Here is a 115343-nt window from a genome sequence, read left to right as displayed (position 1 = left end):
GGGACCGCCAGTACAAATTTCGCATCCGTCTCGGTCCGCTCGCACTCGACGAGTATCGCCGCCTGTTGCCGGGCGGCGACAGCCTGCCGCGACTGGTGGCCGTCGTGCGCAACTATCTGGGCGACGAACTCGACTGGGATCTCAACCTCGTCCTGCGCCGCGAGGAAACGCCGCCGATCCAACTCGGGGGACAGGGACAGCTTGGCTGGACCACCTGGCTGACCAGCCGCACACCGGATCAAGACCCGGCGAACCTGAAGCTTCAGCCACTGCGCTTTACCGTGCCGTAGGATCACTGCCATTCAGTTAAGCCGTTCGTGGTGAGCTTGTCGAACCATGAACGGCTTTACGCTCAGAGGCTTAGGATTTTCCGCCCGCCCTTCGACCCTTCGGCAAGCTCAGGACTCAGGGCGAACGGAAAATCCTTAACTTAATGGCAGTGTGCCGTAGGATGGGTAGAGCGTAGCGAAACCCATCATTTCACTGAACCTATTGGAGAACTCGCGTCATGCCCGACATCAGCCGCGTCGCCCTCTTCGGCAAGCTTAACCGGCTCGGTTACAAAGCCATCGAAAGCGCCACCGTCTTCTGCAAGCTGCGCGGCAATCCCTATGTGGAACTGGTGCACTGGATTCACCAGATTCTGCAACTGCCGGACTCCGATCTGCACCGCATCGTCAAGCAATTCAACCTCGAACCCGCGCGGCTTGCCCGCGACATCACCGAATCGCTCGACCGTCTCCCCGGCGGTTCCACCTCGATCTCCGATCTCTCGGCCCATGTCGAGGAGGCCGTCGAACGCGGCTGGGTCTATGGCTCGCTGATGTTCAAGGAATCCCAGATCCGCACCGGTCATCTGATCGTCGGCATCCTCAAGACCCAGGGGTTGCGCAACGCCCTGCCCGCCATCTCCAAGGAATTCGACAAGGTCAAGATCGAGACGCTCATCGAGCGCTTCGGCGAGATCGTCGGCGGTTCGCCCGAGGACGCCATGGGCGCGCAGGACGGCAGCCAGATGGGCGGCGGCGCAGCGCCCGGCGAGGCCAGCGGTGCCATCGCTCCCGCCGCGATGGGCAAGCAGGAGGCGCTCCAGCGCTTCACCGTGGATCTGACCGAACAGGCGCGCACCGGCAAGCTCGATCCCATCGTCGGGCGTGACGCCGAGATCCGCCAGATCGTCGACATCCTCATGCGCCGGCGTCAGAACAACCCGCTCCTGACCGGCGAGGCCGGCGTGGGCAAGACCGCCGTGGTCGAAGGCTTCGCGCTCAAGATCGTGGCTGGCGATGTCCCGCCGCCGCTCAAGGATGTCACCCTGCGCGCGCTCGACGTTGGACTGTTGCAAGCCGGCGCCAGCATGAAGGGCGAGTTCGAGCAACGTCTGCGCTCGGTCATCGAAGAAGTGCAGGCGTCGCAGAAACCCATCATCCTCTTCATCGACGAGGCCCACACCCTGGTCGGCGCGGGCGGCGCGGCCGGCACCGGCGACGCGGCCAATTTGCTCAAGCCGGCGCTCGCGCGCGGGACGCTGCGCACGGTCGCCGCCACCACCTGGGCCGAATATAAGAAACACATCGAAAAAGATCCGGCGCTGACCCGTCGCTTCCAGGTCGTGCAGATCGGCGAGCCGAGCGAGGACAAGGCCATCCTCATGATGCGCGGCGTCGCCTCGACCATGGAGAAGCACCATCGGGTGCAGGTGCTGGACGAGGCGCTGGAGGCATCAGTCAAACTGTCGCACCGCTACATCCCCGCGCGCCAACTCCCCGACAAATCGGTCAGCCTGCTCGACACCGCCTGCGCCCGCGTCGCCATCAGTCAGCACGCCGTCCCGCCCGAGGTCGACGACTGCCGCAAGCGCATCGCCGCGCTGGAGAACGAACTGGCCATCATCCGGCGCGAGACCGCGGTCGGCATCGAGACCGCCGAGCGCGAGTCGGCGGCGGCGGAAAAACTGACCGGAGAGCAGGCGCGTCTGGCCGAGGTCGAGGGACGCTGGGAGCAGGAAAAGGCGCTGGTGGAGAAGATCCTCGCCCTGCGCGCTCAACTGCGCGGAATCGGTAGCACGGTCGAGGCGTCTCCCGATGCCCCCCCTGGGAGCGCGGGCGTCCCGCCCGCCACGGACGCCGAACCAACGCCAGCGACCGTGGCGAACACCCCCAGCGATCCCGAACGCGCGACGCGACTCGCCGAACTGAAAGACCTGCAAAGCCAACTCCACGCCATGCAGGGCGACCGCCCGCTCATCCTGCCCACCGTCGATCATCAGGCAGTCGCCGCCGTTGTCGAGGGTTGGACTGGCATCCCGGTCGGGCGCATGGTCAAGAACGAACTGGAATCCATTCTAAAACTTGCCGATACCCTGGAGCAGCGCATCATCGGCCAGCGCCACGCGCTCGACATGATCGCGCGGCGCATCCAGACCTCGCGCGCCAGGCTAGACAATCCCAACAAACCCATCGGCGTCTTCCTGCTCGCCGGCACCTCCGGCGTCGGCAAGACCGAAACCGCGCTCGCGCTCGCCGAGGTGCTCTATGGCGGCGAGCAGAACGTCATCACCATCAACATGAGCGAGTATCAGGAGGCGCATACCGTCTCCACCCTCAAGGGCGCACCGCCCGGCTATGTCGGCTATGGCGAGGGCGGCGTGCTCACCGAGGCGGTGCGCCGTCGGCCCTATTCGGTGGTGCTTTTGGACGAGGTGGAAAAAGCGCATCCCGATGTACACGAGATTTTCTTCCAGGTCTTCGACAAAGGTTGGATGGAGGATGGCGAGGGGCGGGTGATCGATTTCAAGAATACGCTCATCCTGCTGACCACCAATGCCGGGACCGAATTGATCACCCGGCTGTGCGCCGATCCGGACCTGATGCCGGATCCGGAAGGGATCGCGAAGGCGTTGCGCGAGCCGTTATTGAAAGTGTTTCCGCCGGCGCTGTTGGGGCGGCTGGTGACCATTCCTTATTATCCGCTCAGTGACGAGATGATCGGAGCGATCGCGCGGTTGCAGTTGGGACGCATCGCCAAAAGGGTGCAAGAAAATCACAAGGTACCCTTCACTTATGACGAAGAGGTGATTAAGCTTATTGCATCGCGATGCACGGAATTGGAGAGTGGCGGGCGGATGATCGATACCATTTTAACCAATACCGTTCTGCCTAGGATCAGTGAAGAATTCCTGATCAGGATGATGGAAGGGATGCCGATAAAGCGGGTGCATGTGAGTGTGTGGGAGGGGGAGTTTAGGTATGGGTTTGAGTGATTTCAGACATTCTCGGCGTCTTGGTATTTCAATTTGATCCAGAATAGAGGTATCTATGAGTCTGACTGTTTTTTTAGCTGGGCACGGCGAGTGGGATCCGGAAAACGGTTTTACTCAAGTGCCAAGAGGTTGTTCCGTCGCTTTTTATACCCATCACGCAAAAACCCTGCTGACAAATGCTGCGTATCAGGTTGTCGATGGAACCTACGGAGGAGAGCCTGAGAATGTAATCGGCGAATATAAACAAGTGCCGAATATGACCCAGATCGGCTTTGTGGCCGCCGAAAACGCTATTAGGACGGACTTTACTAACCACCATATTGCGAACCCGAATCCAGTTACGCGATTGCTGCTGCTCCCTCCAGGCATGAGGGTCAATCTGAGCCAGCTCTTTATTTTACTAGACGATGTGGTTAGAACCGCTATTGTTCAGCACGGTGGAATTGATTTCGTGTGGTGCTGCTGTCGTTACGTGTTGATGAAAGGTGAAATCCGCGGTCGAGATGGATTCAACGCAACCGAGGATCTGATCGCCGATCGGTATATATTCCGAGACCGCGTTGCCAACATGATACTTGGAATACATCCGAGGGAGTGACCAGTAGCGAGGATGGGTGAGAGCGACTAGGGCACGACATTGATTCATTGGTGCCGACGCGGATCGGTCACGAAACCCATCATTCCACGGACCTGGATATCATCACTGAACGTTCTCGGAAAACCGGGGCGTTTTTTTTTGCGCAATTCTGACATCTCGGCGTGGGGAACGATGGGTTTCGCTTCTCTGATGATCGCTGTCGGATTCAGCGGCGATTCGGCCGGCAGGCCGGTTGGCCGACGCTTGCCTGTTGCGCCTGGGTCTAGCCGCGCGCAAACGCTGCAGCGCCCGTTTTGATAAATCATTCGGGTTAGGTGATTTCTACAAAAGCTCATACCATTCATCGTGCCTGAAGCCGTTCGTGGCGAGGCGCTCGAACCACGAACGGCTTCACGCTTCGAGTCCGAGGATTTCCCGTGCGTCTTCGATAAACTCAGGACGAACGGAACATCGCTAAAGTTTTTTCAGAAATCACCTTAACCCCATTCATCTCCAGAGACGTCGTTATGTCTGAATTCACCAATGTCGCCGTGACCAAAAAAGCGAATTGTTATTTCGATGGTCTGGTGACCAGTCGCACCCTGACGTTCCCCGACGGGCGCATCAAAACCCTTGGAATCATGCAGCCCGGCGAATTCGAGTTCGGCACCCAGGCGCGGGAGCTGATGGAAATCATGAGCGGAGAACTGGAAGTCCTGCTCCCCGACGAGGAACACTGGCGTCAGATTCAGGGGGGCGAATCCTTCGAGGTGCCCGCCAATGCCAAGTTCCGCGTCAGGGTACGGTCGTTGACGGATTATTGCTGTTCGTTTCTGCCCTGAAGCCGGGTAGCCCGCGTCTGACGCGAACCCCGGTGTCTGCATGGACCTCACCAATCAAATCATCCTGATCGTCTCGGTCGTGCTGTTCGCCAGTGTCCTGGCCGGCGCCTTGAGCAGCCGGTTGGGTGCGCCCCTGCTGCTGGTGTTCCTGGTCATCGGTATGCTGCTCGGCGAGGACGGCCCCGGCGGCATCGAGTTCGACGACGTGCAGGCGGCGCACCTGTTCGGCAGCCTGGCGCTGGCCGTCATCCTGTTCGATGGCGGTCTGGCGACCCCCTATCGAAATTTCCGGGTCGGACTCAAACCGGCGCTCGGGCTGGCGACCATCGGCGTTCTGATCACCACCCTGATCACCGGGGCGTTCGCCGTCTGGTGGCTGGGCCTGGGCTGGCTTGAGGGGCTGCTGCTCGGCGCCATCGTGGGTTCCACCGATGCCGCGGCGGTGTTTTCGCTGCTCCGTTCCAGGGGCTTGGAGTTGAAGCAGCGCGTGGGCGCGACGCTGGAGATCGAGTCCGGCAGCAACGATCCCATGGCGGTCTTCCTGACCATCGCGCTGATCGAGCTGATCCTCAATCCTCAGAGCAATCCAGGGCTGGCGCTGCTGACCGAGTTTGTCCGTCAGATGGGGCTGGGCGCCTTGATCGGTCTGGCCGGCGGCTTCGGTCTGGTGTGGCTGGTCAACCGACTGACGATGTCGCCGGGGCTCTACCCGCTCGCGGTCCTGGCGGGCGGCCTGAGCCTCTTCGGGAGCGCCGCGGTCATTGATGGCAGCGGCTTTCTGGCCATTTATCTGGCCGGATTGGTGGTCGGCAACCGTCCGCTCCAGTCTCGTCTTGACATCAAGCGTTTCCACGACGGGATCGCCAGTCTGGCGCAGATCGGCATGTTCCTGATGTTGGGACTGCTCGTCACCCCCTCGGAATTTTTGCCGGTGGCGCTGGATGCGCTGCTGTTCGCGGCGGTGCTGATCCTGCTGGCGCGACCGCTGGCGGTCTGGCTCTGTCTGCTGCCGTTTCGCTTTCCCTGGCGCGAGCAGGTGTTCATCGGTTGGGTGGGTCTGCGCGGGGCGGTGCCCATCATCCTGGCGCTCTTCCCGCTGCTGGCGGGTCTGGAGCAGGCCCAGATGTACTTCAATATCGTGTTCTTCGTGGTCCTGTTATCGCTGCTGATCCAGGGCTGGACGCTGTCATCGCTGGCGCGGTTGCTGAAGCTGGAGATTCCGCCGACCACCCAGGTGGTGCAGCGGGTGGAACTTGACATCCCCGGTCAGCAGGAACTGGAACTGGTCGGCTATCGTCTGGCGGAGAATTCGCCAGCGGTCATCGAGAAGCGGGCTGGCTTGACCCTGCCCAGGGGCGCGCGGGTGGTGGCGATTCTGCGCGACCGACATTTGCTGGAGCAGTTGGAACCGCTCGACCCGCGTCCGGGCGACTATCTTTATCTGATGGCGGATCCGGCCGACCTGCCGACTCTCGATCGCTTGTTCGTCGCGAGCCCGGCCCCGGCGCGTCTTTCCGATCTCGCCTTTTTTGGCGAGTTCGTCCTCAATGGCGATGCCCGCGTGGGCGATCTGTGCACGGCTTACGGGATCTGTCTGGCCGACAGCGAGCGTCGACTCACGCTCGATGAACTGATTCGTCGTGGGCTCAACGCGCATCCGGTCGTCGGCGATCGGTTGCAACTGGGGAGCGTGGAATTGGTGGTGCGGCAGGTGCGGGACGACCGGATCGCGCAGGTGGGATTGAAGCTTCCAGGGACGGCATAATGTGACCGACATCACATGACAAAGTGTGACAGACATCACACATGGCGGAGTTAGAGAGGCGAAATCCTGAATACCGGGCACGGCACGTCCGCAAAACCCTGAACCGTCTCCAGCGCGACGATTTCCCCAGTGCGTTCACGCTGATCCCGCCGCACCTGGCGTCGCTGCGAGAGCTACCAGCGACTCGCCGCATCAAGGTCCGCGATTGCAGCCTCGGTCGGATAAATCATCTTCCCGGACTCGTCGAACAGCCGAATCGCAAGGGTCGGACAGCCTTCGGCCGCCGAGCGCATCATTAATTGATCCCCGAGATCGCCAGTCGGAAGCGCCTTGAGATCGTCGCCAATATCCTGTTCCTTGAAGGCTTGGGGGCAGGCCACCCAGCAAGTACCGCAGCCAATACAGGCAGATGCCTCAACCTCGATCTTGTGAATCATGTGCGTGAACAATCCCTAGCGGTTTGGCGCGCGCATCCTGACGAAATCGCGCGAAATGGCCGCAAAGGTCGAAACGATACGCCGCGAGCGCATCTGGCGCAACGTCTTGCCCTCACCCTCCGTTTCTCCCAAGTTCAGTAAAATCTCGCGTGGGCGAGCGATCCGAAGCGCAGGGAAACAGGTGATGGGAAGAGGTGATGGGAAGTCGTATCCAGCACAGCAGTGTCAGCTTTATTTACAACTTTGCGTCACGCCTGGATGCGGGGGTAAAGCGGATGTCTTGTTGGGGCGCGGACCGCCTCTTCCGATTCCCTCCGTTGTCGTTTGATCGACTGTAAGGTATTTGAATTCTTGATTTTATTATCGCGCGTTCGAGCCTTTCGCGATCTCGGTCCTTGGCGTCGCCCCGATCTCGGGCTCTCCGAGCCAGCGAGGAGTGTCTGCCTGATGCTGTCTGAGAGTCGGCGTTGTCGACAAAAAAATGTCGGAATTTTTTACACTTGTGTTTTGATCCGAAAATCGAATTTAAGTGATTGATCAAAAATTAAATTTAATGGTTTCTTGAGCGGAAATCGAGTGGCTATAGCCCCGATGTTTACGTGATGCTGTCGGATAATTTTACACTTGGGTGACAGAAAATCGAAGAATCGCAAGATCGATAGATTTTACTTAGCATTTTCAATGCTTGGAAATGCTTGGCACAGTCGTTGCTGAAGCATGATCGCAAGGGTAAATCATGAATTTTGCCCTTCTTGTTAACACCCCACAATCACCTGAACTTTAGAAGGTAAAGACGATGCGTCAATTTGTTGCTCTCATGCTGCTTTCCGTTGCTACTGCGCCTGTGTTTGCTGCTGGTGGGCTCAACCCAGTTCCCGAGCCGGAGTCGCTTGCGTTACTTGGCATTGGAGCACTGGCACTCTTTGTTTCACGTCGCGTTAAAAAATAAGGCGACATTTGAACAAGATGTGATCCCCTCTCTTATGTGGAGGGGGGGTTAGTAAAAATGACGATAGTGTCGCAATCTACATAATTTTCCCGTTGACGCTGCTTTTTACCAAATACGGATTTAAGCCCTAGAGCCCACTGTGAAGAATGGGGGCTACTAAATATTTATTTAGGACACTCCGGCAACTCTGATGTTGCGTATTTTAACGTATTTTCTGGCTTATTTATTTCGATTTCTGGTCAGACTCAAAATTCAATGCAAGCTTGTAATTAACTATTTAGGATGAATGCCATGAGCACGTTCACCATTCGAGTCACATCTTCAGCTACGAATACTGCGGGTACGGCTTATGGCCAGCAACCCGATCTTAATAATCCAAGCTATTTTGACATGATTGTTACGAATAGCACAGATCCCTCTATTTCTAATGGCATTTATGATGCTTACTGCCTCAATCCCACCGCGACGATTCTCGTCTCGCCCTCGAGTTATTCAGCGCAAAATCTTGCCGCAAACACGCCGTCATCTTTCGCGCTAGCTGGCTTAAGTTCATTAACACAGGATCAAGTTGATCAGATTAATTGGCTATTGACACAGAATTTTACTGCTGATCTCAAGTTCGCTGGACAATACAACTATGGAGAGATTCAGACTGCGATTTGGAAATTGCTTGGTTTCAGCGATGCGCAGATTGCGCAAAGCGATCAAAATTTTTTAACGGACAATAATCGCAACGTTGTTGATTCTGCCGACGTTGGTTTTTTAATTGCGGCTGCACAATCCGCGATTTCTAGCGGTAACGATGGATTGCCTTCAAACACGTTTTTCACGATGGTGATCGATCCCGCTGGTAATATTCAACCGCTCATTACGCAGTTCCAAAACGCTAAACTTGGCAATTATGTTTGGCTGGACGCCAATGAAAACGGCATCCAGGACGCTGGCGAGACGGGCGTAGACAACGTGATCGTCGAACTCTACGACGGCAACGGCACCTTAATCAGCAGCACCCGCACTGGCGATGACCACAGCACCGCCGCTGTCGAGCAAGGCTATTACCAGTTCGCCGGTCTCAAGCCGGGCGACTATCAAGTCAAGTTTATCGCCCCTCTTGGCCACTTCCTAACCACCCAGGATGCCTCAGCCGCAACCGACGCTACCGATAGCGACGCGAACGGGGTGACGGGTTTCAGCCAGGTCGTCACCCTTTCCTCTGGCGAATCCAATCAAACGATCGATGCTGGGATTACCGAGAGAAATATCCATATCGAGCCTGATGCGGGCATCAGCGGCTACGTCTACCTGGACGAAAGCACCGGCGGACGCAACAACGGCCTCTTCGAGACGGGCGAAGCGCCGATTAGCGGCGTCACCCTGGAACTGCTCGACGCCGCCGGCACCGTGATCGACACCGCCACCACCGACGCCAGCGGCTACTACGAATTTGTCGACCTCGCCGCCGGCACCTACAGCGTGCGCGAACTCCAGCCCGCCGGCTACGACGACGGCAAAGACACCGCCGGCACGCTTGGCGGCACCGTCACCAACGACCGCATCGCCGACATCGTGCTGGCCGCCGGCGACGACAGCCGCAACAACAACTTCGGCGAACTCACCCCGCCGCCCGAGCCCGCGCAACTGTCCGGCTACGTCTACGTGGACGAAAGCGCCGCCGGTCGCGACAACGGGCTCTTCGAGGCGGGCGAAGCGCCGATTCAGGGCGTCACCCTGGAACTGCTCGACGCCAGCGGCGACGTGATCGACACCACCGTCACCGACGCCACTGGCTACTACGCCTTCACCGACCTCGCCGCCGGCACCTACAGCGTGCGCGAACTCCAGCCGGACGGCTACGACGACGGCAAAGACACCGCCGGCACGCTCGGCGGCACCGTCACCAACGACCGCATCGCCGGCATCGTGCTGGCCGCCGGCGACGACAGCCGCAACAACAACTTCGGCGAACTCACCCCGCCGCCCGCCCCGGCGCAACTGTCCGGCTACGTCTACGTGGACGAAAGCGTCGCCGGTCGCGACAACGGGCTCTTCGAGACGGGCGAAGCGCCGCTTCAAGGCGTCACCCTGGAATTGCTCGACGCCAGCGGCGACGTGATCGACACCACCGTCACCGACGCCACTGGCTACTACGCCTTCACCGACCTCGCCGCCGGCACCTACAGCGTGCGCGAACGCCAGCCGGACGGCTACGACGACGGCAAGGACACCGCCGGCACCACGGGCGGCAGCGTCGCGACCAATGAGCTCATCGCCGGGATCGTGCTGGCCGCCGGCGACGACAGCCGCAACAACAACTTCGGCGAACTCACCCCGCCGGTCGTCCCGGCACAACTGTCCGGCTACGTCTACCTCGACGAAAGCGCCGCCGGTCGCGACAACGGCCTCTTCGAGACGGGCGAAGCGCCGCTTCAGGGCGTCACCCTGGAATTGCTCGACGCCAGCGGCGACGTGATCGACACCACCGTCACCGACGCCACTGGCTACTACGCCTTCACCGACCTCGCCGCCGGCACCTACAGCGTGCGCGAACGCCAGCCGGACGGCTACGACGACGGCAAGGACACCGCTGGCACCACGGGCGGCAGCACCACAACCAATGACCTCATCGCCGGCATCGTGCTGGCCGCCGGCGACGACAGCCGCAACAACAACTTCGGCGAACTCGCCCTGCCGCCCATCCCGGCGCAACTGTCCGGCTACGTCTACGTGGACGAAAGTGCCGCCGGTCGCGACAACGGCCTCTTCGAGACGGGCGAAGCGCCGCTTCAGGGCGTCACCCTGGAATTGCTCGACGCCAGCGGCGACGTGATCGACACCGCTACCACCGACGCTGACGGCTACTACGCCTTCACCGACTTGGCCGCCGGCGCCTACAGCGTGCGCGAAACCCAGCCGGACGGCTACGACGACGGCAAGGACACCGCTGGCACCACGGGCGGCAGCGTCGCGACCAACGACCTCATCGCCGGCATCGTGCTGGCCGCCGGCGACGACAGCCGCAACAACAACTTCGGCGAACTCACCCCGCCCATCGGCAAAGCCTCGCTCGGCGACCGCGTCTGGAGCGACTGCAACGCGAACGGCATTCAGGATGGCACCGAAAATGGAGTTGCCGGGATCACTGTCAACTTGCTGGACGCGAGCGGTCAGGTGGCGATGACCGATGTCACCGACGCCAACGGCGACTATCTGTTCTCGGATCTGGAGGCGGGCACCTACTCGATCGCCGTGGTCGCGCCGATCGGTTATCAGTTCACCGCTCAGAATCAGGGCGCTGACGATACAAAAGACAGCGATGTCAATGCCAGCGGCTTGAGCGTGCAGACCGAACTGGTCGCGGGCGAAAACGATCTGAGTTGGGATGCGGGATTGTTCCAAACCGCGACGACCACCGCCGGGCAGATCGTGACCTTCGACTTTAGCGGCAGCAGTTCCACCGACGGCTCCGACGGCAATATCCGCACCTACAACGACGCTTCGGGTCTTTCGGTCAAGGCCAGCGCCTTCAGCGAAACGAACAGCGGAGGCACCTGGGCCGCAGCCTATCTGGGCAGTTACACTGGCGGTCTGGGCGTCACCGACAGTGGCGAGGGAAGCGGTTCGGGCAATTCTCACACGGTCGATAACACGGGTGGTCGGGACAATTATGTCCTGCTCGAATTCAATCAGACGGTCGTGCTGGACAAGACTTATCTAGGTTATGTGTCCGGCGACAGCGATGTACAGGTGTGGATCGGCAGCTTCGCCAATCCCTACTCGAACCATCTCACCCTCAATAGTGCAACTCTAAGCGGCATGGGCTTCACCGAGGTCAATACCACCACCTCCAGTTCGGCCCGCTGGGCGGATTTGAACGCGGGCAACGTGGCTGGCAATGTCATTGTGATCGCGGCGGATACGACCGATACCTCGCCGGAGGATTACTTCAAGATCCAGAAGCTGAAGGTCGCGACTCAGGGCAGTACGCCAGTCTGCGCGTCCGAGCCGGCGCATCTCGGCGACCTTGTCTGGCAGGACGATAATGGCAACGGCTTACAGGACCAGGGCGAAGCCGGCGTTGCCAATGTCGTTGTGCAGTTGAAGGATGCCAGCGGGACAGTGATCGGGACGACGACGACCGACGCCAGCGGTAATTATGGCTTCGATGTCGCGCCGGGCAGCTACTCGGTGAAGGTGGTCGCGCCGAACGGTTATGTCGCCACGAGCCAGAATGCGGGCGTGGACGATGCAAAGGACAGCGATGTCGGCAGCAACGGCGAAACCTCGCTGTACACTTTGACGGCGGGTCAAACGAACCTGACGGTCGACGCGGGCATCCGCATCTCGACGCCGGTTCCACCGGCTGCCACGGCGAGTCTGGGCGACCGTGTCTGGCTCGACAAGGATGGCGACGGGAAACAGGACAGCGACGAGACGACTGGCGTGGCGGGCGTCACGGTCAACTTAAAGGGCGCGGGCGCGGATGGCGCATTCGGCACGGCGGACGACATCGCGGCGAGCACGACGACGGATGCCTCCGGCAACTATGCGTTCACGAGTCTGACGGCGGGCAAATATCAGGTGACCTTCGATGCGACCACGGCGGGCAGTGGCTATGTCCTGACCAAGCAGAACGCGGGCAGCGACGATGCGAAGGATTCCGACGCCGACCGTTCGACCGGCAAGAGCCAGATCGTCACGCTAGCCACCGGAGAGGCCAACACCACGGTTGACGCGGGCCTGTACAAGAAGGCCAGCCTGGGCGACAAGGTGTGGGACGACATGAACCACAACAACATCCAGGATGCGAGCGAGCCGGGCATCAAAAATATCAAGGTCACGCTGACCGGCGCGGGCTCGGATGGTGTGTTCGGCAATGCGGACGATACCACGCAGACCACGACCACCAACAGCAGCGGCAACTATCTCTTCAGCGACCTCGATCCGGGCGATTACAAGCTGACCTTCGACAAGGCGAATGTTTGGCACTACAACTACAACACTTGGAACAACATGAGCAATTGGAAGTGGGCGGTGAAGGATGCCTACAGCAATTCCAAGGACACGATTGACTCTGACGTGACCGGCAATGCCGTGTCGAAGACGAACGTGACGAGCACCGGCACGATCACCTTGGAATCCGGCGAAAATGACATGACCTGGGATGCCGGCATCACGCCGATCGCGATCGACTTGAACAACGACGGGATCAAGACTCTGGCCCGTACCGACTCGGTCGCAACCTTCGATCTGCTGGGCAATGGCGCGGCCATCCGGTCAGGCTGGCTCTCCGGCGAAGACGGCTTCCTGGCCATCGACAGCAACGGCAATGGCCGGATCGACGACATTTCCGAGTTGTTCGGCGGTCTTGAGAAGGGCGACGGCTTCGCCAAGCTCAAGGGTTTTGACATCAATGGCGATAGCGTGGTCGATTCCAGCGACGCGGGTTTTGCCAGCCTGAAAGTCTGGCAGGATATCAACGGCAATCACCAGACCGACGACGGCGAACTGCTGACTTTGGCGGAAGCCGGCGTGTCGAGCCTGAAGACCGGCTTTACCGAACTGCCGTTCCTGGATGCCCAGGGTAACCTGTTGCTGGAACGCGGCAGTGCGTTGCTCGCCAGCGGTCAGGCGGTCGAAATGACCGATGTTTACTTCAATGTCTCCGCCGAGGATGTGAGCGCGGCGGGCATTGAGGTTTCTGGGCTGGCAAGTCTGATGAGCGCCGATTTTTAGGCGATGATCGGATCGCTCCTGAAGCCATTCGGGCCTTCCTGAGGTGGTTCGGACCTTCCTGAAGCCGTTCGTGGTAAGTCCTGAGCGCAGCCGAAGGATCGAACCACGAACGGTTTCAGGCTCCGATGCCGCGAATTGGCGCCTGCTGCATTTTGACGTAGGAGCCCGCTTGCGGGCGATTTGCGGGCGCGGGCTGGACAGACAAAAAGGTCTCTTGGCATGTCACGTCGCCCGCAAGCGGGCTCCTACTGTGGCGGATGACGCCAACTGAGAGTTACGGGAGTTTTTCCGCTTCCCGTTTCGCAAGATCAAGGATCTGCTACGATGCGCCGGCAATCCCGCCTCCATTCTCAGCAGACCCTTTCCCATGTCAGACGCCCCATTCGACCTGATCGACGCCAGGGACGCCTTCGCCGATAGCGATTGGTTCCATGTCTGCCGCCAGGCCCAGACGCCTTATGTCGTCGTGCGCAGTGGCGAGACATCGGCCGACGTGCTCTGGGACTATGTCACGCTTCCGCCGAGTTGCGATGCCCTGTTGCGAAGTCATTTTGATTCGTTGGAAAGCAACGCCCGCGCGATTTTCGAGCGCTTCGCCATTCCGGAATCGCATCTCAGGATCAAGCCCACCCTGATCTGTTTCGACCGCTTGCCGTTCGATCATGCCAAACGTGCCGCAGCGGAACTTCACGGACTTATTTCGACCTATCTCTCCGATGCGCGCAATGCCGCGCCTGGCGCTCCGGTGCCTTGCGAGACGGCTGCGGTGACCGGCGACGGGATGCGGGACGAACTGGAAGCGCCCAGCCTACGGCGGCTGTGGATCGAAGAAAAACTAGATAAATGCTTTTAGCTCAAGAAAAACACAATATATAGTGTTTGAGACTAGATATCCTGTCTGGATGCCCTAAAATAACCCGGCGTGTTCGACGCACGCCCGGCGCCGCGCGAACGCCTGCGACGGATCGTCTGGCCAAATCTTGTAGGGGCGATTTAAATCGCCCCTACATGGCGGATCTCTCGCACCCAAGAATTGAGGACAGACCACCATGCTGAATTGGGACGATCCACTCGCCGCGGCCAAGCCCGGCGCTTCCCGTCTTGCCGGCATCCTGCCGACTTCGGAGAGTCCGGACGACCGGTTGGATACCCTGCCGAGTCCGCGCGCTGATTACAGGACGCGCTTTCAATCCCACGATACCCGCGCCCATGCGCGGCCCGGTCAGGGGCTGGTCGCCAATCTAAACCTGATGGAGAGCGCCGGCGCGGCGCCCGTGGTCGCTCCCGATCCCTTTGCCGCCGCCGCGAACCAACAGGCCGAACTGTCCATCGAGGATCCGCTCATCCCCGGCTCACACCAGGAGCCTGACCAGGGTGCCGCCGGCGGCGCCACCGGACTCGAAAGCCTGGAACTGGGCGCGGGTCGGGTGCGGGTCGACGACAAAAAGATCATCAACTGCCGGGCGGATCTCAATCAGCTCGTGCCCTTCAAATACGACTGGGCCTGGCAGAAATATCTCGACGCCTGCGCCAATCATTGGATGCCGCAAGAGATCAACATGAACGCGGACATCGCGCTCTGGCGGGATCCGAACGGACTGACCGACGATGAGCGGACCATCGTCAAACGCAACCTGGGCTTTTTCTCGACCGCCGATTCGCTGGTCGCGAACAATCTGGTGCTGGCGGTCTATCGTCACATCAGCAACCCCGAGTGCCGCCAGTATCTGCTGCGTCAGGCGTTCGAGGAGGCGTTGCACACCCACGCCTATCAGTACGTGGTCGAGAGCCTGGGTCTGGACGAGGGCGAAATCTTCAATATGTACCGCGAGGTGCCCTCCGTCGCGCGTAAGGCCGAGTGGGCATTGCCTTACACCCAGCATCTGGCCGACCCGCATTTCAACACGGGTACGCGAGAGAACGACCAGACGTTGCTGCGCGAACTGGTCGCCTTCTACGTGATCTTCGAGGGCATCTTTTTCTATGTCGGTTTCGTGCAGGTGTTGAGCATGGGTCGGCGTAACAAGATGACCGGCACCGCCGAGCAGTTCCAATACATCCTGCGCGACGAATCCATGCACATGAACTTCGGCATCGATGTCATCAACCAGATCAAGATCGAGAACCCGCATCTGTGGACGCCGGAGTTCCGGGAGGAACTCGTGACCATGATCCGCGACGCGGTCGCGATGGAATCGCGCTATGCCCACGACACCATGCCGCGCGGCGTGCTGGGCCTGAACGCGCCCATGTTCGAGGAATATCTCCAGTTTATCGCCAACCGCCGCTGCGCCCAGATCGGGTTGCCCGAGCAGTATCCGGGCGCCAGCAATCCCTTCCCCTGGATGTCCGAGGTGCTGGATCTCAAGAAGGAAAAAAACTTCTTCGAGACGCGCGTGACCGAGTACCAGACCGGCGGGGCGCTGAACTGGGATTGATCTCCGGATGGCCTAATCGTATTGGATGTATGCGTATCGGACGTCATCCGGCGTCCCTTCCAACGCGCTTCCGCTGGCCGGACGCCACATCACCGTCTCCTCGATCCGGTTCGCCAGCTCAAAATCCTTGTCGGTGACGCCCTTTGCCGAATGGGTCGTCAGACTGACGGTCACGCGGTCATAGGAGGCCGTCAAATCCGGGTGATGCCAGGCGGCTTCCGCCAGATGCCCCACCGTGTTGATCACCATCAGCGTCCCCTTCCAGCCGCTGGTGCGGTAGGTGCGCTGGAGACAGCCCGCATCGAGGGACCAGCGTGGGAGTTCGGTCGCGAGCCGGTTGCGGATGGCGTCGTCGCTGTAGACGTTGTCAATGGACATGATCGATGTCTCCGGTCGTGAGGTTGCCGCTTTGAACGCGGTTGAACGCCGTGCCCGAAAAAAGGCACGCAGGGTTTCGGCGCAGTCATCGGTTAGAACGCCGCCTTTGCAATCGGTGCGGTGATTAAAGCGAGCGTCCGAGGGCAGAAGGTCGAAGACGCTGCCGCAGGCGCCGGCCTTGGGGTCGGGCGCTCCATAGATGACTTGCCCGACGCGGGCGTGAACGATGGCCCCGGCGCACATGACGCAGGGCTCCAGGGTGACATACAGGGTTGTGCCGGGCAGACGGTAATTCCCGACCCGCTGGCCAGCATCGCGCAGCGCCTGGATTTCGGCATGGGCGCTGGCGTCATGTGTCTTAATCGGGCGATTCCAGCCCTCGCCAATGATCACGCCGTCTCGGACCAGCAGCGCGCCCACCGGCACCTCGCCCGCCGCGGCGGCGCGCTGAGCCAGTGTCAGCGCAAGGCGCATCCAGTCTTGATCCGAGCGGCTGTCAACGACATCCAACTGAGCGTTTCTCCTTTGAAGCGAAACCCGATCCCTGCAAGTCCGGGGCAGGATCTCGGTCAATATGGCAGAATCATGCGCCAATCCACTCCACATCGTCTCCCATCGAACGAGAACCCAGACATGGCTACCGAACCGACCAGCGACCTCTTTCAACCCTACCGGCTTGGCAGCCTGACACTCGCCAACCGGCTCGTCATGGCGCCGCTGACGCGCAGCCGCGCGGGCGCGGGCGATGTGCCGACACCCTTGATGGCGACCTATTATGCACAGCGCGCCAGTGCCGGTCTGCTGATCAGCGAGGCGTCGCAGATTTCGCCGCAGGGCAAGGGGTATATCCAAACGCCGGGGATTTACAGCGCCGGGCAGATCGCGGGCTGGCGACAGGTGACCGACGCCGTGCATGCCGTGGGCGGCAGGATCGTCATCCAACTCTGGCATGTCGGGCGCATCTCGCATCCCGACCTGCAGGATGGCGGTGCGCTCCCGGTCGCGCCCTCGGCGGTGATGCCGGTCGGCCAGGTGTTCACTGGCCAGGGAATGGTCGACATGGTGACGCCGCGCGCGCTCGAACTCGACGAAATCCCCGGTCTCGTGGCGGACTACCGACAGGCGGCCCGCCGTGCGCAAGAGGCGGGTTTCGATGGGATCGAGATCCATGCGGCCAACGGATATCTGCTCGATCAGTTTCTGCGGGACAAGACCAATCGGCGTACCGACATCTACGGCGGCGCCATCGCAAACCGCGCCCGGCTGCTGCTTGAAGTCACCGATGCGGTGCTTGAAGTCTGGGAGAAGGATCATGTCGGCGTGCGTCTCTCGCCGCTCTCGCCGGTCAACGATATCGACGACTCCGATCCCGAGCCGCTGTTCACCCATGTCGTCAGCGAGTTGTCGGCGCGCGGCATCGGTTTCCTGCATGTCATCGAAGGCGTGACCGGCGGTCCGCGCGAGACCGGTCATCCCTTCCAGCTTGCCCGGTTGCGTCAGTTGTTCAAGGGAACCTATATCGCCAACAACGGTTACACGCGCGATCTTGCGCTGACCGCTCGCGCGGCCGATAGCGCCGACTTGATCGCCTTCGGCAAGCTCTTCATCTCCAACCCCGATCTGGTCGAGCGGTTACGCCGCAACGCCCGGCTGAACGAGCCCGACCCCGCGACCTTCTATGGCGGCGACGAGCGCGGCTATACCGATTATCCCTGTCTCGGCAGCGATTGCTAAACCCGTAGGCGTAGGTTCCAGCCTGGGATCGCCGACTTGCAGCTGACGCCACCGGGGTTACAGTTGCCGTCAACGATGACGGTCGAACGGCATTGGCCCGTTCCCGTTCAAGCTCGGCGCGGAGTTCGTCGAGGTCGCGCTGAATGCAGCTTTGCTCGCGCAGATAGTTCTGGCGTGCCTGGTAGGCGTGATAGGCGCGGTCTTTGTCGGAGAAGGCTTTCAGGGTGGTCATGGCTTGCCTCATCTCGTCGGTTTGCATCCAGGGCGGCAGGGCAATCGGCGTCGAGACGCTCGCCGTCCTTGAAGAATTTGAGCCAGCGTTCTTGTTCGGGTTGGACCGGGTCGGCGTGGAATTTGTTCAACTCCAGCAGCCAGATGCCGCCGTGGTCGAGCAACGCGCGGCCGTGGGCGTCGCGCAGGCGAAAGTCGTGGACGTACTCGGCGGTGTCGCGTAACAGGTTCTCGCCCAGCAATCAGATGGCGTAAGTGGGTTTGAGGGTGCGATAGTCGGCGCCCGTGCTCAGTTGGGCGCTGTAGAGGTCGGCCCAAGCGTAGAGGATGCGCGCGCGCAGGTCGCGGGCCTTGACGTCGACGATGCTGAGTTTGTCGTCGAGAAACTCCTTGTCGTTGTAGGGGTTGAGGATTTCGACCTCGGCGATCGGGGCGGCGAGCGCCGGGCCGAGAATGGCGTTAAGAAAATGAAGCAGCAGCGCGCGATTGGCGTCCGCGCCCAGCAGGGCCTTGAAGACGCAGTCGATCTTGGGGTCGATGGGATGGTGCATGCCGGCAGTCTAGCCGGGCGCGGCGGTGGGGACAACTCAGGCCGGACAGCGCATTCGCCCCGTCCGGAACGTGTTAACGGTTTGTGCCAACAACGGGCGACCGTTAAACGTGTGGGGCGGGGTGAAGGCCACTTTCCGCATGGGTGCGGCGTAGCGTACCCTTCCCGCTAACGGGCTACCGGACTGAGCGAAGTCGAAGGGAGTTGAATGGTTTCCCGATGGCGTTCAAGATCAGGCGTTGGTGGGTTGGTTCGGTGGGTTTCGTGACCAGCCAGCATCTGTGCCAATCATCAACATCAGTGAGTGGCCACTCTACCCACCCTACCTCGCTAGGGGCACCCAGCAGGAGCAGGGACCGAACCGGGGATGCCCCCACCCGCCCGCTGACGGGCAGCTCATAACCGGGGTAGGGTAGCAATATTTCTTTTGTCTAGGCTACACTTACGTGGCGTCTTGTCCCATCAGTGCTAATCCGGAAGGAAACAACATGACTAGAACTTGCATAACCTTGTTCGTTTGCTTCACGTTTATTCTTCCTGGAGTGGCTGGTGCCACGGCAATGCGATTCGATCCTGTCGATTACGGCTCATTCTCTACTTCTTATGCTAATTTTCCTAGTTACCCTGACCGCTTTTTTGTAAATGATCTTTTATATTACCAGGCGCTCCTTGAGATTGATGTTTTTGCTCTCCCAGAAGCGGACTCCTATCTTTTGGAGCTTTCTCCTGTAAGCCAACCACAAGGGGTCGGGCTAACCGACACTGTAAGAATTATTCGATATGATGGAGATGGCGTCGTTACAAAAAGTGATTTGGATGCAAATAGCTATGCCGGATTTTTGTCGATCAGCGCTTTTGGAAGCTATAGCTACTTCGATCTCACATATTTCGTTAACATCTACAAAGGCTCTGGCGTGCAGTTTTTAGGACTTAAAGTGGAGGATAGCACTTCAAATTTCACGGGAGTTGAATTTAAAGCTCCTGTGATTGTTGCCGAGGGTGTTTCCGCTGTACCAAACCCCTCAACACTTACCCTGTTTGGCTCAGGTGTATTAATACTCCTGGGCTTCTCCGGTTTTGCCGCCACGAGAAAGGGCGATAGATAGCCTTACGCTATGTTTGAGTTTTCTGGGTAGGAGGTCGCTGAGGCGCGACATGGCCATCCGAGCGATGTTGAGAGAGGAAACCAGCCACCTCAATGTTGCCCCGGAGGTCGCCATGCCGCTCGAAGACTGAGGTTCCCTCGGTTTTTGTTGGATCGATGATCGACTCCCTAAATTATTTTTGCGGGAAGCGGTTACGTCAGCGTGGATTCCCTCCAAAACTGAGTGACAGTGGGGTCATCACGATGACAGTGGCGGGAGAATGTCTCGGTCGCGATACGGATCGGCAGATCTGGCACTTCTTTTGTGGGCACTGGCGGTCTTGGTTTCCGGGCTTAGGTTTCGCGCACGACCTTCGCCCAGCAGGCGTCCGGCCTCTGGGCGGCGAAACCGGCGCTGCATCAGGGGCGGGCCCGGCGCTTGGGAGCGATGGCCGATCCGATTCGCTTGGTCGATGGATTCCCCATGCCCGTATGTGTCATCACCCGCGCGCCGCACGGCCGGAGCTTTACGGGGATCGCGGATCATTGCTACTGCGCGGCCAAACGACAGCATGATTATGACTTCCATGAGCATCTGCTGGTCAGCTTCGAGGGGACTCCGCTGGGAGCACGGCCATCCTGGCCACTGGCGGGCGAGACGCCCGCGCTCCCAGGGCGGGGTGGGTGCGGGGTTTGAGAGCGGTACTACGGGGCTTGATAATAGCTCCACACGGGGAGTGTCAGGCAAATTTGCCTGACAATGCCGAAATTATCAGGTTATCAGGGTGCCCGCGTCCCGATGGGGCACAATACCCCGAAAATTCAGGCGATATTGTATGAAACTTCGGATAATTTCGGCTTATCAGGGCTGGGTAGCCCTGATAATCACCGGTTGGGCAACAAACGGAGAACTGAATATGAACGTTAAGCGCTGGCTGCGAGCACTCCCTAAATATTACGTAGTGCCATCCCGATGACGGAGGATCAATTCAATGTCCTCTAATATCTATTGCTCCAAGTGCCGCGACGCTAACGGCCAAAACATCGCGCGACAGAAACTGAGTAACGATGTCTTCCGCACTGTAGAGGTAGTTTCTGAACTTGGGTCGGGGCTATATGAATGCCGTTGCGGCAACTGTGGACACACTTGGAAATCGAAGTCCCCTGAAGCAGCCGAGCTTTATCGGTCCAAGCAGAGTACCGCTGCCAATCCATAGTGCCCAATCGGGTAAGGGCGGGTATTTTTTGGTGTCGGGGCTCCGCCCCGGCATCCCGTTTGAGCGGCTCTGCCGCGCGTGATGACTCGCCGTGGCCTTGCCCAAGTTCCGAGACCGGGGCCTCATCTCCTCGTTGTCGTTGTCGTTGTCGTTGTCGTAATCGAATATTCGCCATGTCGAGATCACGATTACGACAACGACAACGACCTGAGACGGTCTTGGGACTTTCGCACAGTTGCACTAGCGCGAGCCGGTTCGACTACCCCTCGCGCCCCTCGCGCCCCTCTCGGCGATCGCGCGATGCACTGACCGGAGCCGGCCCAATGCGCTACCGTGACCGCTCACGGCATCCGCCGTATCACCCGCGCCCCGTCATGTCCAGCGTCTCCGCCGCCGACCTGCTCGACCCCAAGAACGACTACGTCTTCAAACGCATCTTCGGCGAAGACCCCTCATTGCTGGTCGCCTTGATCAACGACCTACGCCCGGACCTGCCCGAAATCCGCGCAGTCGAGATCCTCAATCCCGGCATCCGTGCCGAGGAACTGCGCGGCAAATACATTATGACACCCTGCGCGCGGCGGTCGGGATCCACCTGTTGGACTTCGACCTTTTTATCGCCAATTCCGAACAATGCGCGCAAGCTCTCTGGCGTTTCGAGATGCGCGACGCGCATCAACCCCAAGTCACGCTCTGGAACCGACTCCAGTTGACCCTGATCGAATTGAAAAAGGCGGATCGTCTGCGACAGGAAACGGGTCCATTGCGTGACTGGATCAACTTTTTCGAGCATTGGCGAGAGGAGCAAACCATGGCCGAAATCGAGCATGCGCCGATCCGCGAGGCGCTCAATCAGGTGCGTCGGCTGAGCGCCGACGACGAAGCGCGACGGCTGGCGTTCGTGCGCGAGCGGGCGCTGCGCGACGAGGCGTCCCTGCTCAAGGAGGCACGAGAGGAGGGCGAACAGATCGGGATGCAGAAAGGTCGTCAGGAAGGCCGTGAGGAAGGCGAGCGGCTCGGACTGCAAAAAGGCCGTCAGGAAACCGCCCGCAACCTGATCCAGTTAGGCGTGCTCAGCGATGGGCAGATCGCGCAGGCCACCGGACTCAGTGTGGCGCAGGTCGAGGTGCTGCGCTCCGCTGCTCCGTCTTGACCAGCGACGAGAAGAGAATATCGCGGATCTTGTTGCATCGCGTCGGCCTGTCTTCAGGCGTTGGAAAATGCGATCTTTTTGCGTCTAAACCGCGTCCGGAACGGTATGCGTCGTTTTTAGATTCGTTCGGCCTCGCGCGAGCCAACGAGCATCGGCGCTGACGCGGTTTAAATATTTAATTTTAAAAATCATTTTAAACCGCGCCTCGCCGACCGTCCGTCGTAGCACAAAACTGGGGAAGACCACGAAACTACGTTTCTCACTCTGGGCGCGGTTTAACGGCTACTCCCACTCGATCGTCCCCGGCGGCTTGCCGGTGATGTCATACACCACGCGCGAGACGCCGGGCACTTCGTTGACGATGCGCCGGCAGACCAGATCGAGAAACTCATAGGGCAGATGCGCCCAGCGGGCGGTCATGAAGTCCAGTGTCTCGACCGCGCGCAGGGCGATGACATGGGCATACTGGCGGTTGTCGCCGACCACGCCGACCGAGCGCACGGGTAAAAACACCGCGAATGCTTGCGAGACCTGGTCATAAAGATCGGCCCGGCGCAGTTCCTCGATGAAGATGTGATCGGCCAGACGGAGCGTGTGGGCGTCGTGTCGCTGCACTTCGCCCAGGATTCGCACGCCAAGGCCGGGGCCGGGAAAGGGATGGCGATAGACCATCTCGGAGGGCAGACCCAGTTCGACCCCGATCCGGCGTACCTCGTCCTTGAACAACTCGCGCAGGGGTTCGACCAGTTTGAGGTTCATGTCGTCCGGCAGTCCGCCGACATTGTGATGCGATTTGATGACCTTGGCCTTGCCGCTCTTGGCGCCGGCGGACTCGATCACGTCCGGGTAGATGGTGCCCTGCGCCAGCCACTGCACGTCCTGGATCTTGCTGGCCTCGTCGTCGAACACCTCGATAAAGGTATTGCCGATGATCTTGCGTTTCTGTTCCGGATCGCTCACGCCCTTGAGCCGCCCGAGAAAGCGCTCCTCGGCATCGACCCGGATCACGCGCACACCCATGTGACGGGCAAAGGTGCTCATCACCTGATCGCCTTCACCCAGTCGCAGCAGTCCGTTGTCGACGAAGACGCAGGTGAGTTGATCGCCGATGGCGCGGTGGAGGAGGGCGGCGACCACGCTGGAATCGACGCCGCCGGAGAGTCCGAGCAGAACCTTGTCGGTGCCCACCTGGGCGCGGATCGTCGCGAGACTGTCCTCGATGATGTTGTCCGGCGTCCAGAGACGCCCGCAGCCGCAGATCTCGTGCACGAAGCGTTCGATGATCCGCTGACCCTGGCGGGTATGCGTGACCTCGGGATGGAACTGCACCCCATAGAAGCGGCGCTCCTCGTCGGCGATTCCGGCCAGCGGGGCGTTCTCGGTTTCGGCGATGACCTGAAAGCCCGGCGGCAGCGATTCCACGCGGTCGCCGTGGCTCATCCAGACATCCAGGAGTCCGTAGCCCTCGGGGCTGGCGTGATCCTCGATATCGCGTAGCAGCCGCGAGTGCCCGCGCGCGCGGACTTGGGCATAGCCATATTCGCGATGGGTCGCCGGGACGACTTCGCCGCCGAGCTGCGCGGTCATGGTTTGCAGGCCGTAACAGATGCCCAGCACCGGTACCTGGAGGTCGAACACCAGCGGATCGGCGCGCGGCGTTTCGGCCTCATGGACGGATTGCGGCCCGCCCGAGAGGATCACCCCGCTGGGTGCGAAATCGCGGATGGCCTGGGCATCCAGGTCGTAAGGGTGGAGTTCGCAATAGACCCCGGCCTCGCGCACGCGCCGGGCGATCAACTGGGTGTATTGAGATCCGAAGTCCAGGATCAGGATGCGGTCGGCGTGGATGTTGGGCATGGGGTTCAGGAGCGTCCTTCGGTCTCGGGATAGAAGTCTTCGTCAAGAAGTTGGTCCACCGCGTAAGGGCAGGTGGGCGGAAATAGTTTTGGCGCCAAGTTGGTTTCCTTAATCGTCAGCTGGCGTGCCGCGGGATACGCCGCCGCCATGGCCGCTTGAAGCGCTGGTTTAAGGCTTGGCACTTGATCGAGCAAGAAGGCGAGTTGAACGCGCTGCTCGATGATGGTCTTGCGCCAACTCTTTCCCTCAAAGTCCCGCCATTGAGCCGCCAGGGTCTCCAATTGGAATTGCCATTTGAGCAAATGAGCGATCAGAACGATAAAACGACTTTCCAGTTCGCGAAGATGGCTTTTCCCCATGTCTTCAAGCTCCGCGACGAGATGCTCCACGTCCAACTCGCGGATTCTGCCTTGTTTGAGAAGACGCACCTGGGTTTCCGCCCAGACCCGGACGTCCCGATCATAGAGATCCGCGGGATTCATCGCCTTCAATGCTCCCGTGGCAGTGCGAGCCGCAACGCTTCCCGATAGGCTCGGATCGCTTCGTAGGTCGTCGGGCGGTCGAGAAAGGACATGAGCAGATCCAGATCGAGTCCAGGCAGTGCTTCGCTCGCGACGAGCGGAACATAGCGCTCGTCGCGCAGTCCGTAGGGCTGAATCCGGCCCTTGCGCCAGTACCAGATCTCGGCCACGCCGAGCTTACGGTAGATGTCGAGTTTGTCGATGCGCCCCGAGGTCCAGACGACCTCGATGGCCAGGTGCGGGCGCTCGCGCTCCGGGTCGCCGAAGATATAACACTCGTCCGGCTCGGCGCCCCGGGTGCGATCGGCCGACTTCAGCGTCCAGGAGCCGAGGACGGAGAAAGGGATGTCGCGTTCCAGGCAGTAGGTTTCGACCAGACAGCCGATCAATGACTTGAGCGCCTCGTGGGTGCGGGATGGACTCATGATCTCGACGACTCCCTCCAGATAGGCAATGCGCGGCGCCGAATGATCGCCGCGCATGTCGAGCAGGCGCTCATAGTCATCCCAACTCAGGCCCGAGAGGTGGACGATGTGATCCTCGGTCGGTCGGTCATCGTGTTGTTCGTATTGGAGTTGGGTGTACATGTCCGCCGCCTCCCTCGTTAAACCGCGTTTTGGAGCCTGATGCATCGACGTGCGTGAATCCAGGGTCCAGAGTGACCCCAACGTTCGGTGGTACGCGGTTTAAATAGAAAAATAAAATACTTAAACCGTGTCCGCTCCGACGTTCGAGGGATCAACCGAGGTCGATCCCAAGCACGAAGCGAGCTAGCCGCACCGAACACGGTTTAATTGTCGATGCGATAATTCGGCGCTTCCTTCGTAATCTGCACATCATGCACATGCGACTCGCGCATCCCCGCCGAGCTGACGCGAACGAACTCCGGCTTGGTGCGCATCTCCTCAATGGTGGCGCAGCCGGTATAGCCCATACTGGAGCCCAGACCGCCGACCAGTTGATGGATCACGTTGATCAGGCTGCCCTTGTAGGGAACGCGCCCCTCGATACCCTCGGGCACCAGCTTTTCCTTCTCGGTGTCTTCCTGGAAATAGCGGTCGCTGGAGCCCTCGGAGGAACCCATGGCGCCCAGCGAGCCCATGCCGCGATAGGACTTGTAGGAACGCCCCTGATAGATCTCGACCTCGCCCGGCGCCTCGTCAGTGCCGGCGAACATGCCGCCGATCATGACGCTGTGCGCACCGGCGGCGATCACCTTGGCGACATCGCCCGAATAGCGCAGACCGCCATCGGCGATCACCGGCACTCCGCTGCCTTCCAGCGCCTCGGTGACATTGGAGACCGCCGTAATCTGCGGGACGCCGACGCCGGCGACGATGCGGGTGGTGCAAATTGAACCTGGTCCAATGCCGACCTTCACTGCATCCGCGCCCGCGTCGCGCAACGCCCGCGCGGCGTCGGCGGTGGCGATATTGCCGCCGATGACCTGGAGATCGGGGTAGTGGGTCTTGACCCACTTCACGCGATCGAGCACGCCCTGCGAGTGACCGTGTGCGGTATCGACCACGACCACGTCGACCCCGGCCTCGACCAGCGCGGCGATACGCTCCTCGGTGCCCCGCCCGACACTGACCGCCGCGCCGCAGCGCAGCCGTTCGTGCGAATCGCGCGAGGCTTTGGGGAAGTCCTTCGCCTTCTGAATATCCTTGACGGTGATCAGTCCGCGCAGCTCGAAACGGTCATTGACCACCAGCACCTTCTCGATTCGGTGCTTGTGCAGCAGGCTCACTACATCCTCGCGACTGGCGCCCTCGCGCACCGTGACCAGACGCTCCTGGGGGGTCATGATGGCCGACACCGGCGCGCTCATGCGGGTCTCGAAACGCAGATCGCGTCCGGTGACGATGCCGACCAGTTTGCCGTTCTCGGTGACCGGGACGCCGGAGATGTTATTGGCGTGGGTAAGCGCAAGTACCTCGCGGACACTGACATCCGGCGCCACCGTGATGGGATTGCGGATGATGCCGCTCTCGTATTTCTTGACCGCCAGCACCTCGCGGGCCTGACGTTCGGCGTTCATGTTCTTGTGGATGATGCCGATGCCGCCTTCCAGCGCCATGGCAATCGCCAGTCGGGCCTCGGTGACGGTATCCATGGCGGCCGAGACCAGGGGAATCCGCAGTTCGATTCCGCGGGTCAGCTTGGTGTGGAAATCCACCTCGTTCGGGAGCACCCTGGAATGGGCGGGGACAAGGAGGACATCGTCGAAGGTCAGTGCTTCCTGGATCAGGCGCATGGGAATCAGGCTCCGCGGATCGTTTCCAAAGGCTGGAAATTAACCCGTGAGTATAGGATTTCAAATCCGAGTGGTAAACTTGCTTTTATAATGTTAGCTCACCATTTACCAGTAATTCATGGGTGATGAAAGGCGGACAACGGCAGGTCGTTTTTCAGGCGCCGCTTCAGACGGCGCAGGCCGCGGGTGAGCCGCGAGACTAACCGGGCAGCGAGTTTTTTGACGCTTCAATGCTCGGATTCGTGTTGCGCCTGGACTTTATTCAAGGGGTGTCGGATGGTTAAGGGCCTTGTCGCGGCCCAACCGGACGCACCAGTTTCATGGCCAAGGCCATGATGATGATGGTGGTGGTCATTATGGCATTCTGGTTAATTGGCGCCATCATCGGCGTTTTATCGGGAATCGGTGCGGTGATCTTTACGATGCTGATGGGCGAGCTGTCACTCCAGGCGCTGATCGGTGACGCACTGCTCGGCGGGTGCATCGCAGTCATTTCCTCACTCATCCTGCAACAATGGATCGGCCGTCCGCTGGCGGCTCTCGCCTCTACACTGCAAGGCATGCACCTGGACGGCGATCTCGCGCGCCGTGCCCCCGTCTCCGCCGGCCCAGTCGGTGTCTGCGTCGAGCGCTTCAATATGCTCATCGAGAGTTTTCAGGGCATTATCGGCAAGGTGATCTTCGACGCGCAGCGGGTGGCGGACGCCGCCGATGTGATGGCCGACCATGCCCGCATCGTGGCGGACGGCTCGAATGATCAACGGCAGGCGTCGCTCAGTCTGGCGCAGGTCATTGAGCAGATGACGGCTGGAGTCAATGCCGTCGCCGATCATGCGACCAAAACGGCTGATAATGCACAGGATGCGCGGGATCTTTCACAGGAAGGAACGCAGGCGGTGTCGGCGGCATCGACCGAGATCGACCGCATCGCCGAATCGGTCGAAGAGTCCGCTCAGGTGATCGCTGCGCTGGGAGATCGCTCGCAGGCGATCGGCGGCATCGTCAGCGTGATCCGTGAGATTGCCGAGCAGACCAATCTATTGGCGCTCAATGCCGCCATCGAGGCGGCGCGTGCCGGCGAACAGGGACGCGGCTTTGCGGTGGTCGCCGACGAGGTGAGAAAGCTCGCCGAACGCACGGCCTCCGCCACCAGCGAGATCAGTTCCATGATCGCCGCCATCCAGAACGAAACCCGCGCCGCTATCGTGGCGATCCGCGCGGGCAGCGATCAGGCCCATGCCGGTGCTGATTTGGCCCGGCAGGCGGCCGGTTCGCTCGAACGCATCAATCAGGGCGCGGAACAGAATATGGCGCGCATCGCCGAAATCGCGACCGCGATTGCTCATCAAAGCCGCGAGGCCGACCATGTGTTGGAGCATGTGCATGAAATCATGGGCATGATCGAACGTAACGCCGTTGGTGCGGCCAACTCGCTCCAGGAGGCTCAGGGGCTCGAAGGACTGGCCGCCAATCTGCATGAAATCAGCAACGTCTTTCGTCTTGGCAATGCGGGTAACCAGGCAAGGGCAGTCCATCAGCGCATGCCGTCGATCGTGCAGCAGGCGGCCGAGGAGGTGGGCAGGGTGCTGGAACACGCGATATCGGCCAGAGAGGTGAGCGAAGAGGCGCTGTTCGATCCGACGTATCGCCCGATCCCCAATACCAGGCCGCAAAAATTCTCTACCGATTTCGACGCCCTGACCGACCGGCTGTTTCCCCGCGTTCAGGAGCCGATTCTGGAGCGCGACACCCAAATAACCTATGCTATCGGTTGTGATCGCAGCGGCTATGTTCCGACTCACAACAGGCGTTTTTCACAGCCGCTGACGGGTGACGAAGCACGCGACATGCCGTACAACCGGACCAAACGTCGTTTCGACGACCCGGTGGGCAAACAATGCGGGGTGCATGAATTACCCTTCCTGATTCAGACCTATCGGCGCGATACGGGCGAGATTCTTCATGACATCTCGGCGCCCGTCTATGTCAAAGGACGCCACTGGGGTGGGTTTCGGATTGGCTACCGCGCTTGAGGCGATGACCCGTCTCAGGGCGACGGAGGCGATCAGGCAGGCCGCCCGGGCGGAGTCTTGTTGACCGCACGGAAAACCGCCACTGACGCGGGACTTGATTTTTCCCGCGACATCTACAGCGTGGCGCGTCTCGCCAGCGAGGTGCGGGCCGTGCTCGATGGCAGTTTCCCGCTGCTGTGGGTGCGGGGCGAGATCTCGAATTTGGCGCAGCCCGCTTCGGGACATCTGTATTTCAGTCTCAAGGACGAAGCGGCCCAGGTGCGTTGCGCCATGTTCCGCGCCAAGCGGCTGTTGCTGCCGTTTAAACCCGCGAACGGCCAGCAGGTTCTGGCGCGTGTGCGGGTCACGCTCTATGAGCCGCGCGGCGATTTCCAGTTGGTGGTCGAGCACCTGGAGCCGGGCGGCGAGGGCGCGCTGCGTTTGGCGTTCGAGCGGCTGAGACAGCGGCTTGCCAGCGAGGGTTTGTTCGCGGAGGCGATCAAGCGTCCGCTGCCGGCCTTTCCGCGTCAGGTGGGCCTGATTACCTCGCCCTCGGGCGCGGCGGTGCGCGATCTGCTCGCGGTGCTCAAGCGGCGTTTCGGCGCCCTGCCGGTACTCATTTATCCCGCGCAGGTCCAGGGCGAGGCGGCGGTCGCGTCCCTGATCGCCGCGCTGGCGCTCGCCAATGCCCGCGCCGACTGCGATGTGCTGATCCTGGCGCGCGGCGGCGGTTCGCTGGAAGATCTCAACGCCTTCAACGACGAGTTGCTGGCGCGGGCGATTCGCGCCTCCGCGATCCCGGTGGTCAGCGGAGTCGGTCACGAGAGCGATTTCACCATCGCCGATCTGGTGGCGGACCGGCGGGCGGCCACGCCCTCGGCGGCGGCCGAACTGGTCGCGCCCTCGTCCGAGCATGTCCGGCAGCGATTGACCGCGCTGTCCGTGCGTCTGGCCGATGTTCAGCAACGTCGCTTCGACCGCGTCCGTCAACGACTGGCGGGCGCGGTGCGCCATCTGGGGCTGCTGCATCCGGCCGCCCGTTTGCAGCAACAGTCGCAGCGTCTGGATTTCGCTCAACAGCGCCTGCTGACACTTATGACGGAGCGGCTGGGGGGCGCGCGGAACCGGCTCCGCCCCGTCGTGGCGCGACTGGGTGCGGTCTCGCCGGAGCGACGGCTGGAACGGGCGGGGATGATGCTGGACGCGCTCGGTCAGCGGCTCGCTCGGGCGCGTCATCGGATGGCGGAACAGCGGCGCGAGCGGTTACTGCGTGCTATCGCCGGACTGGAGGCGCTCAGTCCACTGGCCACGCTGGCGCGCGGCTACGCTATCGTTACGCGCTGGCCGGATGGTTTGATTGTCCGGGATCCGCATCAGGCCCCGCCCGGCACCCGTATTCAGGCGCGGGTCGCCGCTGGCATTCTGGTTGCAACCGTTGAAGAGCGTGACCCTGAATAATCGGTTTTAAGGTACTGGTTTCTCGGCGCGGAGCGCCGCCCGATGCGTCACACCGCAGAGCGGTGTGACGAGAAATTCCAATTTTGCGAAAATCACCTTAAAGCACTGAAAAGTAAATCGCTTAAACCGCGTTAAGCACAGCGTCCATGGATGAATGCGAGGCCAGGGACAGCGCGCAAAGGACGCATGTTGCCTGGAGACGCGGTTTAATCGCCTCAGAGGGTGTAGACAAAAATAATTGAGCTGCTATTTGTATACCAGTCTACAACTGAGCTGGTGTGCGCTGATGTCGAAAGCTGGTCGTCCCCCCAAGATTCACGAGGCGGAGCAAGCGGTATTGCGTCAAATTGTCACGGATCGCCCGACCTCCACGCTGTCAGAGATTGCCCGGGAACTCGCGGCACGGACGGGAATCGAGGCTCATGAAGCAACGATTCGCAAGTCCTTGCGGGAGGCGGGCGTCACGCGCCTCCGGGGCGAGAGTGGTCTCGAGGCGCAAGCGCGCGCAACGCCGCGTCGGTATGGGTATACGGATGCGCATCGTCGCCACGACCCCGACCAAAGCTACCCAAGTTGTCTGACCGATGCGGAGTGGGACTTGGTCGCCGCTCTCTTTGAGATGCCGGGCGGGCGGGGTCAACCGCCCCGCGTGTCGCGCCGGAGCATCCTGGAGGCGTGTTGCTACGTGGTGCGCACGGGGTGCGCGTGGCGGATGCTGCCGCACGATTTCGCGCCTTGGCAGAATGTCTACAAGACGTTTCGCCGTTGGAGTGCGGCTGGGAAGTTTGAGCAGATGCATGATCGACTGCGGGGGCAATGGCGCGAACGCGAGGGGCGTGAGATCGCGCCGACGGCGGCGGTGCTGGATGCGCAATCGACCCGCGGCTCGCCGCAGGGTGGACCGAGCGGCTTTGATGCGGGCAAGCAGGTCAAGGGGCGCAAGCGCAGCCTGGTGGTCGATACCTTGGGGTTCGTGTTGGCGGTGAGCGTGGTCGCGGCCAATCTTCAGGACCGCGATGCCGCCTCGGGCGCCGTCGCTGACGCGGCCGCCAAGTACCCCCAGATCAACACGCTGTTTGTCGATAGCGCCTACGCCGGTCAATTTGCCCAAACCACCGAGCAGACCCACGCGATCCGCGTGGAAGTCGTGCGCCATCCAGCCAACAAAAGCGTTGGCTCCTGGCACGTGGACGGGGCGCCTGACCGAGTGGTGATCGCCAACGCCGACGGCTTCGTTCCGCTGCCGAAGCGCTGGGTTGTCGAGCGCACCCATGCGTGGAATGAGCGTGCCCGTCGATTGATCATGCATCATGACCGTCTGCCAGCGGTCTCCGAAACCTGGGTTTGGCTGGCGGAGGCGCGCATCCTGCTGCGGCGGTTGACCACAACGGTTTGATTTTGTCTACACCCTCTGAGGAAGGGGCGGCCAATCTCGGCTTCGCGGGCCAGCAGGTGGTGTTGGAGCAGATCCTGGCCTGGCTGCCGTCCGGGGCGTGCGTGTTGCTGTCGGCGGACCGGTTCTCTCCGTCGATGGCCCTGTTCGGCTGGCTCCAAGCCCACGGATGGAGCGACCGACTGCGGCTCAAGGGCAACGTGCTGGCGGATACTGGGCAGGGCGATGAGACGACGACGGGCGCGTTGGCACACGGGGTGACGGAACGTGACTTCGCCGGTGTGCGCCTGTTTGCGCAGGGGGCGATCACGAACCTCGGGATTCCGCACGAGGATGGCCACCCCGAGCCGTGGATCATTGCCATAGACGCCGCCCCGACACGGGCAAGCGTGCTTGACGACGCCGCGCGCTGGGCCATCGAACCGATGTTCTCCGACGTCAAGGGCCGGGGCTTCGACTTGGAGGATGCACAACTCCAGCATGCCGAGCGTTTGGAGCGACTGGCGCTCATCATGGCCTTGGCCATGTACTGGTGTGTCCGCGCTGGCCGAGACGAGGCGCTGAACGATCCGACACCACTCGAAAAAAAGTCCAGGCGCAGAACGACCCCGCGCATTGGAGCTTCAGGAAACTCTATCGCAGCCTGGTCTCGTGGTTTACTCGCGGCCTGCGCCGTCTGAAGCGGTGCCTTCAAAATGACCTCCCTTTGCCCGCTTTTCATGCCCGTGAGTAACTGATAGGTGATGAGCCGCACCGCCGGACGTTTCCAAATTTCAGCAAGATCCATCCGATCCACAAACCACACAAGCGAGATTCGCTGGGGCTTAATCCCAAAGTGCCTTGGGGTAATCTCGATAGATCGCCTGTAGACCCTTGTGATAACTCCGGCTGGCGAAGGCAACCCTTACCATTTGATCCGGCGTGGCCAGGTGGCGGTTGACGCGCATCGGCACCTTCTCCAGCGCGGTATGGGCTAGTTCGGCGAAGGTCAGCGCGAATTCGCGTAGCGGCAGCGTCGTGGGCGTCAGTGGGTGCATGCAGTCGTGCAGGTCGTGCGGATTGTCGACCCAGAGACGTGATTGCATCGCCAGATAATCGGGGGTGCCGGGCGAGGGGGTGCAGACGGTGAAGCTGCATTGCAGCGGTGGCAGTCCCCGGACGTAATCGCGCAGTCTGGCGAACTCGGATTCGCCGTACTCGGGCTGGACCATGAAGGCGGCATGCACCGCGATGCCCAGCGAGCGCAGCCGATCCAGTGCGCGCTCGTTGGCGGCGACACTCCCGCCCTTGGCCGCCCGCTTGAGTTCGGCGTCGGTCGGAAACTCGAAGCCGAGAAAAGCGGCGTCGAGACCGATCTCGCGCCAGCGTCGCAGCAGCTCCGGTGAGCGGTTGACGGTCGTGGCCCGAGTCCAGGCGAAATAGCGTTTCCTGACACCACGGGCGGCCAGCGCGTCAGCGAGTTTCCAGCCGAAATCCTCGCAGATGAAGTTCTCGTCGTCGCTGAAATAGACATGCTCGGCCTCCAGGGAGGCGATTTCATCGACCACGGAGGCGACCGGTCGCGGTCGGTGTATACCACCGCACAGGTGCGGCACGATGCAGAAGGCGCATTTCATCTTGCAGCCCCAGGAGGTTCGCACCATCGCGACCCTTGGAAACAGCGGATGCCAGCGCGGCAGGTGCTCGGCGGTCCAGACGCTACGGTAGTGGCGTGTGTCCCAGAGATCGCGCCGTGGCAGCGGCAGTGTCGCGGGATCTGGAAACTGGGGCCACTGACGCTCTTCATCGTCGCGCCAGCTCTGGTCCGGTCGCAGCACCTGGGGAATCCCGTCAAGTTCGCGACCAGCCGCGAGGGCGTTAACGATCTGTCCGAAGGGTGCGCAGCCCTCGCCGCGCACGATGGCATCGATGGCTTCGATACGATAGTCACGCGGATCGACAGTTGCGTGGTGGCCGCCGACGACGATACGAGTCGCCGGCAGATGCCCACGCACAGTGCGGGCGATGCGTTTGACGATAGACGCCTCATGACTGTAGCCGGTGATACCCACCAGATCCGGCCGGAAGTGCCGCAGCGTCAGATCCAGCGTCAGCCAGGGCCAGGCGGCCAGACGCAGGTCGAGAATGTGCGTCTCGTGACCCGGACCTGCGACGGCGGCCAGATAGCCGAGTTCCAGGGGTTCCATCAACTGAAAGGCTTGCAGTCCGAGCACGGATCGCAGTCTTGCCTTGGGCTTGATCAGTAGGATGCGCAAGTCAGAAATCTCCCGGTTCAATCGCGTCCAGAGCGATCCGTGTTGCGTTGAGCGATCCCCGTCTCGCGGTGACCCATGGCTGCGGCGAGGCGTGGTTTAAGTGACGCGCGCCAGCATGCGTCGATTGCGAGTCAGTCTGGCCCACAGCTTGCCGGTCGCAAACCAGGTCAGATAGAAACCCTCAAGCAACCAGCGCTGCGGCAGGGTCGAGCGTAGTGCCGTGACCAGCGTTTCGGCGGCGCACAGCCGATAATCCAGATTCAGACTGCTCGCCATCTGGTCGAGCCGTGCCAGGTGATAGCGATTGGAGATCAGCGTCAGGGGCTCGCGCCGTCCGGTCTCCGCCAGCAGTGTCCGCAGATTGCGGAGATTGGCCAGCGTGTCGGTGGAGCCCTGTTCCAGATCGATGGAAAGATTGGCGCAATCGGGGAGCGCGCGCAGCCGTTGCGCTCCGGCAGCGGCCTCGGTCAATCGCGCTCCCCCGGTGCGACCGCCCAGGATGAGGATGCGGAGATCGGGGCGAGCAAGGGCGAGTCGGGCGGCCGTCGCCAGTCGTGCCCGATAGTCAGGGTCGGGTTGATCCTTGACCAGTCGCTTGCCAAACACGACCGCCAGGCCAGTCGCCGGGCCGCTCCTCGTCCGGAGTCCGACGGCAAGTACCCGAGCGAGCGCGACGACGAAGGGAATGCCCGCGCCGGCAACGCCAACGAGGATCGTCAGGGCCAGGGTACCGAGGCTGTCCCAGTCGATCCGCGAGGTTGACGCCATCTTGCCATTGACGTGACTCAAAGGACCGAGAGACGCCTGCGGATCTGGTTGTCGAGATTTTGGATCCAGCCGGCGTAGTTGGAATGGATCGTCTGCTTCGAGGCGTCATACTTGAGGTTCGAGCTATCGGCGTAGCGGATGCTGTAACCGCTTTTTGAATAAGAAATTTCTACCTTGGCCATGTGATCGCGCACAAAGAGCGTGCCGACGATCATGCCCGGACCTGTCTCCTTCATGACCCAGCCCAGACTGTTGCCGGCGGACTGAATCGCTTTGCTCACATCGGACATCGAGAGACCGGCGGGAACCGGTCGATTGTCCACGTCCTGAACCGGCGCGGTCCGGCAGCCGCTCAGACCGAGCAGGGTCAGGGCGACGATCAGCAGCACGCCCCAGCGCAGGTTGGTCGATCCCGACAGCAAGCGGGGGCCTGGAGTGGTGAATGTCAGCGTCTTTGTCATTTTTGTGTCCTCTTGTGAATGGCGATTACACTTTGTGCAACCCGACTTCCCAACCCAGCGAGCGCAGCAGGCCCATTGGGTACATGCCCCGGCGCAACAGCCTGCCCCCAACCAGCCGCACGATGCTCCAGGTGTCGCGCCAGGGGCGGTAATGGCTGGGACGCAGACCCGCGTGATAGCGGCTTGCGATCGCGATATGACGGACCCTGGCGCCAGCGGCGATCACGTCGATCAGGAGTTCAGTCTCGTAGGCGAACCCCTGGTTACCGCGCGGCCGTGTGGTCAAGGGCGCGAGCATCCGGGCGGGATAGAGCCGGAAGCCGGATTGGGTGTCTTCGATTCGATATCCACAGGCCCAGGAGATCCAGAAATCGGCGACCCCGTTCGCGAAACGGCGCAGCGGCGGCACCTGTTCGCGACCCTCGGTGCGGGCGGCAATGACGATGGCGGCAGGATCGAGCGTCGCGGCCTGAATGAGGCGAGGGATATCGCTGGCGCAGTGCTGACCGTCGGCGTCGATGGTGATGATCCACTGGGCGCCAGTCGCGAGCGCCTGCGCGATGCCGTGACTCAACGCAAAGCCCTTGCCGAGATTGGTCCAGTGCTGAAGCAGTTCCACCGTCGGTCTGGCACCTTCCTGCACCAGCGCGCGCACCAACTCCGCCGTGGCATCCGTGGAGCCGTCGTCGACGACGATGATCCGGTCGACCGCCTGCTCGCTGACTGCCGCGACGATGGCGTGGATAGTTCGCGCCTCGTTGAAGGCCGGGATGATCACGCTGGTTTCCGTCATTCGGTGGTCCCATTGACGTTGATGATGCAAACAGTCTCAGTTCGCTCGGGATGACGATGCGCGTGAACGCAGGCCATCAGCCGCTCGCGTTGTCTTCCAGATTGCCCCGCATCAGCGTGATGCGACCGCTCGCGCAGGGCAGACCGTCAGCGGTCAGCGCAAAGCGGTAACTCGCGTTCGCGCCGAGACGGGCCTCAAGTCGCGCCGCGATCATCAACGGCGCGGTCAGCCCATCGAGTCGCGGGACGGTCAGCTCCAGATCGCGGACCGCTCCCAGCAGCAGCACCGGGCCACCATCGAGCGCCGAGGAGAGCACGCCATGCACGGCAGCGGCCTGAGCCGCGTATTCGACACCATGCACGGCGGACAGACCAGCATGACAACGCAGTGGATTGGTCAGCGACCGATGCGAGGAGGTCGCGCAGAGGATGGATTGCTCATCCCAAGCGAGCACCTCTTCCAGCAGACACATGCCGCCCGCGTGGGGGAGCTTGGCGTAGAGGTCGTCCAGCCGATTCATGTGGTCTGGCTCAGTCGCACGTCAAGTCGCAGATCCGACCAGTAAGGCAGGCGAATCCCTGCGTCCTGGCCGGCAGCGACCGCGGCCAGCAACGGTAGGGCACGAGCCGCCGGATTGCTCAACCGCAGAGCCTCCCAGTCCGGATCGCGCATTGTTGTCAGCGGATGGCCATCATCGGTCTCGCACGGCGTCAGATCGAGCGTGACCCGCTCCATTCCGGACGCAGATGGCTCCAGTAACAATGCGCAGGCGAAGGCGCACCCAAAAGGTCGATGAGGATGCAGCAGCTCCGGTGCCGGCACATCGCAGGCGACCAAGAGTACCGGATTGCCGAAACAGACCGACTGGGTCGCGGCCTCCAGCAGCCCGGCGGCAAAGCTCCCGTCGCCCGCCGCGAGGCTGGTGGACGGCTGCCGACAGCCCTCGGCGATGGACCAGTAGCCCGCGACGGCATTGTGCACCGAGTTCTGAAACACGGTTGGCGAGGGCGGAAAACGGTGCTGAAACAGATCGCGGCACAGGTTGTCGATCAGACCCATGTCGCCGTCGGAGGAGGCAAAGACGCTGCTCAGGCGTGAGCAATCGATGTCCGTCGTCGCTTGCCGGGCCGCATCCAGCGCGAGCCGGGTAGCAAGGGTCGCCCGGCGGCTTTCGTTGGGGGGTAATCCGACCGGTGGCCGAGTATTGAGCGTGGCGGCGACATAGGGCTGATCGCCGCGCAGCACGGCCTGGACGCTGGCCCAGTCGGTCAGTCCCGGTCCGACGATCCCGACATGGCAGAGCGAGACGCGCATCAGACCCGTCCAAACAGCAGGGCGCAATTGTTGCCGGCGAAGCCAAACGAATTGCTCAGTGCCCGCGCGATGGGTTGTCGTCGGCTGTGGCGGATCGGCCGCACCGACAGATCGGGATCGAGGGTCGTCATGTTGAGTGTGCCGGGAATCAATCCATGACGCAGACAGATCAGCGACAGCACCGCCTCGACCGCCCCGGATGCCCCAAGGGTGTGGCCGGTCCAGCCCTTGGTGGCGCTCGCGATCGGGGCATCGCCGAAAACGGCCGTCACCGCCCGATCCTCGGACAGATCGTTGGCCGGGGTACCCGTGCCATGCAGGTTGACATAGTCGATCTCGTTCGCGGTCAGCCCAGCCGTCTCCAAGGCCGCGCGCATCGCCCGCTCGGCGCCGGCGCCCTCGGGATGTGGCGAGGTGATGTGGTAGGCATCGCTGCTCTCGCCGTAACCGAGCAGGGCAAGTCCTTCGCGCGCGGTGTCGGATTCCAGACCCAGCAGGGCGAAGGCGGCGCCCTCGCCGATACTGATACCCGTGCGTCCCTGTCCCCAGGGATTGCATGGACGTGGCGACAGGAGCCCCAGCGCATGAAAACCCATCGCGGTCGTCAGGCAGAGCGTATCCACGCCGCCGACGACCGCCGCGTCGCAGATCCCGGCGGACAGCGCGCGGTGGGCGGCGGCGAAGGTCTTGGCCCCGGACGAACAGGCGGTGGAGATCACGCAGGCCGGCCCGCGCAGACCGAGCCGGCGACGGCAGTAGTCGACGAGCGAGACATAGGCGTGGGTGGAACCGAAACGCAGATCGTCGCCAAGTCCGGGCGTGTCCTGCTCGAAATGGCGCTGATAGCACTGCTCGGTGTGCCGGATACCGGACGTGCTGGTCCCGAGAAACAGACCAATCCGGGTCGGCCCCCAGGTCTCCCGCGCCGCGCGAACCCGCGCGAGAAAATCGTCGCCGGTCAGCGCCAGCTCCGCCAATCGATTGTTTCGACAGTCAAACCTGGCAAGCTCCTCGGGCAGATGGAGGTCATCGAGCCCATCGATCATCCCGGCCCACGCGGGCACCGGCAGTCCGTCCAGGGTGCAGGGACGCAGTCCCGGGCGCATGTCGGCGAGTGCCTGGAGGTGGGGGTTGACGCCCTGACCTAAGGCCGTGGTGAGGGTACAGGCGTGAACTCTGGCGGGTGCGATCAGCATGGTGGGTTGGCGGATGCGTTGCAGGCCCTGTCAGTCATCTGGCATTTCATCTTTCTGTGTATCAATTCTAACCAATGGGTTGGGCTCTCGCAAGCCAGAGTGACAGCGCATAGGCGAGACAACTCCCGATGGCGACGGTGAGCCCGATCGACTGTAAGGCTGGGATGGCCGACAGTGCCAGCAGACCGAACGCGGCAATGGTGGGGCCAGCGGCGACACTGACCGAGAACAGAGTGCGCAGCCGCTCGGCGGTGTCGTCGGATGGACGCTCCAGGAAGAGGCTGTAATCGATGTTCAGTCCCGCGACCAGGATCAGCGAGACTAGATGAAAGAGGTTGATCCCGCCGTGGATCAGCAACACCAGTAGAAAGGTCAGTGTCACCGCGATGCTGATCGGCAGCAGTACCCGTCCGAGCCGCGACCAGCCGCGCAGCGCGAGTGCCAGTGTCAGGACGATCGCGAATGCCGCGATGGGCAGCTTGTGCAAGGTCGTCTCAAAAAACCCGGTCAGCAGCCCGGCGGTGCCCTCGCGCAGATCCAGATACTGGAGCCGATGGCGCGCGGCCAGCGCCTGAAGCGCGGTGACCGCCGCCTCGTCGTTGACGCCCGAGAGCGGTACCAAACCGAGCCAGCCGCCATCGAACGATTGCAGGAGCAGCGCCGCGCGCGTCCCGAGCAATCCGCCGGAGAGGTCGGCGACCCGCAGCGGCGCCAAGCTCGCGCTGCGTTCAACGGCATCGAGAAATGGCGCGAGACGGTCGGAACGGAAAGGCAGTCCGGCGTTGGCGACCGCCAGCGTTTCGGTTAGCGCCGCGCGCTCCGGCAGCGCGGCTTGACGCGCTTGCTGGGTGTGCGGACTCGGTAGCCAGCGGGCGAGATTGTCACTGCCCGCGATCAGTCCTTGCGCTTCCAGTTGCCGCAGATCGGGGAGCGCCGCTTCCAGGCGCTCCAGGACACCCGCCTCGTCGTCGGCCACGACATAGAGCAGCCGTGTGACGTCGGCGGCACCGAGCTGGGTGCGGATCGTGCGATCCTTCTCGATCTCGGCGGCGGGCACCGTGCTCAGGCGGCGGAGATCGGTTTCCCAGGGACTGCCGTGCAACAGCAGCACCAGTCCGAGTCCGGCCAGGCTGACCAGCAGGAGCCGGAAACCCAGACGCGGCGACCCCTGCGGCAGCCTTGCCTGGAGCGCGGCGGGCCAGCGATGCTCCGGCAGCCGATAGCCCGCCGGGATCAACTGGGGCAGCAGATAGCAGGAGGTCAGCGCGGCCGTGATCAGACCCGCCGCCGCAAGCATCCCAAGCTGCGACAGCCCCTCAAGACTGGTCCAGGCGAGTGCCGCATAACCCAGGACCGTGGTGGCCATGCCGAGCAGCAGGGTGCGCCAGATCGGTCTGACGTCAAGGGCACCAGTCGCATGGGCATAGACATGGACCGGATAATCCATCGCGACGCCCAGCAGGGTGCTCCCGAGCGCGAGCGTGATCCCGTGAACGGAACCGAACAACCATGACACCAGCGCCGTCCCGACCATGACCCCGCTCAAGAGCGGCAGCATCCCGAGCAGCACCAGCGTCGTGGAGCGGAACGCCAGCGCGAGAATCGCCACGACGATGACATTGGCGAGGAGGCTGAACGCGATCGCCTCGGTCTTGATCCGTCGCTCCGAACTCACCGCGAAATAGCCGGGGCCGGCGAGTTCGAGCGTGAGACCGGCGCGTTGCGGAAGGGTCGCGAAGTCGCTCTCGATGCGCTCCACCAGGCGGCGTTGCACGGCCAGATCCGAGGCTCGCGCATCGGTGACGACGACCATCAGGGCATGGCGATCATCCGGGCTGAACCAGACGCCGTGCTGGCGGTGCGGTTCCTGACCCGGCCGTAGCGCGCGCAGCAATTGGCGATAGCAGGCGGTGGGATCGGCGGCAAGGCGTTGCCGGTCGAGCATGGACGCGCCCGAGGCCAATTCCGCGAGCCGCGCCTCCAGCGCGGCGCGCAGGGCGGGCGCGGCGAGCGCATCGACGCAGGCGTCCGGAGGGCCGATCAGATAACGGTAGCGAAACAGGAGGTCATCGGTGACCGATGCGGCGAGGTTCAACTCGCCGTTAAGCACCTGCTCAAAGGCCGCCTCGGTGCGCAGCCGCGCGGCCAGCGCGCGGCTTGCGGCGGCTAGCGCCTCGGTCGATCGCTCGCCACGAAGACGCAGCAGCAGGGTGCGGGCGGCAACGCCGCCCCGCACCTGCGACAACAAGACGCGATCCCGCTGCGACGCGCCCGGCGGCAGAAACTGCGACAGATCCGCCCCCAGACGTAGGTGGAATCCATTCCAGACCGTCAGCAGCGTCAGGCCGGCGAGCCAGGCCAACAAGACGATCCCGCGTCGCGCGGACGTCGGCATCGCTCAGTCGAGTCCGGCGGGCTCGCGCGCCAGCAGTCGCATGCGCAATTGACGCCGGTCACCGTTCGATTCCAGGATGTCGATGGTCTCGATGGTCGCGCCATGACCGACGATCCGCATGCGCTCGAACAGGCCCGCAAACGCCTGACCTTCGCTGCCAAGATCCAGGATCCAGTGTTCCCTGTCGGACTGATAATCCAGTCGGTAATTTGCCTTCAGCGTCGCGAAATCGCCGGCGAAGGTTGCGCGTAGCGCGCCGATCATGGCCTCCAGCGGCTTGATGTCGGAAATCGTCAATTCATGGACGACGCGCCCGTCGGAGATCAGGCGCATCCGCTCGCCGTCGAGTTCGAATCCGTCGCCCCGGTCGCTGAGGCGATGGATGCGTTCCGGAGCCTGATAGACCAGACGCCCCTGGGTGCCGAGCGGGACGTCGATCAGATCCGACTCGACGGTCTCCTGGTAGGCGACCTCCACCCGCTCGACGCGCCCGAGCAGGTTCAGCAACGCCTGTGCGTCGACGGGTTGACTAGGACTGGCGACGGATTGGATCGAGAAGACGATCAGGTACAGGAAAATCGGGAAGGGTGTCAAAACGCCCCCGATCTGTTGACTCCGCGTTATCCTCCAACCTCTCTTTCCGCAGGCGAGCGGAGTTTTCAGACATCGGGTGTCGGTTCTGGCCGAATCCTGACACTCTGTCACGGCGCTGGAGAAGAGGCGGTCAGGCTTGCGAAACGGCATCCTCATCCTCCCAGAAATCATAAAAATTAAACCAGTTGAAGGGGGCCGCGCGGGCGTGGTGCGCGAGCCGGTCGGCGTAACGCCGCACCCAGTCCTGAAGCTGTGACTCGCGTCGTGCCCGATCATGCCGATCCAGTTCCACCCGTTCCGCGAAACGCTCGAAATAGACATCGTAGCGGTTGCCGCCACGATAGATGCCGAAGGGCAAAATCACCGGCACCCCGGTCAGCGCGGCCAGGCTCAGCGGGCCGCTCGGAAAGGACGCCCGACGACCGAGAAAGTCGCAGATCACGGCTGGCTCGTCGGGCATCCGACGGTCGCCCAGCAACCCGACGGCATACCCCGCATCGAGACTTTCCTTGACCGCCAACAGCGGTTTCGGCGAATCAAGCGAGATCACCGACCCGGCGATCGTCGGATTCAAGGCATGTAGCAGCTCGGTGATGACCGGGTTATGAGCCGGATACATCAGGATCTTGAGCGGCATGCGCGCCTCTTCGATGGCGAGCGCGCGCAGCAGCTCGAAGCTGCCCAGATGGGATCCGAGCAGCAGGAATCCCTGACCGGCGGCGACCCGGTCGGTGACTAGCTCCGGTTGGTGCAGATGGATGTCGAGCAGTTCGCGGCGCCCGGCGAGCAGATAGACCCGATCGAGAATGGTCGCGGCAAAGCAATGAATGTGGCGAGCGACCTCGGTCATCCGCGCGGGGCGCCCCAGCACCCGAGTCAGAAAGCGTCGCGAGGCACGACGCTGGGGTCTGGCCTTGAGCAGAAAATAGGCTGTGATCGGATAGAGTAACGTACGCGCCGGCGCGCGCCCCAGATGCAGCGCGATCCAGAGGATCAGACGCACTGCCGAGCGGGTGCTGCGCTCGCGCTGGGAGGACCAGTCGCTCATGGGCCGTCAAATTCCGAAGATAAGGCATCCGGCAGCCGCAGCAGCCCGGAGCACACAGGTACCTCATCGCGCAGACAACTGAAACGCACCGTCAACCCATTGGCGGCAGGGGTGAAGCACAGGCTCAGGGTCTCTCCGGGCAACACCGGCCGCTGAAACTTCAGGTTCGGCACTGCGGCGATGGGGCCATTCCAGGCGGTGAGCACGAGATCGAGCAGCAGCGATCCCGGCATGATGGGATGACCGGGGAAATGGCCCTCGAACACTGGATGGTGCAACGGGATATCGATGCGCTCAATCCTGGGGTCAGTTTGGGTCATCGGCGTCATTCGTCTGCGTCCGCAGTAGGCGCAGCAGATCCTGTCTTGGTAGTTTGCCGGTTTCGTTGCGCGGCAACGCATCGACGAACACGATCTGGCGCGGATAAAAGACCGGATCGAGGTGACCCGCCAAACCGGCGATGATCGCCCCACGATCCAGACAGGGCGCCACCACGACGACGGCCAGTCGCCCGATCTGGTCCCGGCCCGCTTCCAGGGCGACAAAAACGCCGTCCCGCACCCCGTCGATGGCGTTCAGCTTTCGATTCAGATCGGCCAGCGAGGCGCGCTTGCCCGCGACCTTGATCATCTCGGACGCGCGTCCGACCAGCCGAAAACCGCCATCGGCCTCAAATTCCAGCACGTCGGCGAGCGGCACCGGCCCAGGCAGAAAATCGGCGGTCACGCTCACTCGCGCGCCATCCCGCGAGGGCCGCACACTGTCGTACCAGCGCCAGACCGGATCGCGACAGGTCTCGCGGCTGGCGATCGAACCGGTCTCGGTACTGCCGTAGATTTCGCGAACCCGCGTGGACAGACGGGTTTCGACTTGCTCCGCCAGCGAGCCTGGCAGCGGCGCGGTCGCCGAAATGACCATCTCCAGGGCGGGCCAGGTCAGACCGGACTCGACGCAGGCGGCGAGATGCACCGGGGTTGTCACCAGGATGCGCGGTGCCGGCAGATCGGCCAGCGCGGCGCGAATGTCGGCGGGAAAGAAGGGACGCGCCGCGACGACTTGGGCGCCGATCACAAAGGGCACCATGATCGACAGTTCCAGGCCGTACATGTGCTGGGGCACCACGGTCGCGACGATGCCGCTGTCCGGGCGGAAACCGAAACGCCGTCCCGCCACGCGGGCGCAACCGACGAGATCGCCCCAGACTTTCGGATGCGGTTGCGGGCGACCGGTACTGCCGGAGGTGAAGATGATGAATGCCTCCCGCTCCGCCGCGATCAACGGCATCGGCGGATTGGCGGACAGCGCCCCGAGCGGTTCCTCGACGCGCATGAGCGGAAGCCGCAGTCCGTCCAGGGGCGCGTCGCCGAGGCAGATCGCGCCGGGATAGTCGCGCGCGATCTCGTGGGCGGTTTCGACCAGCCGATTCGGCGGGAACAGGCTGACGGTGCCGCGCATCAAGGCGGCGGCGAAACTCAGCGCGAACCGATAACGGTCGTTGCAGAGATTGATCAGATACGGCGCTTCCGGCAGCGTCCGGCTCAAGGCCAGGGCGCGGGCCAAAAAGGTTCCGCTAGTAATGACGCGCGCCGTCGCCCCCGCTCCGATCAAAAAGAGCGGACGGTCGGTTTGATCGCTGGGCAACAGTGGCAGTGGCTCGCGCGGCGTCGTCACGGGATCGCTCACGGTCGGTCAGCGCGAATGGAAGCGTAGCGATCCGCGCAGCGAATCGATGAAAGAGGTGAGTTCCAGATCGCGCAGCACCCGGCGGCGAATCGGATACTCCAGCACGAACAGCAGCGCGATCAGGACATAATTGATGAGGTTGGTGAACAGCGACCACCAGAACGGCGAGGCATACAGCCCCAGCAACAGGCTTTCCAGCCCCAGCAGACCGAGGAAGAGCGTCCAGACGAGGGTGAGACGCCGACCATATTGGGCCACCCGCTCAGGTAACCTGCCGCGCATGCGCTCGCCGATGCGTGAGATCAACGGGGTATGATCCGGCAGCAGGGTACGACCGAAAATCCAGGCCAAGCTGAAACAGATCGCCACGGGAGGGACTCGCGGCAGCCAGTCGGCGGTGTCTTGCGTGGAACCGAAGAGCGCCGCGGTCAGACACAGCAGCGCGAGCGCGAACACCAGGGGCGAGCGGGAACCGGCCAGTAAACCGCCCGCCAACACCAGGCCCAGCCACAGTATGGGCAGGGCCGGTACATCGAACACGACGCCGAGATGACTCACGAGCGGGTAGGCAATCGCCAAGACGAACAGCAGGGGGGCGAGCATGAGGATCAAACGGCTCGCTGATCCTGAAGATAGGCCGTCAGATGATTGAGCGAGGAAAAGATCCGCTGAATGTCCGGCTGCTCGGAGCTGATGGTCACCCCGTACTCTTTGCTGATGACCAGCGCGAGTTCCAGCGCGTCGATCGAATCCAGTCCCAGTCCGTCGCCGAACAGGGCGCTGTCCGGATCGATCGCGGTAATGCCCGTCTCTTCCAGTCGCAGCGACTGGATGATCAGCCTCTCCAGTTCGTCCACCGAAGGCTTCGTCTGCGAGGCTATCGCTTGTTCTTCCATACCGTCCCCTCTCTCAACCCTGCCAGGCAGGGTTTTGTCGAAGGCGATTATGGCTTGCTCGTGGACATGGGGCAACCGCGCCCCGATGGCGGTTCATGCGTCCGGTCGGGAGGCGGTGTACTCGGTTAGCAGGGCGAACTGTACCGAGCGAGTGACACCCTGAAATCCGGCTTCGCGCAGGGCCTCGATGACGATTTCGGGCGCCACGCAGCGATCCACGGTATCCCAGTAATACCGCATCAGTTGGCGGGCGTCGGGACTGCGCCCAACCCAGGACGCGAGCGTCGGCACTAGCGATTTCAGGTAAAACCGGGTCAACCCATAGCCGATGCGCGAGGTGGGCGGAACCATCTCCAGAATGAGCAACCGCCCGCCCGGTCGCAGCACGCGCGCAAACTCGGCAAAGGTCACGCCCAGATCGGCGACATGGCGCAATGCATAACCCATGGCGATGACATCCAGGCTCCGATCCGGCAGCGCCAACTGTTCGGCGATTCCGGCCATCCGCAACCGGACGCCACGCGCTTTTGCGATGGCGAGCATCGGCAGGCTTGGGTCAAGCGCGATGACTTGGCCGGCATCTCCGACTAACGCTTGTGCCTGCGCGGCCATGACGCCAGTACCGCAGGCGCAGTCGAGCACCGACTGGCCCGGCTGGACGCCGGCCCGAATCATCGCCTCCCGTCGATATGACTCGCCCCGGTTCAGGCTCATCCAGTCATTGATACGGTCGTAGTCCGCCGCCGTGCGATCGAACAGGCGCCGGATATAGCCCACACGTTCTTCAGCCGTGCCGTAGTGGTTGGCAAGTACCGGGTGTGGCGAGAGGGGGGGGCGGTCTGTCGGATGATCCATGAGTCTTCGCTCGGTTTGGTCTGGATTGAAACGGGAATGGTCGTGGCGTGGATCGGCGCGATCCGGTCAGGCCGGCGCGCAATGGCCCTCGATCTCGATCTCCAGCGCACGACGACAGATCGCCCCGCGCAGATAGAGGATCGGGACATGCCCGCCGGCCCAGACGCGCAGCACGGCGTCCACTTCCCGCGCCCGCTCGGGATCGCGCAGATAGACCTTGAGCCAGCGAAGATGACGCCGGAGCGTCGCGGAATCGCCGGGGACATTGTCGATCACGGCGGCGAGATTACGCAGGGTCTCGCGCAGTTGGCGCGGCAGATGGCCGGGGTGCATGGTGACATGGCCGACGATGCTGGCGGTGCCTGAAATCGCCAGCTCACGGGAGCGTTCCGGCCCGGCATAGAGCATGGCGCGGGCGAACGACGGCGGGCGCGGACCATGGTTCGGGGGATAACGATAGGCGCTGATCTGGCGGGGGTTTTCGATCGGCGTCCCGGCCTGGCTGCCGGCGAGCAGATGGATCGAGAGGCCCGGCGCGTCGCAACCGATGGCGGTGGCCGCCGGACAGCGAGAGTCCGGAATGGCCGCCTCGGCAAACGCCATGGCGCGTCCCCGGCAGAAAGACTGATAGCGTTCGATACCGCCATCGTCTTCGTTGATGCGCGACAGATAGTTCCAGACGCGCAGCGGATGGGGGCAGCGACTGGCGCGCACAAAGGCGAGCAGGCGGGTGTAGGCCTGCCGGGTCAGGCACGTCAGATCCGCCCCGGCGGGTTCGGGCACCAGCAGATGCGCGAACAGAAAGCCCTCGCCGACCACATAACCGATGTCGTCGAACCAGCCCGCCGTGGTGGGTTCGGCAAGCGGCCAGACATCGCGCGCCGGCGCGCCGGCAATGGGTGGCGTACCGATGACGATCCGGCGTGGATCGGCAGGGTCGCGGACATGGCGCGTCCCATAGGCGATCTCCGCCAGAACGCCGTCGTCTGTCACCTTTTCGGCGTCTGATCGATGCGTTATTCGGTCGTCCATTCCCATTGATTGACCTTCACCACGTCGTTGGATTGGAAGGGGAACCAGATCACGACGAAGCCAAGTGTCAAGCCCCCCTGCCGCTCGACCAGCGGACTGTCCTCGAAGACCGCTCCGCCGAGATGATCGTAAACCGCATAGAGGCTGATCAGCCGGTTGCGATCGCGCCGGTACAGACTGGTACGCAGTCGGGAGCCGCCAAATCCCGCCCCGGCATCGTAGGCCGGCCGCCACGCCGTCGCGTCGACGGGATCGACCTGATAGTAATAGCGATGCAGATCCCGTGACCCCCAAAGCAGTTCGCCACTGATGGACCACTTCCACGGCCTGTCGCACAGATCGATCTGTCTGCGGTACGACGCCCTCGGCGTCAGCGCATACCCCACCACATCCACTCCATCGCCAAGCGACAGCGCCACTCGCAGCGGCGCGTCGAGGATCAGCGATTGGCGGTGGCGCGACGCTGTCCACGCCTTATAGCGGAGCATCGGGCCGATTTCCAGGAGCGGATCCAGGGTCTCCATGCCCGCGCGAGCGTCGTTATCGCCGTTGACCGGCACATTGCCATAGAAGCTGACATCCAGACGCAGACGATTGGATTCGCCGAGAACGCCCTTAATGCCTTCCTCGTCGGCCTGGAAAGAGCGACCACGGTAAATGGGCATGACGAAGGGGTAGGGATAGACGCCCGATTCGCTGGAGCCGCGATAATCCGGAATCTGGATGACCCCGCCGCCAAACCCGATCTCCCAGAGTGGTCGCTCTTCGGCATCGGCAAACGTGGTTGATGTTCCGACGAGAAGCAGAATGATGAATAAGACCGTGGCTCGCGCCATTCGTCTGACCTTCCGAAAGTTAAAGCAAAAAGACCGTCGCCAATCCCAGAAACGCCAGAAAGCCCACCACATCCGTCACGGTGGTGAGAATCACCCCGCCGGCCAGGGCCGGATCGATGCCGAGGCGTTCCAGCAAGAGCGGCAACAGCGCGCCCGCGAAGGCGGCGGCGAGCAGGTTGATGCTGATGGCCGCGCCGATGACCAGCGCGATCCGGGTGTCGTGGAACCAGAGCCAGGCGATCAGCGCCACCACCACGGCCCAGACGATGCTGTTGAGCGCCGCGACCGCCATCTCCTTGCGGAACAGCCAGCGGGCGTTCCTGGACGTGAGATGGCCCACGGCCAAGCCGCGGATGGCGAGCGTAAGCGTTTGGGTGCCGGCGATCCCGCCCATGCTGGCGACCACGGGCATGAGGACGGCCAGCGCCACCACCTGCTGAATCGTCGCCTCGAAGCGGCCGATGACCCAGGCGGCGAGAAAGGCGGTCAGCAGGTTGACGCCGAGCCAGAGCGCGCGCCGGCGCGCGCTGAGCAGGACCGGGGCGAACATGTCCTCGGTCTCCGAAAGACCGGCCTGACCGAGAAACTGATGTTCGGCTTCCTTGCGGATCACGTCCATCACATCGTCGACCGTGATACGCCCGAGCAGGCGTCCCTCGTCGTCCACCACCGGCGCGGTGACCAGATCGTGCTGCTCGAAACGAGTCGCGACCTCGTGGGCGCTCCAGGTCGCGGGAATGGCCTGCACGTCCAGCCGCATGGCCTCGGCAACCGAATCCTCCGGGTCGTGGGTCAGCAGATCGGTCAGAGAGAGCACGCCCAGGTAGGATCCCCGGCGATTGACCACGATGAGGTTGTCCGTGATGTCCGGCAGGCCGCCCTTGAGCCGACGCAGATAGCGCATCACGACTTCCAGGGTCATCTCGGGGCGTACCGTCACCGTGTCGGTGTTCATCAGGCCGCCGGCGCTGTCTTCCGGAAATGACAGGGCCTGCTCAAGTCGCTCGCGGCGCTGTTGGTCGAGCGATTTGACGACCTCGCGCGTGATGGCCACAGGCAGATCCCGGATCAGGTCGGCCAGGTCGTCGGTGTCCAGATTGCCCATCGCGGCGATCAGTTCGCCGGTATCCATCAGCCGGATCAGGTGTTCGCGGACATCGTCATGCAGATAGGCCAGCACCTCGCCATCGGACTCGGCCTCCACCAGATTCCAGACCAGTTCGCGTTCCTGAGGCGGCAGGGATTCGAGCAGATACGCGATTTCGGCGGGTTGCAGGGCATTGAGCATGCGCGCGGCCTGACGCATGGCGCCCTGCTCAAGCACTTGGCGCAGGGCGTCGAGACGCGGGCGGTCGGGATGGCTGGGGACGGAGACGCTCATGGGGGGCTTGTCGGTCCGGACTCAAGCCTGATTCAAGGCTTCCAACAGGTGGCTGGGATCCGTCTCGTCGAGCAGATCGAACAGTTGGGCGGTGCGCCGCTGAAGTTCCCGCGAATCGGCGTCAAGCACGATTTCCTTGATGTCGAGCAGCGCCCCCGGCTGCATGCTGAACTCCCGCAGCCCAAGCCCCAGCAGCAGGCGCGTGAAGCGCGGGTCGCCGGCCATCTCGCCGCACATGCTGACCGGAATGTTCAGCGCGCGCCCGGCCTCGATGGTCATGCGGATCAGCCGCAGGATGGCGGGATGGGTGGGGTCGAACAGATAGTTGACGGCGTCGTCCAGACGGTCGATGGCGAGCGTGTACTGGATCAGGTCATTGGTGCCGATGGAGAGAAAGTCCATCCGGTGGGCGATGGCGCGGGCCGCCAGCGCGGCGGCGGGCACCTCGATCATGGCCCCGACCGGCAGGGCGGGATCGTAGCGCAGTCCCTCGCGGTCGAGCTGATGCTTGAGCTGCACAATGAGCGCCAGCACGGTATCCACTTCATGCACATTGGTCACGAGCGGCAGCATCAGGCGGACTGGGCCGAGCGCGGAGGCGCGCAGAATCGCGCGCAATTGCGGTCGGAACAGCTCCGGTTCCTTGAGACAGAGTCGAATCGCGCGCAAACCGAGTGCCGGATTGCAGGCATTGGAGCCGCATCGGACGAACGCCTCGCAGCCTTTCTCGACGCCGAGATCCAGGGTGCGGATGGTGATGGGGATGCCATCGAGTCCCGCGATCATCTCGGCATAGTTGGCCAAATGCTCCTCCTCGTCCGGGAGGTCGTCGCGGTTCATGTAGAGAAATTCGGTGCGGTACAGACCGACGCCAGCGGCGCCGTTGGCCTTGGCCGTGCGCACGTCCTCGGGCAATTCCAGATTGGCCAGCAGATCGATGGCGACCCCATTGCGTGTCAGAGTGGGTCGGCTGACCAATTCGCGCAACCGACGCTGGCGCGCCTCGAACGCGCGCAGGCGCTGGCGGAAATACTCCCGGGTGCGTTCGTCGGCATCGGCGAGCACGGTTCCGGTCTCGCCGTCGACCACCAGAAATTCATTCTGACGCAGATAACGGGTGATCTCGTGGACGCCCATAACCGCGGGAACCCCGAGGCTGCGCGCCAGGATGGCGGTATGCGACATGGGACCGCCGGCTTCGGTGACGAAGGCCGCCGCGCCGCGGTGGCGCAGCAGGATGGCGTCGGCGGGCATGAGATCGTGCGCCACCACCACGCAGCCGTCGAGATCCTTGATTCCGGGGTTGAGCGCGGGCGCTTCGCCGCGCAGGAAGGACTGAATCTGACGGACCACATGCTCGATATCGTCGCGCCGGGTGCGCAGATAGGGGTCGTCCATCTCGTCGAAGACCCGAATCAGGGTGTCGCGCTGTAACTGGAGCGCCCACTCCGCATTGCACAATTGATCGGTCACGATGCGCCGGACCTCGTCGATGAGGGCGGCATCTTCGAGCATCAGCAGGTGGGCGTCGATGAACTCGGCGATCTTGATGGGGGTGTGGCGCGGGATCTGTTCGCGTACCGCCTGCAAGGCCTCGCGCGCGGCGGCCACGGCCAGATCCAGTCGGGCGATCTCGGCGCCGATCTGATCGCTGGCGATGGGGGTGAGGAAGGCGCCGCCGCGTCCGCGCGCGTCGATGAACGCCGGCCCCAGGGCAATCGGACAGGACGAGGCGATTCCGATGCCCTGAAAGGCGGTGGTCATTCGGCCTCCCCGAAGCGCTCGCGGATGAGTGTCTCGATCGACACCATTGCGTCCTCCTCGTCGTCGCCGACGGCCTCGACCGTGACCCAGGTGCCCTGACTCGCGGCCAGCATCATCACCCCCATGATGCTTTTGCAGTTGACGCGCTGATCGCGCCGCTCGATTTCGATATGGCTGCGGTAGCGCGTGGCGCATTGCACCAGCTTGGCTGCCGCGCGCGCGTGCAGACCCAGTTTGTTGCAGATCTCGAATTCCCTGCGAATCATGTGACCTGGATCCTGCGTGCCGGTATCGTGCGCTGCTCGCCTGCGGCGACGCACAGGCGGATACCATCGCGCGCGCCCTGCGCGGCCTTCTCGGCCACCGTCTCCAGATCCAGCGCGGCGTAGTTCAATGCCCGCAGCAGCATCGGCAGGTTCACGCCTGCCAGCACCCGCGCGCGCTCCAGGCGATCCAACAGAACCATCGCGACATTGGCGGGCGTGGCGCCGAAGAGGTCGGTCAGGATCAGCACGCCATCGCCCTGGTCGAGTCGCGCGGCGCGCCGCAGACCCTCGGCGACGAGATCTTCGCACGGGGTATCGTTGATCACCTCCAGCGCCTCGATGCCGGGCGGACGGCTGCCCAGAATCTCGGTGGCGACACTCAGCAGATCCCCCGCGAGCGGACGATGCGTAATCAGAAGAAGTCCGACGCTCATGGCAATTCCCGATGTCTCACGATGACCTTGTGACCGTCACCCTCGAAGAAGCGACGCAGTGCCTCGGTCATGTAGACCGAGCGATGTTGACCGCCGGTACAGCCGATGGCGATCGTCAGATAACTCCGCCCGTCGGTCTCGAAGGACGGGATCCAGTGCGCGAGAAAGGATTGAATGTCATCGCGCATCCGCTGGACCTCGGGGCTTGCCTCCAGAAACGCCACGACCGGCGGATCGCGTCCGGTCAGCGGTTTGAGTTCGGGCTGCCAGTGCGGATTGGGCAGGCAACGCACATCGAACACGAAATCCACATCCTGCGGCACGCCATGCTTGAACCCGAACGACTGGAGCAGAATCGACGCCTTGGGCGAGACGCTGCCGACCAGCCAGCCGCGTACCCGATCGCGCAACTCGTGGACATTGGTCTGGGTGGTGTCGATGAGGATCCCGGCGCAGCTCCGGATCGGCTCCAGCAGGTCGCGTTCGAGCTGGATCGCCTCGCCGAGCGAACGGTCGCCCCGGGTGAGCGGATGCTTGCGGCGGGTCTCGCTGAAACGCTTGATCAAAGTGTCGGTGTTCGTTTCCAGAAAGATGACGCGACAGTCGATGCCTCGCTCCTGAGCGGTCCGGACAAGTTCCGGGAGCAGGCGCAGTTCATCCGGATTGGTCCGGGCGTCGACACCGACCGCCGTGTTCGTGAACGCCTCGTCAAGCGCCGCCTTGCGCAGCCCCAGCACGAGGTCTTTCAGCAGAAAGAGCGGCAGGTTGTCGATACAGTAATAGCCCAGATCTTCCAGCGTGTGAAGTGCGACGCTTTTCCCGGAGCCGGATAGTCCACTGAGAATAACCAGTTTCATGATTGAGTGCGCTTCAGGTCGGGCTGACGGAAGACGACGCTTGAGCCTGTGACGTCAGCGTCGGGCGGCTGGCGGATCGGGTCGATCGATACTGATGGCGCGGGCTTGCCGATCGATGAAATCCACGCCCGCGTCGTAGCCGCGGATGCGCAGGATCTGATGTCGCACCGCCGCCTCGACCAGAATGGCCAGGTTGCGGCCCGGCGCCACCGGCATGACGATCTTCGGGATCGCGACGCCCAGGATGGTGGCCGCCGTCAGGCTGCCGGTGAGTCGATCGATGCATTCGAGCTGTTGGTGATCCAGTGGTTGCAGGTCGATGATCAGGTTGAGCGTCTTGCTGCGCAGCACGGCGCCTTCGCCGAACATGGCGCGGATGTTGAGGATACCCAGACCGCGGACTTCGAGAAAGTCCCGCAGGGTTTCCGGACAGGTGCCTTCGAGCACCTCGGGGGCGATCCGCGCGAAGCGGGGCGCGTCGTCGGCGACGATGCGGTGACCGCGGGTGATCAACTCCAGCGCCAGTTCGCTCTTGCCGACCGCCGGACTGCCGACCAGCAGCACGCCCATGCCCAACACTTCGATAAAGACACCATGCACCGTCTTGCGTTCCGCGAGCGCATGGGTCAGAAAATAACGCAGGTGGTTGATCAGTTCCTGATCGCCGAGCGTGGAAGCCAGCAGCGGCGTCTGCGTGCCTTCGGCATATTCGAGCAATGCCGCGCCAGGCTCGATGCCATCGGAAAAGATCACCGCCGCGGGACGGTCGGCGAAGAGTTTTTCGATGGTTTCGGCGAAGGCGGTCGCGCCCAGGGCATGCAGATACGCCTGTTCCTGCTGACCCACGATCTGCAGGCGGTTGGGATGGATACAGTTCAGCGATCCGATCAGCGACTGGCGGGAATGCTCGGGAGCCTCGCCCTGCAAGGGGCGCGGCTCGCGCGGCTCGGGCGTCAGCCAATGCAGCTTGAGCTGGGATCCGGTCTGCGCAATCAGGGACTGAAGGCTATCGATCATCGCTGGCGGCCGTTGCAAGGGCGGCTTAGCGCGAGTTCAACACTTGCAGGAGCAATGCCGGCGAATCCGCCGCGCGCAGTTTCGCCCGGATCGCCGGATCGTTGAACAGACTGGCCAGATGCGCCAGGAGGCGCAGATGTTCGTCGTTCGCGGCATCCGGCACCAGCAGCGCAAAGGCGAGATCCACCGGCTCGCCGTCGGTCGCGTCATAGTCCACGCCCCGGACCGTCTGCACGAAGGCTCCCAACACCTCCGTGACCTCCTTGATCCGGGCATGCGGCAAGGCGATGCCATGGCCAAGTCCGGTACTGCCAAGGCGCTCGCGTTCCAGCAGTCGCTCGAACACGGTCTCGGTGTGCAGGCGCGGATGACCGCTTGCCAGCAGTTCGGCCAGCGTTTCGAGCAGGCGTTTTTTGCTCGCGATCTCAAGAGCGCACCCGATTCGGGCTTCGCTGATCAGGTCTGGGCTCAACATGGCTCAACGTCCTAGGATTCGCGGACGCGCATGGCGGCCGCCAGGTCTTCGCGCGCATTCCGCGGGCAGTCTCGCGGGTTCGGCGCGATGGTCGCGCAATCGCTGTCTAGGGTCATGAATTCGGGTCTCCTGCGATCGACCTGTCGGCTGGATCTGAGCCTAATGGTGGTGATCGTCTCTCGTCGTCTCAATAAAAAACACCCCGAACGGTCAGTCAACGAGCCGCCCGAGGTGCCTGGTGCGTGCCTACGGAAGCAACGCGTTCGCCTTCAATGCTCGGCCGCGGCTATTCCTCCGCCTCGGCGATTTTCGCAACAGGACCGCGGTGGCTGCTTTTCTTTTCCTTGTGGCGCAGCACCTGGCGATCAAGCTTGTCGATCAGGGCATCGATCGCCGCGTACATATCTTCGTGGGTAGAGTCGGCAAACACATTACCCCCATTGACATTGAGTGTCGCCTCCGCCTTTTGGGCGAGTTTTTCAACGCTGAGGACGACGTGGGCGTTGATGACGTGGTCAAAATGTCGCCCCAGGCGCTCGAATTTGTTCTCGACATAATCCCTGAGTGCATCGGTAATGTCGATGTGGTGACCCGTCAGGTTGATCTGCATCGTGTGACTCCTTAAGGTTCAAACGGCCTGTCAATCCAGGCGTTTGCGCTCGTTCGAGGGTGGGAGACCCATTGCCTCGCGGTATTTGGCGACTGTCCGGCGCGCGACCTTGATCCCCTGACCCTCAAGCTCCTTGGCGATTTTCTCGTCGCTCAGTGGCTTCCTGGCGGACTCCGCCGCGATCAGTTTGCGAATCAGGGCGCGGATGGCCGTGGACGAACACTCGCCGCCAGAAGCGGTATTGACGTGAGAGGAAAAAAAATATTTGAACTCGAAAGTGCCTCGCGGGGTGTGCATGTATTTCTGCGTGGTGACCCTGGAGACGGTGGATTCGTGCAATTCGAGCGCCTCGGCAATGTCGCGCAGAATCATCGGCCGCATCCCCTCGTCGCCCTGCTCGAAAAAATCCTGCTGCATTTCCACGATCTTGGAACCCACGCGCAGGACGGTATCGTTGCGGCTCGCCAGACTCTTGATGAACCAGCGTGCCTCCTGCAGATGGCTCTTCAGGGTCGTACCGTCGGCGCTCTGATCGGAGCGGCGGATCAAGCGCGCATAGTCCGCGTTCACTCTCAGTTTAGGCGTCGATTCGGGATTCAGCTCGACCAGCCAGCGGCCCTCCAGCTTGCGCACGAAGAGGTCCGGGACAACGTACTCCGAAGGCGCCGCCTCGATCAAGGATCCAGGCCGCGGATTGAGTCGGCGAATGAGTTCGATGGCGCTGACGATCTCCGGCTCCGGCGCATTGAGCAGGCGCGCCAGCGCGGCGATGTCTTTTCTCGGCAGATGCTCGAACCCGTCGCGGCAGATGGCAATGGCCAGGTCGCGGCAAGGCGTCTCCGAGGGCATCTGGCGCAATTGAAGCAGCAGACATTCCCGCGGATCCCGCGCGCCCACCCCGGGCGGATCGAGCGATTGGACGCGATGGAGCAGGGTCTGCACCTCATCGGCACCGATCTCCGGGTGGTCGATCGTGGTCAGCAGATCCTCGATGTGGGTGCGCAGATACCCGTCCGCGTCGATGGCGTCGATGATCGCCTGGGCGATCATGAAATCGCGCTCGTTGAGACGGCTGAGGTTCAGTTGCCAGGCGAGATGATCGTGCAGCGTTTGCGGACGGCTTTGGTGGGCGAAAGGGTCGTAGTCCGCGCCGTCATCGCCGCCTTGAGCGGCGGTGGGCAGATAGCTGTCGTAGACATCCTCCCATTGCGTATCGACCGGAAGCTCGTCGGGCATCTCGCTGGACTCGGACGGAACCTCCCGATCGATCCGCAGATCCTCCTCGGCGCGCGTGCGCGCGACCTCCTCGATCGGCTGGATCCGGCTGTCGCTCGCCTCGCTGGCACTGAATCGCTCGGCATCGTCGCCCTCCTCCAGCATGAGATTGGTATCGAGCGCCTCCTGTATCTCTTTCTGAAGTTCGAGCGTGGACAATTGCAGAAGCTTGATCGCCTGCTGCAACTGGGGCGTCATGGTGAGGTGTTGGCCGAGGCGAAGCTGGATGGATTGCTTCATGGAGCGCGAGTGCGTCTTGAGATGATCCCGTTCGAGTGCGAAAGCGTTAAGCGCGTCTTCGGCGATTCTAGCCCATTTCAATCTCCCGCGTTCGCCGTGTCCGGGCAGGGGGAGTGATGATGATTTTATCTTACACCCTTCCCGATCATGGCGGGGGCGTTAAATCGCAAACTTCCCCCGAGCGGCCGGGAGACCGACGCGGGTTGCGCGCGCGGCATGGCCGATGGCGTTTCAGGGCTACATGGAAAAATCGGCGCCCAGATAGACATCCCGTGCCTGCTGGTTGGCGAGCAGATCGGCCGGCACCCCGGCGGCGATCACCGTCCCGGCGCTGATGATGTAGCTGCGGTCGCAAATGTCGAGCGTCTCGCGCACATTGTGGTCGGTGATGAGCACCCCGATCCGACGGTCGCGCAGATGGGAGACGATGGCCTTGATGTCGCCGACCGCGATGGGATCGACCCCGGCGAAGGGTTCGTCCAGCAACATGACGATCGGGTCCACGGCCAAGGCGCGAGCAATCTCCAGACGCCTGCGCTCCCCGCCCGAGAGACTGAGCGCGAGCGAATCGCTCACATGCGCGATCCCCAGCTCTTCGAGCAGTCGCTCGCACTGTCGCTCGCGCTCGGGACGCTTGAGATCCCGGCGCGTCTCCAGGATCGCCAGGATGTTCTCGCGCGCGGTGAGTTTGCGAAACACCGAGGGCTCCTGAGCCAGATAGCTCAGTCCGGCGCGCGCGCGCGCATGCATCGGCAGCCGCGTGATATCGCGATCGTTCAGCAGGATGCGGCCCTGATCCGCGGCGATCAGACCGACGATGAGATAGAAGCAGGTGGTCTTCCCGGCCCCGTTGGGTCCGAGCAGCCCCACCACCTCGCCTGGATTCACGGCGACGCTGACGTCCTGCAACACCTGGCGACCGCGGTAACTCTTTTTCAGTCGTTCGGCATGCAGCGCGGTCAACTGGATCTCCTCCTACGTGGCTCGAAACCGACATTCGGGACGTTCGCTCCCGCCGGATGCGGCGTGAGCTTAGCGCGATTGCGGGGTGATGGTGATCTTGACCCGTTCCGAGCCGCCGGCGCGAAACCGCGCCCGCGCGCGGTCGTAGATGATCCGTTCGCTGGCGAGTCGATCCGCGCCCTGGATCAGCAGACCCTCGCCGATCAGGATCAATTCGTCCTTGTCGGCATCGTATTCCATCCGCCTGGCGAACGCCTGGACCTCGCCCTGGCGGTTGTCGAGTTGCTGTCGATACTTGGCCGGCGCTCCCAACGCGACGAAAAATCTGGGTTGACGGTCTTCCCGATGGTAAACGGTCACATGGTCGGCGAGCAGCCGCATGCTGCCCTGATCAACCTGGACATTGCCGACATAGACGCTGATGCTGTCGGTCTCGCGCACCTCGACATCATCGGCCTCGATGAAGATGGGCTGTTGGGCGTCCTCCTGGAGCGCCCAAGCCGGCGTCCAGATGCTGGCGGCCAGGCAGACGGCCATGAACAGTGCGCGCCGGACGGGGCGCGGCATGCTTGCCTTGAGCCAGATCGCGGGTAAGGACCGCCGCCGACAGGGTGCGAGGATGCTCATGGCGGCGTCTCCCGGGTTAACTCGTCGTCTGGCGCGGACTCCGGCGCGAACCGGATGCGGGCGCGGCCATGGAAGGTGGTCCGCGTCGGCTCGGTATACCAGAGCCGCATGCCATTGGCGGTCAGCGAGTCGCCGTCGCTGAGGATGCGGACCGGAAGATCCGTTTCCGCAAGCGCCTGCTTGCGCCAGACATCGATCCGTTCGGTCTCCAGATGCACCGGACGGGTCTGGCCGTCCCCCTCCCGATCCAACTGGACATCTCCGATGAGCCGAACCTGATCGCCGCCGGTCAGCACAAGACCCTCCTGAGCGCGCGCCTTCCAAGGCGGACCGGCGGACTGAAACAGTTCCAGGTGCGGACGATCGAGTTCGGACCGATCCTCCCTGACGAAATGGCGCAGTTCATCGGCCAGCAGGCGCCGGCTTGGCCGACCGACCTCATCGGTATCCACCGCGGCGAAATTCAGGACGACATAATCCGGCAGGCGCGGACGCGCGTCCAGCACCGGTGCGGTATCGGGAGGCGACTGAAGCTGCCACCAGGCGATCAGGCCCGAGACGACGAAGCAGGCGCCCAGCAAGAGTTGCCGGCGCGACCAGGACGGCCGCGAAAACCGCGAGGCGTTCGGGCTCATGAAAAACGAATGCTCATTGGAAACGACTCATGGCTCGATCCAGAGCGCCCTGGGCATCCAGGATGAATTCGCAGACTTCGCGCGCCGCGCCCTGCCCGCCGCCGGCACGGGTGCGCCAGTGGGCATGCTGCTGGACCCGCGGATGGGCGTCGCCGACGGCGACCGCCAGACCGACCCGACGCATGATCGGCAGATCCACCACATCGTCGCCCACATAGGCAATCAGATCGTCCGTCAACGAAAGGCGCTGCTTAAGTTCCTCATAGGCCGGCAATTTATCCCGGTAGCCCTGGTACACATCGGAGATCCCGAGACTTTCCATGCGCATCCGCACAACCTTCGAGGTACGCCCGGTAATCACCGCCAGACGGATGCCGGCATCCAGGAGCAGGGTCATGCCGAGTCCGTCGCGGGAGTGAAACGCCTTGTATTCCTGACCGTCGTCGCCGAGGAAGAGACTGCCATCGGTCAGCACCCCGTCGACATCGAAGATCACCAGACGGATGCGGGCGGCGCGTTCTTGAATGTCCTGCATACAACGGTACCCTCTTGTAAGCTGACGAAAGGCGACGGGGTCAAACCACCCCAGCCCTGAGCAGATCGTGCATGTTCAAGGCTCCGATCGGGCGCCGGTTCGGGTCGAGCACCAGCAGTCCGTTGATCGACCTGGACTCCATGAGCTGGAGCGCCTCGGCCGCGAGCGCCTCGGCGGCGACGGTCGCGCACTGGCGCGTCATCACCTCGTCGATCGCTGTCCGGTGGACCGAGATCCCGCGATCGAGCGCGCGCCGGAGATCGCCATCGGTAAAGATCCCGGCCAGGGTGCCATCGGCATCGACCACCGCGGTCATCCCCAGCCCCTTGTGCGACATCTCATCCAGGGTTTCCAGCAGCGAGGTGCCGAGCGTCACGCTCGGCAGCCGTTCGCCCCGATGCATGATCTCGCCGACATGCAGCAACAGTCGACGTCCGAGACTGCCGGCCGGGTGCGAGCGAGCGAAGTCCTCGGCGGTGAATCCGCGACTTTCGAGCAACGCGATCGCCAGCGCGTCGCCCATCGCCAACGCGGCGGTCGTGCTCGACGTGGGCGCGAGCCCCAGCGGGCAGGCCTCGCTCGCCACGCCGATATCCAGGCTCGCGTCAGCCTCTCGGGCGAGGGTGGAGTCGCGGCGGCCGGTCATGGTGATCATCGGCACCCCCAGCCGCTTGAGAATCGGCAGGATGGTCAGGAATTCCTCGGTCTCGCCGGAATTGGAAATGGCGAGCACCACATCGCGCGGGGTAATCATCCCCAGGTCGCCGTGGCTCGCCTCGCCGGGATGGACGAAAAAGGCCGGGCTCCCCGTACTGGCCAGAGTCGCGGCGATCTTGCCGCCGATGTGCCCCGATTTGCCCATGCCGAGGACCACGATGCGACCCTCGCAGGCGAGCATGAAGCGGCAGGCAGTCACAAAGTCGGCGTCAATCCGTCCCGCTAGCGCGGCGACCGCGGCGGCCTCGGTCTCGATCACCGCGCGCCCGAGCGCCTGAATCTTCTCCGCCTCCCCTGGCGCGAGGCTGGCCTGTCGCGCGCCCAGTTGTCGTCGTTCTTTGGTCATGCCGAATATCGCTCGGATCTGGTTCAGGGGCGACGCAAAAATACACCAATGCACGTCATACTGTCGCGCCGTCGAGTGATCGCGGGCCTTGCCAGCGGGGAGTGCGATCGAATTCAAGCCTGTTTTTCGTAGGTTCCCACCAGCTCGGCATGGGCGAGAATGTGCTCGTCCATCGCCAGCAGAAGGTCGTCCTTGCCGGGATTGCCCAGCTCGGACGGCAGGCGGGCATCCAGCGCGTAGAGCCGATGGAAATAGCGATGCCGGCCGATGGGCGGACAGGGACCGCCGTAGCCGGTGCGCCCCCAACTGTTGATCCCCTCGCCAGTCCCCGCCGGCAAGGCAGCGGACGCCACGCCCTCCGGCAGCCCCGGAGAGGTCGCGGGCAGGTTATAGAGCACCCAATGGTCCCAAACCATGCGTGGGGCGGCGGGATCGGGAGCATCCGGGTCATCGACGATCAGGACCAGACTTTCGGTGCCGACCGGCAGGTTGTCCCAAGTCAACGGCGGCGAGACATCCTCACCCTCGCAGGTGAATCGACGCGGAATCGGATCGCCATCGACAAATGCATCGGAGTTGAGAACCAGTGCCATCTTTTACCCTCCAGGGATCTGCTAACGTTGCTCACGACATCGGGAAGAATCGGACATGGCGGCGAGACGCCGAAACCAGCGCATCATCCCGCAAGATCCTCCTCAATCGCTGTGCGTCCTTAGGCGGCCAATTGGCCGCCATTTTTTGTCCGCCTGTCGATGACCGCCGCGCATTGAACATTGATCCAACGCAGGCGCCGCGGCATTGCACCGACATACCGCCGGTGCGACATCTCGGTTACAGTATAATTTCGGTTCTTCGAACAATCAGCCGAAAGGGCGCGCCAGCGCCCTGCATTCCACTCAAGCGCCACGACAGGATCACCGATGTCTGACTACAATGCCGAGGACGTCCGCAATATCGCACTGGTCGGCCACGCCGGCTCCGGTAAGACCACGTTGGTAGAGGCACTGCTCGCCGCCACCGGCGTCATCCCCAGCCCTGGAAACGTCGCCAAGGGGACCACCGTCTGCGACTTCGACCCGCTGGAAAAAGAACTGCAACACTCGCTGGACGCGGCTATCACGAGCTTCAGTACCGGCGGCAAACACATCAATCTAATCGACACCCCCGGCTACCCGGATTTCCTCGGACGCAGCATCTCGGTTCTGCCCGCCGTGGAGACCGCCGCCCTGGTCATCAATGCTCAGTCCGGCATCGAGCCAATGAGCATCCGCATGATGAAGGCCGCGCAGAACCGCAAGCTGTGCCGTCTCATCGTCGTCAACCAGATCGACGCCCCGGATCTCGACCTTGCCGGCCTGACCGAGCAGATCCGCGAGACCTTCGGCGCCGAGTGTCTGCCGATCAATCTGCCGGCCGACGGCGGCAAACGGGTCGTCGACTGCTTCTTCCAGCCGACCGGCGAGGGCGCCGATTTCACCTCGGTGGAAGATGCCCACAGCCACATTATCGATCAGGTCGTGGAAGTCGACGAGGCGCTGATGGAGGTGTATCTGGAGCAGGGCCAGGATCTGGCACCCGAACAGCTCCATGATCCCTTCGAGACCGCGCTGCGCGAGTCTCACCTGATCCCGGTCTGTTTCGTGTCCGCGCAGACCGGCGCAGGCATCCCCGAATTGTTGGAGATTCTGGCGCGGCTGATGCCCAACCCATCCGAAGGCAACCCGCCACCCTTCCTGAAAGGCGAAGGTGCCACGCTGCTGCCAGTGACCGTCAAGCCCGATCCGTCGCTGCATGTCGTGGCGCATGTCTTCAAGATCATCAACGATCCCTTCCGGGGCAAGCTCGGCATCTTCCGCATCCATCAGGGCCGCATGACGACGGGCGCTCAGATCCTGATCGGCGACGCCCGCAAGCCGTTCAAGGTCAATCATCTCTACCGACTGCATGGCAGCGAATTGATCGAGGTGAGCGAAGGCGTCCCCGGCGACATCCTCGCCGTCTCGCGGGTCGACGACATTCATTTCGACGCCGTGCTGCACGACTCACACGAAGAAGACCACTTCCACCTCGCCAGCCTGGAATGCCCGCTGCCGCTGTTCGGACTCGCCATCAACACCGCCAAGCGCGGCGACGAGCAGAAGCTGACCGACGCGCTGCATAAGCTGGAGTCGGAAGATCCCTGTTTCCATCTCGAACACAACGCCGCCGCCAACGAGACCATCATCCGCGGTCTTGGCGAGTTGCACCTCAAGGTGCTGCTGCGCCGGCTGACCGAACAATTCCATGTCGAGGTGGAGACTCACCCGCCGAGCATCCCGTACCGCGAGACCATCATGGGCAAGGCGGAGGGGCATCACCGGCACAAGAAGCAGACCGGTGGCGCGGGCCAGTTCGGCGAGGTCTATCTGCGGGTCGAGCCCAACGAACGCGGCGCCGGCTTCGAATTCATCGACGCGGTGGTCGGCGGCGTCATCCCAGGCAACTTCATCCCCTCGATCGAAAAGGGCGTGCGTCAGGTTTTGGATGAAGGCGCCGTCGCCGGTTATCCGCTCCAGGATGTCAAGGTCACCGTCTATGACGGCAAATTTCATCCCGTGGATTCCAAGGACATCGCCTTTGCCACCGCCGGTCGCAAGGCGTTCGTCGACGCCGTGCTCAAGGCCCAACCGGTCATCCTGGAACCGATCGTCAAGATCCGCATCACCGCCCAGGACAGCGCCATGGGCGATCTGGCGGGGGATCTGTCGAGCCGGCGCGGCCGCATCAACGGCAGCGAGACCAAGAGTCGCGGCCGCATCCTGCTCGAAGGCGAGGCGCCGCTAGCGGAGCTGTCGGGCTATGACGCCCGACTCAAGGCCATGACCGGCGGCGAGGGCACCTACAGTATCGAACTCAGTCATTACGACCCGGTGCCCGCCAACATCCAGAAGCAGATGGCCGACGCCTATCAGCGGGCGGAAGACTGAGAGCTTGTGAACAAACCTCCCGACCCTGTGCGAGGCGGTGGGTGGGGAGTATAATGGCCCCATTGAATTGACAGTCGGTAATCGACGAGCGATGTCCAACGAGCGGCAACCAAGTCTGTTTGACGCTGCCCCCAGTCTTGCGGAACGGCCCCCGCCCGTCGCGACGACGGTGGCCGCGGGTGTGGCGCGGATCCTGATGCCGAATCGGACGCAACTGGAACGGCGCCCGTGCGACCTGGAGGCGCCGTTGCCCGCAGGGCATCGGGCGCGCCTGGTCTGGGCGTGGGTCGAGCGGGCGGACGTGAGCGGCATGTATGCGGTCATCCGTGCGTTCGAAGGCGGTAGCGGACGCCCCGGAGATCCTGTTCGCGCTGTGGCTGTATGCGACGCTGGAGGGGGTTGGCAGCGCGCGGGCGGTGGCGAGGCTGACCCAGGAGCACGACGCCTACCGGTGGATCTGCGGCGGGGTGCAGGTGAACGACCACACCCTGTCGGATTTTCGCACGGCGCATGGCGAGGTGCTCGACGCCTTGTTGACCGACAGCGTGGCGGCCTTGCTGGCGGTGGGGGCGGTGACGCTCAAGCGGGTGGCCCAAGATGGGATACGCATCCGCGCCAGTGCCGGGGCGGCCTCGTTCCGGCGTGGCGAGACGCTGGAGCGGTGTCTGGAGGCGGCGCAGGCACAGGTCGAGGCGCTCAAGCGTCAGTGCGAGGATGACCCCGGCGCTACGACCCGGCGACAACAGGCGGCCCGTGAACGCGCGGCCCGTGAGCGGCAAGAACGCATTGAGCAGGCGCTCACGCGTCTGCCGCAGATGGCCGAGATCAAAACCAAACAGGGCAAGAAGGCAGAGGCGGCGCGGGTTTCCACGACCGATGCCGAGGCGACGGTGATGACGATGGCTGACGGCGGTTATCGTCCCGCCGACAACGGCCAGTTCGTCAGCGACACGGCATCACACGTCGTTGTCGGCGTGGAAGCGGCCACGGCGGGAACGGACATGGCGCAACTGACCCCCATGATTGAGCAGGTCAACGAGCGCTATGGGCAGGCCCCTGACGAGTGGCTGGTCGACGGTGGCTACCCGGCCCACGAGCAACTCGAACAAGCCGCCGCGTCGACCGTTGTGTATGCCCCGCGCCGAAAGACGCGCAGACCGATCCGCACGTCGCCAAAGCGGGCGCCAGCGAACCCGTCGCCGCGTGGCGCGAACGCATGGGCACCGACGCGGCGAAGGACCTCTACAAAGAACGGGCATCCACGCCCGAGTGCGTCAACGCCCAGGCGCGCGAGCGCGGCCTCACCCGTGTGCGGGTCCGCGGCACCCCCAAAGCGCGCTGTGTGCTGCTACTGCATGCCCTGGCTCATAACCTGATGCGCACCTTCGCCCTGGCGCCCGATCTGCTCGGGTACGGGAGCGGTGCGTCTGCGGAACCGGCTATGGCCACATAACAGATTGATATAACGTGAAGCGCCGTGTGGGGCCGCCAATCGGCCCGTGACGGACCACCGTTTCGCGACGCCCAGGCGGATAATCGTGTACGAGACCATCTCGTCAGGACTGGGGCGTTTGCATCGCCGCGATGCCGCGAAAATCGAATTGTTCACAACCTCTGAGAGGGTGTAGACAAAATCAAACCGTTGTGGTCAACCGCCGCAGCAGGATGCGCGCCTCCGCCAGCCAAACCCAGGTTTCGGAGACCGCTGGCAGACGGTCATGATGCATGATCAATCGACGGGCACGCTCATTCCACGCATGGGTGCGCTCGACAACCCAGCGCTTCGGCAGCGGAACGAAGCCGTCGGCGTTGGCGATCACCACTCGGTCAGGCGCCCCGTCCACGTGCCAGGAGCCAACGCTTTTGTTGGCTGGATGGCGCACGACTTCCACGCGGATCGCGTGGGTCTGCTCGGTGGTTTGGGCAAATTGACCGGCGTAGGCGCTATCGACAAACAGCGTGTTGATCTGGGGGTACTTGGCGGCCGCGTCAGCGACGGCGCCCGAGGCGGCATCGCGGTCCTGAAGATTGGCCGCGACCACGCTCACCGCCAACACGAACCCCAAGGTATCGACCACCAGGCTGCGCTTGCGCCCCTTGACCTGCTTGCCCGCATCAAAGCCGCTCGGTCCACCCTGCGGCGAGCCGCGGGTCGATTGCGCATCCAGCACCGCCGCCGTCGGCGCGATCTCACGCCCCTCGCGTTCGCGCCATTGCCCCCGCAGTCGATCATGCATCTGCTCAAACTTCCCAGCCGCACTCCAACGGCGAAACGTCTTGTAGACATTCTGCCAAGGCGCGAAATCGTGCGGCAGCATCCGCCACGCGCACCCCGTGCGCACCACGTAGCAACACGCCTCCAGGATGCTCCGGCGCGACACGCGGGGCGGTTGACCCCGCCCGCCCGGCATCTCAAAGAGAGCGGCGACCAAGTCCCACTCCGCATCGGTCAGACAACTTGGGTAGCTTTGGTCGGGGTCGTGGCGACGATGCGCATCCGTATACCCATACCGACGCGGCGTTGCGCGCGCTTGCGCCTCGAGACCACTCTCGCCCCGGAGGCGCGTGACGCCCGCCTCCCGCAAGGACTTGCGAATCGTTGCTTCATGAGCCTCGATTCCCGTCCGTGCCGCGAGTTCCCGGGCAATCTCTGACAGCGTGGAGGTCGGGCGATCCGTGACAATTTGACGCAATACCGCTTGCTCCGCCTCGTGAATCTTGGGGGGACGACCAGCTTTCGACATCAGCGCACACCAGCTCAGTTGTAGACTGGTATACAAATAGCAGCTCAATTATTTTTGTCTACACCCTCTGAGCGGCAGTTTGCCAGAATGTGATAGGTGATGAGGGCGGTGCGGTTTAAAGTGTGTCGTCAACCTGGAACTGGAAGGCACGAGCCAGATAGCGGGCAACCGATTCATCCGTGTTCGATCCGATCACCTCCAAATCGGGCAACGCGTCTTTCAACTCCGGCGCGGCGTTGCCCATCAAGACCCCTTTACCCACGTCGCGCAGCATTTCCAGATCGTTACGACCGTCGCCGAAGGCGATCACGTTCGCGGGTTGGATGCCACGCTGCTCCAGCGCGCGGGCGAGCGCCGCGCCCTTGGAAACCCCCTGGGCCATGACTTCCAGCACGTTCGGGAGCGAATAGGTGATGGTGAGCCGGTCGCCATGACCATCAAGGATCAGACGCTCCAGGCCGCGCAGATACGCAGCGTCGTCATGGAAATAGAAGACCTTCAGCACGGGCGCGTCGTCGAGCGCGGCGAAGTCGCTGACTCGATAGGCGAAACCTGATTCCCGGTGATACTGGAGCAGGCTCGGTTCAGGCGTCTCGACGACCCAGTCGTCGATCCGGTACACATTCGTCTGCGCCCGAGCGAAGGCCGGACCGGACAACAGAAAGGGGAGGCAATCGGGGTCGATCGCACGGCAATGCAGCAGCTGGTCCAGGCGGTCATGTACCGCCGCGCCATTGCTGGAAATCAGGCCGTCCGGACCACCCAACCGCCCGGAAAGTCCGCGGATGTCTTGATAATGACGCCCGGAGGCGAGCATGATCTCGATCCCCTGCCGCCGCAGGGCGCTCAAGATCTCGCGGGTATAATCGCCCAGCCGATGCTCGGCATTGAGCAGGGTTCCGTCGAGATCCGAAACGATGAGTTTGTACATTTTAAAGCGCGTCCATCGTGGAGACTTTGGGTGTCAATGGTAGGCTGACACCTTAGCGCAACCTGGAGTCTCGTGCTGGACGCGCTTTAAAGTTGATGGACACTGTCTAAGTTTCACGCGGAGACGCGGAGCACGCGGAGAGTCGGAAGCGGTCCGACGGCTCACGCCGAGCGATTGCCATCGGGAGGCCCCTTGGAGCCCTTCCCCATCATTCATCCTGTCTTTCTCCGCGCACTCCGCGCACTCCGCGCCTCCGCGTGAGATCGTCATTCAGCAACTGTCCATTTTCGACGTCTCGACTGCTGCCAGACAGTGCCGCTCACGTCGGGAAACAGTTGATGGACACTTTCTAACCACTAACCACTAACCACTAACCACTAACCACCACCATCGACGACATGCGCGCGACCCTTCAATTTTTCCTCTATCTCCTCGTCTGCCTGATTCTGGCTGCGCTGCTCGCCCCCGCGCTGCTGGCGACCGGCTGGATCGATCTGGAGCCCCAGCGGGCGATGGGCCGTCTCGCCCAGATCTTCATGCTGCTCGGCATCTGGCCTTTGCTGCGCTGGCTGTCGCTCGCCGATCGCGGTGCGCTGGGCTATGCCGTGAGCGGGCGGGTCTGGCGCCGCTCGGTGGGACTGGGCTGGTTGCAGGGCGTGGCAATTCTGCTGGCCCTGGTGCTGGTTCTGCTCGCGCTGGACATCCGGATTCCGGACCCGAATCCCTGGCCAGGCATTGCCGGTAAAGCCGCGCAGGCGCTGATCGGCGGTTTGCTGATCGGATTTCTGGAGGAAACCTTTTTTCGCGGCGCGCTCTATAGCGCGATCCGGCGCCGCGACGGCATGCGCTCCGCCATCGTCTGGTCCGCGCTGCTCTACGCCCTGGTGCACTTCATGAAACCGGGCGCGCTGCCCGCCGGCATGGTCTTCGACTGGACCGGTGCGCTCTGGATGTTCGCCCATGTCTTCGGCGATCTCTTTCAATGGAACAACCTGGATTCCATGGTCGCGCTCTTTTGCGTGGGCGTGTTCCTGGCGCTGGTTCGCGAGCGCACCGGGCAAATCGGCTGGTGTATCGGGCTGCATGCCGGCTGGGTCTTCGTGATCCAGATGACACGCCGGGTCACGGACGGCAACGATGCGTCCAACGTCGCCTTTCTGGTGGGCGAGTATGACGGCACCATCGGCTGGCTCGCGGCGCTTTGGATCGGGCTGTTGGCCTTTGGCTTTTGGACGCTCACGCGCCGGTCATTCTGATGGTTCAAGGGTTCGCTCGCGCAGCCAACGGCGGACCTTCGCCACATGTCGACGGCTCACGGGCAGGCGTTCGTCGCAGTCGCTCAATCTTGCCTGAAAGTGACCCTGACCGGTTTTCTCCAAACCGACCAGCCGCGCGCGCGCCACCAGTGCATTGCGATGAATGCGCACAAAAAGATCCCCGAATTCCTGCTCGAAGGTGCGTAGCGATTCGTCGACCAGCAATTCGCCGCCGGGATGGCGAATCGCGACATATTTCTGATCCGCCCGCAGAAAGAGGATGTCGCGGACTGGCGCCGTACACACTTGACCGCGATAGCGCGCGCTGATCTGGCGACGACGGCCCGGATACGGGGCGACCGGGGATTCGACTCCAACCACCGGGACGGCTGACTGGTTCAACTGACGGCTGATCCGTGCGAGTTCCTCTTCCAATCGTTCGCGCTGTACGGGTTTGGGCAGACAGGCCGCCCCCTGACTACCTGTGACGGCTGAGGTTGACGGTTCGTCGGCCGCCATCAGAATGACCGCTGGCGGCGCGTCTAGTTGAGCCAGTCGCCGGACGACCTCGGTCCCGCTCATGCCGGGCATTCGCGCATCCAGCAGAACGAGATCGATCGGCTGCGACCGGCAGCAGGAAATCGCCTCCCACCCGTCCGCGGCCTCTCCGGCCAGCGCATGATCGCCATCGAACTCGGCGAGCAGATGCCGGAGCTGGTCTCGGGCGGAGGAATCATCGTCAACAACCAGAATCCGCATCGCCGTTGCCATTCCCGTTGGTGATCGAAAACAGTGCGCCAACCGCGCTCAAGCCGGAGCGTTCGCGCTGGATGCGCTTTCACAAGATAGACCAGAAAAACGACTTGTACTTGGTGGCTGTAGACAGGGTAACGCTGAGCGGCTCCAGGGTGACTGTTCGCCTTAGGTTGGCCGGAACGACGATCCTGGTCTAGGATGCATCCGGTGACACCAGGTCCGATACGGGAAAGACAGCGTGTAGAATCGAACCTTTGCCACTTGCCGGATCTTCTGAATGAATGAACCAAACCCCTCCGCCAAGCCCTGGGCCGGGCGCTTCAATGCGCCGACCGATGCCTTCGTCGAGGCCTTCACCGCCTCCGTCGACTTCGATCGGCGGCTGTACCGCTACGACATTCAGGGTTCGATCGCCCATGCGACCATGCTGTCCCGTCAGGGCATCCTGACCGCCACCGAGCGCGACGCCATTGTGAGCGGGCTGGAGGCGGTGCGCGCGCGGATCGATGCCGGCGAATTTGTCTGGTCGATCCCGTTGGAGGATGTTCACATGAACGTGGAGTCCGCGCTCACCGCCGACATCGGCGAGGCCGGCAAGAAGCTGCACACCGGGCGCTCGCGCAACGATCAGGTCGCCACCGACGTGCGGCTCTGGCTGCGCGACGAGATCGACGCCATCCGCGCCGCCATCCTGCGGCTCCAGCAGGCGCTGCTCGATCTGGCCGAACGCGAGGTCGACACCATCCTGCCCGGCTTCACCCATCTTCAGGTCGCCCAGCCCATCACCTTCGGTCATCACCTGCTGGCCTGGTTCGAGATGCTGGAGCGCGACCGCGAGCGCCTCGCCGACTGCCGCCGGCGGATGAATGTGATGCCGCTCGGCGCCGCCGCCCTGGCCGGGACGACCTATCCCATCGATCGCCACTACACCGCCGAACTGCTTGGCTTCGACCGCCCGGCCGAAAACTCGCTCGATGCCGTCTCGGATCGCGACTTCGCCATCGAATTCGCCGCCGACGCCGCCATCCTCATGATGCATCTGTCGCGCTTTTCGGAGGAACTTATCCTCTGGTCCTCGGCTCAGTTCGGCTTCGTCGAGCTTGCGGACAGCTTCTGTACCGGCTCCTCGATCATGCCGCAGAAGAAAAACCCGGACGTGCCCGAACTGGTCCGCGGCAAGAGCGGACGCGTCTTCGGTCATCTGATGGGGCTGTTGACCCTGATGAAAGGCCAGCCGTTGGCCTACAACAAGGACAATCAGGAAGACAAGGAACCGCTGTTCGACACCGTCGACAACCTCAAGGGTTCGCTCAAGGTCTACGCGGACATGATGGGCAACCTGACCTGCAACCGCGAGCGGATGCGCGCCGCCGCCAAACAGGGCTTCAGCACCGCCACCGATCTGGCCGATTATTTGGTCCGCCGGGGCATTCCCTTTCGCGACGCCCATGAAATCGTCGGCAAGGCGGTCGCGCTCGGCGTGCGCGAGGGGCGCGATCTGGCCGAACTGACGCTGGCCGAACTGCGCCAGTTCTCGGACGCCATCGGCGAGGAGGTCTTTGCGGTGTTGACGCTGGAGGGTTCGGTCGCGGCGCGCGATCACCTCGGCGGCACGGCCCCGGCCCAGGTGCGCGCGGCGATTGCGCGCGGGCGGGAGCGGTTGGGTGCGTCTGAGGATGACGATACCGCCCGAGAATCTCAATTTCGTCAACTCGTTTCAGAGACATCGGAAACATTGGAAAAATGGCGGCAGAGCCAGGATATTTCGGAGAGTTCTAACCCGCATCCAGCATGAATGCGCTGTTTTCGAATGAGTACGACCTCGGATCAATCAAGGGCAATCCTGACAAATGCGATTTAAATTATTGAATTTCAATATATTAAATCGCGTCTAGCACCGGCTCTTTGGGTTGCCGGAGAGGCTGCCTATCGCTCAAACGTCATCTATCACTCAGGACGCAATTTAATGCCCGATAGTCTCCACCAGCTCAACGCCCGTCTGCTCCAGTTCGCCCGCGAGCGCGACTGGGAACAGTTTCATTCGCCTAAGAACCTCGCCATGGCGCTCGCCGGGGAGGCCGGCGAGTTGCTGGAGCATTTTCAGTGGCTCACGGAGGCGCAGAGCGCCGCGCTGGAGGACGAAAAAAAGCGGCGGGTGGCCCATGAACTGGCGGATATTCTGCTGTATCTGATCCGTCTGTCCGAACGGCTTGGGGTGGATCTGATCGCCGCGGCCGAGGAGAAGATCGCGATCAACGAACAACGGTATCCGGCGGAGAAGGTGCGCGGGGATGCGCGGCGGGCGGAAGAGTATCCTGAATGAGGATTCTATGAACAATAGCCCGCTGATCGCCGCGCTGCTGTTGGCGCTCCATCTGTCGCTGCAGATCGCGCTCATCGTGCGGGCGCTGCTGCGTCCGCATCGGGATCCGGCTTCGCGCATCGCCTGGGTCGTCGTCATGGCCGCGTTGCCGCTCGTCGGCATCGTCGCCTACGTCCTGCTCGGCGAAGTCAATCTCGGCCGCCGGCGAATCGAGCGGATGCGCGCGACACTGGCGCGGTTGCCAAATTTGACGACCGCGCCAGGGATGGCGCGGGCCATCGTGCTTGCACAGCCTCCGGAACGCATGGCACATCTGTTCAGCGTGGGCCAATCCATCAGCGGCTTCGCACCCGTTGGCGGTAACCGCGCGAGCCTGTTGCCGGATTCCGATGCCGCCATCGAGGCGATCGTGGCCGACATCGACGCGGCGCGGGACACGGTCCATCTGATTTTCTACATCTGGCTGCCGGATGGAAATGGCGGCAAGGTCGTCGCGGCGCTGAAGCGTGCCGCCGCGCGCGGCGTGATCTGCCGCGCCATGGCCGATGATCTCGGCTCGAAGCTGATGATCCGTTCGCCGCACTGGGAGTCGATGCGACACGCCGGTATTCGGCTGGCCCGCGCGCTGCCCATCGGCAACCCCTTGCTGCGCCCGATGAAGGGTCGGATCGATCTGCGCAACCACCGTAAGATCGTCGTCATCGATAACCGGATTACCTATTGCGGCAGTCAGAACTGTGCCGACCCCGCGTTTCGGGTCAAGCCGAAATACGCGCCTTGGGTGGATGCGATGATGCGCTTCGAGGGTCCGGTGGCGCGGCAGAATCAGTTTCTCTTCGCCGCCGACTGGATGTCGCATGTGGACGAGGATCTCGGCGAACTGCTGCTGCGTTCGGTGGATGCGCCGGAAATCGGCTTTGCCGCCCAGGTGATCGGTACCGGCCCAACCGTGCGTTACGCGGCCATGCCGGAACTGTTCGAGACGCTGATGTTCAGCGCGCGGCGCGAACTCGTCATCACCACGCCCTACTATGTGCCGGACGAGTCCATTCAAGCCGCGCTGTGCGCCAGCGCCCGCCGTGGCGTTTCCACGACCATCGTCTTTCCGGCCCGCAATGACAGTTGGGTTGTCGGCGCGGCGAGCCGCAGCTATTACGCCGACCTGTTGGATGCCGGGGTCAAGATTTACGAATACCTGGGCGGTCTGCTGCACACCAAGTCGCTGACCCTGGACGGCGAGGTGACGCTGATCGGCTCGGCCAATATGGATCGGCGCAGCTTCGATCTGAATTACGAGAACAACATTCTGCTCCACGACCCGGTACTGACCGCCGCGATGCGCCAGCGTCAGGACAGCTACATCGCCAAGGCGCGGGCGGTGACGCCGGCCAGTGTCGCCGGCTGGACCCGCCACCGCCGGTTATGGAACAACACCATCGCGATGCTCGGCCCCGTGCTTTGACCTTCGCGGCGGGTCCAGGGACTGGCAAGGCCGTTGGGGAATGCACTACTTATAACCGCTCGGCCGCAAAGGTATCGCAGGCCGCGAGCGTACCCTCCTGTAGACCGCGCTTGAACCAGCTTACCCGCTGGGTCGAACTGCCGTGCGTGAAGCTGTCCGGACGGACATAGCCGCGGCTCTGGCGCTGAAGGCGGTCGTCGCCGATGGCCGAGGCGGCGTTCAGGCCCTCCTCAATGTCGCCCTGTTCCAGGATATTGCGGGCCTGATGGGCACGTTTCGCCCAGAGTCCGGCGAAACAGTCGGCCTGGAGTTCCAGTCGCACCGAGAGCGCATTGGCCTCGGTCTGACTCGCCCGCTCGCGCAGCGCGTCGACCTGATCGGAGATGCCGAGCAGATTCTGGACGTGATGGCCGATCTCATGCGCGATCACGTAGGCCTGCGCGAAGTCGCCATCGGCGCCCAGACCGTCGCGCAACTCGCGATAAAAATCCAGATCGATATAGACCTTGCGGTCGGCGGGGCAGTAGAAGGGGCCCATGGCGGCCTTGCCGAGTCCGCAGGCGGAGCGGGTCATGCCGCTGTACATAACCAATTTGGGGTCGCTGTAGCGTTCCCCTCGCTCCCTGAAGATCGTGCTCCAGGTATCCTCTGTATCGGCGAGGATCACCGAGACGAAATCCGCCAGCTCGTCCTGACCCGAGGCGCGTCGATTCGGGGTTTCAGACGGACCGGCATCGAATGGCGACGGACCGCTTTGCCCCATCGGCGCCTGCTGGGGAACGGCGATCTGGCCGGAGTCGGTGAGCAGAAGGCTGGGGTCGACACCCAGGAACAACAGGACAACGATCAGGAGCAATCCCCCGAGACCGCCGCCGACACCGACCCTGCGTCCCACGCGCAGCGGGCGTTGGGTTCCGAAAGGGAGGTTCCCGGAACCGCCGTCCCGGCGATCCTCGATATTGTCGCTTCGTCTGCCTGTTCGCCAACGCATGAGGTGTCTTCCTGGATGGGTTGATGCCGACTTGATCGATGACTCGAAACGACGCCTTCATGATCCAGGCGATTTCGGCTTATCCTTCCGAAAGCGGCTGGACGATGTCAAGGACGATGAGAAATCCGTCGGCCAACGGTTGGCCGGACATCGCCTCCACCGTCATGACTGGCAGAACTGTCTGATTAAGGCGCGTAGCAGTTCCAGGGTCGGCGCGATCCGATCGAGCGCCAGATATTCGTCGGGCTGATGCGCCTGGGCGATGTCGCCCGGACCGAGCACCACGGTGTCCATCCCGAGCCGGTTGAAGAAAGGCGCTTCGGTGCCGAAACTGACCGCCTCGGCGGCGTGTCCGGTCAAGGCTTCGCTGACGCGCACGATGGCGGAGTCGGCGGGTGTCTCCGCCGCCGGAATCGCCTCGAACAAGGGCGCGACCGACCAGCGCAACCCGCGCCGCAGGCCAATCGTCTCGACCCGTCTAGACAGCTCGGCGCGCAGATCGGCGGGGTCGAGTCCGGGCAGGACGCGCAGGTCCAGATGCAGTTCGCACTCGCCACAGATGCGGTTGGGATTGTCCCCGCCATGGATGTGGCCGAGATTGAGGGTGGGGTAGGGGACCGCGAAGGCCGGATGACGATGGGCGCGTTGCAACTCCTCGCGCCAGGCGAGCACGGCGGTCAGAACCTCATGCATTCCGTCCATGGCGTTATTGCCCAGACTCGGATCGCTGGCGTGTCCGCTGCGACCGATCAGTCGTACCGCCTCGCCCATCACGCCCTTGTGCAGCCGCACCGGCCGAAGTCCGGTCGGCTCGCCGATGACGGCATAGCGGCCGAGCGGGCGTCCGGCCTCGACCAGGGCGCGGGCACCGTGCATGGCGGACTCCTCGTCGGCGGTGGCCAGGATCATGAGCGGACAGGTCAGATCCTTCGCCGTCAGACCGCGCGCGGCCTCGATGGCGAGCGCGAGAAAAGACTTCATGTCCGAGGTGCCGAGCCCGTAATAGCGCCCATCCGCCTCGGTGAGCTTGAGTGGATCGTGGTTCCAGAGCGGCGCGTCGAAGGGGACGGTGTCGCTATGACCGGAGAGCACCAGTCCGCCGGGGCCGCTGCCCAATGTCCCTAGCAGATTGAATTTGTCCGGGTGACCGGGGATGGCAAGAATCTCGACCCGGAAACCGGCGGACTCCAGCCAGCCGGCCAGCAGGTCGATCAATGGGCGGTTGCCGTGATCGAAAGCGGGCGTGACGCTGCTGACCGACAGGGTGCCGATGAGATCATGGAGCATGCGCAAGAGGGGCGGGGCTTGGGTGACCATGGATGCGGGGGGCTCCGACAGTAGTTGGATTACAACGCCTTCAGTTCGGTCGAATCGCCATAGGTTTCGATCCCCAGGCGTTCGGCGACCTTGGCGGCGCGGGCGTCGATCATCGGCGAGATCACGATCAGCCGGTTGGCCGTGCGCCCATGCCGGCGCTCGTAGAAGCGCGCCTTGCGCTCGAAGCTGTACATCCCCGCCTTGTCGATCGAGGATTTCAGTTCGCAGATCAGCAGCAGGCCATTCTGGATGATGACATCCAACTCGACTTGGTCGGGACGCCCGAAGACCTCGCCCTGGTCGTCATACTCGTTGACGTTGATCACCTGCACGCCAAAGCTGTCCTCCAGGATGCCCGCCAGGGCGTCGCGGAAGGCTTTCTCCGATTGCAGACCCCAGCGCGCGCCCAGCGCGCCGATCGAGCGGTCGAACTTTTTGGCCTGGGCCATGATTTCCTCATGGACCAGTCTGAATTCCTCGCGAGCCGCCGCCTGATCCTCGCGCCATTGGCGATTTTGTTCCGCCCATTTGAGGTTGTTTTCATCCCACTTCCGTTTGTCTTCCCGCTGCTGCTCGTCCCATTTGCGGTTATTTTCTTCCCATTTCCGCTCGTTCTTCTCGCGATCGCGGCGCAACTCGCCCAGGAGTTCGTAAAAGCGGTCGTTCGTCTCTGTCCTTCCGGCATATTCCTCGCGGGTCAGATTCAGGAGGTAGGCACGGAACTCCGGGTCGGTGCGCAGGATTTCCGGCAATTCGCGTCGGATCGATTCTTTCAAGGATTCCGCGTTCATCTGTCTTGCTTTTTTTCGTCCGCCCTGTAGATTGCGCCAGCTTATCCCCTCGTTCCGTCCATCGCCAGTGTCCCGCGAGCCATCCACATTCAGTCTTCCCGCCGACCCGGCATCCCCGCCGCCGTGTATCCGCTTGGCTCGATTAAGCGATCTTGGCGCTCTGCTGAGTTTGGAGAATCGCTGTTTCGAGACAGACCGGATCAGCCGCCGCCAGTTCCGTTACCTGTTGACGCGCGGGCGCGCCCAGACCCTGGTGGCGGAAGATGACGAGGGCCTGCTCGGCTATGTCCTCTTGCTGTTCAGTCGAGCCACCTCGGTCGCCCGGCTGTACTCGATCGCCGTGCTTTCCCAGGCGCGCGGACGCGGCATCGGCCGGAAGCTGGTGGTGGCCGCCGAGGACGCCGCCTGGGAGCGGGAGCGCGCCTACCTTCGACTGGAGATCCGCCGCGACAATCTGGCCTCCCAGGCGTTGTTCGAGGGGGCCGGTTACCGGCGTTTCGGGATCCTTTCGGACTATTACGAAGACCACATGGAGGCGCTGCGCTACGAGAAGACACTCTCGCCCGGCCTCAAGCCCGAGCTGAAGCGGGTGCCTTTCTACGAGCAGACGCTGGATTTCACCTGCGGCTCGTCCTCCTTGATGATGGCCATGCAGGCGCTGCGTCCAAGCCTGGAACTGAACCGCACGCTCGAATTGCGCATCTGGCGCGAGTCCACCACCATTTTCATGACCTCCGGGCATGGCGGCTGCGGTCCGTTGGGTCTGGCGCTGGCGGCCCATCATCGCGGCTTCGGCGTGGAAGTCTTCGTTAATGACCCCGGCGTGCCGCTGGTCGCCTCGGTACGCAGCCCGGAGAAGAAGGAGGTCATGCGTCTGGTCCACGAGGACATGCTCGCCGAGGCTGGACGCCTGGGCATCCCGGTCACGCAGGGAACCCTTTCGCTCGATGACCTTCAGCGGCGCTGGGATGCTGGCGCCGTGCCCCTGGTGCTCATCAGTTCCTACCGCATCTATCAGGAAAAATTCCCCCACTGGGTTGTGATTACGGGCTTCGACGAACACTTCGTCTATGTCCACGACCCCTATGTCGACTACGACAACGGAGAGACGACGCTGGACTCGATCGATATGCCGATTCAACGCGACGAATTCACCCGCATGGCCCGCTATGGCCGAGTCGGATTGCAGGCCGTCGTTCTGGTGTCACACCTCGCGGGAGCCAGCCGGGATGGCTGAGCACCTGCTGCTGGTGGAGCAACAGGGCGACTGGAAACCGGAGTTTCCGCGCCTGCCGGTGGTCACCGCGCGCGACTATCTGGCGGGCGGCGAGCTGGCCGCCAAGCGCGATCTGCGCGTCATCAACCTGTGTCGGAGCTATCGCTATCTGTCGGTGGGCTATTACTGCTCGCTGCTTGCCGAGGCGCGTGGACATAAGGTCATCCCGAGCGTGCGCACCATTCAGGAACTCTCCAGTCGGGAGATCTACAGTCTGGCGACCGAGGAGTTGGACGGTCTGGCGCAGCGACTGCTGGCCCGTCGCAAGACATCTGCCCTGGCCCCGACCGCCTATGAGCTGACCATTTGTTTTGGCCAGTGCGATGTAAAGGAATTGCAGCCGCTGGCTCGGCTCATCTTCGAGACCTTCCGCTGTCCGATCTTGAAGGTCGAGTTCAAGCTCCAGGGCACCTGGCGCATCGGCGCCATCAAGGCGCTGCCGCTGGCGGCGGTCACCGGCGCTGGCGAAGCGCCGTTGTTTTCCGCCATGGAAGGGTATCTCTCCCAACGTTGGCGCCAGCCGCGGGCGCGCCTGTCCTACCGCTACGATCTCGCGATCCTGCACGATCCGGCCGAGGATCTGCCGCCGTCCGATCCCAAGGCGCTCGCGCGCTTCGTCAAGGCCGGTAAGGCGCTGGGCGTCAACGTGGAACTGATTCAGCGCAAGGATTACAGCCGGCTCGCCGAATACGATGCGCTTTTCATCCGCGAGACGACTCGGATTGGGCATCACACCTTTCGGTTCGCGAAAAAGGCCGATAGCGAGGGCATGGTCGTCATCGATGACCCGGAGTCCATTCTGCGCTGCACCAACAAGGTCTATCTGGCCGAACTGCTGGCCGCCCATCGTATTCCCCGGCCTAAAACACTAGTGTTGCGCAAGGAGAGCCTGATGGAGGCCGAGGAGCGGATCGGCTACCCGGTGGTGTTGAAGATTCCGGAAGGGTCTTTCTCGCGAGGTGTGTTCAAGGCCGATGAGCGCGCCGGGTTGACCCGGATTGCGGCCAAGCTGTTCAAGGAATCGGATCTGATCCTGGCGCAGGAGTATCTCTACACGCCGTTTGACTGGCGCATTGGCGTCCTCGGTCGCACGCCTTTCTATGCCTGCAAGTATCTGATGAGCCGGGATCACTGGCAGATCGTCAAGCATGGCGTCGACGGCGGGCATGAGCAGGGTGGCTTCGAGACCCTGGCCATGGATCAGGTGCCGCAATCGGTCGTGAAAGCCGCGCTCAAGGCGGCCGATCTGATTGGCGACGGGCTGTATGGGGTCGACCTTAAGGAAACTCCCGCAGGTCCGGTGGTGATCGAGGTCAACGATAATCCGAGTCTGGACGCGGGAGTCGAGGACAAGGTGCTTGGCGATCAACTCTACTCGCGTCTGATCGCCGAGTTCGTCGAGCGGCTTGATCGGCGGCGGGTGGGGAAGCGTTGATGGAACGGTGGTCAGTTGTCAGTTGTCAGTTGTCAGTTGTTAGCTGTTAGGCGATTTCCGGGAAAGACTTTACCGATTTTCCGTTCGTCCTGAGCTTGTCGAAGGATGATCGGAAAATCGCGCTCCGAGGCCGACATTGAATCCGTTCATGGTTCGACATGCTCACCACGAACGGATTCAATGTCACCGCGAACGGATGCAATTCCGGTATGCGCTTGTCCGGAAATCACCTTAGCTGTTAGCTGGACATGGTCGAACGGCGTGCATTGTCTTTGCGCGACTCAATTGGGATACACTGAGCCGAACGGGATTGCCTGATATCGGGCGGGAGATCGGGCCGCGATCAAGCGCCTTTGTACTGAATTCATGCGGAGATCGCCTTGATGCGACACCTCGGAACCGACTTGCTGACACCGCTCTTCGCGGCCTGCTGTCTGGCTGCACCCGCTTTCGCGCAAGAGGGCGCGCCGATGGAGCCGGCGCCCGCCCAATGGGAGATCGCTCCGCCCGGCGCGGTCGCGCCGACCGGTATGGAGTTGCCCGCAGAGATGATTTTATCCGAGGAGACGATTCTGCCGGGCGGGATCGTGTTACCCGCGGGAACCGTCCTGCCTGCGGGCACGGTGCTGCCGGCGGGGACGATTCTGCCGCTGTCGACGCCCGTGTCCGAGTCCGCGACGGCACCCGAGGCGCCGAGCGTTCCCGTGACGACAGAGGCGCCCCCGATGACCGCGGAGCCGGCACCGTCAACCGTGCCAGCACCGAGCACGATCCCCGCACAGGTGCCGCCATCCGAGCCGGCGGTCGGAATCCCCTACGTTAGCGGCGGGATCGGCTCATCCGAGCGAGAAGAGATGGCGCTGGTCAAGTCCAACTACAATCTGCGGCTCCTGTTCGCCGTGCAGGGCTCGGGCGCCTATCTGGCGGACATCAAGGTGCGGGTCAGCGACATGGCTGGACCGACATTGCTGACGGCCGTCTCGAAAGGCCCTTGGTTCTACGTCAATCTCGCGCCGGGCCGGTATCTCCTGACCCTCGATAAAGCCGGTCAGATCCAGACTCGCGAGGTGACGGTGCCGGCAACCGGAGCGATCCAGGAAGCCTTCTATTGGGCGCCCTGACCCACTGACCACTCAGAATCGACATGACTTCATCCACTCGTTTGCGGGAGGCGCTGGATGCGCTGGGTGCGGCTGCCTATGCGAACCGAATCCGGGGCGTCAACACCCTGGAGCAGGCCGGGCCGCATGATCTCTGTTTCGCCGAGGATGCCGGTCAGTCAGTGGCGGTCGCGCGGAGTCAGGCGGCGCTCATTTTCGTCGGCGAAAATTTCCCTGTCGTCGCGGACAAACCGCTTCTGCGGGTCGCGGATCCGCGCGCGCGTTTTTTCGAGATCGCGGCTTTTTTTCTTCCCGCGCCCGAAATCGAGGGTCGTCATCCGAGCGCGACGATTCACCCGGCTGCCGAACTGGGCGCGGACGTGGCGGTCGGTGCTTGCGCGGTCATCGCCGCTGGCGCGGTGGTCGGGAGCGGTTCGCGCATCGGTCCGGGCGTCTCTCTCGGGCCGGGCGTCCGCATCGGCGACGACTGCCTGATCGGCGCCAACGTCAGCATCCTGCGCGATTGCGAACTCGGCGATCGCTGCATCGTGCATCCGGGCGCGGTGATCGGCGGCGACGGTTTCGGCTTTCGCTGGGACGGGAGCGGACACCGCAAGGTGCCGCAACTCGGTCGGGTCGTTGTCGAGGATGACGTGGAAATTGGCTGCAATAGCTGTATCGATCGCGCCACCCTGGGCGTCACCCGGATCGGGTGCGGCAGCAAGATCGACAACCTGGTCCAGGTGGCCCATAACGTCTCGGTGGGTTGCCATACCATCCTGGTCAGCCAATCCGGAATCGCCGGGAGTTCCACGGTTGGCGATGGCGTGGTGGTTGCGGGGCAGGTGGCGATCTCCGATCATCTGCGCGTCGGCGATGGCGCCCGGATCGGCGGGCAGTCAGGCGTCGTTAAGGACGTGCCGCCCGGCGCGGCGGTGTTCGGCACACCCGCCCGGGGGTTGAAACAGTCGCTGCGGGAAAATGCGGCACTGGCTCGTTTGCCGGATTTGCTGAAGCAGGTCAAGCGCCAACAAGAGATGCTCGAACGGCTGGAGGCTCGCTTGGCTAGGTTTGAAAGCGAGCTTGAGAATGATCTGGAAAAGGGCGATGACGAGTCCGCGGCAAGTTGAGCGGTCGCGAAATCACGTCGGTCGGCAATCCCTGATTGTGCATTGCCTTGCCTTGCGCGTCGCGGAGGAGTCAGCAATTGGATATCTTTATTGGCAATCTGCCGGGAACGGCGACCCTGGTCGAACTCACGGATTTTCTGCATGGGGTCGACTTGCGCACCCACTTTCAATGTCATGAGGGTTACGACGAGCATGCGCGGAATTATCATTTCGTCGTTGCCCGAACCGCGACTCCGGAGGAAGGTCTGGCGCTGATCGAACGTCTGAACGGTCGGTTGTTCGAGGGCCAGCGGGTCGAGGCTCGCGAATACTTGCCGCGCGGCCCTGGTCAAATCTGGGATGCGGCGGAACGGCGGGTCAACCGCCAGTTCGGCCAGGTCGGCGCTTAGTCGTGTGATCGGACTTATTCGTCAAGGGTTTGCGCAAGCAGACGCACCCGTTGCACGGCATGCACATGGTGAATGATGGCCTCGCGATCCGCTTCTCGCAGGTGGGTGAATTCGAGCGCGGTTTCCGCCCCGTTTTCTCCGCCGTCGAGCTTGACGATGCGCGCGAGCGCGTTGATTCGACTGCGGTCGGGAAACAGCGCTAGTTTGACCTCGACGAGCGATCCGACCGCTAGGCCCAAATCGGTCAGCAGACTCAACCCCTGTCCGCTGAGGTTGACGGGCGTATCCGGGTTGCGCGGAAAATCGTCCCGGTCATCGAGCGCGAACGCCAGGGTGTCGATCTGTCGTTCCAGCGAACCGATGTAGGCGGCGACTGTCGGAAATCGGCTCTCAAGGCTTCTGCGCTGCGACAGGTGCGTTTCGCGGATGGCGCGCAATTCATTGATCAGGCCGGCACGCGCGCTGGCGTCGGCGAAATTCCGAATCGCGGCAGCCTCGTCTGCGGCCGGAATCGCCGTCAATTGCAGTCCAACGTGATCGTCGATCCGAAAATATCGGCGTCTTTCCTGTTCTGACATGGTTTCGTGGACCTTCAGGGACGTGATCTGGTTGGCGTCACTTGGGTAGTATCGGACTCGATGGCATCCTTCAGCAAGGAGGCCGCGTCGCGATCGCCGAGTACGATGATTTCCACACGCCGGTTGCTCGCTCGACCCTCGGGCAAGTTGTTCGGTTCCAGCGGGCGATTGTCGGCATAGGCGCGAATCTCCACCCGTGCGGGCTCGATGTCGCCGCGATCGGTCATGGTATAAGCGACCGCCGCCGCGCGCGCGGCCGACAGAATCCAGTTGGACGGGAATTCGCGGGTCTCGATCGGGATATCGTCGGTATGGCCGGCAACGATGATCCGGCCTTGCACCTGATTCAGCGCATCGCCGATTTTCGTCAGCACCTTCAGGAAATCAGGACCGATGGCCGCGGATGCCGACGCAAAGGAGCCTTTTTCCCGGATGCGGATGATGACCTGGTCGTCGATGGTACTGATCTCCAGGAGACCATCGGCGACTTCTTTTTTGAGGGCCTCTTCAAGTTCCTCCTCTTTATTCTTGGCATCCTCGACTGCCGGATCCTTGATCTCAAGGTACTGTTTGGAAGTATCCGTGGTCTGTTGACGGACTTCGTTGATCACAGTGGGCTCGGGTTGAGCCGACGAAAATTCCTGGGCGATGATACTGGTGCCCATCGGAATATTCATCGCGTCCCGATCCTCGCGCTGGACGCCGAAGGCGACCTTCATCGAACCGGCGATCTGCTTGAATTTCAGCACGTCCATTTCGGAAAAGGACAGCAGCAGCACGAAGAACACCATCAGCAGCGACATCAAATCGGCGAAGGTCATCACCCATTCGGGAATGCTGGCTGGCGGTTCGGGGCATTCGCATTCTTCGTCCATCGTTGACCTCGTCTTGCCGGATGGGTGCGCTTAGCTCTTGCTGCTTTGCCGCTGACTTTCCGGCAGATAGGCCATCAGAAGCTGCTCCAGCACGCGCGGATTCAGACCTTCCTGAATGCCTGAAATAGACTCAAGGATGAGCGTTTTGGACAGTTTTTCCTCGTTGCTGCGCAATTTGACCTTTTCCGCAATGGGCGTGGCGACCGCGTTGGCGATCACCGCGCCATAGAGTGTGGTCAGCAGCGCCACCGCCATGGCGGGGCCGATACTTTTCGGGTCGGACATGTTTGCCAGCATCTGCACCAGACCGATGAGGGTGCCGATCATGCCCATCGCCGGGGCGACCTCGGCGACCGCCTTGAAGACGCCGTAACCGGCTTCCTGCCGCTGAATCGTGAGATTGATGTCCTTCGACAGTACCTTGCTGACCACGTCCGGGGCGTGGCCGTCGATGCAAAGGCTGATGCCGGTCTTCAGGAAGGGATGCGAGATCTCTTTGCCTTCCAGGGCCAGCAAACCTTCCTTGCGGGCGACATTGGCGAGACTGACCGCCTCCTCAATCAGCTTCAGCGGCGCGGTACCCTTGTGGAGAAAGGCGCCTAGTGCGACCTTGAAGCTGCCGAGGAACTGGCCCATGGTGGTGCGGAACAGCACGACAAAGGCGGTGCCGCCAACGACGATGACGATCGATGGCACATCGACGAACCCCATCACATCGCCGCCAAGCACAATTGCGCCGATCATGACGCCCATTGCGCCGACCAAACCCAGTAAGGTTGCCAGATCCACTTATCATCCCCTTTCGCATCGGCTGCGACGATCTTGTCGGAGCTGCGGGCGTGTCAAAAAATCGGTTGCATCGCCACGGGCCAGAGCGGTCCGCGACCGTGCATTTTGGATGATACCGTGGCGCAGGTCCAGCGACAGCGATGAGTCTACAATAGCGGTTTGCCCTCTCCCGCCCGGTATCCGCATCGATGAACCACACACCCGACCTGTTCTCCTATCGGAAACACTGGGCGCATAAATTCGGCACCGCGCCTGAGTTACCCATTTCGCGCGCCGAAATGGATCTGCTCGGCTGGGACAGTTGCGATATCGTCATCGTCACCGGCGATGCCTATGTCGATCATCCGTCGTTCGGCATGGCGATCATCGGCCGCTTGCTGGAGTCGCAGGGGTTTCGGGTCGGGATCCTCGCCCAGCCGGACTGGACCTCGGCGGCGGATTTCCAGCGACTGGGACGGCCGAACCTCTTCTTCGGCATCACCGCCGGCAACATGGATTCGATGGTGAACCGCTATACCGCCGACCGGCGTCCGCGTTCCGACGATGCCTACACTCCGGACGCGGCGCCCGACCGACGCCCGGATCGTTCGGTGACGGTCTATGCGCAGCGCGCCCACGAAGCCTTTAAGGGGGTGCCGATCGTGATCGGCGGGATCGAGGCCAGTCTGCGCCGCATCGCCCATTTCGATTATTGGTCGGAGACCGTCCGCCGTTCGGTGCTACTGGATGCCAAGGCCGATCTGCTGATTTTCGGCAACGCGGAACGGGCCGTGGTCGAACTGGCCCATCGGCTGGCGCGCGGCGAACCCATCGCGCAGATCCGCGATCTGCGCGGGACGGCCTTCGTGAGCCGTGGCCTGCCCGAGGGCTGGTCCGAGATCGATGCCAGCCGGCTCGATGGGGAGGGGCGCAAGGGGTTATCTCCGTGTCCCGACCCGAACCCCTACGAGGACGAGCCGGCCTGTCCGGATGGCGCGAGCCCCAGCCGGGGAGCGGGCGCCACGACCGCCGGGAGCGACGGGCAGGCCCGCTCCCCACGCCTGGAGCGCGCGACGACGGTGGTCCGGCTGCCCTCCTTCGAGCAGGTCCGCGCCGATCCGGTGCTCTACGCCCATGCCTCGCGCGTTTTTCATCTGGAGACCAATCCGGGCAATGCCCGCGCGCTGGTCCAGGCCCATGGCGAGCGCGATGTCTGGCTCAATCCGCCGCCGATTCCATTGACCGACGCGGAGTTTGACCGGGTCTACGAACTGCCCTTCAGCCGCTGCCCGCATTCGAGCTATGGTGCGGCGCGGCTGCCAGCCTGGGAGATGATCCGTCACTCGGTGAACATCCTGCGCGGCTGCTTCGGCGGCTGTACCTTCTGCTCCATCACCGAGCACGAGGGCCGCATTATTCAGAGTCGCTCGGAAGACTCCATCCTGCGCGAGGTTGCCGACATCCGCGACCGCGCGCCCGGTTTCACCGGTACCATCTCGGACCTGGGCGGCCCGACCGCCAACATGTGGCGTTTGGCCTGCCGCGACCGGCGCATCGAGGCCGCTTGCCGCCGTCTGTCCTGTGTCTATCCCGACATCTGCCGTAATCTCAACACCGACCACGGGCCGCTGATCCAGCTTTACCGCAAGGCGCGCGCCGTCCCCGGCATCAAGCGCGTCCTCATCGCGTCCGGTCTGCGTTATGACCTGGCGGTGCGCTCGCCGGCCTATATCCGCGAACTCGTGACGCACCATGTCGGCGGCTATCTCAAGATCGCCCCGGAGCACACCGAGGCAGGGCCGCTCGGTCAGATGATGAAACCCGGCATCGGTGCCTATGATCGCTTCAAGGATCTCTTCGACCGCGCGTCGCGCGAGGCCGGCAAAGAGCAGTACCTGATTCCCTATTTCATCTCCGCGCATCCGGGCACCACCGACGAGGACATGCTGAATCTGGCGCTTTGGCTCAAGCGCAACGGTTTCCGTCTGGATCAGGTGCAAGCCTTTCTGCCCACCCCGCTGGCGCTCGCCTCGGCGATGCATCACAGCGAGCGGAATCCGCTGAAACGGGTCACGCGGCACTCGGAACGGGTGCCGGTGGTGCGCGGACAACGGCAGCGGCGGTTGCAAAAAGCCTTCCTGCGCTATCACGATCCCGAGAACTGGCCGCTGCTGCGCCAGGCGCTGAAAGACATGGGCCGGGCCGATCTGATCGGCAACGGCAAGCGGCATCTGGTGCCGAGCTTTCAGCCCGCCGGTACCGGCGGAGTGCGAGAGTCGCGCCAGACTCCGTCGCCGCGGAGCCCGTCCGCGCGCGCGGACTCCAGCCGTGCGAAGCCGTCGGCTCCGAAACGGCGGGGGCGGCCGCGTTAGGCGAAGCGCGGGTTTTTTACACGTTATGATAGAATCGTTGTGAACGTCGAGTGGCGGGCGATGCGCGCGGCGTGTTGACGTAGGAGCCCGCTTGCGGGCGACGGGGGGTGGCAGACCCGCGAAGGTTTTGGCGGGTTATGTCGCCCGCAAGCGGGCTCCTACGGTGGTGGGTGACGCCAACTTGATCTAATCGCCCCCGCATTGCGCAACGAACTCGCAGTCATCGCTCTGACAGGCGCCGTCCGCACTCGACTCCCAACCTTGCTGGCAGCAGGCATCCGAGCAATCGGGGTGACTGCTGCGGTTGTCGAGTCGCGCCTGCTGGTCGAAGCCGCTGCGTTGGCAGATGCAGGTCGCTAGCGGAACGGGTTCGATTTCCTCCCTGTCCGTGTCCGAATCGGTGTCGGAACGATCCACCCCGTCCTCGTCCTCGTCCTCGTCAGGATCGCGCCGTTCCTAATCCTCGGTCGTTCCGCCGCTGGCGGGCGGGGGATTGAGAGTGCCGGTATAAGGCGCGCCGGGGGCCAGAAAAGAGCTGATCGTCACCGCTTGTGCCGTGCCGTCGAATGCCTGCCAGTCGGTGGTGACGCTGACTTCCTTGTAGGCCGGCGAGGCGTGGGAGGCTACGCTCCAGCGGCGGCTGAAACTGGTGTTGTCGCCGGGGTGAGTCGGGGGCGTGTCCTGACTGTCGACGATGCCGGAATAGTCGGTGGATGCCAGCGCGCGCAGCGCTTCGAGTTTCTGTTGCGCTAGGTTGACGGCCGTGGTCTGGGTCTTGGTTTGACTGCTGTTTTCGTGCATCTGCCCCTGGAATTGGGCGAGCGAGAGGAGTCCCGAGGACAGCACCGCGAGCGAGATCAATGCCTCGTCGAGGCTGAAACCCCGTTGTTTTCCTTTGATCTGTCCGAGCATCGTTGCCTCCGTCGGTGTGGTCGTCAGTCCGAGTCCCAATCGCGCCAAGTGCCGGGAATGCGGGTCGCTCCCCGGATCGTTTGAAAGGCGTCGTTCAAATGGCTGCCGGTTCCATAATCGGTCTCGACGAAGCGGGCGTTCGCCGCGGGCGCGCCGGCGTCGCCTTCCCAGATCACCGCGCCATGAACCCTGGCGCCTCCCCACCCATGAGTCGCGCAGGCGCTGGCCGATTCATAGTAGACAATCCCGTGGATATCGATGCCGTCATTGAAGGACGGACAGCCGCTGGCTTCGGGGACGATCAGGAGGATGGGATGTTGCGGCGTGCCGATGCTGTGGTCGCCGCCGCCCGCCCCCGAGCAGGTGCCGGCGAGATCCACCGCCTCGATGGGGCCGGTCGTCTCGATGAGATAGAGGCCCGGCGGCGCGGCGGCTCCGCAGGGGATATGGTTGGTATACACATGACCGGACGCGGTGGCGGCCGCTTTGGCGTCCTCAAGCGACATGTCGAAGAGGCGGTTCCAGGCGCAGAGCGCACCGGGGCAACCGCCGAACGCCGTCCGATCGAAGGGTGCGCTCGCGCCTTCCTCCAGGAGATCCAGGAGGCGGTTGTCGTTGCCATCGTTCCAGGCGGAGATGTCGAGACTGCCCTGGGGCAGGCAGCTCGCGTTGGCGGCGCGCCCGGTCATGACCGCGCCGGCGTTGAGGACGAAGAGTTCCGCGGGCTCGGTCGGCTCCGCCAGACAGCCCGCCAACACCAGCGGCGGAGGCATGGCGGTGGCGCTGGTCGAATCGAAGAGACCGGTCTGATTGAAGCATTCCCAGGCGTTCGCGAGGATCTCCGGCTCGGCGGTGGCGGTGGCCTGTGCCCGCGCGCAGACGCCATGGAGCTGTTTCGCGAAGGTCAGCCGGGTTTGATAGACATAACCGCTGGCGGCGACGACGGGCGGCGGGGTCGGCTCGGCGTCTCCCGTGGTCCAGAGGTTTTCGGCCAGCCACGCCAGGGCGTATTCGAGTCCCGCCTGAGCGGCCTGCTGGGCCTCCCTGGCGCGGAATTCGTTGTTGGCGATGCGTTGCTCGATGACGCCGGTGCGGGTGGCGCTGAAGGTGAGGATCCCCGCGCCGACAAGCAGAAGCAGCCCGACCAGCAGGGTCATGGCACCGGACTGGCGGCGACGCGGGCGGGATTTCCGGGGGCTCATCGCACGCTCCGTCTCATGGCTCAGGGCGCCTGGAGATAGCGGTCGTTGCGCACGGCGACCAGCGCGGAGAGGGTCTGGCGCGTACTCTCGTCCTGGGCGAGATGGCCGGTGAGGGTGATCCCGACCGAACGAATCCGCTGGCAGAGATCGCCGGTCGCGCAGGTATCGGTTCTCGATTTGGCCGGATTGGCGTTGCGCAGCAGAGTCGTGAGCGTGAATTCAAGGTGGGCGACGGTGATCTCCGAACTGGTGATGCCCTCCCAGCGTCCGCTGTCGCAGCCGAAGCTGACATCGCTGTGATTGGACCAGCCGACGCGCATGTCGATGCCGCCGCCACGCAGACGATAGCCGAACATCTCCATGGCGATCGCCTTCGTCTTCTCCTCGTCGGCGGGCGGATACCAGGGGCGCCAGGCATAGGGTTCGTGGTTGGCCGTGTCGAATGGCGGGCCGGCGGGCCGAGGACAGTCGGCCTCGTCCGCGTCAAGGTCGCAGGCGCGCACGCCGATCCGCCCATCCTGGTCCGAGTCGTAGGTGTAGGTGATGCAGCTTCCGGTCTGGATCCCGGTCAGGCAATCGCCCGTCGCATTCGTCGCGGTACAGTCCTCGGCGACGCAGGCTCCGGTGCTGGAGTCGGTGCCGATGCACAGGTCGTTGTTGATCGGGCCGTATTGACGCTGGAACGGATTGTTGAGGGGATGGAGATCCTGATCGTCGGTCGTGCCGTCGCCGTTGGTATCGAAGGCGCCGGAGCCGCCCGCGTTGACGCCGAGATCGCGCCAGGTCAGGGCGCCGTCTCCGTTGCTGTCGCCGTCCTGATTGGTGTCGGCGAAATCCCAATAGCCCGCCCGCCGAATGTCCTGCTGCATCACTTCCAGGGCCGCGCGCAGTTCCTGATTCAGACGCGCCTGCTGGATGTTCGCGCGCGCGCCTTTCGCGATCAGTAGATAGACCGACAGCGCTCCGGTCAGGACCAGGATTCCGACGAGCATGCCGATCATCAGGCCGATCAGGGTGACGCCGGATTGGCGGGGTCGGTCGCCGCCGCCACGCAGCCGCTGGCGCTTGGCGCGAAACGGGCGAGCGTGGCGCCATGCCGGGGGCATCAGGTGCCGCATGCGTCATAGCCTGCGGCAGCGCCCGCGGGCGAGCAGATCCGCACGCGGCCCAAGCGCGACAGCACCACTTTCAGGCTCGTGCCGTTCGTGGCGGTCAGGGTCAAGGTGCCGTTGTTCGACGTGGCGCGGAGTGGGTCGAAGCGGGTGCCGGCAAAGGTTGCCGACAGGCCGATGCCGGGAAAATCGAGCCCGGAGCGTCGTTTCAGCGAGCAGGCGCCTGCTTCTTCCGGGGCCAGCCGACAGTCGCAGTTGGCGGTTGCATCCTCGCCGACGCCATAGCACCAGTGCTCGACATCGAAGGCGAACCGCAGGATTCGGTTGCGTTTGATCGCCTCGGAGCGGGTCCATTGCAGATCCTCCGCGATCGACTGCGCCGCCGCCTTGAGATGATTGCGCGTGAGCATGGCCTGCATGGAGGGGACGGCGATGAGCATCAGGACGGTCAGCACGGACACGGTCACCAGCAGTTCCAGGAGCGTGAAACCTCGGGGGCCGGTCGCGCCGCGATGGCGCGCCGAAGACGCCCCACCGGGTGTGGCGCGCGCGCGCGGCAGGAAGGCCATGGGCCGCTTCACCAGCATTCCCTCGGCTCCCGGTTGCTGTCCTGGTCGATGGTCAGAGGATTGCAGGAGATGTCGCCCGCGGTATCACGCGCCTGATGGCCGGTAGGGATTGCGGTGGCCGTGAATCCGGCGGAACTCACCCCGGAGAGCGACAGACGGTAATAACCCTCGGAGCTGGTCGCGTCGATGCCGAGCACGGCGTTCGCTCCCTCCGCATCGCAGTTCGCCGTGCCGGACAGGGTGCTGGCATACTGGATGCAGTGGCCGCGCAGCTTTTCCTGCGCGATGGCGATCGCCATCAGGGCGACTTGGCCGTCCGAGCGTCTGGAGCGCCGGATCTGTTCCTGATACGAGGGCAGGGCGATCGCGGCGAGGATAGCGACGATGGACACGGCGATCATGAGTTCGATCAGGGTGAACCCATGGTTCTCCTTGGATCTTTTTGTGTGCATCGCCCGCTCTCCATCGCAGAATGATTGGTCGCTTGGTTCGGTGTTGCTCAACCGCGCGTCGCCGATTGCCGTTGGCCGTCGCGAGTTTGGGGGCGACTCGCGACCACGCATGTCGCTCTGGACGCGCTTCCGACCGAATCGTGTTGTTTATCGGGATTGATGTCAAGGCCGAAACCGGCCCGGATGGTCCGCGTGCGTCAGCAATTCTCAGCATGGCTTGACGTTCGCCGTCTCTGGTATTCCGGGCGCGAGTCCAGACATACTGCCATGGCTGGCCCGCCTGCTGGCGCAATGCCTTCATTCCATAACCACTAAGCGGAGGAATCGGTCCAATGTCACTTTCCCGACGCGAATTCATCAGACTCCTGGGGCTGGCCGGCGCGGCCGGTATGCTGCCCGTATCCACCTTTGCCGCCAGGCGCCTGCCCACGGATCTGTATGAGGTGCCCAAGTTCGGCAACCTGACGCTCCTGCACATCACCGATACGCATGCCCAACTGAACCCCATCCATTTCCGTGAACCGAATGTGAATATCGGGATCGGTGGCGCGTTCGGCAAGGCGCCCCATCTGGTCGGGGAGGCATTCCTGAAACACTTCGGCATCGAGCCCGGTGGCATCGAAGCGCATGCCTTCACCTATCTGAACTTCGACGAGGACGCAGCGAAATTCGGCAGCGTCGGCGGCTTCGCGCATCTGAAAACGCTGGTGGATCGTCTGCGCGCGGAGCGCGGGGACGGTAACAGTCTGCTGCTCGATGGCGGCGATACCTGGCAGGGCTCGGGCACCGCCTACTGGACGCGCGGCATGGACATGGTCGGCGCCGGCAATCTGCTTGGGGTCGATGTCATGACCGGGCACTGGGAATTCACCTATCGGGATGACGAGGTCATCCGCAACATCGGCGCCTTCAAGGGCGATTTCGTGGCGCAGAACGTCAAGGTCCGCGAGGAGGCGCTGTTCGATTATCGCTTCGCCGATTTCGCCGGGTTCGACGAGGATCTGGGGCTGGCCTTCAAGCCTTACACGGTCAAGGAAGTCGGCGGGGTCAAGGTCGCGGTCATCGGACAGGCGTTCCCCTATACCCCGATCGCCAATCCGTCGCGGTTCATCCCGGATTGGACCTTCGGCATCGAGGACGGACGGATGCAGGAAATGGTCGACAAGGTGCGCGAGGAGGAGACGCCGGATCTGGTGGTGGTGCTCTCGCACAACGGCATGGATGTGGATCTGAAGATGGCCTCGCGGGTCACCGGGATCGATGTCATCTTCGGCGGGCACACCCATGACGGTATGCCGGCCCCGACCCTGGTCGAGAACGCCAGCGGCAAGACGCTGGTTACCAACGCCGGTTCCAATGGTAAATTCTTGGGCGTGATGGATCTGGACGTGAAGGATGGCAAGCTGCGCGATTTCCGCTATCGACTGCTGCCGGTCTTCTCGAATCTGCTCAAGCCCGATCAGGGGATGCTCGACTACATCGCCGGGGTGCGCGCGCCTTACCGGGACAAACTCGAAGAGAAACTCGCCACCGCCGGCGAGACGCTGTTCCGGCGCGGCAATTTCAACGGCACCTTCGATCAGGTCATCTGCGATGCGCTCATCAAGGTACAGGACGCCCAGATCAGCCTGTCGCCCGGTTTCCGCTGGGGCACGACCGTGCTGCCCGGTCAGGCGATCACCATGGACAACGTGATGGATCAGACCTGCATCACCTATCCCGAAACCTACCGTCGGGAAATGACCGGCGCCGAGATCAAGGCGATCCTGGAGGATGTGGGCGACAACCTGTTCAACCCCGATCCCTACGTGCAGCAGGGCGGCGACATGGTGCGCGTGGGAGGACTGGATTATGTCTGCGATCCCACGGCGAGCATGGGCGAGCGGATTCAGGAGATGACGCTGAACGATGGCACCCGTATCGATGCCGATAAAAGCTACGTGGTCGCCGGTTGGGCCACGGTCGGCAGTCAGGCGCCGGGCGAGCCGATCTGGGAGACGGTCGCCACCTATCTGCGCGATGTCAAGACGGTCAAGATCGAGCGGCTGAATACGCCCAAGCTCAAAAATGTCGCGGGGAATCCGGGGATTTCCAGCTATCCGTCCATGCTTTGATGAGGTGACGGTAGTCGTCCTCGACGTGTTCGTCGTGGCGTGCTGTGCAAAGGGCGGGCATGGACAGTGGATAGCGTTTGCCCGTCTTGCTGACCCGTGGCGGTTTGTTGACGCCGGTTCAGTAAAAAAAACCCCGCGAATGCGGGGTTAATCACCACTGAGGAGGTCAGAATACGGAGAAAACAAGACGCTGGGTCTTGATGAAATATAAGCAGTATCGGTGCCAGAATAATCTACAATAAAAATTTCTTTTTAATTCTACTTTGTTACTTTAATTCAAACGCATTGACTATCCCGTCGCGGTCAGCTTGTAATAACGCTCGATATCCTTGCGCCTTTGCTCATGCCTGACCCGCATTTGCTGGATTCTTTTTTCGACCGCATCCGGATCGTTGAGTAGTAAAGCGATGATGAGAAGCCGAAGATCACGGCAACTCACCAATGGATAATCGGTTTTGTGCAAAAGACGCTCTTTAACAATAAAGGACAGCGACAACATCACCAGCGCCATATGGTGGTGCCAGGCATTCCATTTTCTGACTTGATAATCTGACATTCCTAATTCGCTTTTGGCTTCTTGAAATGCCCGTTCAACCCAATAGCGCTGTGCTTGCATGTAAGCCAGCCTTTCGATCGGGGTGCTCCGATAATCGACATTACTGAGTGAGTATTTGATCTTGTTGTCCGCGTGATTTCGGCTGATGACCAATACCCGCTCGGTCACGCGCTCCGACTTGCCATCCCAAACCCACACGGGAGCGGTATGAACGGACAGCGTGATCGGCCCTTTGGCCCCATTGCGAACGGCCATCGTGCGCCATTGGAAAGGATAAAGATGGTCGGCATACCATCTCACTTGCGTGGGGTCGCGATCAGCTTGAAGTTTGGTTGGCTTTCGTCCTCGCCCAGCGGATTCCGGAACCGATAGAATGGGTTTGAGGGGATAGATCATCTGATCGCAATGAACATCAAGCAGAAAATTTAACCCTATGTTATCTAAAGAAACACCAAGCTCTAACCCGTGTCCGTACAGGCCATCACCGCCCACCCAACCAATGTCTACGCCCGCCGCCAGATCGGATTGAATCATCTCCAGTGCGAGTTCGATCTTCGTTTTAAACTGACGTGCCTCTTCAGGAATACCCGCTTGGTCACATCGCTTTAAATCAGCGGTCCAGGACGTTGGAAGGAACAACCGCTCATTAATTAACGTGCTCTGTGATTCCCAAACTAAGCTGGCATAAACGCCCACCTGGCAATTCTCAACCTTACCAATGACACCGGCATATTGCCGCGCGACGCCAACGGAATACTTGCCTTTCTTGAGATGCGCTGACTCATCAATGATGTAGCCGACATCCCGACCGCGATAATTCGGCTGATTCGCATACAGACTTGAGGTGTCTTGGGCGATCGCACCGATGAGGTTTCCCGCCGACCACGGTGAATCTGTGATGAACTGTTGGATCCGTTGATAACCATCACCACCGGACACATCAATTTCTTCGTTGGGTAGTGCCCCAATCTATAGGATCTAAAATCTGACTGGATTTATTCAAACATGAATCACTGCCCAACTTGCAACACCACCAAGATCGTGAAGAATGGATTTAATGCAACCGGAAAGCAAAACCATCTTTGTCGGGAATGTGGCCGTCAATTCGTGATTGACCCCTTAGTTTCAGCGATTTCTGAAGAGACCAAATCGCTGATCGATCGACTGCTTCTTGAACGGATTGCGCTTGCTGGTATCGCGCGTGTTGCAAATGTCTCTGAATCCTGGTTGCAAATCTATGTCAATCAAAAATACGAGGGCGTTCCGCGCCAATTAAACGTGCCAAAGTTGTCTGATTTTCGACTGGTTGTCGAGTGCGACGAACTGTGGTCATTTGTTTTGAAAAAAGATGAAAAACAATGGGTTTGGATCGCGAAAGATCGTGACTCTGGATATGTTGTCGGACTTTATATCGGATCTCGTGGCATTAAGGGTGCGCAAGGATTATGGAATTCATTGCCACGCGATTATCAAGAATTGGCCGATTTCTACACCGATTTTTGGGAAGCTTATCAATCCGTTTTTCCAGAATTCCGTCATTACGCTGTCGGTAAGGAATCGGGAAAGACAAATCATATCGAACGATACAACTGCACACTCAGGCAACGTATTTCCAGGCTCGTACGAAAAGCACTTTCTTTCTCAAAAAAGCTTGAGAACCATATTGGAGCTATTTGGCATTTTGTCCATCATTATAATAGCACTCTCTCAGTTAAAGCTCATTCGTGAAATCATATAGAGAAGGGCACTACCCTTCGTTGATGCGTTCGAGATTCCGTTTTCCGGCTTCAGTTTTGAGAAGACCCATGATGTAAGCTCGACTCAGTTCATGACCATCAGCTGTTTCGTTTTGAAAAAATTCGTGATAATCCTCCAGATGAGCGGAGAGGTTACCAACCATGTTTTTTAACATCGCATCGGTTTCGCTACCAATCGCGTTAGCCATGATCTGCCATTTCCAAATAAAATTTTCCCTGAAAATAATATTTGAAAATCATAAGCTTATGTCAAGCTAACAAAGTAGAATTAATCAATTTCCTTTATATCCATTGCGCAGTTTTCTACACAAATATCAGTCAACATCGACACAATTCAGATGACTGAATCCATGTTTTGCGCCAAATCAGTGCGAATCAGGTTGGAAATGACACGGAGATGTCTTCTCGCAACACTTTGTTTTTTGTTTGCTCCGATTCGCTCGGATCTGGCGACGGCGGACGCGACCGGACAGCAGGCGAGTCGAGCGGCTTCCGGCTGGCTGCAACTGGAGCGGGACCGGCGCGCGATTCGACAGGAAACCGGACCGGTGTCGTCCGAAGATGAGATGCGTTTTCAGTCTCTGCGGCAACGGCAGGATGCGCGTTATCGCGAATTGCTCCAAAATCAGATCGGGAGTTACAGGGTGTGCGGCGCCAGGTAAGACGCGGTGCGTCTCGATCCAGCGGCCATCCTCACGCCAGTTCGGCGACAAATCCGGCGCGCGTCCAGGGTTTGTCGATCAAGCAGAAAAGGGCGTGGGAGGCAATGCGCCTGAGAATGTCCGTGGAGGGGCGGGCGCAATAAGACGGGGCAGGTTGCTGTCGCCGCGGCCTGACCGCCGGTGTAAGCCTTCTTTAGGTGATTTCCGGAAATCGCATTAACGTTTTCATGCTCGCTGCGCCTTTGCCGCTCAACGGCGCTTGTTTCGTTCTATTCTTTGGTGACTGTCGATGATGAGCAAAACCGCGAAAGTTAAAGTCCTGTTCGTGTGCATGGGCAATATCTGTCGATCGCCAACGGCTCACGGGGTTTTCCGTCAAATGGTCATGGACGAGGGGTTGTCGCATCTGGTCGAGATCGATTCGGCGGGAACCCATGCCTATCATCTCAGCGAGCCGCCGGATCGACGTGCCCGCGAAACGGCCCTGGGGCGGGGCGTCGATATCGGCGATTTGCGCGCCCGTCGCGCGGTTGCCGAGGATTTTCTGTACTTCGACTATATCCTGGCCATGGATCAGGATAATTATCTAAACCTGAACGAGATTTGTCCGCCTGGCATGGCGGATAAGCTCAAGCTGTTCATGGATTTCGCGCCGGAGCTTCAGGTACGGGATGTGCCCGATCCCTATTATGGCGGACAGCGCGGTTTTGAACGGGTCTTCGATCTGCTGGAGTCGGCCTCGCGGGGACTGCTGGCGGATCTGAAGACGCGGTTTCTTTAAATGCCAGTGTCGCCCACTGCAGCATAGTCGGCATGCAGACGAAACTGGCGCAGATCCCGCCGTAGATCCTCGGCAAGTCGCAAATCGAGGTCGCGCGGGTGAATGCCGATGCGCAACCAGCCATTGTTTCTGGCGCGGTGTCGGTTGAGACGGTTCCAGAGTCGTAACAGCGGCGTCCGCAGCGCGGTATCCGCCTCATACCCGAGCAAGGGCATGGGATGGAGACGTCCCGTTTGGGCGGAGAGGATGCCGGAGAACAGTTCGTAGCTCAGGAAAGGCAATTCGGCGAGCGCGCTGCGCTCGATGTCGCCCATGGCCCAGGCGGGGGGGACGTAAAGCGAGGGTGCGCGGAGGTTCTGCTGCGCGAACCAGTCATGGCAGCGACCCATGAGGTCGATGATGCCCGCGCTGTCGAGCGCCAGGTGCTCGGCGACATTGCGTGAGATGAACTGGCCGTGAAGCCGATGGCGGAGTCCGCCGAAGCGCTCCACCCGGTGCCGCCAGCCATGGCCGGCGAGTTCGTAGCCGCGTGCCTCGTAGTCGCGCAGGGTGTCCAGGTCGCGGGCTGTCCAACTGGCGCCTGGCACGACCAGGAGCGTCACCGCGCTGACCTGCTCGGCGGCGAGCAGCGCGAGGATGCGGTTGACCTGGGGCAGCGTCTCGGGCATGACATCATGCACCGAGACCAGCGCGCGGACCCATCGGTGGCGCTCGCGGCGCGACGCTTCAGTGCTCGACATCGATGGTGCTGTCATGGTTGCCGCGCAGAACCCCGAGCCAGTGCTCCAGATTGCGCCGGTTGATTTCGATCGCGGCTTCGCGGGCGATGCGCGATTTGCGCTCGCGGATCGCGGGGTCGAGGTCGCGCACGCGCGCGAGGGTGTCGGCCAGGTGTTCGTCGTCGCGGATCTGGAAGATGCCGCGATTCAGCAGTTCCCAACTCAGAATGCCGCAGGCCGGCGAGACCAGCACGGGGCGCGCGCGTGCCATGGCTTCCAGCGCGATGGTGCCAAAGGACTCGATTTTGGAAGGCAGCACCAGTGCATCGACACTATCGATCAACGCCAGAATACGGGCTCGCTTGACCCATCCGACATGATTGAGATTGGGTAGCATGTTGCAGTGTCCCGCCAGCCAGGGCCGCAGCGGGCCATCGCCGGCCACCAGGAACTCCATGTCGGGCAGGCGGCGCGCGGCCTCGACGATGACGTCGAGATTCTTCTCGGGGGCGAGACGGCCGGCGAACAGAACCCGCTTCAGGTTGGGGTTGGCGTCGACGACCGGTCGGTCGAGGAAGCGTTTTGGGATGGGCGTGGCCATCAGGCCGATCCGCAGTGCGCCGATTTCCCGGGCAATCTCGATCATGTCGGTGGAATTGGCGAGCACCAGGCGACTGTGGCGGAAGAGCAGGCGATGGCAGGTGCGCAGATAGGCGTTGGCGATGCGGGCGCGTAGTCCCCAATGCTGAAACAGGTCGGTCAGTGCCTCGAAATGGGTGTGGAAACCGACCACCAGGTTGACGCCCAGGCGTCCGGCCAGATGCATGCCAAGCATGCCATAGGGACCGGGTGTCGGTACCACGATGACGTTGGGGCGCAGGCGGTCAAGCCGTCGGCTCACGCGCGACCAGGAGGGGACGAGAATCTTTTGCGTGGGATCGCCGGGGAGCGGCAGCCGGAATCCGCCATGCCAGGTTCCGGTGCGATAGCGTGGCGCGATCAGGCCGACCTGTGCACCGCGGGCCTTGAGGTGGTCGGCGAGATCGCGGTAATAGGCGCCGACGCCGTTGCGCTCGGGCGCGGCGTCGGACACGATGGCAACCCGCAGGTCGCGCGCATCCGTTGGCGCGCAGGTTTCAAGTTGGCGCTCCGTGGCGGACAGATTCAGCATGAAGGCGCGGGCTCCTTGGTCGACGAAGTGCGTTGGCGATCGTCGGATAACGGATTGGCCGACGGCGTCGATACCTGCCAGGAGTCATCTCCAGGGGCTTGCCCCGAGCGGGGCGTCGTGACGCCCACCACCTGGACGGAACGCGCCGCGAGCGTCCGGTAAAGCTCGCCCAACTCCTGATCGATCGTCTCCGGCGAGAGTCCCAGCCGTTCCGCGCTGTAGCGGTGATTGCTGCGATAGTGCCGGGCCTTGGCTCCCTGCCGGCTCAGCTTCGCCTGGAAATCGGCCGTGAACATCAATCCGAGTTGCGCGTAGATGCGTGCGATCGCCTCGGTCAGGTCGGCCTTCAAGACCGGCATGGTCACCCAGGCGCAGCGGTCGTCGGGCGCGTCCTGAAAAGCGCGTTGGAGATTAGCATAATAGAAACCCAGTTGTCGGGTAAGGCGCTCGGACAGATCCGGCACGAGCGAGCGTGCATCGAAAAACCGGATCCCGGACTCGATCGAACTGAGCTGAGAGGGTAGCGTCTGTGCGGGTTCGCGCAGACAGATCAAAAAGCGGGCGTCCGGGAAATGGGCGGCGAGATTGCCGGCGAGCGGGGCAAAGGCGGCGTTCTTCGAGAGCAGACGTTTATGGGGGCCATGGACATAGAGGTGTTTCTGAAGACAGCGGCGATAGAAGTCCATCAGACGGCGACGCTCCGCGTCCGGCAGGTCGCGGTCGAAGGTGCCGATGCGCCAGAGAAAGTCCGAGTGGGGAAAGGGCAGGATGAGGATGAAGCAGGCGAGCACGGGCATCAGGGCGAAGTAATCCTCTTCGGGATCCCTTAACCGCATGCTGTGCACGTTCTCAATGGCGTTAAAGACGCGGCTCTCCAGCCCGTCGAGCAGACGTCCGAGTGGGCGGCCGATGCGCCGGTCCAGACGGCCGAGCTCGAGCCAGAAACGGCGTTCGGTGACCGAGAGCGCGAACAGACATTCCCAGGTCGAGAAGGTGGTGAACTGATCGTCCTCGGCCAGGACGCGATGGAGATGGGTCGTTCCGCTGCGTGGGACGCCAAGGATGAACAATGGCTCGCGAATCGTGACCCGCCGGTAGCCGGAAAAGAAGATTTCATCGAGCAGAAAACCCAACCAGTGGATACCCTGGACCAGGACGAAGAGCGGGATGAACGCCGTCATGATGAGTTGGCGTCGCAGACTTGGCCGTCCCGCGCCCTTGGCGGGGACATAGTTGCGGTAGATCAGCGCGACGAGGCGCGCCGTGCTGGCGAGGAAAAGTCTTGGCATGAAACCGCTTCCAGAGTGAAAAACGTCGTTATGCAGCCTTTTCACGCCTCGCCGATCTTGAAAGCCGATCGGCGCGACGCGGTTTCATGACAGGATCAGGAACCGCTGGCGGTCCGCTCCGGTTCCTCTTGCGCGACGACGATCGGCTTGGGCGCCGGTTCCGCATCGCTGGAGTGCGTCTCGGGTTGGCTCGGGGCGGGTTCCTCGTCACTTGAGCGAGCATCGATTCCCTGCGGTTCCGCCGCGGTCGCGTCGCTCGGCAGGTTGTGCGCGGGCGCGGGTGCGCTCCCGGTTTGATCGGTCGTCTCCGGGAGGGACGGACTAGCGACGGGCTCCGGAGTTCGTGCCGGTTCCTGCTCCGGTATGGGTTCGGGTTCCGATGTCGGTACAGGTTCCGGTATCGGGAGCATGGCTTGCAGCAATGGTTGCGTCTCGGCGGGTTCCGGTTGCGCGCTGGGCGTGTGCGGCTCCTGCGTTGACGCCTGGGGCGTTGGTTGCGGCGCGGATACGGGTGTGTCCGGCGCGGTCATTGGCTCGGGCGAGGTTTCATGATGGCTGCGAGCAAGCTCCTCGGCCGGCTCCGAAACCGACTCCGCAGCGGGTTCGGGCGCGCTGTCGTGGGTGCGTTCAGGGTCATCGCTCTGCGTCGGGTCATGCGCCTCCGAGCCCGCGGATGCCTCCGGGTTGGTCTGAGGCCGGCGGCGATTGCGTCCGCCACGCCGACGCCGCGAGGAGCGTGGCCGGGCGGTGCCCGCCGAGGCGGCATCGGTCTCTTCCTCGCCCGCGTCGCGTTCGCCTGGCTCCAGGTCGACGGTTTCCGCTCGCGCGTCCGAAGCGCCATTGGCCTGTGGAGTGGATTCGGACCAGGTCTCTTCCTCCGACGCATCCTGTGGGGACTCCCACCACCGTTGACCGTTCGCATCCTGGGATGCTGACGTGGAGACGGCGCCGGTTGCGGACGTGGCCGACGGCACGTTTCCGTCTTTTTCAACCGGCGCTGGATTGACGTGCGAGGAAGCAGCCTCGCCCTGACGGGGCTCCCGGTCTTCCGCGCGCGGTGCCGTGCCGCGCGTATCGCCAGGACCGCGACGTCCGCGTGTGCCGCCGCGGCGCGAGCGCGGCTCGCCCGCACGGGTGCCACGGGTTTGCTCGTCGCCGTCCGCCGCTTTTGCCGACTCCCCCCGGTCGTCTCGGTGGCGCCTTTCCTGATCGCTCTGGTCCGCGCCGGCGGGTGTCTGATCGCTGCGCGAACGGCCGCCGCGGGTGCGGTCTTCGCGGGATTGGAGCGATCTGCCGGGGCTTGATCGATCGTCGCGATGCGCGCTGCTGGAGCGTTGGCGTTGTGGCTGCGGATCCCGGTCCGCGCTCTGCGGTTGTTGTCTGGCCGGGGCCGGCTGATGGGTATCGGTCGCGTCTTCCAGACTGCCGGCGCGTGAAGACAGCGTTTCGGCATCCGGCGCGCGGGGCACGAAGAGGCCGGTCCAAATGCGTTTCAGCAGGCTTTCCGGTTCGCTGCGTTCAGGCTCCTTGCGCGTCGCGGCCGGTGCCGGCATGCGCGAGGCATCGCGCTGCGGCGCCGGGGTGCTGGGGGTGACCAGCTTGACCGCCGGCTCCTCGCGGCGGTCCGGCTGACCGAGTTTCGCGTCGAGCTTGGCGTACAGGGGGGCGGCGCTCGGCTCGGGGGGCGCGGTCAGCTCGTAGCTCGATTGCAGCTCGTCCGGTTTGGCTGTGTCCTGGACGCGCACGCGCTCGATGCGATAGTCCGGGGTCTGCAGATGCTCGTTGGGAAGCAGCAGCACCTCGGCGCCTTGGCGATGTTCGATGTCGAGAATCGCACGGCGTTTCTCGTTGAGCAGGAAGGTGGCGACACTGACCGGGAGTTGGGCGACGATGCGCTGGGTGTTCTCCTTCATCGCCTCTTCCTCGACGATGCGCAGGATCGACAGCGCCAGCGATTCGACTCCGCGGATGGTGCCCTGACCCTTGCAGCGCGGACACACCCGCTGGCTGGATTCGCCGAGCGAGGGGCGCAGACGCTGACGCGACATTTCCAGCAGGCCGAAGCGCGAGATGCGCGCGACCTGGACCCGTGCACGATCCTGCTTGAGCGCGTCGCGCAGCCGGTCCTCGACCGCCCGTTGGTTCTTGGGCGGGGTCATGTCGATGAAGTCGATGACGAAGAGTCCGCCGAGATCGCGCAGACGCAGTTGTCGCGCGATTTCGTCGGCGGCTTCCAGATTGGTGTTGAGCGCGGTCTCCTCGATATCCGCGCCCTTGGTGGAGCGCGCCGAGTTGATGTCGACCGAGGTCAGCGCCTCGGTGTGATCGATGACGATGGAGCCGCCCGAGGGCAGGCGCACCTCGCGCTGGAAGGCGGATTCGATCTGACTCTCGATCTGGTAACGGGTGAACAGCGGCACTTCGTCTTCGTACAGGCGCAGCTTCTTGAGATTCTGCGGCATCACCTGGCTAATGAAGTTCTCGGCCCGCTCGAAGACCTCCGGGTCGTCGATCACAATCTCGCCGATGTCCGCGCGCAGATAGTCGCGGATCGAGCGGATGATGACATCGCTTTCCTGATAGATCAGAAAGGGCGCCTTGCGTCCCTCGCCCGAGGTCTCGATGGCCTTCCAGAGCTGGAGCAGGTAGTCGAGATCCCACTGAAGTTCCTCGACATTCTTGCCCACGCCCGCCGTGCGCACGATCAGGCCCATGTCCTCGGGGATCACGAGTTGGCTCATGGCGTCGCGCAGCTCGTTGCGATCCTGGCCCTCGATGCGCCGCGAGACGCCGCCAGCGCGCGGATTGTTCGGCATCAGCACCAGATAGCGCCCGGCCAGCGAGATGAAGGTGGTCAGCGCGGCACCCTTGCTGCCGCGCTCTTCCTTGTCGATCTGCACCACGACCTCGCGGCCCTCGCGGACCGAGTCCTTGATGCTGACGCGGGTGCCGGCCTTGGTGGTGTCCGGCTCGAAATAGGCGCGCGCGATTTCCTTCAGCGGCAGAAAGCCGTGGCGGTCGGCGCCATATTCGACGAATGCGGCTTCCAGGCTAGGTTCGACTCTTGTGATTATGCCTTTGTAAATATTTGATTTTTTCTGTTCCCTGCCGGGCGATTCGATGTCGAGGTTGTACAGTATTTGGCCGTCGACGGTCGCGACGCGCAACTCTTCCGGCTGAGTTGCGTTGATCAGCATTCTCTTCATGTTGTTCCTTCTCACACACCACGGCGCGTGACCCGTGGTTGGGCGCCTCGCCACGGGCTTCCTCGGGGAAGCCTCGCGGGCGGCTCGGCACGTCGCCAATCGGCTCGGGATGCTTCGGCTTCGCTCAGCACAAGTGGGCTAAGGGCGTCGGCACTGTCCGCTCGGCCGGTGGGCTTAAAAACGGGCACGCGCGCATGAACGATCGTTAGACGGGACCTGATGGGCTCCCGCGTTTGGTGCCCCCGTCCAAGCGAAGGGGGGCTGCTACGGAGCGGCGAAGATGGCACCGGCCGCGTGGTCTACCTTGTCGCGCTCCGCGGGGGAAACCGCTGGGTGTAGAATCCGCGTTACTCGACAAGACAAGTTCGCTGGATCGCACCCATCGTCCCCGCGAACGGCGTGATCGGGTCGCAACTGCCGGTTGTCAGCCCGAGGAGCGCATCGGCGCCTGATGGATCGGCGTTCGAGACGCGCCTCGGATGCACTTGCCGCTCCGGGAAAAAACTTGATTCCATTGGCCAGCGCAAGTATCCAATGGTATCAGTGAACTTTAATAGCAGCAATTGAGCCAATCGGGCAGGGCCAGATCCACTTGAATCCAAGACAGACTCGTTTAAAGACGCGACCCGGCAATCGTCCGGAGACGCGCGCGACCCCCCCGCACCCGCAAAACCAAGTTGGGGACGAGGGCGCTGCACCGCAACTCGTGCAGGTCGATGCGGAATCCGACGGACAGCGCATCGACAATTTTTTGCTTCGGATTCTCAAGGGTATTCCGCGCAGTCATCTGTATCGTGTGATGCGCCGCGGCGAGGTGCGCGTCAATAAGGGCCGGGTGAAGGCCAGCCACCGGCTACGCACCGGGGATCTGGTGCGTATTCCGCCGCTACGCCTGGCGCCGCCCGAACCGCCGGGGCGGGCGCCGGAGACCCAGTTGGCGCGTCTCGATCGCTCCGTCCTCTACGAAGACGACCGGCTGCTGGTCATCGACAAGCCGCCGGGGCTCGCCGTGCACGGGGGCAGCGGACTTAGCTATGGCCTGATCGAATCGCTGCGTCAGTTGCGTCCGGGGCACGAACTGGAACTGGTCCACCGGCTCGACCGCGAGACCTCCGGCTGTCTGGTGATCAGCAAGCGGCGCAGCGCGCTGCGCGAACTGCACGCCCTGATTCGCGAGGGCAAGATGGACAAGCGCTATCTGGCGCTGATCGTCGGCGAACTGGCGCAGCCGGAGATGCTGGTCGACGCGCCGCTGAAAAAGAACGTCCTACGCGGCGGCGAGCGTTTGGTGCGGGTCGATCCCATCGAGGGGAAGCCAGCCCGGACCCTGTTTCGGCGACTGCGCCGGTTCGCCCTTGGCGAGCAGCGCGTGACCCTGGTCGAGGCGCATCTGATCACCGGGCGCACCCACCAGATTCGGGTGCATGCCGCGCATCTGGGCACGCCGTTGGCGGGCGATCCGAAATATGGTGACGAGCAGGCCAATCGGTCGCTCAAGGCGTGCGGACTCTCGCGCTTGTTTTTGCACGCATCCGCCTTGATCGTTCGGCTGGATTACATGACCGGCCCGCTACGCGTGGAGGCGCCATTACCCGATGAACTGGAACAGATTTTGTCCGCACTGGAGGCCCAGACGTGAGTTTTGATCTGATTGTCTTCGACTGGGACGGCACCCTGATGGATTCCGAGGCCCGGATCGTCGCCTGTCTGCAAACCGCTTTTACCGATCTGGGTCTGCCGGAGCCGAGCCGGGAGGCGGCCCGCGACATCATCGGTCTCGGGCTGGAAGAGGCCATGATGCAGCTTTGGCCGACGGCGGACGCGACCCTGCGGGGCGCGCTGGTCGTCCAGTATCGGCGACATTTTCTGATCACGAATCAGACGCCCTCGGTGCTCTTTCCCGGTGCGCGCGAGACCCTGGACTGGATCGTGGCGCAGGGGTACCGCCTTGCGGTGGCGACCGGAAAGAGCCGGAGAGGGCTCGATCAATCGATGGCCGAGACGGGACTCGAAGGGTTTTTTCATGCCACCCGTTGCGCCGACGAAACATTCTCCAAGCCCAACCCTCAAATGCTGTTCGAGTTGATGGACGAACTCGGCGCGCGTCCCGCCGCGACCCTGATGATCGGCGACACCGAATACGACATGCAGATGGCCCGCAATGCCGGAGCCGAGGCACTGGCGGTCAGTTTTGGCGTGCATGCGTCCGAGCGTCTGCTGGCGCATTCCCCGCTGGCCTGCCTGGACTCGCTCGGCGCGATCCCCGACTGGCTGACCAGTCGCGGCCTGCCGTAGAGATAAAAAGTTGCCAGTTGTCAGTGGACAGCTTGCAGCGCCGCTCTCGCATCGTGATCGATCCGCGAGCAAACAGGTGTCTGGCATAGACACAATGCCAAATCCTTGTGCTCAAATTAGGTGATTCCCGGGAATGACTTTACCGATTTCCGTTCGTCCTGAGCCCTTCGACTGCGCTCAGGACTCACCACGAACGGATGCAATGTCACCACGAACGGATGCAGTCTGGGTAAGATCTTTTCCAAAAAACGCCTTAACTCACAACTGCCAACTTCTTACTGCCTGGAGATTTGCATGAACTGGACATTCTGGACCCGGCGCAAGGATGCGATGCCCTCGCCCGACCAGCCGGATTGGGAGCGCGCGCTTATCAATCGGATGGCCGCCGACTATCTGCGCGACCAGCGCGGTCGCCGACGCTGGGGCGTTTTCTTCAAGTTTTTGATTCTGCTCTATCTCATTGGGATTCTGGTCGCGGCATACTCCCCGCAGATGATCGAGCGAATGTCGTCCAAGGATGGCCATACCGCGCTGATCGAAGTCAAAGGCGTCATTTCCTCGGAGACCGACGCCAGCGCGGATAATGTCATCACCGCACTGCGCGCCGCCTTCGAGGCCGATCAGGTCAAGGGCGTCATCCTGCGGATCAACAGTCCCGGTGGCAGTCCGGTGCAGGCCGGCTATATCAACGACGAGATCAAGCGGCTCAAGGCCAAATACAAAAAAGACAAGGGCAAGGAGATGCCGGTCTATGCCGTGGCCGTCGACCTGTGCGCCTCCGGCGGGTATTACATCGCTGTCGGTGCCGATGCCATCTATGTCGACAAGGCCAGTCTGGTGGGCTCCATCGGCGTGCGCATCGACGGCTTCGGGTTTCAGGACGCCATGGAAGAACTGGGCGTCGAACGCCGTCTGCTGACCGCGGGCGAGAACAAAGGCATCCTTGACCCCTTCTCGCCGCTGCCGGAGTCGCAGCGCGTCTTTATCCAGAGCGTGCTCGATACGCTCCATCGACAATTCATCGCCGAGGTCAAAACGGGGCGGGGCGACAAGCTCAAGGGTGGAGACGAACTCTTCAGCGGACTTTTCTGGAGTGGCCAGGAAGCGGTCGAACTCGGGCTTGCCGACGGTCTCGGCAGTTCCAGTTCGGTCGCGCGCGACCTCATCGGCGCCGAGACGCTCGTCGACTACACTCAGAAGAAGGATCTTCTGGATTCGCTTGCCAAGCGTCTCGGGGCAAGCTTCGGGGCCGGGGCGATGGAGCGTTTTGGGATCCTGCTGGGCAGCGGCACTCCACACTGACCGATCAATGACCGCTTGACCCGTGGCTGCAACCGCGATTCGCGCCGAAAGGCGCGAATCCATTGGCGACGAGGTTGATGTCCATGAACAGCGCACCGAGTCATTACAGCGACCTTCTGGAAACACTGAAGACCTATTTTCCCTCGCCGGTCTCAAACCCCATCATGGACGGCTATTTCGTCCATAGCGTGTCCTGCTTTCTCGACCGGGTCGACGCGCTCAAGTCCGCCGCGCCGGTCCTTGGCAGCAAGCGGGAGGCCGATTACGCCGCGCATCGCACCCTGGTCATGCCCGACGACATGGCCTCGGTGGAAAGCATCAACGCCATGCTGGCGGATTACTGTCGCGGCATGACCGTCTGGTCGCATCCCAACGCCCAGGCCAACGTCATCCCGCCGCCCACGATTTCCAGCATCACCGCCTACATCGCCGCCGCCCTCTACAACCCCAACATCATCTGGGACGAATATTCGGCGCGCTTCGCCGAGGCCGAAGTCGAGGCGGTCGCCATGCTGGCCAGTCTGGTCGGCTACGATCCGGCCGAGGCGGGCGGCGTCTTCACCTTCGGCGGTACCGGGACGATTCTCTATGGCGTCAAGTTGGCGCTGGAAAAGCTCACCGGCGGCCAGGCCATGAAACGCGGCGTGCGCCAGGAGTACAAGATCGTCGCCTCGGGCGCCTCGCATTACGCCCGGCTCAATGTCGCCGGCTGGCTGGGGCTGGGGAGCGATAACCTGATCACCGTCCCCAGCACCAGCCGCAACGACATCTCGCTTCCCGCTCTCGAAGCGACCCTGCGTGGACTCTACGAACGCGACGAAACGGTCCTCGCCATCATTCTCACGCTCGGCACCACCGACGCCTTCGGCATCGACGATCTGGCCGCTGTCGCCGACCTGCGCGAGCGGCTGGTGGCTGAGTATCGGCCGCCGTTTCCGCCTTATCTGCACGCGGATGCGGTGATCGGCTGGCCCTGGCTGGTGTTCCAGGACTATGATTTTGACGCCAACCCGCTCGGCTTCCACGACCGCACCCTGCGCGCGCTGCGCGATACGCTGGAGCGGATGCGGCCGCTGTTTCTGGCCGACAGTCTCGGCATGGATTTCCACAAGACCGGCTACGCACCCTATGTGTCGAGTCTCTTCCTGATCAAGCGGCGCGCCGATCTGGCGCTGCTCAGCCGCGACCCGGCGGCCATGCCCTATCTCTATCAATTCGGTCACTACCGCCCCGGCCTATTCACGCTGGAATGTTCGCGTTCCGGCGCCGGCGCGCTGGCGGCGCTCGCCAATCTGAAGCTGCTGGGCAAACAGGGCTACCAGGTCATTCTGGGGCACAGCGTCGAGATGTCGGAATGTCTGCGCGAGCATCTGGAAAGCCTGACCTGCGCGAAGGTGCTCAACGCGGACAATCTCGGCCCGGTCACGCTGTTCAGGCTCTATCCGGACGGCGTCGACGCCGCCGCGGCCTACCGGCGCGAATGCGCCGATCCCGACTACCGCCCCGAGTTGGAGCGGTACAACCTCTACAATCGACGAATCTTCGATTGGACCCACGCACAGGCGATGCGCGGGGAGGGCGTCTTGCTGTCCTGGACCGACGCCTATCGCCCCGCCGCCGACGGCAAGACCCCGATCGCCGCCCTGAAATCCTTTGTCATGAGCCCCTGGACCGACCGCGCGGCCATGGAGACCGTGGTGCGGCAAGTGCTGGAGGCTCGTGCGCGGATCGAGACGGAGTCGGCTCGGCCATGACTGGCTTGGCTTCCGTTCTCCCTGCCCGAGCGATCCCGCATCGGTATAATCCCAGGCTTTACCAGCGCAGGCCGTGTCCAAACCAGTCCCCATGACAGAACTTCAAGAACAACTCGCTAAACGCCGTACCTTCGCGATCATCTCCCATCCCGACGCGGGCAAGACCACGCTGACCGAAAAGCTGCTGCTGTTCGGCGGCGCGATCCAGCTCGCCGGCACGGTCAAGGGGCGCAAGGCGGCGCGTCACGCGACCTCGGACTGGATGGCGCTGGAGAAGGAGCGCGGGATCTCGGTGACCTCCTCGGTCATGCAGTTTCCCTACGGCGAGGCCATCATCAATCTGCTCGACACGCCGGGACACGAGGATTTCTCCGAGGACACCTATCGCACCCTGACGGCGGTCGACTCGGCGCTGATGGTGATCGACATCGCCAAGGGCGTCGAGGATCGCACCATCAAGCTGATGGATGTCTGCCGGCTGCGCGATACGCCCATCCTGACCTTCGTCAACAAGCTCGACCGCGAGGGCCGCGACGCCATCGAGGTGCTGGACGAGATCGAGAATATCCTCAAGATCAGATGCGCGCCCGTCACCTGGCCGATCGGCATGGGCAAACGCTTCAAGGGGGTGTTTGACCTGCGTTCCGGGCGCACCCATCTGTTCAGCGCCCAGCATGGCGGACGCATCACTCAGGGCGAGATCATCGAGGGGCTCGACAACCCGCGTATGGACGAGGTGCTCGGCGATCAGGCCCAGGAACTGCGCGACGAGATGGAACTGGTGCAGGGCGCCAGTCATCCGCTGAATCTCGCCGACTACATGGCGGGCAAACAGACGCCGGTGTTCTTCGGCTCGGCCATCAACAATTTCGGCGTGCGCGAACTGCTGGATGCCTTCGTGGAATACGCCCCGCCGCCGCGTCCGCGTCAGACCCGCCAGCGTCTGGTCGATCCCGCCGAGGACGCCTTTAGCGGCTTCGTCTTCAAGATCCAGGCGAACATGGACCCGGCGCATCGCGATCGGGTGGCCTTTCTGCGGGTCTGTTCGGGCAGTTATCAAAAGGGCATGAAGATGCGTCACGTGCGCATCGGCAAGTCGATTCAGGTCGCCAACGCCATCACCTTCCAGGCCGACGAGCGGCGTCAGGTGGAAGACGCCTGGCCCGGCGACATCATTGGCCTCCACAATCACGGCACCATCCAGATCGGCGATACCTTCACCGAGACCGAGGATCTGAAATACGAGGGCGTGCCGTATTTCGCGCCCGAGTTGTTTCGCCGGGTCGTGCTCCGCGATCCGTTGCGCACCAAGGCCTTGCAGAAGGGCGTGGTGCAGCTCGCCGAGGAGGGCGCGACCCAGGTGTTCCGTCCGCTGAAAAACAACGATCTGATTCTCGGGGCGGTCGGGATTCTGCAATTCGACGTGGCGGCGTATCGGCTTAAGGACGAATACGGGGTCGACGCCTTCGTCGAACCGGTGAGCGTGAAGACCGCCCGCTGGGTGACTTGCACGGACGCCAAGATGCTGGAGCGCTTCAAGGAAAAGAATTACGAGAATCTGGCTTTGGACGGCGACGACCAGCTCGTCTATCTGGCGCCGACGCGGGTCAATCTGAGCCTGGCCGAAGAGCGTTGGCCGGAGGTGCGGTTTCTGGCGACACGCGATCTTTGAACCCCCTTCCAGAGCGAAGCACGGCGGTTTGTCGCCTTCCCTGGAGTTGCGGCGATCAGAGCACCGGCGATTGGCGGGAGGCGGTTTAACAGGATGTTTTATTTCATCAAGAATCCACGCCGGATCAACGGCCCCGCTGGCAGAGCATGGCAGAATGTGAGACGCGGCCTCTGCTGGGGCCGTGCTCGCACCGATTGCTAGGAATTGGAAATTATGAATCCGATAGAAATTCTAAAGAACCTGTTGCTTCAGTTGGAAGCAGAGATCAACTCAACAAGTGTGCACAAAATTCAGTTTCACCAGCAACGTGTTAGGCAGAATCACATGGGATTTTTAGGCTGTAACGGTCGTTTGTGGGTATCACCGTCTTCCGTTGGCTACGACATTGCGCTATCAGGAAAATCCCTAGAGAAACAAATGTATCCATTCATGCAGAGCTTGTGTGGCAGAGAGTGTGACGGCTATAAGCAAAAGAATGCCAAAATTGGAAAGAAAGACTCTCCTTTTTGGCGCGTTAATGATTTCAAATTGGTGAAAGACGCTGTATTGCACTATTCTCAAACGAGTAAATGATATAGCTGCCTAATGCGGTTTAACTTGCTTTATTGAAGAGGAATTTGTTTTGGAAACCGAAGCAGTCGCCCAACTCATCCGCGCGGGCATCCCGAATGCCGAGGTCCAGGTCTCCGGCGATGGCAGTCACTTCGAGGCGCTGATCGTCAGCGAAGTCTTCGAGGGTCTGACGCCGATCAAGCGTCAGCGCCTGGTGATGGAAACCGTCAAGACCCAGATCGCCAGCGGCGAACTGCATGCCTTGTCGATCAAAACCCAGACGCCGGCGCAGCATGCCGGGTCGGGTGTTTGCTAAGGCGATTTCCGGGAAAGTCCGTACCAGAATCAACGCTTCAAAAGTTCAAGCCGCCTCAGACCAAAACCAAACCATTAGGGACGGAAAAACCATGACGACGACCGACACCGCCGCTGCCGCCGCTACTGCCAACGCGAGCGCGATCTCTGCCGCGACCCCGATGCAGTATCTGGACAAGGCCATGAACGGCCTGCACGATCTGGGACTCCTGCCCACCGATGGGGACAAACAAGTCGAGCCGATCATCGCCCTGCTGAACCAGATATCCGTCCTCGACGAAGGCCGCGTGACCGCCATCGCCCGCACGCTCAACGAGGCGTCGCTGTTCAACGACGTGGTCCGTCAGCAGGTACAGGCCATGGAAATCGGCAGCCGCTACGAGGAGATCACCAACGCCTTCAACAGCATCCGCGACGATGCCAAGACGATGGTGGACCAGATCGAGGACGGCAAGCTGGATACCTTCGAGCGACTCGGCAATGTGTGGATGAAGGTCTCGCGCGGGGACATCGCCGACCGCTTCGACAAGATCAAGGGTACCTATCTGGAAGTGACCGCGTCCACCAACGATCAGATCCAGCGGGAACAGAAGATTCTGGAAGCCTATCAGGATTTCCGCGGGGCGCTGAAACAGTCCGAAGTCTTGGCCCTGGAAGTGCTCAAAACCGCCCAGGGCAAGCTCGACGAGGCTAAGGCCGGAGTTGCGGCGGCCATGCAGGAAGTCGAGGCCAACACCTCGCAGGAGCCCGCCGTTCGCGCCCGCTTCGAGATGGCCAGAGACGAGAAGGTCCGCGCGCTTCAACAGGAAGAAAAGCGTTATCAGATCGCCAAGGATCTCGCGGATAACCTCACGATTTCCTACAACACCTCCGAAGTGGTCATGGCGCGTCTGCTTCAGACCACCAATGCCAAGGAGCGGGTCTATGCGCAGGCGGTGAGCTTCTTCAGCACCAATGAAGTGGTCCTGACCGCGCTGACCGCCTCTTTCACGGGCATGTTCGGTCTGCACGAGGGCACGCAGACCGTGAATGCCATGAAGGAAGGAATGAGCCAGTCGCTGGAGGTGCTGGCGGACATCGGTGGCAAGGTGCAGGAGGCGGCGGTCCAGGCGGGCTATGGCCCTACGGTGCGCGCGGACTCGGTCAAAAAGCTGGTGGATTCGGTGGTCTCCTGGCAGGTCAGATCCCATGAGATCATCGAGGAGATGCGCAAACAGAGCACCGCGAACGCCAACGAGATCCGCGACGCGGTGGAGGAGGGCAAGCGCAAGCTGGCCCGGCTTGCCGATCAGGGTAAGGGTCTGGAAATGCCCGCCGCGTCGCCCGTTCGGCCATGAACGCGGCGGCTACCCTGACATCAGGTTCCGCTCCGGCACCGGCAAGCAAGCCGCCCCTGGATGACGTGATGCTCGCCATGGATGTGGTCGATACGCTGCGTCGACGCGAGCGGATCGTGCAAAAGGAGCTGGACGAGGTTGGCCGCGAGGAGGACCTGAAGGAGCGTCTGCGCCGGATCTACGCGGCGCAGGGGATCGCGGTGCCGGATTCGGTCATTGAGCAGGGCGTTGCCGCGCTCAAGGAGGATCGCTTCACCTATAAGCCGCCGCCGGATTCGTTCGTCATCAAGCTCGCCCGGATCTATGTCAACCGGGGTGTCTGGGGGACATGGCTGGGCGGTCTCGTGGGGGCCGGCGCGCTGGCCGGCGCGCTCTATTATTTCGTGGTGCTGGCTCCCAATGCCGCTCTTCCAGACACGCTTGAAGAGGTTTACGCAGAGGCTGTCGCGCTGGCCAAATCCGATCAGGCACAGGAGACGCTGGAGCGTTCCTTCAACGCGGGTCGGGCCGCGTTGCGCGGTGATGACAAGGCCGCCGTCCGGGAGGCCATCCGGCAGATCGAAGATGCGCGCGACATTCTGGAGCAGGAATATCGGCTGCGCATCGTCAATCGGCCCGACGAGAAGACGGGGGTCTGGCGGATTCCGGACATCAATACCGGGGCGCGCAACTTCTATCTTCTGGTCGAGGCCGTCGATCCCACTGGGAGGGTGCTGACGGTGCCAATCGAGAACGAGGAGACCCGCAAGACCGAGCGGGTGAAGCGCTGGGGTTTGCGAGTCGACGAGCGCACCTTTAAGGCGGTCGCCGCGGACAAGCAGGACGATGGCATCATCGAGCGAGACCGATTCGGCCAGAAGACGCGGGGCGAACTGGTGCCGCGTTATGAGATGAAAACGACCGGCGGGGCGATTACGCAGTGGTGAGGAGAGACGCATGATTTCCGGACGACAGACCCTGTCAAGCATCGACCAGGCGGTCAACGATGCGCGTACCCGGATCGCTACCATTGAGTCGCAGATCGAGGGTGTGAACGGACGCCTGGCCGAACTGCAACAGGCGCTGACCCAGGACTATAAAGACCTGGCCCAAGTGCGCGTCGGCCTGATGACGGACCCGGAGACACTGCGCCATTTGGATCAGGCGGAGCGGCAGGCGCTGGCACTCCTGTCCCAGCGCGAGTCCGCCCTGCGCGAACTGGAGACTAAACTCCAGTCCGCCGATGCACTCCGGCAGACCCTGGAGCGCGAGCGCTCCGCCCAGGCCGCCCGCCTGGATGCCGCGGATGCGGCGGTGGATGCTGCCGCGGCCCGGATCCAGACGCGCCTGGATGCGGATCCCGACTACCGAAGGCAGCGCGAACAGGCCACGGAGGCCGAGCGTCTGGCCATGCACGCCAGCGAAAAGGCAACCCGCAGCGAGGAGGAACGTGAACAAAAGGGCGCTGCCTTCCGGGGCGATCCGCTGTTCCTCTATCTCTGGGAGCGGAACCATGGCACGCCCGAGGATAAATCCTGGGGCCTGTTCCGGGCGCTGGATCGCTGGGTCGCGAAGCGGATCGGATTCGCGGACGCCCGCGCCAATTTCAGCCGCCTGAACGAGATCCCGGAGCGGCTGCGCGAGCATGCCAGAGGTCTCCAGGCCGGCGCCGAGAGCGAGTACGCCGCGCTCAAGGCGCTCGACGAGGCCGCGCGGGCGGCGGACGGCATCCCGGCCCTGGAACGGATCGTCGCCGACGAACAAGCGAGTCTCGACGCCATCGACGAGCGGATCGCCCATGCCGAGTCGGACCAGCAGGTTCTGATGGCGCGCAAGGCGCTCTTCGCCGCCGGCGAGGACGAGCACACCAGAAAGGCGGTCAACTTCATGGCCGCCGAGTTCCAGCGGGAGGATCTGATGGAACTGCGGCGGGAGGCGCTCGCGACGCCCTATCCCGAGGACGATCTGATCGTCGGGCGGATGCTCCAGCGCGAAGACGAGCGCCGCCAGTTGGCGGCCAGTATTCAGGGGCTCAAGGATGCCATCCTCCAGCAGCAGAAGCGACTGACCGAACTCGAAGCGCTGCGGTCGGATTTCAAGCGCAGCCGCTACGACCGAGCCGGTTCGACCTTTGGCGACGGGGACATGATCGCCATGCTGCTTGGCCAGTTCGTCAATGGCATGCTGGACCGCGACAACCTCTGGCGCATCCTGCGCGAGCAGCAGCGCTACCGACCGCAACAGTCCGACCCGACCTTTGGCTCCGGCGGTTATGGCCGCGGCACCGTGTGGGGCGGCGGATCGGGCGGTCTGAGCGATATCGTCGGCAGCTTTGGAAGGAGCGGCGGCGGTGGCGGAGGCAGTGGCGGCGGTTTCCGTACGGGTGGCGGATTCTGACGCGAAAGATTGACAACGCGGCTTGGCCAGTCTAAGGATATTGATGTCTTGTGATTGTGTTCTGTTCGATGCTCTGTCTTTTCAGCGACCCTGTCTTTTTAACGTCTGTAGAGGATGCTGCCGATGATGACCAAAGAAGAGTACGTCGAGAAGCTCAAGAACCAGCTCGACGAGTGGAAAGTCGATCTGGACAATCTGCGCGCCAAGGCGGCCGATGCCGCCGACGATGTCAGGGAATCGATCGAGAAAGAGATCGCCGAAATCAAGCTCAAATGGGACGAGGGCGAGGGCAAACGTCAGGAAATGATCGATTCCGCCGATGAAAAATGGGACGAGCTGAAGGAAGATGCCGAGGAGGGCTGGGCTCATCTCACTGGCTTCGTGAAAGACTCTCTGGATCGCATCAAGTCGAAATTCAGCTAGTTCAACGGCTTTTTCTCGTTCGCGTCATTCTGCGTTCTCAATTGCCAGCGGAGGTCTTTATGGGACTGTTCGACTTTCTGAAGGGGAATGGCAAGAAAGTCTTCGGCAACGATGCCGAGGCAAGCGAGAAGATCAGGGAAGAGATCGAACGCGACAATCCAGGCGTCAAGGATCTGTCGGTGACCTACGATCAGGGCGTGGTCACGCTCGCCGGCACGGCGGACAGTCCGGATGCCATGGAGAAAGCCGTGCTCATGGCCGGCAATATCCAGGGGGTTGCGGAGGTCAAGGTCGACCAATTCTCCGCCCCGCCCCAGACCGTCGACGTCGAGTTTTATGTTATCGAGAAAGGCGATTCGCTGTCGGCCATTGCGAAAAACTTCTATGGCGATGGCGGTGCCTATTCGCGGATCTTCGAGGCCAATCGAGAGGTCATCAAAGATCCGAACCTGATCTACCCCGGCCAGAAAATCCGGATTCCCAAGTCCGCAGTCTAAGGGGCGCGGAACCAAAGGCGCGCCATTCGGGCGCGTCTTTCTAAGTTTGAACCGGAGCTTGGCGGTTGAGACGCACACCCATCTGCCGCCGTCGCCGTAGAGACAAGGCAATGCCTTGGGCGATTTCCGGAAAAGCTTATACCCACTTTCGTGGTGACATTGCATCCGTTCGTGGTGAGCTTGTCGAACCATGAACGGATGCAATGTCGGCCTCGGAGCGCGATTTCCGCCCGTCCTTCGACAAGCTCAGGACGAACGGAAATCGGTAAAGTCATTCCCGTAAATCACCTTGTCTCTACACCACCACCATTAACATCGTCACTGCCTCTCTGCTGTGTCACGGTGATTCTTGGCGCTCTGCGCCGCGAAGCCTGGCACTGATTCGCGCGGCCCGCTATCATCCGGCATCGTTAGACGCATCCGCACCGTCCGTCGCGTTCCAAGGTCCGCCGTGCCGCGGCAGATTCGGTTGGCGCGCTCCATCGTCTCCAAGGGAAAGCCCTCATGAAACCTATCGTTGCCGTCGTTGGCCTGGGCTATGTCGGTCTGCCGCTCGCGGTCGAATTCGGTAAGCAATACGAAACCATTGGCTACGATCTCTCGGAGGCCAAAATCGCGCAGTACCGCAACCACTGCGATCCCACCGGCGAGGTCAGTACCGAAGACCTGAAGGCGGCGACCCGGCTCAGCGTCAGCACCGACCCATCCACGCTTGGCAAGGCCGATTTCATTGTCGTCGCCG

104 protein-coding genes and 3 pseudogenes (2 of these 107 running past the window's edge) are annotated in these 115343 nt (G+C 62.5%); 46 read left to right on the top strand and 61 right to left on the bottom strand.

Features of this window, described 5'->3' with window-relative positions; all coding sequences use genetic code 11:
* The 5 genes from tssG to THIVI_RS11015 all read left to right on the top strand — a co-directional run.
* Positions 1-290 carry the 3' portion of a type VI secretion system baseplate subunit TssG gene (gene tssG / locus THIVI_RS11040; protein ID WP_014778677.1) on the top strand. The gene continues 745 nt to the left of window position 1, outside the view, so only the last 290 of its 1035 coding nucleotides appear in the window; its start codon lies beyond the left edge, outside the window; it ends in the stop codon at positions 288-290.
* A gap of 218 nt (positions 291-508) precedes the next feature.
* Positions 509-3262, top strand: a complete 2754-nt coding sequence (gene tssH, locus THIVI_RS11035; protein WP_014778676.1) for a type VI secretion system ATPase TssH — start codon at positions 509-511, stop codon at positions 3260-3262.
* A gap of 55 nt (positions 3263-3317) precedes the next feature.
* On the top strand, positions 3318-3860 hold the full coding sequence (locus tag THIVI_RS24715) for a putative adhesin (protein ID WP_014778675.1): 543 nt from the start codon (positions 3318-3320) through the stop codon (positions 3858-3860).
* A 506-nt stretch (positions 3861-4366) separates the two neighbouring features.
* Positions 4367-4681: a pyrimidine/purine nucleoside phosphorylase gene (gene ppnP / locus THIVI_RS11020; protein WP_014778674.1), complete on the top strand. Its 315-nt coding sequence runs from the start codon at positions 4367-4369 to the stop codon at positions 4679-4681.
* Between the two features lie 40 nt (positions 4682-4721).
* Positions 4722-6446: a potassium/proton antiporter gene (locus THIVI_RS11015; RefSeq protein WP_014778673.1), complete on the top strand. Its 1725-nt coding sequence runs from the start codon at positions 4722-4724 to the stop codon at positions 6444-6446.
* A 173-nt stretch (positions 6447-6619) separates the two neighbouring features.
* Here the strand turns inward: THIVI_RS11015 and THIVI_RS11010 are convergent, their stop codons facing one another.
* Positions 6620-6883, bottom strand: a complete 264-nt coding sequence (locus tag THIVI_RS11010; RefSeq protein WP_014778672.1) for a ferredoxin — start codon at positions 6881-6883, stop codon at positions 6620-6622.
* 796 nt (positions 6884-7679) lie between these two features.
* On the opposite strand from THIVI_RS11010, the gene THIVI_RS26325 reads away from it, so the two are divergent.
* The 4 genes from THIVI_RS26325 (at position 7680) to THIVI_RS10995 (ending at position 16003) form a co-directional block, all read left to right on the top strand.
* Positions 7680-7832, top strand: coding sequence for a PEP-CTERM sorting domain-containing protein (locus THIVI_RS26325; RefSeq protein ID WP_083845741.1), 153 nt, complete (start codon positions 7680-7682; stop codon positions 7830-7832).
* A gap of 291 nt (positions 7833-8123) precedes the next feature.
* On the top strand, positions 8124-13565 hold the full coding sequence (locus THIVI_RS11005; protein ID WP_014778671.1) for an SdrD B-like domain-containing protein: 5442 nt from the start codon (positions 8124-8126) through the stop codon (positions 13563-13565).
* A 367-nt stretch (positions 13566-13932) separates the two neighbouring features.
* On the top strand, positions 13933-14418 hold the full coding sequence (locus THIVI_RS11000) for a hypothetical protein (RefSeq protein ID WP_014778670.1): 486 nt from the start codon (positions 13933-13935) through the stop codon (positions 14416-14418).
* Positions 14419-14614: 196 nt separating this feature from the next.
* Positions 14615-16003, top strand: a complete 1389-nt coding sequence (locus THIVI_RS10995; RefSeq protein ID WP_014778669.1) for a ribonucleotide-diphosphate reductase subunit beta — start codon at positions 14615-14617, stop codon at positions 16001-16003.
* A 12-nt stretch (positions 16004-16015) separates the two neighbouring features.
* Here the strand turns inward: THIVI_RS10995 and THIVI_RS23675 are convergent, their stop codons facing one another.
* Complete coding sequence (locus THIVI_RS23675; protein ID WP_083845820.1) at positions 16016-16381, bottom strand: 4a-hydroxytetrahydrobiopterin dehydratase; 366 nt, start codon at positions 16379-16381, stop codon at positions 16016-16018.
* A gap of 42 nt (positions 16382-16423) precedes the next feature.
* Positions 16424-16891: pseudogene (gene tadA / locus THIVI_RS10990) on the bottom strand (tRNA adenosine(34) deaminase TadA); the annotation flags it as partial.
* Positions 16892-17014: 123 nt separating this feature from the next.
* On the opposite strand from tadA, the gene THIVI_RS10985 reads away from it, so the two are divergent.
* Positions 17015-18115 carry an alkene reductase gene (locus tag THIVI_RS10985; protein WP_014778667.1) on the top strand — a complete coding sequence of 367 codons (1101 nt, stop codon included), beginning with the start codon at positions 17015-17017 and terminating at the stop codon, positions 18113-18115.
* A gap of 88 nt (positions 18116-18203) precedes the next feature.
* Here THIVI_RS10985 and THIVI_RS26320 read toward each other — a convergent pair.
* Positions 18204-18897 (bottom strand): annotated as a pseudogene (locus THIVI_RS26320) (PD-(D/E)XK nuclease family transposase); the annotation flags it as partial.
* A gap of 559 nt (positions 18898-19456) precedes the next feature.
* On the opposite strand from THIVI_RS26320, the gene THIVI_RS24710 reads away from it, so the two are divergent.
* The 4 genes from THIVI_RS24710 to THIVI_RS10975 all read left to right on the top strand — a co-directional run bounded on the left by THIVI_RS24710 (position 19457) and on the right by THIVI_RS10975 (position 22350).
* Entirely contained in the window at positions 19457-20002 is a 546-nt protein-coding gene (locus tag THIVI_RS24710) for a hypothetical protein (protein WP_157174426.1), read from the top strand.
* Between the two features lie 462 nt (positions 20003-20464).
* Positions 20465-20677 (top strand): hypothetical protein, encoded by a 213-nt coding sequence (locus tag THIVI_RS24705; protein ID WP_157174425.1) that lies wholly within the window; start codon positions 20465-20467, stop codon positions 20675-20677.
* 894 nt (positions 20678-21571) lie between these two features.
* A complete protein-coding gene (locus tag THIVI_RS26315; protein WP_425358608.1) occupies positions 21572-21910 on the top strand; it encodes a hypothetical protein in 339 nt (112 codons plus the stop codon).
* Positions 21796-22350, top strand: coding sequence for a PD-(D/E)XK nuclease family transposase (locus tag THIVI_RS10975; RefSeq protein ID WP_425358604.1), 555 nt, complete (start codon positions 21796-21798; stop codon positions 22348-22350). Before THIVI_RS26315 ends, THIVI_RS10975 begins: the two co-directional genes overlap by 115 nt.
* A gap of 282 nt (positions 22351-22632) precedes the next feature.
* On the opposite strand, the gene guaA is transcribed toward THIVI_RS10975, so the two are convergent.
* The 4 genes from guaA to guaB all read right to left on the bottom strand — a co-directional run bounded on the left by guaA (position 22633) and on the right by guaB (position 26985).
* A complete protein-coding gene (gene guaA, locus THIVI_RS10970) occupies positions 22633-24207 on the bottom strand; it encodes a glutamine-hydrolyzing GMP synthase (RefSeq protein WP_014778663.1) in 1575 nt (524 codons plus the stop codon).
* Positions 24208-24212: 5 nt separating this feature from the next.
* The gene (locus THIVI_RS10965) at positions 24213-24689 is read right to left on the bottom strand and encodes a DUF29 domain-containing protein (RefSeq protein WP_014778662.1); all 477 of its coding nucleotides are present in this window, start codon (positions 24687-24689) and stop codon (positions 24213-24215) included.
* Between the two features lie 5 nt (positions 24690-24694).
* On the bottom strand, positions 24695-25315 hold the full coding sequence (locus THIVI_RS10960) for a Uma2 family endonuclease (protein WP_014778661.1): 621 nt from the start codon (positions 25313-25315) through the stop codon (positions 24695-24697).
* Positions 25316-25518: 203 nt separating this feature from the next.
* The gene (gene guaB / locus THIVI_RS10955) at positions 25519-26985 is read right to left on the bottom strand and encodes an IMP dehydrogenase (RefSeq protein ID WP_014778660.1); all 1467 of its coding nucleotides are present in this window, start codon (positions 26983-26985) and stop codon (positions 25519-25521) included.
* A 320-nt stretch (positions 26986-27305) separates the two neighbouring features.
* Between guaB and THIVI_RS10950 the strand changes: the two genes are divergently transcribed.
* From THIVI_RS10950 to THIVI_RS10935, 4 genes are all read left to right on the top strand, one after another.
* The gene (locus THIVI_RS10950; RefSeq protein ID WP_245537427.1) at positions 27306-29018 is read left to right on the top strand and encodes a methyl-accepting chemotaxis protein; all 1713 of its coding nucleotides are present in this window, start codon (positions 27306-27308) and stop codon (positions 29016-29018) included.
* Positions 29019-29078: 60 nt separating this feature from the next.
* A complete protein-coding gene (xseA, locus tag THIVI_RS10945) occupies positions 29079-30455 on the top strand; it encodes an exodeoxyribonuclease VII large subunit (protein ID WP_014778658.1) in 1377 nt (458 codons plus the stop codon).
* A 286-nt stretch (positions 30456-30741) separates the two neighbouring features.
* Entirely contained in the window at positions 30742-31851 is a 1110-nt protein-coding gene (locus THIVI_RS10940) for an IS5 family transposase (RefSeq protein ID WP_041447215.1), read from the top strand.
* A 2-nt stretch (positions 31852-31853) separates the two neighbouring features.
* The gene (locus THIVI_RS10935) at positions 31854-32528 is read left to right on the top strand and encodes a hypothetical protein (protein WP_245537426.1); all 675 of its coding nucleotides are present in this window, start codon (positions 31854-31856) and stop codon (positions 32526-32528) included.
* Between the two features lie 144 nt (positions 32529-32672).
* Here THIVI_RS10935 and THIVI_RS10930 read toward each other — a convergent pair whose 3' ends face one another.
* From THIVI_RS10930 to THIVI_RS10775, 32 genes are all read right to left on the bottom strand, one after another.
* Entirely contained in the window at positions 32673-34103 is a 1431-nt protein-coding gene (locus THIVI_RS10930; RefSeq protein ID WP_014778656.1) for a B12-binding domain-containing radical SAM protein, read from the bottom strand.
* 96 nt (positions 34104-34199) lie between these two features.
* The gene (locus THIVI_RS10925) at positions 34200-34871 is read right to left on the bottom strand and encodes an ElyC/SanA/YdcF family protein (protein ID WP_041447514.1); all 672 of its coding nucleotides are present in this window, start codon (positions 34869-34871) and stop codon (positions 34200-34202) included.
* A 17-nt stretch (positions 34872-34888) separates the two neighbouring features.
* Positions 34889-35332 (bottom strand): hypothetical protein, encoded by a 444-nt coding sequence (locus THIVI_RS10920; RefSeq protein ID WP_014778654.1) that lies wholly within the window; start codon positions 35330-35332, stop codon positions 34889-34891.
* A gap of 25 nt (positions 35333-35357) precedes the next feature.
* Complete coding sequence (locus tag THIVI_RS10915; RefSeq protein WP_014778653.1) at positions 35358-36125, bottom strand: glycosyltransferase family 2 protein; 768 nt, start codon at positions 36123-36125, stop codon at positions 35358-35360.
* A 76-nt stretch (positions 36126-36201) separates the two neighbouring features.
* Positions 36202-36645, bottom strand: coding sequence for a hotdog family protein (locus THIVI_RS10910; protein WP_014778652.1), 444 nt, complete (start codon positions 36643-36645; stop codon positions 36202-36204).
* On the bottom strand, positions 36642-37439 hold the full coding sequence (locus tag THIVI_RS10905) for a beta-ketoacyl synthase chain length factor (RefSeq protein ID WP_014778651.1): 798 nt from the start codon (positions 37437-37439) through the stop codon (positions 36642-36644). Before THIVI_RS10905 ends, THIVI_RS10910 begins: the two co-directional genes overlap by 4 nt.
* On the bottom strand, positions 37439-38635 hold the full coding sequence (locus THIVI_RS10900) for a beta-ketoacyl-ACP synthase (protein ID WP_014778650.1): 1197 nt from the start codon (positions 38633-38635) through the stop codon (positions 37439-37441). Before THIVI_RS10900 ends, THIVI_RS10905 begins: the two co-directional genes overlap by 1 nt.
* Positions 38636-38702: 67 nt before the next feature.
* Positions 38703-41030, bottom strand: coding sequence for an MMPL family transporter (locus THIVI_RS10895; protein WP_014778649.1), 2328 nt, complete (start codon positions 41028-41030; stop codon positions 38703-38705).
* Positions 41031-41033: 3 nt separating this feature from the next.
* Positions 41034-41624 carry a LolA-related protein gene (locus tag THIVI_RS10890; protein ID WP_041446949.1) on the bottom strand — a complete coding sequence of 197 codons (591 nt, stop codon included), beginning with the start codon at positions 41622-41624 and terminating at the stop codon, positions 41034-41036.
* A 130-nt stretch (positions 41625-41754) separates the two neighbouring features.
* Entirely contained in the window at positions 41755-42672 is a 918-nt protein-coding gene (locus tag THIVI_RS10885) for a lysophospholipid acyltransferase family protein (RefSeq protein WP_014778647.1), read from the bottom strand.
* Positions 42669-42992, bottom strand: coding sequence for a 3-hydroxyacyl-ACP dehydratase FabZ family protein (locus THIVI_RS10880; protein WP_157174424.1), 324 nt, complete (start codon positions 42990-42992; stop codon positions 42669-42671). Before THIVI_RS10880 ends, THIVI_RS10885 begins: the two co-directional genes overlap by 4 nt.
* Positions 42979-44355, bottom strand: a complete 1377-nt coding sequence (locus THIVI_RS10875; protein ID WP_052315008.1) for an AMP-binding protein — start codon at positions 44353-44355, stop codon at positions 42979-42981. The genes THIVI_RS10880 and THIVI_RS10875 overlap by 14 nt, the downstream gene beginning before the upstream one ends.
* A 6-nt stretch (positions 44356-44361) precedes the next feature.
* Positions 44362-44958: a COG4648 family protein gene (locus THIVI_RS10870; protein ID WP_014778644.1), complete on the bottom strand. Its 597-nt coding sequence runs from the start codon at positions 44956-44958 to the stop codon at positions 44362-44364.
* A gap of 5 nt (positions 44959-44963) precedes the next feature.
* On the bottom strand, positions 44964-45251 hold the full coding sequence (locus THIVI_RS10865) for a phosphopantetheine-binding protein (RefSeq protein ID WP_014778643.1): 288 nt from the start codon (positions 45249-45251) through the stop codon (positions 44964-44966).
* Positions 45252-45344: 93 nt separating this feature from the next.
* Positions 45345-46106 carry a class I SAM-dependent methyltransferase gene (locus THIVI_RS10860; RefSeq protein WP_014778642.1) on the bottom strand — a complete coding sequence of 254 codons (762 nt, stop codon included), beginning with the start codon at positions 46104-46106 and terminating at the stop codon, positions 45345-45347.
* 66 nt (positions 46107-46172) lie between these two features.
* Positions 46173-47099 carry a chorismate transformation FkbO/Hyg5 family protein gene (locus tag THIVI_RS10855; protein ID WP_052315007.1) on the bottom strand — a complete coding sequence of 309 codons (927 nt, stop codon included), beginning with the start codon at positions 47097-47099 and terminating at the stop codon, positions 46173-46175.
* Positions 47100-47122: 23 nt separating this feature from the next.
* Entirely contained in the window at positions 47123-47974 is an 852-nt protein-coding gene (locus THIVI_RS10850; RefSeq protein WP_014778640.1) for a MipA/OmpV family protein, read from the bottom strand.
* Between the two features lie 19 nt (positions 47975-47993).
* On the bottom strand, positions 47994-49355 hold the full coding sequence (gene mgtE, locus THIVI_RS10845; protein ID WP_014778639.1) for a magnesium transporter: 1362 nt from the start codon (positions 49353-49355) through the stop codon (positions 47994-47996).
* 21 nt (positions 49356-49376) lie between these two features.
* Positions 49377-51119 carry a phosphoenolpyruvate--protein phosphotransferase gene (gene ptsP, locus THIVI_RS10840; protein ID WP_014778638.1) on the bottom strand — a complete coding sequence of 581 codons (1743 nt, stop codon included), beginning with the start codon at positions 51117-51119 and terminating at the stop codon, positions 49377-49379.
* Complete coding sequence (locus THIVI_RS10835) at positions 51116-51385, bottom strand: HPr family phosphocarrier protein (RefSeq protein ID WP_014778637.1); 270 nt, start codon at positions 51383-51385, stop codon at positions 51116-51118. Before THIVI_RS10835 ends, ptsP begins: the two co-directional genes overlap by 4 nt.
* Positions 51382-51819 carry a PTS sugar transporter subunit IIA gene (locus THIVI_RS10830; protein ID WP_014778636.1) on the bottom strand — a complete coding sequence of 146 codons (438 nt, stop codon included), beginning with the start codon at positions 51817-51819 and terminating at the stop codon, positions 51382-51384. Before THIVI_RS10830 ends, THIVI_RS10835 begins: the two co-directional genes overlap by 4 nt.
* Positions 51816-52676, bottom strand: a complete 861-nt coding sequence (gene rapZ, locus THIVI_RS10825) for an RNase adapter RapZ (protein WP_014778635.1) — start codon at positions 52674-52676, stop codon at positions 51816-51818. Before rapZ ends, THIVI_RS10830 begins: the two co-directional genes overlap by 4 nt.
* Positions 52677-52730: 54 nt before the next feature.
* A complete protein-coding gene (hprK, locus tag THIVI_RS10820) occupies positions 52731-53693 on the bottom strand; it encodes an HPr(Ser) kinase/phosphatase (RefSeq protein WP_014778634.1) in 963 nt (320 codons plus the stop codon).
* Between the two features lie 25 nt (positions 53694-53718).
* Positions 53719-54168: a PTS sugar transporter subunit IIA gene (locus THIVI_RS10815; RefSeq protein WP_014778633.1), complete on the bottom strand. Its 450-nt coding sequence runs from the start codon at positions 54166-54168 to the stop codon at positions 53719-53721.
* Positions 54169-54454: 286 nt separating this feature from the next.
* Positions 54455-54778, bottom strand: coding sequence for a ribosome hibernation-promoting factor, HPF/YfiA family (gene hpf, locus THIVI_RS10810; protein ID WP_014778631.1), 324 nt, complete (start codon positions 54776-54778; stop codon positions 54455-54457).
* Between the two features lie 30 nt (positions 54779-54808).
* Positions 54809-56293 (bottom strand): RNA polymerase factor sigma-54, encoded by a 1485-nt coding sequence (locus tag THIVI_RS10805; protein WP_014778630.1) that lies wholly within the window; start codon positions 56291-56293, stop codon positions 54809-54811.
* Positions 56294-56530: 237 nt separating this feature from the next.
* Positions 56531-57256 (bottom strand): LPS export ABC transporter ATP-binding protein, encoded by a 726-nt coding sequence (lptB, locus tag THIVI_RS10800; protein ID WP_014778629.1) that lies wholly within the window; start codon positions 57254-57256, stop codon positions 56531-56533.
* Positions 57257-57325: 69 nt separating this feature from the next.
* On the bottom strand, positions 57326-57883 hold the full coding sequence (gene lptA, locus THIVI_RS10795; protein ID WP_014778628.1) for a lipopolysaccharide transport periplasmic protein LptA: 558 nt from the start codon (positions 57881-57883) through the stop codon (positions 57326-57328).
* Positions 57880-58518, bottom strand: coding sequence for an LPS export ABC transporter periplasmic protein LptC (lptC, locus tag THIVI_RS10790; RefSeq protein WP_014778627.1), 639 nt, complete (start codon positions 58516-58518; stop codon positions 57880-57882). The genes lptA and lptC overlap by 4 nt, the downstream gene beginning before the upstream one ends.
* 13 nt (positions 58519-58531) lie before the next feature.
* The gene (gene kdsC, locus THIVI_RS10785; RefSeq protein ID WP_014778626.1) at positions 58532-59053 is read right to left on the bottom strand and encodes a 3-deoxy-manno-octulosonate-8-phosphatase KdsC; all 522 of its coding nucleotides are present in this window, start codon (positions 59051-59053) and stop codon (positions 58532-58534) included.
* 40 nt (positions 59054-59093) lie between these two features.
* On the bottom strand, positions 59094-60116 hold the full coding sequence (locus THIVI_RS10780; RefSeq protein WP_014778625.1) for a KpsF/GutQ family sugar-phosphate isomerase: 1023 nt from the start codon (positions 60114-60116) through the stop codon (positions 59094-59096).
* Between the two features lie 113 nt (positions 60117-60229).
* The gene (locus THIVI_RS10775; protein WP_014778624.1) at positions 60230-60709 is read right to left on the bottom strand and encodes a YbhB/YbcL family Raf kinase inhibitor-like protein; all 480 of its coding nucleotides are present in this window, start codon (positions 60707-60709) and stop codon (positions 60230-60232) included.
* Positions 60710-61036: 327 nt separating this feature from the next.
* Between THIVI_RS10775 and fusA the strand changes: the two genes are divergently transcribed.
* Positions 61037-63082 (top strand): elongation factor G, encoded by a 2046-nt coding sequence (gene fusA, locus THIVI_RS10770; protein WP_014778623.1) that lies wholly within the window; start codon positions 61037-61039, stop codon positions 63080-63082.
* Between the two features lie 91 nt (positions 63083-63173).
* Positions 63174-64535 (top strand): annotated as a pseudogene (locus THIVI_RS10765) (IS1182 family transposase).
* A 181-nt stretch (positions 64536-64716) separates the two neighbouring features.
* Here THIVI_RS10765 and THIVI_RS10760 read toward each other — a convergent pair.
* Both THIVI_RS10760 and THIVI_RS10755 read right to left on the bottom strand, forming a co-directional pair.
* Positions 64717-65826, bottom strand: coding sequence for an IS5 family transposase (locus THIVI_RS10760; protein ID WP_041447215.1), 1110 nt, complete (start codon positions 65824-65826; stop codon positions 64717-64719).
* 115 nt (positions 65827-65941) lie between these two features.
* Positions 65942-66757, bottom strand: coding sequence for a Cof-type HAD-IIB family hydrolase (locus THIVI_RS10755; RefSeq protein WP_014778622.1), 816 nt, complete (start codon positions 66755-66757; stop codon positions 65942-65944).
* A gap of 398 nt (positions 66758-67155) precedes the next feature.
* Here THIVI_RS10755 and THIVI_RS10750 point away from each other — a divergent pair, with 398 nt between their 5' ends.
* Complete coding sequence (locus THIVI_RS10750) at positions 67156-68013, top strand: CPBP family intramembrane glutamic endopeptidase (RefSeq protein WP_014778621.1); 858 nt, start codon at positions 67156-67158, stop codon at positions 68011-68013.
* Here the strand turns inward: THIVI_RS10750 and THIVI_RS10745 are convergent.
* A complete protein-coding gene (locus THIVI_RS10745) occupies positions 68005-68772 on the bottom strand; it encodes a LytR/AlgR family response regulator transcription factor (protein ID WP_014778620.1) in 768 nt (255 codons plus the stop codon). The two genes, THIVI_RS10750 and THIVI_RS10745, sit on opposite strands and share 9 nt — an antisense overlap.
* Positions 68773-69046: 274 nt before the next feature.
* Between THIVI_RS10745 and argH the strand changes: the two genes are divergently transcribed.
* From argH to cls, 3 genes are all read left to right on the top strand, one after another.
* Positions 69047-70564: an argininosuccinate lyase gene (argH, locus tag THIVI_RS10740; protein WP_014778619.1), complete on the top strand. Its 1518-nt coding sequence runs from the start codon at positions 69047-69049 to the stop codon at positions 70562-70564.
* Positions 70565-70735: 171 nt separating this feature from the next.
* Entirely contained in the window at positions 70736-71092 is a 357-nt protein-coding gene (locus THIVI_RS10735; RefSeq protein ID WP_014778618.1) for a nucleotide pyrophosphohydrolase, read from the top strand.
* A 7-nt stretch (positions 71093-71099) separates the two neighbouring features.
* A complete protein-coding gene (cls, locus tag THIVI_RS10730; protein WP_014778617.1) occupies positions 71100-72554 on the top strand; it encodes a cardiolipin synthase in 1455 nt (484 codons plus the stop codon).
* A 49-nt stretch (positions 72555-72603) separates the two neighbouring features.
* Here cls and ypfJ read toward each other — a convergent pair whose 3' ends face one another.
* The 3 genes from ypfJ to THIVI_RS10715 form a co-directional block, all read right to left on the bottom strand.
* A complete protein-coding gene (ypfJ, locus tag THIVI_RS10725) occupies positions 72604-73545 on the bottom strand; it encodes a KPN_02809 family neutral zinc metallopeptidase (protein WP_014778616.1) in 942 nt (313 codons plus the stop codon).
* A gap of 162 nt (positions 73546-73707) precedes the next feature.
* Positions 73708-74862, bottom strand: coding sequence for an acetylornithine deacetylase (gene argE, locus THIVI_RS10720; protein WP_014778615.1), 1155 nt, complete (start codon positions 74860-74862; stop codon positions 73708-73710).
* A 29-nt stretch (positions 74863-74891) separates the two neighbouring features.
* The gene (locus THIVI_RS10715) at positions 74892-75653 is read right to left on the bottom strand and encodes a PD-(D/E)XK nuclease family protein (protein WP_014778614.1); all 762 of its coding nucleotides are present in this window, start codon (positions 75651-75653) and stop codon (positions 74892-74894) included.
* 127 nt (positions 75654-75780) lie between these two features.
* Here THIVI_RS10715 and THIVI_RS10710 point away from each other — a divergent pair, with 127 nt between their 5' ends.
* The 5 genes from THIVI_RS10710 to THIVI_RS10690 all read left to right on the top strand — a co-directional run bounded on the left by THIVI_RS10710 (position 75781) and on the right by THIVI_RS10690 (position 80983).
* Positions 75781-76890, top strand: coding sequence for a GNAT family N-acetyltransferase/peptidase C39 family protein (locus tag THIVI_RS10710; RefSeq protein ID WP_041447507.1), 1110 nt, complete (start codon positions 75781-75783; stop codon positions 76888-76890).
* Positions 76883-78364: a RimK family alpha-L-glutamate ligase gene (locus tag THIVI_RS10705; RefSeq protein WP_014778612.1), complete on the top strand. Its 1482-nt coding sequence runs from the start codon at positions 76883-76885 to the stop codon at positions 78362-78364. The genes THIVI_RS10710 and THIVI_RS10705 overlap by 8 nt, the downstream gene beginning before the upstream one ends.
* A 383-nt stretch (positions 78365-78747) precedes the next feature.
* Positions 78748-79485 (top strand): hypothetical protein, encoded by a 738-nt coding sequence (locus tag THIVI_RS10700; protein ID WP_014778611.1) that lies wholly within the window; start codon positions 78748-78750, stop codon positions 79483-79485.
* Positions 79486-79508: 23 nt separating this feature from the next.
* Entirely contained in the window at positions 79509-80594 is a 1086-nt protein-coding gene (gene lpxD / locus THIVI_RS10695; RefSeq protein ID WP_014778610.1) for a UDP-3-O-(3-hydroxymyristoyl)glucosamine N-acyltransferase, read from the top strand.
* A gap of 77 nt (positions 80595-80671) precedes the next feature.
* Positions 80672-80983, top strand: a complete 312-nt coding sequence (locus THIVI_RS10690; protein WP_014778609.1) for an RNA-binding protein — start codon at positions 80672-80674, stop codon at positions 80981-80983.
* A 14-nt stretch (positions 80984-80997) separates the two neighbouring features.
* On the opposite strand, the gene THIVI_RS10685 is transcribed toward THIVI_RS10690, so the two are convergent.
* Genes THIVI_RS10685 through pomA form a run of 3 tightly spaced genes read right to left on the bottom strand, consistent with a single transcriptional unit; the run spans position 80998 to position 83225 of the window.
* Positions 80998-81561 carry a PilZ domain-containing protein gene (locus tag THIVI_RS10685; RefSeq protein ID WP_014778608.1) on the bottom strand — a complete coding sequence of 188 codons (564 nt, stop codon included), beginning with the start codon at positions 81559-81561 and terminating at the stop codon, positions 80998-81000.
* Between the two features lie 14 nt (positions 81562-81575).
* Positions 81576-82436 (bottom strand): flagellar motor protein MotB, encoded by an 861-nt coding sequence (locus tag THIVI_RS10680; protein ID WP_014778607.1) that lies wholly within the window; start codon positions 82434-82436, stop codon positions 81576-81578.
* A 30-nt stretch (positions 82437-82466) separates the two neighbouring features.
* Positions 82467-83225, bottom strand: a complete 759-nt coding sequence (gene pomA / locus THIVI_RS10675; RefSeq protein ID WP_014778606.1) for a flagellar motor protein PomA — start codon at positions 83223-83225, stop codon at positions 82467-82469.
* Positions 83226-83413: 188 nt separating this feature from the next.
* Between pomA and THIVI_RS10670 the strand changes: the two genes are divergently transcribed.
* A complete protein-coding gene (locus tag THIVI_RS10670; protein WP_014778605.1) occupies positions 83414-85576 on the top strand; it encodes a YgiQ family radical SAM protein in 2163 nt (720 codons plus the stop codon).
* A 186-nt stretch (positions 85577-85762) separates the two neighbouring features.
* Here THIVI_RS10670 and THIVI_RS10665 read toward each other — a convergent pair whose 3' ends face one another.
* From THIVI_RS10665 to THIVI_RS10640, 6 genes are read right to left on the bottom strand one after another with little or no spacing between them, the layout of a single operon-like run.
* Complete coding sequence (locus THIVI_RS10665; RefSeq protein ID WP_014778604.1) at positions 85763-85993, bottom strand: hypothetical protein; 231 nt, start codon at positions 85991-85993, stop codon at positions 85763-85765.
* A 39-nt stretch (positions 85994-86032) separates the two neighbouring features.
* Positions 86033-86488, bottom strand: a complete 456-nt coding sequence (locus THIVI_RS10660) for a type IV pilus modification PilV family protein (RefSeq protein ID WP_014778603.1) — start codon at positions 86486-86488, stop codon at positions 86033-86035.
* Positions 86489-86511: 23 nt separating this feature from the next.
* The gene (locus tag THIVI_RS10655) at positions 86512-87690 is read right to left on the bottom strand and encodes a hypothetical protein (RefSeq protein ID WP_014778602.1); all 1179 of its coding nucleotides are present in this window, start codon (positions 87688-87690) and stop codon (positions 86512-86514) included.
* Between the two features lie 20 nt (positions 87691-87710).
* Positions 87711-88808, bottom strand: coding sequence for a PilW family protein (locus THIVI_RS10650; protein WP_014778601.1), 1098 nt, complete (start codon positions 88806-88808; stop codon positions 87711-87713).
* Entirely contained in the window at positions 88796-89389 is a 594-nt protein-coding gene (locus THIVI_RS10645) for a GspH/FimT family pseudopilin (protein ID WP_014778600.1), read from the bottom strand. Before THIVI_RS10645 ends, THIVI_RS10650 begins: the two co-directional genes overlap by 13 nt.
* On the bottom strand, positions 89380-89823 hold the full coding sequence (locus THIVI_RS10640) for a type IV pilin protein (protein ID WP_014778599.1): 444 nt from the start codon (positions 89821-89823) through the stop codon (positions 89380-89382). Before THIVI_RS10640 ends, THIVI_RS10645 begins: the two co-directional genes overlap by 10 nt.
* A gap of 332 nt (positions 89824-90155) precedes the next feature.
* On the opposite strand from THIVI_RS10640, the gene soxB reads away from it, so the two are divergent.
* Entirely contained in the window at positions 90156-91937 is a 1782-nt protein-coding gene (gene soxB, locus THIVI_RS10635; RefSeq protein ID WP_014778598.1) for a thiosulfohydrolase SoxB, read from the top strand.
* A gap of 289 nt (positions 91938-92226) precedes the next feature.
* Here soxB and THIVI_RS22765 read toward each other — a convergent pair whose 3' ends face one another.
* The gene (locus THIVI_RS22765; protein WP_014778597.1) at positions 92227-93432 is read right to left on the bottom strand and encodes an IS701 family transposase; all 1206 of its coding nucleotides are present in this window, start codon (positions 93430-93432) and stop codon (positions 92227-92229) included.
* Positions 93433-93498: 66 nt separating this feature from the next.
* Here THIVI_RS22765 and THIVI_RS23665 point away from each other — a divergent pair, with 66 nt between their 5' ends.
* Positions 93499-94221 carry an IS1 family transposase gene (locus THIVI_RS23665; protein WP_014776653.1) on the top strand — a complete coding sequence of 241 codons (723 nt, stop codon included), beginning with the start codon at positions 93499-93501 and terminating at the stop codon, positions 94219-94221.
* 19 nt (positions 94222-94240) lie between these two features.
* Here the strand turns inward: THIVI_RS23665 and THIVI_RS23660 are convergent, their stop codons facing one another.
* Positions 94241-94438 (bottom strand): hypothetical protein, encoded by a 198-nt coding sequence (locus THIVI_RS23660; protein ID WP_014778596.1) that lies wholly within the window; start codon positions 94436-94438, stop codon positions 94241-94243.
* 766 nt (positions 94439-95204) lie between these two features.
* Between THIVI_RS23660 and THIVI_RS10615 the strand changes: the two genes are divergently transcribed.
* Positions 95205-95693: a low molecular weight protein-tyrosine-phosphatase gene (locus THIVI_RS10615; RefSeq protein ID WP_041447505.1), complete on the top strand. Its 489-nt coding sequence runs from the start codon at positions 95205-95207 to the stop codon at positions 95691-95693.
* On the opposite strand, the gene THIVI_RS10610 is transcribed toward THIVI_RS10615, so the two are convergent.
* From THIVI_RS10610 to rne, 4 genes are all read right to left on the bottom strand, one after another.
* On the bottom strand, positions 95690-96433 hold the full coding sequence (locus THIVI_RS10610; protein ID WP_014778593.1) for a DUF2334 domain-containing protein: 744 nt from the start codon (positions 96431-96433) through the stop codon (positions 95690-95692). The two genes, THIVI_RS10615 and THIVI_RS10610, sit on opposite strands and share 4 nt — an antisense overlap.
* Positions 96420-97583, bottom strand: a complete 1164-nt coding sequence (locus tag THIVI_RS10605) for a glycosyltransferase (RefSeq protein WP_014778592.1) — start codon at positions 97581-97583, stop codon at positions 96420-96422. The genes THIVI_RS10610 and THIVI_RS10605 overlap by 14 nt, the downstream gene beginning before the upstream one ends.
* Entirely contained in the window at positions 97577-98872 is a 1296-nt protein-coding gene (locus tag THIVI_RS10600; protein WP_014778591.1) for a sulfotransferase, read from the bottom strand. The genes THIVI_RS10605 and THIVI_RS10600 overlap by 7 nt, the downstream gene beginning before the upstream one ends.
* A gap of 95 nt (positions 98873-98967) precedes the next feature.
* Entirely contained in the window at positions 98968-102078 is a 3111-nt protein-coding gene (gene rne, locus THIVI_RS10595; RefSeq protein WP_014778590.1) for a ribonuclease E, read from the bottom strand.
* Between the two features lie 706 nt (positions 102079-102784).
* On the opposite strand from rne, the gene THIVI_RS10585 reads away from it, so the two are divergent.
* The 13 genes from THIVI_RS10585 to THIVI_RS10530 all read left to right on the top strand — a co-directional run.
* A complete protein-coding gene (locus THIVI_RS10585; protein WP_041446943.1) occupies positions 102785-103717 on the top strand; it encodes an RluA family pseudouridine synthase in 933 nt (310 codons plus the stop codon).
* On the top strand, positions 103714-104373 hold the full coding sequence (locus tag THIVI_RS10580; RefSeq protein ID WP_014778588.1) for an HAD-IA family hydrolase: 660 nt from the start codon (positions 103714-103716) through the stop codon (positions 104371-104373). Before THIVI_RS10585 ends, THIVI_RS10580 begins: the two co-directional genes overlap by 4 nt.
* A gap of 294 nt (positions 104374-104667) precedes the next feature.
* The gene (locus THIVI_RS10575; RefSeq protein WP_014778587.1) at positions 104668-105675 is read left to right on the top strand and encodes a S49 family peptidase; all 1008 of its coding nucleotides are present in this window, start codon (positions 104668-104670) and stop codon (positions 105673-105675) included.
* 83 nt (positions 105676-105758) lie between these two features.
* Positions 105759-107429 carry a pyridoxal phosphate-dependent decarboxylase family protein gene (locus tag THIVI_RS10570; protein ID WP_014778586.1) on the top strand — a complete coding sequence of 557 codons (1671 nt, stop codon included), beginning with the start codon at positions 105759-105761 and terminating at the stop codon, positions 107427-107429.
* A 91-nt stretch (positions 107430-107520) separates the two neighbouring features.
* Positions 107521-109101 carry a peptide chain release factor 3 gene (locus THIVI_RS10565; RefSeq protein ID WP_014778585.1) on the top strand — a complete coding sequence of 527 codons (1581 nt, stop codon included), beginning with the start codon at positions 107521-107523 and terminating at the stop codon, positions 109099-109101.
* Positions 109102-109314: 213 nt separating this feature from the next.
* The gene (locus THIVI_RS24700; RefSeq protein WP_014778584.1) at positions 109315-109674 is read left to right on the top strand and encodes a hypothetical protein; all 360 of its coding nucleotides are present in this window, start codon (positions 109315-109317) and stop codon (positions 109672-109674) included.
* Positions 109675-109723: 49 nt separating this feature from the next.
* Positions 109724-109969 carry a BolA family protein gene (locus THIVI_RS10560; protein ID WP_014778583.1) on the top strand — a complete coding sequence of 82 codons (246 nt, stop codon included), beginning with the start codon at positions 109724-109726 and terminating at the stop codon, positions 109967-109969.
* A gap of 91 nt (positions 109970-110060) precedes the next feature.
* Positions 110061-111305, top strand: a complete 1245-nt coding sequence (locus THIVI_RS10555) for a hypothetical protein (protein ID WP_014778582.1) — start codon at positions 110061-110063, stop codon at positions 111303-111305.
* Complete coding sequence (locus THIVI_RS10550) at positions 111302-112231, top strand: DUF6384 family protein (protein WP_014778581.1); 930 nt, start codon at positions 111302-111304, stop codon at positions 112229-112231. The genes THIVI_RS10555 and THIVI_RS10550 overlap by 4 nt, the downstream gene beginning before the upstream one ends.
* Positions 112232-112241: 10 nt before the next feature.
* Positions 112242-113681, top strand: a complete 1440-nt coding sequence (locus THIVI_RS26060; RefSeq protein WP_014778580.1) for a coiled-coil domain-containing protein — start codon at positions 112242-112244, stop codon at positions 113679-113681.
* A gap of 123 nt (positions 113682-113804) precedes the next feature.
* The gene (locus THIVI_RS10540; protein ID WP_014778579.1) at positions 113805-114104 is read left to right on the top strand and encodes a sll1863 family stress response protein; all 300 of its coding nucleotides are present in this window, start codon (positions 113805-113807) and stop codon (positions 114102-114104) included.
* 59 nt (positions 114105-114163) lie between these two features.
* A complete protein-coding gene (lysM, locus tag THIVI_RS10535; RefSeq protein WP_014778578.1) occupies positions 114164-114601 on the top strand; it encodes a peptidoglycan-binding protein LysM in 438 nt (145 codons plus the stop codon).
* 504 nt (positions 114602-115105) lie between these two features.
* Positions 115106-115343, top strand: the 5' end (the start) of a protein-coding gene (locus THIVI_RS10530; RefSeq protein WP_014778577.1) for a nucleotide sugar dehydrogenase. The gene runs 1049 nt beyond the window's last position; only the first 238 of its 1287 coding nucleotides appear in the window; its start codon is at positions 115106-115108; its stop codon lies off the right edge, out of view.

The sequence above is a fragment of the Thiocystis violascens DSM 198 genome, from assembly GCF_000227745.2.
GTDB lineage: Bacteria > Pseudomonadota > Gammaproteobacteria > Chromatiales > Chromatiaceae > Chromatium > Chromatium violascens.
This window is presented reverse-complemented; position numbering and strand designations above follow the sequence as displayed.

Excerpts from the sequence above, each read along its gene's own strand:
- cls (WP_014778617.1), top strand. The coding sequence starts at position 71,100 with ATGAACAATAGCCCGCTGATCGCCGCGCTGCTGTTGGCGCTCCATCTG.
- rapZ (WP_014778635.1), bottom strand. The coding sequence starts at position 52,676 with ATGAAACTGGTTATTCTCAGTGGACTATCCGGCTCCGGGAAAAGCGTC.
- argE (WP_014778615.1), bottom strand. The coding sequence starts at position 74,862 with ATGGTCACCCAAGCCCCGCCCCTCTTGCGCATGCTCCATGATCTCATC.
- THIVI_RS24710 (WP_157174426.1), top strand. The coding sequence starts at position 19,457 with ATGCGATTCGATCCTGTCGATTACGGCTCATTCTCTACTTCTTATGCT.
- lptA (WP_014778628.1), bottom strand. The coding sequence starts at position 57,883 with ATGAGCATCCTCGCACCCTGTCGGCGGCGGTCCTTACCCGCGATCTGG.
- THIVI_RS10895 (WP_014778649.1), bottom strand. The coding sequence starts at position 41,030 with ATGCCGACGTCCGCGCGACGCGGGATCGTCTTGTTGGCCTGGCTCGCC.
- THIVI_RS10905 (WP_014778651.1), bottom strand. The coding sequence starts at position 37,439 with ATGCGCGTCTCGCTCTGCCATGTCGGGATCGTCGGACCGGGACTGACC.
- THIVI_RS10915 (WP_014778653.1), bottom strand. The coding sequence starts at position 36,125 with ATGACGGAAACCAGCGTGATCATCCCGGCCTTCAACGAGGCGCGAACT.
- soxB (WP_014778598.1), top strand. The coding sequence starts at position 90,156 with ATGTCACTTTCCCGACGCGAATTCATCAGACTCCTGGGGCTGGCCGGC.
- THIVI_RS10985 (WP_014778667.1), top strand. The coding sequence starts at position 17,015 with ATGGCTACCGAACCGACCAGCGACCTCTTTCAACCCTACCGGCTTGGC.
- ypfJ (WP_014778616.1), bottom strand. The coding sequence starts at position 73,545 with ATGCGTTGGCGAACAGGCAGACGAAGCGACAATATCGAGGATCGCCGG.
- THIVI_RS10995 (WP_014778669.1), top strand. The coding sequence starts at position 14,615 with ATGCTGAATTGGGACGATCCACTCGCCGCGGCCAAGCCCGGCGCTTCC.
- THIVI_RS10655 (WP_014778602.1), bottom strand. The coding sequence starts at position 87,690 with ATGAGCCCCCGGAAATCCCGCCCGCGTCGCCGCCAGTCCGGTGCCATG.
- hpf (WP_014778631.1), bottom strand. The coding sequence starts at position 54,778 with ATGCAGATCAACCTGACGGGTCACCACATCGACATTACCGATGCACTC.
- THIVI_RS10550 (WP_014778581.1), top strand. The coding sequence starts at position 111,302 with ATGAACGCGGCGGCTACCCTGACATCAGGTTCCGCTCCGGCACCGGCA.
- guaA (WP_014778663.1), bottom strand. The coding sequence starts at position 24,207 with ATGCCCAACATCCACGCCGACCGCATCCTGATCCTGGACTTCGGATCT.
- THIVI_RS10605 (WP_014778592.1), bottom strand. The coding sequence starts at position 97,583 with ATGCTGAATCTGTCCGCCACGGAGCGCCAACTTGAAACCTGCGCGCCA.
- THIVI_RS23660 (WP_014778596.1), bottom strand. The coding sequence starts at position 94,438 with ATGGCTAACGCGATTGGTAGCGAAACCGATGCGATGTTAAAAAACATG.
- THIVI_RS10615 (WP_041447505.1), top strand. The coding sequence starts at position 95,205 with ATGAGCAAAACCGCGAAAGTTAAAGTCCTGTTCGTGTGCATGGGCAAT.
- THIVI_RS11015 (WP_014778673.1), top strand. The coding sequence starts at position 4,722 with ATGGACCTCACCAATCAAATCATCCTGATCGTCTCGGTCGTGCTGTTC.
- THIVI_RS10700 (WP_014778611.1), top strand. The coding sequence starts at position 78,748 with ATGCGACACCTCGGAACCGACTTGCTGACACCGCTCTTCGCGGCCTGC.
- THIVI_RS10745 (WP_014778620.1), bottom strand. The coding sequence starts at position 68,772 with ATGCGGATTCTGGTTGTTGACGATGATTCCTCCGCCCGAGACCAGCTC.
- THIVI_RS10680 (WP_014778607.1), bottom strand. The coding sequence starts at position 82,436 with ATGGACGAAGAATGCGAATGCCCCGAACCGCCAGCCAGCATTCCCGAA.
- lysM (WP_014778578.1), top strand. The coding sequence starts at position 114,164 with ATGGGACTGTTCGACTTTCTGAAGGGGAATGGCAAGAAAGTCTTCGGC.
- THIVI_RS10850 (WP_014778640.1), bottom strand. The coding sequence starts at position 47,974 with ATGGCGCGAGCCACGGTCTTATTCATCATTCTGCTTCTCGTCGGAACA.
- THIVI_RS10960 (WP_014778661.1), bottom strand. The coding sequence starts at position 25,315 with ATGTACACCCAACTCCAATACGAACAACACGATGACCGACCGACCGAG.
- THIVI_RS24700 (WP_014778584.1), top strand. The coding sequence starts at position 109,315 with ATGAATCCGATAGAAATTCTAAAGAACCTGTTGCTTCAGTTGGAAGCA.
- THIVI_RS10565 (WP_014778585.1), top strand. The coding sequence starts at position 107,521 with ATGACAGAACTTCAAGAACAACTCGCTAAACGCCGTACCTTCGCGATC.
- THIVI_RS23675 (WP_083845820.1), bottom strand. The coding sequence starts at position 16,381 with ATGTCCATTGACAACGTCTACAGCGACGACGCCATCCGCAACCGGCTC.
- THIVI_RS10760 (WP_041447215.1), bottom strand. The coding sequence starts at position 65,826 with ATGTCGAAAGCTGGTCGTCCCCCCAAGATTCACGAGGCGGAGCAAGCG.
- THIVI_RS10865 (WP_014778643.1), bottom strand. The coding sequence starts at position 45,251 with ATGGAAGAACAAGCGATAGCCTCGCAGACGAAGCCTTCGGTGGACGAA.
- THIVI_RS11010 (WP_014778672.1), bottom strand. The coding sequence starts at position 6,883 with ATGATTCACAAGATCGAGGTTGAGGCATCTGCCTGTATTGGCTGCGGT.
- THIVI_RS10575 (WP_014778587.1), top strand. The coding sequence starts at position 104,668 with ATGAACTGGACATTCTGGACCCGGCGCAAGGATGCGATGCCCTCGCCC.
- THIVI_RS10660 (WP_014778603.1), bottom strand. The coding sequence starts at position 86,488 with ATGCTCGGACAGATCAAAGGAAAACAACGGGGTTTCAGCCTCGACGAG.
- THIVI_RS10750 (WP_014778621.1), top strand. The coding sequence starts at position 67,156 with ATGCGCGCGACCCTTCAATTTTTCCTCTATCTCCTCGTCTGCCTGATT.
- THIVI_RS10610 (WP_014778593.1), bottom strand. The coding sequence starts at position 96,433 with ATGTCGAGCACTGAAGCGTCGCGCCGCGAGCGCCACCGATGGGTCCGC.
- THIVI_RS10925 (WP_041447514.1), bottom strand. The coding sequence starts at position 34,871 with ATGGCGTCAACCTCGCGGATCGACTGGGACAGCCTCGGTACCCTGGCC.
- THIVI_RS10870 (WP_014778644.1), bottom strand. The coding sequence starts at position 44,958 with ATGCTCGCCCCCCTGCTGTTCGTCTTGGCGATTGCCTACCCGCTCGTG.
- THIVI_RS10645 (WP_014778600.1), bottom strand. The coding sequence starts at position 89,389 with ATGCTGGTGAAGCGGCCCATGGCCTTCCTGCCGCGCGCGCGCGCCACA.
- THIVI_RS10570 (WP_014778586.1), top strand. The coding sequence starts at position 105,759 with ATGAACAGCGCACCGAGTCATTACAGCGACCTTCTGGAAACACTGAAG.
- THIVI_RS10920 (WP_014778654.1), bottom strand. The coding sequence starts at position 35,332 with ATGACAAAGACGCTGACATTCACCACTCCAGGCCCCCGCTTGCTGTCG.
- argH (WP_014778619.1), top strand. The coding sequence starts at position 69,047 with ATGAATGAACCAAACCCCTCCGCCAAGCCCTGGGCCGGGCGCTTCAAT.
- THIVI_RS10860 (WP_014778642.1), bottom strand. The coding sequence starts at position 46,106 with ATGGATCATCCGACAGACCGCCCCCCCCTCTCGCCACACCCGGTACTT.
- THIVI_RS10880 (WP_157174424.1), bottom strand. The coding sequence starts at position 42,992 with ATGACCCAAACTGACCCCAGGATTGAGCGCATCGATATCCCGTTGCAC.
- THIVI_RS10640 (WP_014778599.1), bottom strand. The coding sequence starts at position 89,823 with ATGCACACAAAAAGATCCAAGGAGAACCATGGGTTCACCCTGATCGAA.
- THIVI_RS24715 (WP_014778675.1), top strand. The coding sequence starts at position 3,318 with ATGAGTCTGACTGTTTTTTTAGCTGGGCACGGCGAGTGGGATCCGGAA.
- THIVI_RS24705 (WP_157174425.1), top strand. The coding sequence starts at position 20,465 with ATGCCCGTATGTGTCATCACCCGCGCGCCGCACGGCCGGAGCTTTACG.
- THIVI_RS10775 (WP_014778624.1), bottom strand. The coding sequence starts at position 60,709 with ATGGCACTGGTTCTCAACTCCGATGCATTTGTCGATGGCGATCCGATT.
- THIVI_RS10830 (WP_014778636.1), bottom strand. The coding sequence starts at position 51,819 with ATGAGCGTCGGACTTCTTCTGATTACGCATCGTCCGCTCGCGGGGGAT.
- rne (WP_014778590.1), bottom strand. The coding sequence starts at position 102,078 with ATGAAGAGAATGCTGATCAACGCAACTCAGCCGGAAGAGTTGCGCGTC.
- THIVI_RS10950 (WP_245537427.1), top strand. The coding sequence starts at position 27,306 with ATGGCCAAGGCCATGATGATGATGGTGGTGGTCATTATGGCATTCTGG.
- THIVI_RS10600 (WP_014778591.1), bottom strand. The coding sequence starts at position 98,872 with ATGCCAAGACTTTTCCTCGCCAGCACGGCGCGCCTCGTCGCGCTGATC.
- THIVI_RS10900 (WP_014778650.1), bottom strand. The coding sequence starts at position 38,635 with ATGCTGATCGCACCCGCCAGAGTTCACGCCTGTACCCTCACCACGGCC.
- guaB (WP_014778660.1), bottom strand. The coding sequence starts at position 26,985 with ATGCGCCTGATCCAGGAAGCACTGACCTTCGACGATGTCCTCCTTGTC.
- THIVI_RS10705 (WP_014778612.1), top strand. The coding sequence starts at position 76,883 with ATGGCTGAGCACCTGCTGCTGGTGGAGCAACAGGGCGACTGGAAACCG.
- THIVI_RS11005 (WP_014778671.1), top strand. The coding sequence starts at position 8,124 with ATGAGCACGTTCACCATTCGAGTCACATCTTCAGCTACGAATACTGCG.
- THIVI_RS10670 (WP_014778605.1), top strand. The coding sequence starts at position 83,414 with ATGAACCACACACCCGACCTGTTCTCCTATCGGAAACACTGGGCGCAT.
- lptC (WP_014778627.1), bottom strand. The coding sequence starts at position 58,518 with ATGAGCCCGAACGCCTCGCGGTTTTCGCGGCCGTCCTGGTCGCGCCGG.
- THIVI_RS10735 (WP_014778618.1), top strand. The coding sequence starts at position 70,736 with ATGCCCGATAGTCTCCACCAGCTCAACGCCCGTCTGCTCCAGTTCGCC.
- THIVI_RS10540 (WP_014778579.1), top strand. The coding sequence starts at position 113,805 with ATGATGACCAAAGAAGAGTACGTCGAGAAGCTCAAGAACCAGCTCGAC.
- fusA (WP_014778623.1), top strand. The coding sequence starts at position 61,037 with ATGTCTGACTACAATGCCGAGGACGTCCGCAATATCGCACTGGTCGGC.
- mgtE (WP_014778639.1), bottom strand. The coding sequence starts at position 49,355 with ATGAGCGTCTCCGTCCCCAGCCATCCCGACCGCCCGCGTCTCGACGCC.
- THIVI_RS10835 (WP_014778637.1), bottom strand. The coding sequence starts at position 51,385 with ATGATTCGCAGGGAATTCGAGATCTGCAACAAACTGGGTCTGCACGCG.
- THIVI_RS10815 (WP_014778633.1), bottom strand. The coding sequence starts at position 54,168 with ATGTTGAGCCCAGACCTGATCAGCGAAGCCCGAATCGGGTGCGCTCTT.
- THIVI_RS10910 (WP_014778652.1), bottom strand. The coding sequence starts at position 36,645 with ATGAATCGGCTGGACGACCTCTACGCCAAGCTCCCCCACGCGGGCGGC.
- THIVI_RS26315 (WP_425358608.1), top strand. The coding sequence starts at position 21,572 with ATGTCCAGCGTCTCCGCCGCCGACCTGCTCGACCCCAAGAACGACTAC.
- THIVI_RS10755 (WP_014778622.1), bottom strand. The coding sequence starts at position 66,757 with ATGTACAAACTCATCGTTTCGGATCTCGACGGAACCCTGCTCAATGCC.
- ptsP (WP_014778638.1), bottom strand. The coding sequence starts at position 51,119 with ATGACCACCGCCTTTCAGGGCATCGGAATCGCCTCGTCCTGTCCGATT.
- kdsC (WP_014778626.1), bottom strand. The coding sequence starts at position 59,053 with ATGCAGGACATTCAAGAACGCGCCGCCCGCATCCGTCTGGTGATCTTC.
- THIVI_RS10885 (WP_014778647.1), bottom strand. The coding sequence starts at position 42,672 with ATGAGCGACTGGTCCTCCCAGCGCGAGCGCAGCACCCGCTCGGCAGTG.
- THIVI_RS10555 (WP_014778582.1), top strand. The coding sequence starts at position 110,061 with ATGACGACGACCGACACCGCCGCTGCCGCCGCTACTGCCAACGCGAGC.
- THIVI_RS26060 (WP_014778580.1), top strand. The coding sequence starts at position 112,242 with ATGATTTCCGGACGACAGACCCTGTCAAGCATCGACCAGGCGGTCAAC.
- ppnP (WP_014778674.1), top strand. The coding sequence starts at position 4,367 with ATGTCTGAATTCACCAATGTCGCCGTGACCAAAAAAGCGAATTGTTAT.
- lpxD (WP_014778610.1), top strand. The coding sequence starts at position 79,509 with ATGACTTCATCCACTCGTTTGCGGGAGGCGCTGGATGCGCTGGGTGCG.
- THIVI_RS11000 (WP_014778670.1), top strand. The coding sequence starts at position 13,933 with ATGTCAGACGCCCCATTCGACCTGATCGACGCCAGGGACGCCTTCGCC.
- THIVI_RS10940 (WP_041447215.1), top strand. The coding sequence starts at position 30,742 with ATGTCGAAAGCTGGTCGTCCCCCCAAGATTCACGAGGCGGAGCAAGCG.
- THIVI_RS23665 (WP_014776653.1), top strand. The coding sequence starts at position 93,499 with ATGAATCACTGCCCAACTTGCAACACCACCAAGATCGTGAAGAATGGA.
- THIVI_RS10715 (WP_014778614.1), bottom strand. The coding sequence starts at position 75,653 with ATGAACGCGGAATCCTTGAAAGAATCGATCCGACGCGAATTGCCGGAA.
- THIVI_RS10685 (WP_014778608.1), bottom strand. The coding sequence starts at position 81,561 with ATGTCAGAACAGGAAAGACGCCGATATTTTCGGATCGACGATCACGTT.
- THIVI_RS10965 (WP_014778662.1), bottom strand. The coding sequence starts at position 24,689 with ATGAATCCCGCGGATCTCTATGATCGGGACGTCCGGGTCTGGGCGGAA.
- tssH (WP_014778676.1), top strand. The coding sequence starts at position 509 with ATGCCCGACATCAGCCGCGTCGCCCTCTTCGGCAAGCTTAACCGGCTC.
- hprK (WP_014778634.1), bottom strand. The coding sequence starts at position 53,693 with ATGATCGATAGCCTTCAGTCCCTGATTGCGCAGACCGGATCCCAGCTC.
- THIVI_RS10780 (WP_014778625.1), bottom strand. The coding sequence starts at position 60,116 with ATGACCAAAGAACGACGACAACTGGGCGCGCGACAGGCCAGCCTCGCG.
- THIVI_RS26325 (WP_083845741.1), top strand. The coding sequence starts at position 7,680 with ATGCGTCAATTTGTTGCTCTCATGCTGCTTTCCGTTGCTACTGCGCCT.
- THIVI_RS10805 (WP_014778630.1), bottom strand. The coding sequence starts at position 56,293 with ATGAAGCAATCCATCCAGCTTCGCCTCGGCCAACACCTCACCATGACG.
- THIVI_RS10650 (WP_014778601.1), bottom strand. The coding sequence starts at position 88,808 with ATGCGGCACCTGATGCCCCCGGCATGGCGCCACGCTCGCCCGTTTCGC.